Annotated in this window: 109 protein-coding genes (1 of these 109 cut by a window edge); 71 read left to right on the forward strand and 38 right to left on the reverse strand. The window is 70.9% G+C overall.

Features of this window, described 5'->3' with window-relative positions; all coding sequences use genetic code 11:
• Positions 1–244: 244 nt before the first annotated feature.
• The gene (locus ACWF62_RS12090) at positions 245–1,090 is read left to right on the forward strand and encodes a biotin--[acetyl-CoA-carboxylase] ligase (protein WP_378506898.1); all 846 of its coding nucleotides are present in this window, start codon (positions 245–247) and stop codon (positions 1,088–1,090) included.
• A gap of 66 nt (positions 1,091–1,156) precedes the next feature.
• Here the strand turns inward: ACWF62_RS12090 and ACWF62_RS12095 are convergent, their stop codons facing one another.
• On the reverse strand, positions 1,157–1,582 hold the full coding sequence (locus ACWF62_RS12095; protein WP_378506899.1) for a DUF7144 family membrane protein: 426 nt from the start codon (positions 1,580–1,582) through the stop codon (positions 1,157–1,159).
• 170 nt (positions 1,583–1,752) lie between these two features.
• On the opposite strand from ACWF62_RS12095, the gene ACWF62_RS12100 reads away from it, so the two are divergent.
• The 5 genes from ACWF62_RS12100 to ACWF62_RS12120 all read left to right on the forward strand — a co-directional run bounded on the left by ACWF62_RS12100 (position 1,753) and on the right by ACWF62_RS12120 (position 6,131).
• Complete coding sequence (locus ACWF62_RS12100) at positions 1,753–2,205, forward strand: DUF6069 family protein (protein WP_378506900.1); 453 nt, start codon at positions 1,753–1,755, stop codon at positions 2,203–2,205.
• A complete protein-coding gene (locus tag ACWF62_RS12105) occupies positions 2,202–3,422 on the forward strand; it encodes an AI-2E family transporter (protein WP_452630170.1) in 1,221 nt (406 codons plus the stop codon). The genes ACWF62_RS12100 and ACWF62_RS12105 overlap by 4 nt, the downstream gene beginning before the upstream one ends.
• Positions 3,423–3,440: 18 nt before the next feature.
• Positions 3,441–4,028, forward strand: a complete 588-nt coding sequence (locus ACWF62_RS12110; RefSeq protein ID WP_378506902.1) for a PH domain-containing protein — start codon at positions 3,441–3,443, stop codon at positions 4,026–4,028.
• 74 nt (positions 4,029–4,102) lie between these two features.
• Positions 4,103–4,780, forward strand: coding sequence for a response regulator transcription factor (locus ACWF62_RS12115; RefSeq protein ID WP_378506903.1), 678 nt, complete (start codon positions 4,103–4,105; stop codon positions 4,778–4,780).
• Between the two features lie 31 nt (positions 4,781–4,811).
• A complete protein-coding gene (locus tag ACWF62_RS12120) occupies positions 4,812–6,131 on the forward strand; it encodes a sensor histidine kinase (protein WP_452630171.1) in 1,320 nt (439 codons plus the stop codon).
• Between the two features lie 19 nt (positions 6,132–6,150).
• Here ACWF62_RS12120 and ACWF62_RS12125 read toward each other — a convergent pair whose 3' ends face one another.
• A complete protein-coding gene (locus tag ACWF62_RS12125) occupies positions 6,151–6,702 on the reverse strand; it encodes a GtrA family protein (protein WP_452630173.1) in 552 nt (183 codons plus the stop codon).
• 212 nt (positions 6,703–6,914) lie between these two features.
• Here ACWF62_RS12125 and ACWF62_RS12130 point away from each other — a divergent pair, with 212 nt between their 5' ends.
• The 10 genes from ACWF62_RS12130 (at position 6,915) to ACWF62_RS12175 (ending at position 18,687) form a co-directional block, all read left to right on the forward strand.
• The gene (locus tag ACWF62_RS12130) at positions 6,915–8,120 is read left to right on the forward strand and encodes a 5-(carboxyamino)imidazole ribonucleotide synthase (protein ID WP_378570332.1); all 1,206 of its coding nucleotides are present in this window, start codon (positions 6,915–6,917) and stop codon (positions 8,118–8,120) included.
• 30 nt (positions 8,121–8,150) lie between these two features.
• Positions 8,151–8,660, forward strand: coding sequence for a 5-(carboxyamino)imidazole ribonucleotide mutase (gene purE / locus ACWF62_RS12135; protein WP_452630174.1), 510 nt, complete (start codon positions 8,151–8,153; stop codon positions 8,658–8,660).
• Between the two features lie 112 nt (positions 8,661–8,772).
• On the forward strand, positions 8,773–9,879 hold the full coding sequence (locus ACWF62_RS12140; protein ID WP_378570274.1) for a hypothetical protein: 1,107 nt from the start codon (positions 8,773–8,775) through the stop codon (positions 9,877–9,879).
• Between the two features lie 96 nt (positions 9,880–9,975).
• Complete coding sequence (locus tag ACWF62_RS12145) at positions 9,976–11,355, forward strand: glycosyltransferase 87 family protein (protein WP_378570276.1); 1,380 nt, start codon at positions 9,976–9,978, stop codon at positions 11,353–11,355.
• A 68-nt stretch (positions 11,356–11,423) separates the two neighbouring features.
• Positions 11,424–12,104: a TetR family transcriptional regulator gene (locus ACWF62_RS12150; RefSeq protein ID WP_378506909.1), complete on the forward strand. Its 681-nt coding sequence runs from the start codon at positions 11,424–11,426 to the stop codon at positions 12,102–12,104.
• Between the two features lie 113 nt (positions 12,105–12,217).
• Complete coding sequence (locus ACWF62_RS12155; RefSeq protein ID WP_378506910.1) at positions 12,218–13,378, forward strand: acyl-CoA dehydrogenase; 1,161 nt, start codon at positions 12,218–12,220, stop codon at positions 13,376–13,378.
• 113 nt (positions 13,379–13,491) lie between these two features.
• On the forward strand, positions 13,492–14,682 hold the full coding sequence (locus tag ACWF62_RS12160) for a sensor histidine kinase (RefSeq protein ID WP_452630176.1): 1,191 nt from the start codon (positions 13,492–13,494) through the stop codon (positions 14,680–14,682).
• An 8-nt stretch (positions 14,683–14,690) separates the two neighbouring features.
• On the forward strand, positions 14,691–15,389 hold the full coding sequence (locus ACWF62_RS12165; RefSeq protein WP_378570334.1) for a response regulator: 699 nt from the start codon (positions 14,691–14,693) through the stop codon (positions 15,387–15,389).
• 92 nt (positions 15,390–15,481) lie between these two features.
• Positions 15,482–16,228, forward strand: a complete 747-nt coding sequence (locus tag ACWF62_RS12170) for an ABC transporter ATP-binding protein (RefSeq protein ID WP_378506912.1) — start codon at positions 15,482–15,484, stop codon at positions 16,226–16,228.
• Entirely contained in the window at positions 16,222–18,687 is a 2,466-nt protein-coding gene (locus ACWF62_RS12175) for an FtsX-like permease family protein (RefSeq protein ID WP_378570282.1), read from the forward strand. Before ACWF62_RS12170 ends, ACWF62_RS12175 begins: the two co-directional genes overlap by 7 nt.
• A 34-nt stretch (positions 18,688–18,721) precedes the next feature.
• On the opposite strand, the gene ACWF62_RS12180 is transcribed toward ACWF62_RS12175, so the two are convergent.
• The 3 genes from ACWF62_RS12180 to ACWF62_RS12190 all read right to left on the reverse strand — a co-directional run bounded on the left by ACWF62_RS12180 (position 18,722) and on the right by ACWF62_RS12190 (position 21,349).
• Complete coding sequence (locus tag ACWF62_RS12180; RefSeq protein ID WP_452630177.1) at positions 18,722–19,054, reverse strand: cupin; 333 nt, start codon at positions 19,052–19,054, stop codon at positions 18,722–18,724.
• A gap of 40 nt (positions 19,055–19,094) precedes the next feature.
• Positions 19,095–19,817: a TIGR03089 family protein gene (locus tag ACWF62_RS12185; RefSeq protein WP_452630178.1), complete on the reverse strand. Its 723-nt coding sequence runs from the start codon at positions 19,815–19,817 to the stop codon at positions 19,095–19,097.
• An 80-nt stretch (positions 19,818–19,897) separates the two neighbouring features.
• Complete coding sequence (locus ACWF62_RS12190; protein ID WP_452630209.1) at positions 19,898–21,349, reverse strand: LCP family protein; 1,452 nt, start codon at positions 21,347–21,349, stop codon at positions 19,898–19,900.
• A 229-nt stretch (positions 21,350–21,578) separates the two neighbouring features.
• Between ACWF62_RS12190 and rfbD the strand changes: the two genes are divergently transcribed.
• From rfbD to ACWF62_RS12215, 5 genes are all read left to right on the forward strand, one after another.
• Positions 21,579–22,439, forward strand: a complete 861-nt coding sequence (gene rfbD, locus ACWF62_RS12195; RefSeq protein WP_378506916.1) for a dTDP-4-dehydrorhamnose reductase — start codon at positions 21,579–21,581, stop codon at positions 22,437–22,439.
• A 10-nt stretch (positions 22,440–22,449) separates the two neighbouring features.
• A complete protein-coding gene (locus tag ACWF62_RS12200; RefSeq protein ID WP_378506917.1) occupies positions 22,450–23,328 on the forward strand; it encodes a glycosyltransferase family 2 protein in 879 nt (292 codons plus the stop codon).
• Between the two features lie 3 nt (positions 23,329–23,331).
• Positions 23,332–24,450 carry a mannose-1-phosphate guanylyltransferase gene (locus ACWF62_RS12205; protein ID WP_378506918.1) on the forward strand — a complete coding sequence of 373 codons (1,119 nt, stop codon included), beginning with the start codon at positions 23,332–23,334 and terminating at the stop codon, positions 24,448–24,450.
• A 66-nt stretch (positions 24,451–24,516) separates the two neighbouring features.
• The gene (locus tag ACWF62_RS12210) at positions 24,517–25,302 is read left to right on the forward strand and encodes an SGNH/GDSL hydrolase family protein (RefSeq protein WP_378506919.1); all 786 of its coding nucleotides are present in this window, start codon (positions 24,517–24,519) and stop codon (positions 25,300–25,302) included.
• A gap of 220 nt (positions 25,303–25,522) precedes the next feature.
• Positions 25,523–26,203: a GNAT family N-acetyltransferase gene (locus ACWF62_RS12215; RefSeq protein ID WP_378506920.1), complete on the forward strand. Its 681-nt coding sequence runs from the start codon at positions 25,523–25,525 to the stop codon at positions 26,201–26,203.
• 5 nt (positions 26,204–26,208) lie between these two features.
• Here the strand turns inward: ACWF62_RS12215 and ACWF62_RS12220 are convergent, their stop codons facing one another.
• The 3 genes from ACWF62_RS12220 to cofD are packed head-to-tail and all read right to left on the reverse strand — an operon-like array spanning position 26,209 to position 29,113.
• Positions 26,209–26,760 (reverse strand): NUDIX hydrolase, encoded by a 552-nt coding sequence (locus ACWF62_RS12220; protein WP_452630179.1) that lies wholly within the window; start codon positions 26,758–26,760, stop codon positions 26,209–26,211.
• On the reverse strand, positions 26,757–28,139 hold the full coding sequence (locus ACWF62_RS12225; RefSeq protein ID WP_378506922.1) for a coenzyme F420-0:L-glutamate ligase: 1,383 nt from the start codon (positions 28,137–28,139) through the stop codon (positions 26,757–26,759). The genes ACWF62_RS12220 and ACWF62_RS12225 overlap by 4 nt, the downstream gene beginning before the upstream one ends.
• A complete protein-coding gene (cofD, locus tag ACWF62_RS12230) occupies positions 28,136–29,113 on the reverse strand; it encodes a 2-phospho-L-lactate transferase (protein WP_378506923.1) in 978 nt (325 codons plus the stop codon). The genes ACWF62_RS12225 and cofD overlap by 4 nt, the downstream gene beginning before the upstream one ends.
• Positions 29,114–29,658: 545 nt before the next feature.
• Between cofD and ACWF62_RS12235 the strand changes: the two genes are divergently transcribed.
• Positions 29,659–29,895, forward strand: a complete 237-nt coding sequence (locus tag ACWF62_RS12235) for a WhiB family transcriptional regulator (protein WP_378507045.1) — start codon at positions 29,659–29,661, stop codon at positions 29,893–29,895.
• 134 nt (positions 29,896–30,029) lie between these two features.
• Here ACWF62_RS12235 and ACWF62_RS12240 read toward each other — a convergent pair whose 3' ends face one another.
• A complete protein-coding gene (locus tag ACWF62_RS12240) occupies positions 30,030–30,515 on the reverse strand; it encodes a metallopeptidase family protein (RefSeq protein ID WP_378506924.1) in 486 nt (161 codons plus the stop codon).
• Between the two features lie 81 nt (positions 30,516–30,596).
• Between ACWF62_RS12240 and ACWF62_RS12245 the strand changes: the two genes are divergently transcribed.
• The 17 genes from ACWF62_RS12245 (at position 30,597) to secA (ending at position 50,286) form a co-directional block, all read left to right on the forward strand.
• The gene (locus ACWF62_RS12245; protein WP_378506925.1) at positions 30,597–30,965 is read left to right on the forward strand and encodes a DUF3499 domain-containing protein; all 369 of its coding nucleotides are present in this window, start codon (positions 30,597–30,599) and stop codon (positions 30,963–30,965) included.
• 171 nt (positions 30,966–31,136) lie between these two features.
• On the forward strand, positions 31,137–32,513 hold the full coding sequence (locus ACWF62_RS12250) for a phosphomannomutase/phosphoglucomutase (protein ID WP_452630181.1): 1,377 nt from the start codon (positions 31,137–31,139) through the stop codon (positions 32,511–32,513).
• Between the two features lie 148 nt (positions 32,514–32,661).
• Positions 32,662–33,789: a tobH protein gene (locus tag ACWF62_RS12255; protein WP_378506927.1), complete on the forward strand. Its 1,128-nt coding sequence runs from the start codon at positions 32,662–32,664 to the stop codon at positions 33,787–33,789.
• Positions 33,790–35,019: a mannose-6-phosphate isomerase, class I gene (gene manA, locus ACWF62_RS12260; RefSeq protein WP_378506928.1), complete on the forward strand. Its 1,230-nt coding sequence runs from the start codon at positions 33,790–33,792 to the stop codon at positions 35,017–35,019.
• A 132-nt stretch (positions 35,020–35,151) separates the two neighbouring features.
• Positions 35,152–36,711, forward strand: a complete 1,560-nt coding sequence (locus tag ACWF62_RS12265) for an amino acid permease (protein ID WP_378506929.1) — start codon at positions 35,152–35,154, stop codon at positions 36,709–36,711.
• Positions 36,712–36,880: 169 nt separating this feature from the next.
• On the forward strand, positions 36,881–38,101 hold the full coding sequence (locus tag ACWF62_RS12270; RefSeq protein WP_452630182.1) for an alkane 1-monooxygenase: 1,221 nt from the start codon (positions 36,881–36,883) through the stop codon (positions 38,099–38,101).
• On the forward strand, positions 38,101–38,268 hold the full coding sequence (locus ACWF62_RS12275; RefSeq protein ID WP_378570337.1) for a rubredoxin: 168 nt from the start codon (positions 38,101–38,103) through the stop codon (positions 38,266–38,268). The genes ACWF62_RS12270 and ACWF62_RS12275 overlap by 1 nt, the downstream gene beginning before the upstream one ends.
• The gene (locus ACWF62_RS12280; RefSeq protein ID WP_378506931.1) at positions 38,265–38,438 is read left to right on the forward strand and encodes a rubredoxin; all 174 of its coding nucleotides are present in this window, start codon (positions 38,265–38,267) and stop codon (positions 38,436–38,438) included. Before ACWF62_RS12275 ends, ACWF62_RS12280 begins: the two co-directional genes overlap by 4 nt.
• Before the next feature lie 112 nt (positions 38,439–38,550).
• Entirely contained in the window at positions 38,551–39,162 is a 612-nt protein-coding gene (locus ACWF62_RS12285) for a TetR/AcrR family transcriptional regulator (protein ID WP_378506932.1), read from the forward strand.
• Positions 39,163–39,228: 66 nt separating this feature from the next.
• Positions 39,229–40,710 (forward strand): adenosylhomocysteinase, encoded by a 1,482-nt coding sequence (ahcY, locus tag ACWF62_RS12290; protein ID WP_378506933.1) that lies wholly within the window; start codon positions 39,229–39,231, stop codon positions 40,708–40,710.
• Positions 40,711–40,793: 83 nt separating this feature from the next.
• On the forward strand, positions 40,794–41,459 hold the full coding sequence (locus ACWF62_RS12295; protein ID WP_378506934.1) for a dTMP kinase: 666 nt from the start codon (positions 40,794–40,796) through the stop codon (positions 41,457–41,459).
• A gap of 4 nt (positions 41,460–41,463) precedes the next feature.
• Positions 41,464–42,141: an MtrAB system response regulator MtrA gene (gene mtrA, locus ACWF62_RS12300; RefSeq protein WP_452630183.1), complete on the forward strand. Its 678-nt coding sequence runs from the start codon at positions 41,464–41,466 to the stop codon at positions 42,139–42,141.
• 14 nt (positions 42,142–42,155) lie between these two features.
• Positions 42,156–43,871 (forward strand): MtrAB system histidine kinase MtrB, encoded by a 1,716-nt coding sequence (mtrB, locus tag ACWF62_RS12305; protein WP_378570339.1) that lies wholly within the window; start codon positions 42,156–42,158, stop codon positions 43,869–43,871.
• A complete protein-coding gene (gene lpqB, locus ACWF62_RS12310; RefSeq protein WP_378506936.1) occupies positions 43,868–45,658 on the forward strand; it encodes an MtrAB system accessory lipoprotein LpqB in 1,791 nt (596 codons plus the stop codon). The genes mtrB and lpqB overlap by 4 nt, the downstream gene beginning before the upstream one ends.
• Before the next feature lie 55 nt (positions 45,659–45,713).
• The gene (locus tag ACWF62_RS12315) at positions 45,714–46,373 is read left to right on the forward strand and encodes a ComF family protein (protein WP_378506937.1); all 660 of its coding nucleotides are present in this window, start codon (positions 45,714–45,716) and stop codon (positions 46,371–46,373) included.
• 175 nt (positions 46,374–46,548) lie between these two features.
• Entirely contained in the window at positions 46,549–47,217 is a 669-nt protein-coding gene (gene hpf, locus ACWF62_RS12320) for a ribosome hibernation-promoting factor, HPF/YfiA family (protein ID WP_378506938.1), read from the forward strand.
• Positions 47,218–47,454: 237 nt separating this feature from the next.
• Positions 47,455–50,286 carry a preprotein translocase subunit SecA gene (gene secA, locus ACWF62_RS12325; RefSeq protein ID WP_378506939.1) on the forward strand — a complete coding sequence of 944 codons (2,832 nt, stop codon included), beginning with the start codon at positions 47,455–47,457 and terminating at the stop codon, positions 50,284–50,286.
• 12 nt (positions 50,287–50,298) lie between these two features.
• On the opposite strand, the gene ACWF62_RS12330 is transcribed toward secA, so the two are convergent.
• Positions 50,299–50,829, reverse strand: coding sequence for an Rv3235 family protein (locus ACWF62_RS12330; RefSeq protein WP_378570293.1), 531 nt, complete (start codon positions 50,827–50,829; stop codon positions 50,299–50,301).
• 179 nt (positions 50,830–51,008) lie between these two features.
• Here ACWF62_RS12330 and ACWF62_RS12335 point away from each other — a divergent pair, with 179 nt between their 5' ends.
• From ACWF62_RS12335 to ACWF62_RS12360, 6 genes are all read left to right on the forward strand, one after another.
• Positions 51,009–51,458 (forward strand): HAD-IA family hydrolase, encoded by a 450-nt coding sequence (locus ACWF62_RS12335; protein ID WP_378570295.1) that lies wholly within the window; start codon positions 51,009–51,011, stop codon positions 51,456–51,458.
• A gap of 13 nt (positions 51,459–51,471) precedes the next feature.
• On the forward strand, positions 51,472–52,845 hold the full coding sequence (locus ACWF62_RS12340; RefSeq protein WP_378506942.1) for a WS/DGAT/MGAT family O-acyltransferase: 1,374 nt from the start codon (positions 51,472–51,474) through the stop codon (positions 52,843–52,845).
• Positions 52,846–52,855: 10 nt separating this feature from the next.
• Entirely contained in the window at positions 52,856–53,395 is a 540-nt protein-coding gene (locus tag ACWF62_RS12345; RefSeq protein WP_378506943.1) for a DUF6912 family protein, read from the forward strand.
• 82 nt (positions 53,396–53,477) lie between these two features.
• The gene (locus ACWF62_RS12350; RefSeq protein WP_452630185.1) at positions 53,478–54,593 is read left to right on the forward strand and encodes a ferredoxin reductase; all 1,116 of its coding nucleotides are present in this window, start codon (positions 53,478–53,480) and stop codon (positions 54,591–54,593) included.
• 8 nt (positions 54,594–54,601) lie between these two features.
• A complete protein-coding gene (locus ACWF62_RS12355) occupies positions 54,602–55,813 on the forward strand; it encodes a fatty acid desaturase family protein (RefSeq protein WP_378506945.1) in 1,212 nt (403 codons plus the stop codon).
• A gap of 103 nt (positions 55,814–55,916) precedes the next feature.
• Positions 55,917–57,158: a fatty acid desaturase family protein gene (locus ACWF62_RS12360; protein ID WP_378570303.1), complete on the forward strand. Its 1,242-nt coding sequence runs from the start codon at positions 55,917–55,919 to the stop codon at positions 57,156–57,158.
• A gap of 130 nt (positions 57,159–57,288) precedes the next feature.
• On the opposite strand, the gene ACWF62_RS12365 is transcribed toward ACWF62_RS12360, so the two are convergent.
• The 3 genes from ACWF62_RS12365 to aroA form a co-directional block, all read right to left on the reverse strand.
• On the reverse strand, positions 57,289–57,414 hold the full coding sequence (locus tag ACWF62_RS12365) for a hypothetical protein (RefSeq protein WP_378506947.1): 126 nt from the start codon (positions 57,412–57,414) through the stop codon (positions 57,289–57,291).
• 168 nt (positions 57,415–57,582) lie between these two features.
• A complete protein-coding gene (rsgA, locus tag ACWF62_RS12370; RefSeq protein WP_452630186.1) occupies positions 57,583–58,638 on the reverse strand; it encodes a ribosome small subunit-dependent GTPase A in 1,056 nt (351 codons plus the stop codon).
• Entirely contained in the window at positions 58,596–59,891 is a 1,296-nt protein-coding gene (gene aroA / locus ACWF62_RS12375; protein WP_452630187.1) for a 3-phosphoshikimate 1-carboxyvinyltransferase, read from the reverse strand. Before aroA ends, rsgA begins: the two co-directional genes overlap by 43 nt.
• Positions 59,892–59,964: 73 nt before the next feature.
• On the opposite strand from aroA, the gene ACWF62_RS12380 reads away from it, so the two are divergent.
• Complete coding sequence (locus ACWF62_RS12380; protein ID WP_378506950.1) at positions 59,965–60,753, forward strand: SOS response-associated peptidase; 789 nt, start codon at positions 59,965–59,967, stop codon at positions 60,751–60,753.
• A 57-nt stretch (positions 60,754–60,810) separates the two neighbouring features.
• Here the strand turns inward: ACWF62_RS12380 and ACWF62_RS12385 are convergent, their stop codons facing one another.
• The gene (locus ACWF62_RS12385; RefSeq protein WP_378506951.1) at positions 60,811–61,821 is read right to left on the reverse strand and encodes an LLM class flavin-dependent oxidoreductase; all 1,011 of its coding nucleotides are present in this window, start codon (positions 61,819–61,821) and stop codon (positions 60,811–60,813) included.
• Between the two features lie 77 nt (positions 61,822–61,898).
• On the reverse strand, positions 61,899–62,393 hold the full coding sequence (gene ybaK / locus ACWF62_RS12390) for a Cys-tRNA(Pro) deacylase (RefSeq protein ID WP_452630188.1): 495 nt from the start codon (positions 62,391–62,393) through the stop codon (positions 61,899–61,901).
• Positions 62,394–62,628: 235 nt separating this feature from the next.
• Between ybaK and ACWF62_RS12395 the strand changes: the two genes are divergently transcribed.
• Entirely contained in the window at positions 62,629–63,282 is a 654-nt protein-coding gene (locus tag ACWF62_RS12395) for a sigma-70 family RNA polymerase sigma factor (RefSeq protein WP_378507047.1), read from the forward strand.
• A complete protein-coding gene (gene rsrA, locus ACWF62_RS12400) occupies positions 63,279–63,560 on the forward strand; it encodes a mycothiol system anti-sigma-R factor (RefSeq protein ID WP_378506953.1) in 282 nt (93 codons plus the stop codon). The genes ACWF62_RS12395 and rsrA overlap by 4 nt, the downstream gene beginning before the upstream one ends.
• 90 nt (positions 63,561–63,650) lie before the next feature.
• On the opposite strand, the gene ACWF62_RS12405 is transcribed toward rsrA, so the two are convergent.
• Entirely contained in the window at positions 63,651–63,725 is a 75-nt protein-coding gene (locus tag ACWF62_RS12405; protein ID WP_095887907.1) for a 50S ribosomal protein bL37, read from the reverse strand.
• 98 nt (positions 63,726–63,823) lie between these two features.
• Here ACWF62_RS12405 and ACWF62_RS12410 point away from each other — a divergent pair, with 98 nt between their 5' ends.
• Both ACWF62_RS12410 and ACWF62_RS12415 read left to right on the forward strand, forming a co-directional pair.
• Positions 63,824–64,039 carry a biotin/lipoyl-binding carrier protein gene (locus tag ACWF62_RS12410; RefSeq protein WP_378506954.1) on the forward strand — a complete coding sequence of 72 codons (216 nt, stop codon included), beginning with the start codon at positions 63,824–63,826 and terminating at the stop codon, positions 64,037–64,039.
• A 12-nt stretch (positions 64,040–64,051) separates the two neighbouring features.
• Complete coding sequence (locus ACWF62_RS12415; RefSeq protein ID WP_378506955.1) at positions 64,052–65,563, forward strand: sensor histidine kinase; 1,512 nt, start codon at positions 64,052–64,054, stop codon at positions 65,561–65,563.
• A 72-nt stretch (positions 65,564–65,635) separates the two neighbouring features.
• Here the strand turns inward: ACWF62_RS12415 and ACWF62_RS12420 are convergent, their stop codons facing one another.
• Both ACWF62_RS12420 and ACWF62_RS12425 read right to left on the reverse strand, forming a co-directional pair.
• On the reverse strand, positions 65,636–65,890 hold the full coding sequence (locus tag ACWF62_RS12420) for a WhiB family transcriptional regulator (protein WP_007537924.1): 255 nt from the start codon (positions 65,888–65,890) through the stop codon (positions 65,636–65,638).
• A gap of 338 nt (positions 65,891–66,228) precedes the next feature.
• Positions 66,229–67,185, reverse strand: a complete 957-nt coding sequence (locus tag ACWF62_RS12425) for a diacylglycerol/lipid kinase family protein (protein WP_378506956.1) — start codon at positions 67,183–67,185, stop codon at positions 66,229–66,231.
• 97 nt (positions 67,186–67,282) lie between these two features.
• Here ACWF62_RS12425 and ACWF62_RS12430 point away from each other — a divergent pair, with 97 nt between their 5' ends.
• The gene (locus ACWF62_RS12430) at positions 67,283–67,705 is read left to right on the forward strand and encodes a hypothetical protein (RefSeq protein WP_378506957.1); all 423 of its coding nucleotides are present in this window, start codon (positions 67,283–67,285) and stop codon (positions 67,703–67,705) included.
• Between the two features lie 7 nt (positions 67,706–67,712).
• Here ACWF62_RS12430 and ACWF62_RS12435 read toward each other — a convergent pair whose 3' ends face one another.
• On the reverse strand, positions 67,713–68,186 hold the full coding sequence (locus ACWF62_RS12435) for a GNAT family N-acetyltransferase (RefSeq protein ID WP_378506958.1): 474 nt from the start codon (positions 68,184–68,186) through the stop codon (positions 67,713–67,715).
• A gap of 33 nt (positions 68,187–68,219) precedes the next feature.
• On the reverse strand, positions 68,220–68,864 hold the full coding sequence (locus ACWF62_RS12440; RefSeq protein ID WP_452630190.1) for an acid phosphatase: 645 nt from the start codon (positions 68,862–68,864) through the stop codon (positions 68,220–68,222).
• A gap of 50 nt (positions 68,865–68,914) precedes the next feature.
• On the opposite strand from ACWF62_RS12440, the gene ACWF62_RS12445 reads away from it, so the two are divergent.
• A complete protein-coding gene (locus ACWF62_RS12445) occupies positions 68,915–69,700 on the forward strand; it encodes a ParA family protein (RefSeq protein ID WP_378506960.1) in 786 nt (261 codons plus the stop codon).
• 23 nt (positions 69,701–69,723) lie between these two features.
• Here ACWF62_RS12445 and ACWF62_RS12450 read toward each other — a convergent pair whose 3' ends face one another.
• Positions 69,724–70,932 (reverse strand): Rv3212 family protein, encoded by a 1,209-nt coding sequence (locus ACWF62_RS12450; RefSeq protein WP_378506961.1) that lies wholly within the window; start codon positions 70,930–70,932, stop codon positions 69,724–69,726.
• An 8-nt stretch (positions 70,933–70,940) separates the two neighbouring features.
• Positions 70,941–72,542, reverse strand: coding sequence for a DEAD/DEAH box helicase (locus tag ACWF62_RS12455; protein ID WP_378506962.1), 1,602 nt, complete (start codon positions 72,540–72,542; stop codon positions 70,941–70,943).
• Between the two features lie 329 nt (positions 72,543–72,871).
• On the opposite strand from ACWF62_RS12455, the gene ACWF62_RS12460 reads away from it, so the two are divergent.
• Positions 72,872–73,552 (forward strand): ferritin-like fold-containing protein, encoded by a 681-nt coding sequence (locus ACWF62_RS12460; protein WP_378506963.1) that lies wholly within the window; start codon positions 72,872–72,874, stop codon positions 73,550–73,552.
• A gap of 119 nt (positions 73,553–73,671) precedes the next feature.
• A complete protein-coding gene (locus tag ACWF62_RS12465; RefSeq protein WP_378570316.1) occupies positions 73,672–73,899 on the forward strand; it encodes a DUF3107 domain-containing protein in 228 nt (75 codons plus the stop codon).
• 71 nt (positions 73,900–73,970) lie between these two features.
• Here ACWF62_RS12465 and ACWF62_RS12470 read toward each other — a convergent pair whose 3' ends face one another.
• Entirely contained in the window at positions 73,971–74,618 is a 648-nt protein-coding gene (locus tag ACWF62_RS12470; protein WP_378506965.1) for a TetR/AcrR family transcriptional regulator, read from the reverse strand.
• A gap of 292 nt (positions 74,619–74,910) precedes the next feature.
• Here ACWF62_RS12470 and ACWF62_RS12475 point away from each other — a divergent pair, with 292 nt between their 5' ends.
• The 3 genes from ACWF62_RS12475 to ACWF62_RS12485 all read left to right on the forward strand — a co-directional run bounded on the left by ACWF62_RS12475 (position 74,911) and on the right by ACWF62_RS12485 (position 78,335).
• A complete protein-coding gene (locus tag ACWF62_RS12475; protein WP_378506966.1) occupies positions 74,911–76,068 on the forward strand; it encodes a DUF3152 domain-containing protein in 1,158 nt (385 codons plus the stop codon).
• Positions 76,069–76,147: 79 nt separating this feature from the next.
• Positions 76,148–77,371 (forward strand): adenylyltransferase/sulfurtransferase MoeZ, encoded by a 1,224-nt coding sequence (moeZ, locus tag ACWF62_RS12480; protein ID WP_452630192.1) that lies wholly within the window; start codon positions 76,148–76,150, stop codon positions 77,369–77,371.
• 115 nt (positions 77,372–77,486) lie between these two features.
• The gene (locus ACWF62_RS12485) at positions 77,487–78,335 is read left to right on the forward strand and encodes a TIGR02569 family protein (RefSeq protein WP_378506968.1); all 849 of its coding nucleotides are present in this window, start codon (positions 77,487–77,489) and stop codon (positions 78,333–78,335) included.
• Between the two features lie 16 nt (positions 78,336–78,351).
• Here ACWF62_RS12485 and ACWF62_RS12490 read toward each other — a convergent pair whose 3' ends face one another.
• Positions 78,352–79,377 carry a pirin family protein gene (locus ACWF62_RS12490; RefSeq protein ID WP_452630193.1) on the reverse strand — a complete coding sequence of 342 codons (1,026 nt, stop codon included), beginning with the start codon at positions 79,375–79,377 and terminating at the stop codon, positions 78,352–78,354.
• A gap of 45 nt (positions 79,378–79,422) precedes the next feature.
• On the reverse strand, positions 79,423–80,115 hold the full coding sequence (locus ACWF62_RS12495) for a FadR/GntR family transcriptional regulator (protein WP_378506970.1): 693 nt from the start codon (positions 80,113–80,115) through the stop codon (positions 79,423–79,425).
• Positions 80,116–80,258: 143 nt separating this feature from the next.
• Between ACWF62_RS12495 and ACWF62_RS12500 the strand changes: the two genes are divergently transcribed.
• From ACWF62_RS12500 to ACWF62_RS12525, 6 genes are all read left to right on the forward strand, one after another.
• Complete coding sequence (locus tag ACWF62_RS12500) at positions 80,259–81,515, forward strand: CynX/NimT family MFS transporter (protein WP_378507048.1); 1,257 nt, start codon at positions 80,259–80,261, stop codon at positions 81,513–81,515.
• A gap of 242 nt (positions 81,516–81,757) precedes the next feature.
• On the forward strand, positions 81,758–83,146 hold the full coding sequence (locus ACWF62_RS12505) for an MFS transporter (RefSeq protein ID WP_452630210.1): 1,389 nt from the start codon (positions 81,758–81,760) through the stop codon (positions 83,144–83,146).
• A gap of 34 nt (positions 83,147–83,180) precedes the next feature.
• Positions 83,181–85,712, forward strand: a complete 2,532-nt coding sequence (nirB, locus tag ACWF62_RS12510; RefSeq protein WP_452630194.1) for a nitrite reductase large subunit NirB — start codon at positions 83,181–83,183, stop codon at positions 85,710–85,712.
• 88 nt (positions 85,713–85,800) lie between these two features.
• On the forward strand, positions 85,801–86,223 hold the full coding sequence (gene nirD, locus ACWF62_RS12515; RefSeq protein ID WP_452630195.1) for a nitrite reductase small subunit NirD: 423 nt from the start codon (positions 85,801–85,803) through the stop codon (positions 86,221–86,223).
• Entirely contained in the window at positions 86,220–87,407 is a 1,188-nt protein-coding gene (locus ACWF62_RS12520) for a uroporphyrinogen-III synthase (RefSeq protein WP_452630196.1), read from the forward strand. Before nirD ends, ACWF62_RS12520 begins: the two co-directional genes overlap by 4 nt.
• The gene (locus ACWF62_RS12525) at positions 87,404–88,132 is read left to right on the forward strand and encodes a sirohydrochlorin chelatase (protein ID WP_452630197.1); all 729 of its coding nucleotides are present in this window, start codon (positions 87,404–87,406) and stop codon (positions 88,130–88,132) included. Before ACWF62_RS12520 ends, ACWF62_RS12525 begins: the two co-directional genes overlap by 4 nt.
• Here the strand turns inward: ACWF62_RS12525 and ACWF62_RS12530 are convergent.
• The 4 genes from ACWF62_RS12530 to ACWF62_RS12545 form a co-directional block, all read right to left on the reverse strand.
• Positions 88,074–89,852, reverse strand: coding sequence for an NTP transferase domain-containing protein (locus ACWF62_RS12530; protein ID WP_452630198.1), 1,779 nt, complete (start codon positions 89,850–89,852; stop codon positions 88,074–88,076). The two genes, ACWF62_RS12525 and ACWF62_RS12530, sit on opposite strands and share 59 nt — an antisense overlap.
• Positions 89,853–89,963: 111 nt before the next feature.
• Positions 89,964–90,677 (reverse strand): transglutaminase domain-containing protein, encoded by a 714-nt coding sequence (locus tag ACWF62_RS12535; RefSeq protein WP_452630199.1) that lies wholly within the window; start codon positions 90,675–90,677, stop codon positions 89,964–89,966.
• 102 nt (positions 90,678–90,779) lie between these two features.
• Entirely contained in the window at positions 90,780–91,070 is a 291-nt protein-coding gene (locus ACWF62_RS12540; RefSeq protein ID WP_378506977.1) for an MGMT family protein, read from the reverse strand.
• A gap of 3 nt (positions 91,071–91,073) precedes the next feature.
• Entirely contained in the window at positions 91,074–91,859 is a 786-nt protein-coding gene (locus ACWF62_RS12545; RefSeq protein WP_452630200.1) for an alpha/beta hydrolase, read from the reverse strand.
• Between the two features lie 78 nt (positions 91,860–91,937).
• Between ACWF62_RS12545 and ACWF62_RS12550 the strand changes: the two genes are divergently transcribed.
• Together ACWF62_RS12550 and ACWF62_RS12555 are read left to right on the forward strand one after the other, a co-directional pair.
• Positions 91,938–95,216 carry an ATP-dependent helicase gene (locus ACWF62_RS12550; protein ID WP_452630201.1) on the forward strand — a complete coding sequence of 1,093 codons (3,279 nt, stop codon included), beginning with the start codon at positions 91,938–91,940 and terminating at the stop codon, positions 95,214–95,216.
• Positions 95,217–95,239: 23 nt separating this feature from the next.
• A complete protein-coding gene (locus tag ACWF62_RS12555) occupies positions 95,240–98,623 on the forward strand; it encodes an ATP-dependent helicase (RefSeq protein WP_452630211.1) in 3,384 nt (1,127 codons plus the stop codon).
• A gap of 50 nt (positions 98,624–98,673) precedes the next feature.
• On the opposite strand, the gene ACWF62_RS12560 is transcribed toward ACWF62_RS12555, so the two are convergent.
• Positions 98,674–99,060: a DoxX family protein gene (locus tag ACWF62_RS12560; RefSeq protein ID WP_452630202.1), complete on the reverse strand. Its 387-nt coding sequence runs from the start codon at positions 99,058–99,060 to the stop codon at positions 98,674–98,676.
• A 184-nt stretch (positions 99,061–99,244) separates the two neighbouring features.
• Between ACWF62_RS12560 and ACWF62_RS12565 the strand changes: the two genes are divergently transcribed.
• Complete coding sequence (locus tag ACWF62_RS12565) at positions 99,245–100,312, forward strand: potassium channel family protein (protein WP_378506981.1); 1,068 nt, start codon at positions 99,245–99,247, stop codon at positions 100,310–100,312.
• A 71-nt stretch (positions 100,313–100,383) separates the two neighbouring features.
• Positions 100,384–101,265, forward strand: a complete 882-nt coding sequence (gene nudC, locus ACWF62_RS12570; protein WP_452630212.1) for an NAD(+) diphosphatase — start codon at positions 100,384–100,386, stop codon at positions 101,263–101,265.
• 212 nt (positions 101,266–101,477) lie between these two features.
• On the opposite strand, the gene ACWF62_RS12575 is transcribed toward nudC, so the two are convergent.
• Positions 101,478–101,735: a mycoredoxin gene (locus ACWF62_RS12575; RefSeq protein WP_378506982.1), complete on the reverse strand. Its 258-nt coding sequence runs from the start codon at positions 101,733–101,735 to the stop codon at positions 101,478–101,480.
• Positions 101,736–101,867: 132 nt separating this feature from the next.
• On the opposite strand from ACWF62_RS12575, the gene ACWF62_RS12580 reads away from it, so the two are divergent.
• Complete coding sequence (locus ACWF62_RS12580; RefSeq protein ID WP_452630203.1) at positions 101,868–104,042, forward strand: ATP-dependent DNA helicase UvrD2; 2,175 nt, start codon at positions 101,868–101,870, stop codon at positions 104,040–104,042.
• A 527-nt stretch (positions 104,043–104,569) separates the two neighbouring features.
• The gene (locus ACWF62_RS12585) at positions 104,570–104,857 is read left to right on the forward strand and encodes a WhiB family transcriptional regulator (protein WP_452630214.1); all 288 of its coding nucleotides are present in this window, start codon (positions 104,570–104,572) and stop codon (positions 104,855–104,857) included.
• A gap of 58 nt (positions 104,858–104,915) precedes the next feature.
• On the opposite strand, the gene ACWF62_RS12590 is transcribed toward ACWF62_RS12585, so the two are convergent.
• From ACWF62_RS12590 to ACWF62_RS12600, 3 genes are read right to left on the reverse strand one after another with little or no spacing between them, the layout of a single operon-like run.
• On the reverse strand, positions 104,916–105,851 hold the full coding sequence (locus tag ACWF62_RS12590; protein WP_452630204.1) for an exodeoxyribonuclease III: 936 nt from the start codon (positions 105,849–105,851) through the stop codon (positions 104,916–104,918).
• A 31-nt stretch (positions 105,852–105,882) separates the two neighbouring features.
• Positions 105,883–106,389, reverse strand: a complete 507-nt coding sequence (locus ACWF62_RS12595; protein WP_452630205.1) for a nitroreductase family deazaflavin-dependent oxidoreductase — start codon at positions 106,387–106,389, stop codon at positions 105,883–105,885.
• 37 nt (positions 106,390–106,426) lie between these two features.
• Positions 106,427–107,599 (reverse strand): aromatic ring-hydroxylating oxygenase subunit alpha, encoded by a 1,173-nt coding sequence (locus tag ACWF62_RS12600; RefSeq protein ID WP_378506986.1) that lies wholly within the window; start codon positions 107,597–107,599, stop codon positions 106,427–106,429.
• 177 nt (positions 107,600–107,776) lie between these two features.
• On the opposite strand from ACWF62_RS12600, the gene ACWF62_RS12605 reads away from it, so the two are divergent.
• Complete coding sequence (locus ACWF62_RS12605) at positions 107,777–108,394, forward strand: TetR/AcrR family transcriptional regulator (RefSeq protein ID WP_452630206.1); 618 nt, start codon at positions 107,777–107,779, stop codon at positions 108,392–108,394.
• 15 nt (positions 108,395–108,409) lie between these two features.
• On the opposite strand, the gene ACWF62_RS12610 is transcribed toward ACWF62_RS12605, so the two are convergent.
• From ACWF62_RS12610 to ACWF62_RS12620, 3 genes are all read right to left on the reverse strand, one after another.
• A complete protein-coding gene (locus tag ACWF62_RS12610) occupies positions 108,410–109,738 on the reverse strand; it encodes an ABC1 kinase family protein (protein WP_378506988.1) in 1,329 nt (442 codons plus the stop codon).
• Between the two features lie 14 nt (positions 109,739–109,752).
• The gene (locus tag ACWF62_RS12615) at positions 109,753–110,610 is read right to left on the reverse strand and encodes a hypothetical protein (RefSeq protein ID WP_378506989.1); all 858 of its coding nucleotides are present in this window, start codon (positions 110,608–110,610) and stop codon (positions 109,753–109,755) included.
• A 97-nt stretch (positions 110,611–110,707) separates the two neighbouring features.
• Entirely contained in the window at positions 110,708–112,123 is a 1,416-nt protein-coding gene (locus ACWF62_RS12620) for a zinc-dependent metalloprotease (protein WP_452630207.1), read from the reverse strand.
• 109 nt (positions 112,124–112,232) lie between these two features.
• On the opposite strand from ACWF62_RS12620, the gene ACWF62_RS12625 reads away from it, so the two are divergent.
• On the forward strand, positions 112,233–113,255 hold the full coding sequence (locus tag ACWF62_RS12625; RefSeq protein WP_378506991.1) for a YlbL family protein: 1,023 nt from the start codon (positions 112,233–112,235) through the stop codon (positions 113,253–113,255).
• Positions 113,256–113,424: 169 nt separating this feature from the next.
• Here the strand turns inward: ACWF62_RS12625 and ACWF62_RS12630 are convergent, their stop codons facing one another.
• Positions 113,425–113,929: the 3' portion of a PPA1309 family protein gene (locus tag ACWF62_RS12630; protein WP_378506992.1), read on the reverse strand. It continues 116 nt past the right edge of the window; only the last 505 of its 621 coding nucleotides appear in the window; the start codon falls outside the window, past its right edge; it ends in the stop codon at positions 113,425–113,427.

The following is a 113,929-nucleotide window of genomic DNA, read 5'->3' on the forward strand; positions in this document are numbered from 1 at the left end:
GGAAGTGTGCCTCGGCCTGACGGCGGTGCAGGTCCGCGAGCTTGCCCGCGGTGGTGTGGATATCGGGGGCCGCGGTCGCGGCCGGCTCCTGGACGCTGGTCATGGGTACGAGCTTATCGACAGCCGTGCACGCCCGACCGCGCGAGGTCGGCTCGCGGTGCCCGATCAAACCGAAGCTACCTGCGGGTATTGTCCGCCCGCGGTGCCGCCGATCGGTGCGGCGCGGGGCGCCTACGCTCGACCCATGTACACGGACCTGAACCGGCCCCCGCTGAACGCGGCCGCGTTGCGCACCGCGCTCGTCGCGGGCGGCGCCGACCCCAACGCCTTCTATTCGAGCCTCGAGGTGGTTCCGGAGACGGGATCCACCAATGCGGACCTGCTGGCCCGCGCGGTCGACAGCGCGCTCGACCGTGCGGTGCTGATCGCCGAGTATCAGGATCACGGGCGCGGCAGGCATGCGCGCAGCTTCGTCGCCCCGCCGCGGTCGTCGGTGTCGGTGTCGGTGCTGCTGCGGATGCCCGGGCTGCCGCTCGAATCGATGGGCTGGTTCCCGCTGATGACCGGGGTCGCGGTGCTGGACGCGTTGCGGTCCGTCGCGGAGGTGGACGCGGAACTGAAGTGGCCGAACGACGTGCTGATCGGCGGGAAGAAGGTGGCGGGGATCCTCGCCGAGGTCGCGTCGACGGCGCCGGTCCCGTCGGTGGTGATCGGGGTCGGGCTCAACGTGACCCTGACGGAGGCGGAGTTGCCGGTGCCGACGGCCACCTCGCTCGCCGTCGCTGGCGCGGCGACCACGGACCGGGACACCATCGCCCGCGCGTTGCTGCGGTCGCTGGCCGCGCAGTTCACCGCATGGCGGGAGGACGGGTGGCGGGTCGACGGACTTGCCGCGGACTACCGGCGCCGGTGTGTCACGGTCGGGCAGCGGGTGCGGGTGGAACTGCCGGGGGATGCCGAGCTGATCGGCACCGCGGTGGACGTGGACCTGCAGGGCCGGGTCGTGGTGCGTCCCGACGGCGGCGGCGAGGCGGTTGCGGTGTCGGCGGGCGACGTGACGCACCTGCGGCCGTACCCGGGCCCCGCCTGACCGGACGACGCGAGGGGCGCCGACGGTGACGTCGACGCCCCTCGCGGGTCCGGTGGACCGGGCTGGTCAGTACCGGTCGGTGTCCCAGGTGGTGACCGCCCAGATGACCACCACGTCGAGGGCGATGATCAGGATCGACCACAGCGGGTAGTACGGCAGCCACAGGAAGTTGGCGATGATCGACAGTGCGGCAAGGAAGATCGCGGTGATCCTCGCCCAGGTCGCACCGGTCATCAGGAAGAAGCCCGTCAGCGCGATCAGGATGCCGACGACGATGTGGATCCAACCCCAGGTCGTGACGTCGAAGCTGTAGGTGTACTCGGGTCCGAAGACGAGGACGTTGTCCTTGGCGACGGCGGAAATGCCCTGGAAGATCTGCAGAATGCCGACGGTCAGCAGCAGGATCGCCGCCGCGATGGAGGTGCCCGCGGCGAAGCCTTGCTTGACGCTGCCGTCGCTGTGATTTGCCACCGAGTGGTCGGTCATGACCATTCCTCTCCGAAAGTCCCAGCGGCTGCGAGCGCCGATGAGAGATGGGCCGTGAGTGTCCACTGCAGTCTCGGCGCTGCCGCTGCGCGAAACCTCATCCGTCGAGGGTGAGGTTTGCCGGGCGGCGACGGGGAACCCTCGCAGTGGATCCGACTGCGGTGAAAGGGGACGTGATGACGGGCTATCCGGGGACAGGTGGCGGGCCGAGCGCGGGGGAGCGGACGCTGTCGGCCGCCAAGTTCTGGCCGGGGGCGGCGGCGACCGCGCTGGTGACCGCGTTGTCCGGGCTGGTGGTCACCCTGATCGTGCGGGCGTTCGGGCTCGACCCGCTTGCGCCGCCGTGGCTTCCGGAGTTGACCCTGTCGGTACGGTTCGCCGTGCTCGGGTTCATCGCCGCCCTGCTCGCGGCGGTGCTGCTGTACCTGCTGGAGTTGAGCACCCCCGGCGGCGAGTCGTTCTTCGGCTGGATCGTCGGGCTGCTCGTCGTTGCGTCGGTGATCCTGCCGTTCGTGTACGACGCCACCGCGGGCGATCGGGTCGCGACCGCGCTCGTGCACCTGTCGCTGGGTGTGCCGATCCTCGGGCTGCTTCCCGGCGTTGCCCGTCGGGCCCTGGTGTGGAGGTGAGACACGGGCGGGAGGCCCCGGTGCGGCAGGCGCCGCCGCAGTCCTCTCCGTGGCCGCGCGGCCTGATCGTGCTGCTGGGCGCGGCGGGTGCGGTCGTCGCGATCGCCGGAATCCGGGCGTTCTCCGGCATCATCGGCCCCGTCTTCCTCGCGCTGATGCTTGTCGTTGCGGTGCAGCCGCTCGGGGACTGGCTGCAACGCAAGGGCGCCCCGACCTGGGTGGCGGTGCTGGCGACCCTGGCGTCGGTCTACGCCGTGCTGCTCGGCCTGATCGGCGCGCTTGCGGTCTCCGTCGCCCAGCTCGCCACCCTGCTTCCGGAGTACGCGGACAAGGCCAACCAGCTCGTCGCCGACGTGCAGGACTGGCTGATGCGGTGGGACATCGGGTCCGCGGAGCTGGACACGGTGTTCTCCAACTTCGACTTCGGCAAGCTCGTCGGGCTGCTCGACGACATTCTCGCCGGCCTGCTCGGGGTGTTCTCGAACATCTTCTTCATCCTCGCGGTGCTCATCTTCATGGCGATGGATGCGTCCTCGTTCGGTGACCGGATGCGGGCCGTCGCGTTCTCCCGCCCCGACATCGCGTACGCGTTCTCGTCGTTCGCGTCCGGCACCCGCAGCTATCTCGTCGTGTCGACGGTGTTCGGTCTGATCGTCGCGGTGATCGATGCGGGCGCCCTGTGGGCGATGGGGATTCCGCTGCCGATCCTGTGGGGTCTGCTGTCGTTCATCACCAACTACATCCCGAACATCGGCTTCGTGATCGGCCTGATCCCGCCCGCGCTGATCGCCCTGCTTCAGGGCGGCCCGACGCTGATGCTGTGGGTGATCGTCGTCTACAGCGTCATCAACGTCATCATCCAGTCGGTGATCCAGCCGAAGTTCGTTGGCGACGCGGTCGGGTTGTCGGTGACGCTGACGTTCCTGGCGTTGGTGTTCTGGGGTTGGGTGCTCGGCCCGCTCGGTGCGCTGCTGGCGATCCCGATGACGCTGCTGGTCAAGGCGCTGCTGCTGGACATCGACCCGTCGACGAGGTGGGCGAACGCGTTGATCTCCGGATCGCCGCCGTCCGCCGAGGAACTGGTGACCGCCGAGCGGGAGGCGCTGGAGCGAACCAGGGAACTGCAGGCCGCCGCGGCGGAGGATGTCGCGGAGGCGGTCGACGCGGGGGACGGCCCGGGCGCGGCCGCGAGCACCGGCGCCGACCGGCCGGTGTAGGTGGCACACTTTCCGGTCATGGGCTACCCGGACGATGCGCTCGCCGCCGACGAGGAACTGCTGCTGCACCGGCATCCGCACTGGAAGATGCTGGTGCTCCCGGCGGTCACGCTGGTCGTCGCGACGGCCGTCGCCGGCTTCGTCGGCGGGATGGCGCAGGACCGGCTCGACGGCACCGCCCGCACCGTGGTGCTGCTGCTCGTCCTGGTGGCGTGGCTGGCCGTGCTCGGTTGGCGGTGCGCCGCGCCGCTGATCCGGTGGAAGTCCACCCATTTCATCGTCACCGACCGGCGGGTGCTGATCCGGCAGGGCGTGTTCACGCACAGCGGCATCGACATCCCGATGGGCCGGATCAGCAACGTGCAGTTCCGGCACGGGCTGATCGACCGGATGATGCGCACCGGGACGCTGGTGATCGCGTCGGCCGCCGACGATCCGCTCGAATTCGACGACATCCCCGACGTGCAACGCGTCCATTCCCTGCTGTACCACCAGGTGTTCGACGCGATGCAGCTGCACCGCGACGGTGGCGCCGTCGACTTCGGCGGGAACCCGGGCCCGGGCGGCCGGGACGACAGGCGACCACGCCGCGGCTGGCGGCACTGATCGCCGCGGCGCGGCGGGGGATTCACCGCGTGCCGCGGCGCACCCACCCGCGGGTCGCTCCGTACTGTGGTGACGTGACTGCCGTACTTCTCGCCGAGGACGATGAGGCCATCGCCGCGCCGCTGTCGCGGGCACTGAGCCGCGAGGGCTACGAGGTGACCGTCGAGGAGGCGGGCCCGTCGACCCTCGAACTGGCGCTGAGCGGTTCGTTCGACCTGCTGATCCTCGACCTCGGTCTGCCGGGGATGGACGGGCTGGAGGTGTGCAGGCAACTGCGCGCCAGCGGATCCGAACTCGCGGTCCTGATGCTCACCGCCCGCACCGACGAGGTGGACTTCGTGGTCGGCCTCGACGCGGGCGCGGACGACTACGTCGGCAAACCGTTCCGGCTCGCCGAGCTGATGGCCCGGGTCCGCGCGCTGCTGCGGCGCCGCGGCGGGCCCGAGGACTCGACCGTCGAGGTCGGCGACATCCGGCTCGAGCCCGCCGCGCGCCGGGTCCTGGTCGGCGGCAGCGAGATCTCCCTCGCCAACAAGGAATACGAACTGCTCAAGGTGCTGATGGACCGCGCGGGCGAGGTGGTCTCCCGGGACGTGATCCTGCAGGAGGTGTGGGGCGACGCCGACCTGCGCGGCTCGAAGACACTGGACATGCACATGTCGTGGCTGCGTCGGAAGATCGGCGACGAGGGCCCGGTCGGGGAGCGGCGCATCGCGACCGTGCGCGGCGTCGGGTTCCGCCTGAACACCTGACCGCGCGACCACCTGACCGGGAGGGCCGACCGTGCGCCGTCGCATCCAGCTGTCGATCATCGCGGTCGTCCTGGTCACCGGGCTGCTGCTCGGCCTGCCGCTGACCTACACGGCGTGGCTGTGGGTGGAGGACTTCACCCGGAGCGACCTGCAGGCCCGCCTCGACCGGATGTCCGCCGAGATCATCGCCCAGGAGGGGCAGACCGGGCTCGTCGAGGGCACCCTCGACGTCGGGTCGCTGCGGGTCGCGGTCCCCGACGGGGGCAGGCTGACGGTGATCTATCCGACCGCGGAGAACCCGAACGCCCGGATCGACATCGGCGCGGACCGGGTGGATGCGCCGCTCGTCGAGGCGATCTCGATGGGCCGGTCCGGGGCGCTGCGGCTGGAGACCCCGTCCGCGTCCATGCGGATCCTGCAGCAGCAGGCGATCGGTGCGGTCGTCCTCGTGGTGCTGGCCTCGCTCGCGGCGGGCACCGCGGTCGCCACGGTCACCGCCCGCAGGCTGGCCGACCCGCTGCAGGACGTCGCGGACCGCGCGGCCCGACTCGCCAAGGGCGACTTCCGGACCGATGCCCGCCGCTACGGGATCCCGGAACTGGACCGGGTGTCCGACGTCCTCGATTCGGTGACCGTCGAGATCGCGGGCAGGCTGCAGCGCGAACGCGCCCTCGTCGGTGACGTGTCCCATCAGCTGCGGAGCCGGTTGACGGCGGTGCGGCTGCGTCTCGACGAACTGTCGGTGCATCCGGATCCGGATGTCGTCGACGAGGCGAACGCGGCGATGGCGCAGGTGGACCGGCTGACCGCGGCGATCGACGACCTGGTTCGCTCCTCGCGCAGCGACGGCGCGGACCGCAGGTCGCTGGTGGTGATGCCCGAACTCGCCACCGTCGTCGCCGAATGGCAACCCCAGTACGAGCAGCTCGGGCGGTCGCTGGTGCTGCGCGGTGACCGGGAGGTGCGGACCGCGGCGACGCCGTCCCGGCTGCGGGAATCGGTCGCGGTCCTCGTCGACAACGCCTTGATGCACGGGAAGGGCACCTGCACGGTGGTGGTGCGGCTGGTGCCGGGTGTCGGCCCGCGGCGGGAGGCGATGGTCTGCGTCGAGGTGGGTGACGAGGGCGGCGTCAGCGACAAGTTGGCGCCGCACATCTTCGCCCGCGGGTTCTCGGCGGGCGGATCCACCGGTGTCGGGTTGGCGTTGGCGCGGGCGTTGGTGGAGGCCGACGGCGGCCGCCTCGACCTGCAGCGGCGTCGTCCGGCGCTGTTCGCGCTGTTCCTGCCGACCGAGCGGCACCCGGACATCGGGCGGGAGGCGGAGTCGGGGGCCGTGACCGAGCCGCGCTGATCGGGCTCGGTTGGGGCGGTCAGGAACCGCTGTGTTCGGGGTGGGAGAGTTCGTCCGGGGTCGGGTCGAAGCCGTCGTCCCCGCGGACGTTCTCCTCCGGGAAGGCGAACCGACGCAGCGCCCAGAACCGGAACACCATCTGCATCAGATTGCCGATGATGTAGTTGAGCACGAAGTCGATGATCACGACCGTCGTCACGCTGGACTGGTCGGCACGGATGGCGAAGATGTTGTTCGCGATCCACATCGGGGCCGCGGCGATGCCGACCCCGATCAGGCTGATCGCGAAGAAGAGGAGTGCCTCGTGGTGGCGTTCGCGTCCGCCGCGGTTCTTGAACGCCCACTCGCGGTTGAGCACGTAGCTGAGGATGGTGGCCATCACGCCGGAGATGATCTTGGCGACGGTCGGCTTCTGTTCGAGCACCGTGAAGGCCAGCGAGTAGAAGATGGCGAGGTCGAAGACCATTGTGGTGCCGCCGACGATCGCGAACTTGATCAGCTCCCGATGACGCAGCACCACGTCCCGTAATCGTGTGGGTACGCGGCTCAGCGCCTGATCGACAATTGACACAGCAGACTATTCTACGAACTCCGTCGCGCGAGTCCCGACCGGACACTCCGAACGGTGTCCGCCCGCGGCTCCGCGGTGACCTGCGACACCCCGCGTCCGACGGCGGCACCTGCGGCGCGGTCGGGGTGCCGGTCGTGACACCATGGACACTCGTGAGCGTCGATTCCGGATCCCAGCCCCGCCCAACGACCCCCCGCGGCCCGAACGCCGCGATGCCGGTGGTCGCGATGATCGGCGGTGGCCAGCTGGCCAGGATGACGCACCAGGCGGCGATCGAACTCGGGCAGTGCCTTCGGGTGCTCTCCGGCGGACCGGACGAGCCCGCCGCGCAGGTCAGCGCCAACGTGGTACTCGGCAGCCACACCGACCTTGAGGCCCTGCGCGCGGCGGCCGTCGGGACCTCCGCGCTGACGTTCGACCACGAGCACGTCCCCACCGAGCACCTCGACACCCTCGTCGCCGAGGGGGTCAACGTGCAGCCGCCGCCGCAGGCGCTGATCTACGCGCAGGACAAGCTGGCGATGCGCCGCAAGCTGGCCGAGCTCGGCGCGCCGGTGCCCGCCTTCGCGGAGGTCACCTGGGCGGGTGACGTCGAGACGTTCGCGGCCGAGCACGGCTGGGACATCGTGCTCAAGGCGGTCCGCGGCGGCTACGACGGCCGCGGCGTGTGGATGCCCGCGGACGCCGAGGAGGCGGAGGCGATCGTCGCCGAGCAGCTCGACAAGGGCGTGACGCTGATGGTCGAGCAGAAGGTCCCGATGCGTCGCGAACTGTCCGCGATGGTGGCCCGCTCGCCGTTCGGGCAGGGTGCGACCTGGCCGGTCGTCGAGACCGTGCAGCGGCAGGGGCAGTGCGCGGTGGTGATCGCGCCCGCACCGGACCTGCCTGCGGACCTGGCCGCGCAGGCCGAGCAGATGGCGTTGCGGATCTCGTCGGCGCTCGGCGCGACGGGCGCGATGGCGGTCGAACTGTTCGAAACGGTCGACGGCAGGCTGATCGTCAACGAGTTGGCGATGCGCCCGCACAACTCCGGGCACTGGACGCAGGACGGCGCCCGCACCTCGCAGTTCGAACAGCACCTGCGGGCGGTGCTCGACTACCCGCTCGGCGATCCGGCGCCGATCGCGCCGGTCACCGTGATGGCGAACGTGCTCGGTGCGCCCGAGGCGCCGGAGATGAGCATGGACGAGCGGGTGCACCACCTGTTCGCGCGGATGCCCGACGCGAAGGTGCACCTGTACGGCAAGGGCGAGCGCAAGGACCGCAAGATCGGGCACGTCAACATCGTCGGCGGCGCGTCCGGTTCCCTCGACGACCCCGCATACGTTGCCGCGGTCCGGGAACGGGCGGAGCGGGCGGCGCACTGGCTCTCGCACGGGGTGTGGACTGATGGCTGGGACCCGCACGCAGGCAACTGACCGACCGACCCGACACTTTTCAGGAGAGAGATGACGCAGCAGCAGGGACCCCAGGTCGGCCTGATCATGGGCAGCGACTCGGACTGGCCGACGATGGAGGCCGCCGCGGAGGCGCTCGCCGAGTTCGGTATCCGTTTCGAGGTCGGGGTCGTGTCCGCGCACCGCACCCCGCAGCGCATGCTCGACTACGCCAAGGACGCCGCCGGCCGCGGGATCAAGGTGATCATCGCCGGTGCAGGTGGCGCGGCGCACCTGCCCGGCATGGTGGCGTCGGCGACGCCGCTCCCGGTGATCGGGGTGCCGGTGCCGCTCAAGTACCTCGACGGCATGGATTCGCTGCTGTCGATCGTGCAGATGCCCGCAGGCGTCCCCGTCGCGACCGTCTCCATCGGCGGCGCCCGCAACGCGGGGCTGCTCGCGGCCCGGATCATCGGCGCCGCCGACCCGGCCGTTCGGGCGGCGATGGAGAAGTTCCAGGCCGGGCTGGAGACGATGGTGCTGGAGAAGGACGCGGCGCTGCGCGCGACGCTGCTCGGCTGACCGAATCGTCGGACACGCCGGGGTGGCCGGGGCTAGATTCGCAGGGCAACCGATTGCGTAACGCCCTGTAACGGAACATGCCCTGTTGCCGTATGAGCCCCGGAGTGCCGCCATGCCAACACCGCTCGACGAGTACCCGATCCACCAGACTCCGCTGCCGATGGACCGTGTGGTCAGCAGCGACAAGAACTTCTACGATCGCTCGTACTTCAACGCCGTCGACACGGCCGGTGACCTGTTTCTGGTCACCGGGTTCGGGGTCTACCCGAACCTCGGCGTCACCGACGCCTTCGCCACCGTCCGCACCGGCGACCGGCAGGTGTCGGTGCGGTTCTCCGACGCGCTCGAGCACCGATCGCTCGACCTGGCGGTCGGCGGCTACCGGATCGAGGTGCTCGAGCCGCTGCGGCGGCTGCGGGTGGTCTGCGACGGCGACGACGCGGGCGGCCTCGGCTTCGACCTCACCTGGGAGGGCACCTGCCCCGCTGTCCAGGAGCAGTCGCACCTGCTGATGAACGGGCTTCGGCCGCAACTGGAGTCGAGCCGGTTCGCGCAGACCGGGGCCTGGTCGGGGGTGCTGTCCGTCGACGGCCGCGACGTCGCCGTCGACCCGGACCGCTGGATGGGCACCCGTGACCGGTCCTGGGGGATCCGTCCGGTCGGGGACCCGGACCCGGCTGGCCGGTTGCTCGAGCGGCCGTCCGAGGGGTTCTGGTGGTTGTACGTTCCGCTGCGGTTCGACGGGTTCTCGGTGATCGTCATCGTGCAGGAGAACCCCGACGGGTTCCGCACCCTCAACGACGCCACCCGCATCTGGGACGACGGTCGGATCGAGCAACTCGGCTGGCCGCGGGTCGAGTTCGACTACAAGTCCGGCACCCGGCAGGCGCTCGCCGCAACCCTGCACCTCACCGCGTCCGACGGCAGCCCGGTGACGATCGAGGTCACCCCGCGCACCGGGATCGCGTTGCACGTTGGCGCAGGCTACGGCGGCGACCCGGAGTGGACGCACGGGCAGTGGCGCGGCCGGAACTGGTCGGCGCGGTCGGTGTACGACCTCACCGACCCGGCGATCGCGGGCCGAATCCCGTTTGGCGTCAGTGATTTCTCCGCCTCCGCGACCTGTAACGGCCTGCCCGGTGCCGGCCTGTTCGAACACGCGAGCATGGGCAGGCACGACCCGACCGGCTTCGCGGACTGGACCGCCGTCGCGCCGTAGCGGATCGCGCGAGCCGGCTCGGAGGCCGGCTCGCATCGGCTCGGTCACCGTGTGGCTACCTCGCCGGTGCCCGGGCAACCCGTATCGTCGTTACCCGTGCGAAGTAGCTCCCGGTCCGTCGTCGATGACCGCACGCTGTCGTGGCCCGTGCTCGCCGGGGCGGCGGTCGTCGCGGTCGGCGTGGTGATCTGGCACCTGGTTGCGGTGCCGATCGGCAACCCGTTCTACGGGCTGTTCGTCAACTACGCGGATCTGGCGATCTACCGGGCGGGCGGGGACGCGATCGTGCACCGAACCGGGCTGTACGACGGCCCGATCCTGTTCGGGATGCAGTTCACCTATACCCCCTTCGCCGCCCTGGTCTTCGCGCCGTTCGCCCTGATCGGGCAGTCGCTGACCAACGTGATCTGGTGGGTGGCGACGTTTGTCGCCCTCGTCGCGATCGTGGCGCTCAGCCTGAAGAGCCTGCGCTACCGGCTCACCCCGCGGGTCTGGGTGTTCAGCGCCCTGCTCGCGGTGGTCACGACCGCCTTCGAACCGGTCCGCACCACCATCTGGCTCGGCCAGATCAACGTCTTTCTGGTGTTGCTCGTGGTGTGGGACCTGACCAGGGCCGACGGGTCGCGACTTAAGGGCCTCGGTGTGGGGATCGCCGCGGGCATCAAGCTGACCCCGGCGTTCTTCCTCGCCTACCTCGCGCTGACCCGGCAGTGGCGCACCGGTGTGACCGCGCTGTCGGTCTTCGCGGCGACGGTGGCGCTCGGCTTCGCGATCGTGCCCGCCGACGCGTGGTCGTACTGGACGCATCGGATCACCCAGGCCCAGCGGGTCGGCCCAGTCGACGCCCCCAGCAATCAGTCGGTCAACGGCTTCTTCTCGCAGCTGCTCCGCTTCTACGACATCACCCGCTACCGCGATCCGGATACCGGTGTCTTCGCGGCACCGACCTGGATGTGGCTGCTCGGCGCCGCCGTTGCCGCCGCCGTCGGCCTGTCCGCTGCGGTGCTCGCGCACCGCCGCGGACAGGAACTGCTCGCCGTCACCCTGACCGGCATGACATCGGCGGCGGTGTCCCCGTTCTCGTGGGGGCATCACTGGGTGTGGTTCGTTCCGCTGCTGGTCCTCGCCCTGCATTACGCGTTGACCGCCACCGCCCGGCTGCGCTGGCTGGTCCCGACGGCGCTGCTGATTCCGGCGTTCGCCTGGTGGTGGAACTATCCCGACGGTCCGCCGCTGCACGGGGCCGATCACCCGATCGGGATCGGCCTGTTCATGCTGCCCCGCGACGACGCCGGGTGGTCGGCGCAGATCCTGGTGCCGATCTACGCCGGCTGCTACCCGCTGGTCCTGGCGATCACCGCGGCGGGCACCGTGTGGTGTCTGCGCGGCGGCGACGCCGATCGCCGCGACCTGCCCGCCATGCCGGAGCCCGCGGTCGTTCGTGCCGTCCCGCCCCCGACGCAGGTGGTCCGCTGACGTCCCGGCGTCAACGCGCCGACGCACCGCGGGGTTCGATCGGTCCGCACCGCCCTTACGCTTGGCGCATGCCCGACGATTCAGACCGCTTCCGACTCCAGGTGGTGTCGGAGGCGCTGCGCCTGTTCTCCGAGCAGGGGTACGAGGCCACCAGCGTCGACGAGATCGCCGACGCGGCAGGCATTTCGCGCCGGACCTTCTTTCGGCAGTTCCGTTCCAAGGAGGATGTGGTCTTCGCCGACCACGAGATCCTGCTCGAGCAGGCCTCGCAGTTCCTCGGCGCCGACCACCCGGACCCGTGGGGTGCGGTGTGCGACGCCGCGACGATCGTGTTCGAGCGGTTCGCGGACTGGGAGGACGTGGCGACCCGGCGGTACGCCGTCGTGCACCGGGTGCCCGCATTGCGGGACCGGGAGATCGTCACCGGCTACCGCTACGAACGACTCTTCGTCGAGTACCTGCGACGCGCGCTGCCCGACTCGGCGGACCTGGCCCGGGTGCAGTTCGCCGCGTCGGTGATCGCGACCCACAACTATCTGCTGCGGCGGATGGTCCGGGATGGCGTCGAGACCACCTCGCAGGAACTGCGGACCGCGCTCGCCGAGATCCGGCACGGCATCGACCGGGCGGGCGTCGACGGCGGGCGGGACGAGGACGTGGTGGTCGCGGTGTTCCCGCGGGGTCTTGCGCCGCGCCGGGTGGCGGACCTGGTCCAGCGCCGGTTGGAGGCCCGCGACCACGGGCGGTGACACTCAGTGCCGCATTGGTGGCACGTGGTACCCGAGTGGGCGGTCGTCCCTGCGCTATGATGGTCGGCGAATGGCACTGAGTGCCGTGACTCGACTTCCTCTAGGAGCGACTGATGGCTGGAAACCCGGACTTCGACCTGTTCAAGCTCGCCGACGAGCACGACGAGCTGCGGGCCGCGATCCGCGCGCTGTCGGAGAAGGAGATCGCCCCCCACGCCAAGGACGTCGACGAGAAGTCGCGCTTCCCCGAGGAGGCGCTCACGGCGCTGGTGAACTCCGGCTTCAACGCCGTGCACGTCCCCGAGGAGTTCGGCGGCCAGGGTGCGGACTCGGTGGCGACCTGCATCGTCATCGAGGAGGTTGCGCGGGTGTGCGGGTCGTCCTCGCTGATCCCCGCGGTCAACAAGCTCGGCACGATGGGCATGATTCTCAACGGCTCCGAGGAGATCAAGGCGCAGGTCCTGCCGACGCTGGCCGCCGGTGAGGCGATGGCCTCGTACGCGCTGTCCGAGCGGGAGGCAGGCTCCGACGCCGCGGCCATGCGCACCCGGGCCAAGGCGGACGGCGACGACTGGATCATCAACGGCTCGAAGTGCTGGATCACCAACGGCGGCAAGTCGACCTGGTACACGGTGATGGCCGTGACGGACCCCGACAAGGGTGCCAACGGCATCTCGTCGTTCGTCGTGCACAAGGATGACCCCGGCTTCTCGGTCACCGGCCTCGAGCACAAGCTCGGCATCAAGGGCAGCCCGACCGCGGAACTCGCGTTCGAGAACTGCCGGATCCCCGGCGACCGGATCATCGGCGAGCCCGGCACCGGCTTCAAGACCGCGCTGCAGACCCTCGACCACACCCGGCCGACCATCGGCGCCCAGGCCGTCGGCCTCGCGCAGGGTGCGCTCGACGCGGCCATCGCCTACACCAAGGACCGCAAGCAGTTCGGCACCTCGATCGCGTCGTTCCAGAACACCCAGTTCATGCTCGCCGACATGGCGATGAAGATCGAGGCCGCCCGGCTGATGGTCTACACCTCGGCCGCCAAGGCGGAGCGCGGCGAGAAGAACCTCGGCTTCATCTCCGCGGCAGCCAAGTGCTTTGCCTCCGACGTCGCGATGGAGGTCACCACCAACGCGGTGCAGCTGTTCGGCGGCGCGGGCTACACCACCGACTTCCCGGTCGAGCGGATGATGCGCGACGCCAAGATCACCCAGATCTACGAGGGCACCAACCAGATTCAGCGCGTCGTGATGTCGCGCGCACTGCTCAAGTGAGCTGACGGGCGGCACCGGCCCGCGTTCCCCAATGTCACATCGGCTGTCGTGAAGTGATCCGATGTGACATTGGGGAACAGGTGTTTTCGGGGGAGGTGGCTACGCTGGTGCGCATGCCCCGATTTCCGCTGAGCGAGCGGTGGTACCGCTGGAGCGCCGAGCACGTCGCAGGCATCGACCGCGCCATCGCGGCCCCTCTCGTGCTCCTCGGTGTTGCGGCGTCGGTTGGCGTCGGGTGGGTTGACGTGGTGATCGCGCTGGGACTGACCGTGCCGCTTGCCTGGCGTCGCATCCGGCCGGTCGCTGCCGCGGCGGTGGTTGCGCTGTCCTCGGTGGCGTATCTGATCGTCACGACTGACCAGACCAATCTGCTGATGCCCGGGATCTGCGTGCCGATCGCGCTGTACGCGCTCGCGGCATACGGGCCGAGGTGGGCGAGCGGATGGGGTCTGGCGGCGGCCATCGTCGGGGTGACCGTGGCGGGTGTCCGGTATTTCGGCGGCGAGCAGTCCTCCTGGCAGGCGCACGCGTTCCTCATCGCGTTCCTGATCGTCTATATCGTCGCGGTGTGGGCGTTCGGCGATCTCCGCAGGGTGCGTAACCAGGAGTTTGAGGGACTGACCGAACGGGCCCGGCTGCTCGAGCTCGAGCGAGCGCAGGAGGCGGAGCTGGCCGCGCTGGGGGAGCGCACCCGGATCGCCCGCGAAATGCATGACATCGTCGCGCATTCGCTCACCGTGGTGATCGCGCAGGCCGACGGCGGACGCTACGGTGCCAAGGCGGACCCGCAGGCGGCGATCGCCGCGCTGGAGACCATTGCGGAGACGGGGCGGCAGGCGCTCGCCGACATGCGTGCCCTGCTCTCGGTGCTGCGGGAGGACACGCCCCGGGAGACGCGTTCCACCCCACAGGTTTCCGACATCGAGCAGCTCGTCGAGGACCTACGGGCCGGTGGCCTGCTGGTGGACCTGCATGTCGAGGGCGAGGCACGGGACATGTCGCCCGGTGCCGGGCTGACCGCCTACCGGATCGTGCAGGAATCGCTGACCAACGTGCTCAAGCATGCCGGGCCTGCGGCGCGGGTCGTGGTGACCGAGCGGTGGACGGAGCGCGGCCTGCTGCTCTCGATCGTCGACGACGGACGCGGCGCCGCTGGCGCGCTGGTGCCTGCCACCGGGGGCGGGCAGGGCGTGCTGGGAATGCGGGAACGGGCCGAACTGCACGGCGGAACGCTGCACGCCGGCCCGGTCGTCGGTGGCGGCTATCGGGTCCGGGCCGAACTGCCCTACGAGCGAAGGATGTGAGCGTGACGATGACGGACGACGGACGCCCGATTCGGGTGGCCCTGGTCGACGACCAGCAACTCGTTCGGGCCGGGTTCCGGATGGTGATCGACTCCCAGGACGACATGACCGTGCTGGTGGAGGCGTCCGACGGCGCGCAGGCGCTGCGGGAACTGGCCCGGGTGCCGGTCGATGTGGTGCTGATGGACGTGCAGATGCCGAACCTGGACGGCATCGAGGCCACCCGGACGCTCACCGCGCTCGACTCGGCCCCGCGGGTGGTGGTGCTGACCACGTTCGACAACGACGAGTACGTGGTCGGGGCGATCTCGGCGGGGGCCAGCGGATTCCTCCTCAAGGATGCGCAGCCGGAGGAGTTGCTGTCGGCCGTGCGGACGGTGCACCGCGGGGACGCCGTGATCGCGGCCAGGTCCACCCGGCGCCTTCTCCGGCACGTCGGCCCGATGCTGGAGGGGGCGGTGGCCCGGCCCGCGCTGCCGGATCTGACGCCCCGCGAGGTCGAGGTGCTCGAGGCGATGGCGCATGGGCTGTCCAACACCGAGATCGCAGGCAAGCTCATCGTCTCCGAGGCGACCGTGAAAACTCATGTTGGACGGGTCCTTTCGAAGACCGGGTCGCGTGACCGGGTGCAGGCGGTGGTATTCGCCTATCGGTGCGGCCTGGTGCGACCGGAGGATCTGCTCGGCGGGGAGCATCCCGGGGGATGACCGACCGTCATCCCTCAGGATGACCCGACAGCCCGCGCAGATCGCTCGCCGCTCCGATGTGCGACCCCGGCGTGATCCCTACCGTCGAAGCCATGACGAGACCGAACATTTCGGCGGCCCGTGCGGTCGCGTTGAGCAAGCGGTACGGGGACGGTGACGCGGCGGTCCGCGCGCTCGACGCCGTGGACGTCGACTTCCGCCGCGGCGCCTTCACGGCGATCATGGGGCCGTCGGGTTCCGGCAAGTCGACGCTGATGCACTGCCTGGCCGGCCTGGACACGCCGTCCGGGGGTCGCGTGTACCTCGGCGACACCGACCTGACCGGGCTCGACGACCGTGGCCTGACCGAGCTGCGCCGCGACCGGATCGGGTTCGTGTTCCAGGCGTTCAACCTGCTGCCGGTGCTCACCGCGGAGGAGAACATGCTGCTACCGCTGCGGCTCGCGGGCGTCGAGGCGGACCGGATGTGGATGCATCAGATGGTGGCCCGGCTCGGCCTCGCGGACCGGTTGGGCCACAAGCCGCATGAGCTGTCCGGCGGGCAGCAGCAGCGGGTCGCGGTGGCCCGGGCGCTGCTGCCGCGTCCCGACGTGGTGTTCGCCGACGAACCCACCGGGAACCTGGACTCCCACGCGGGCGCGGAGGTGCTGGACCTGCTGCGGGCCAGCGTGCGGGAGGTCGGCCAGACGGTGGTGATGGTGACCCACGACCCGGTCGCCGCGTCCTACGCCGACCGCGTCGTGCTGCTCGCCGACGGCCGCGTCGCCGGGGAAATCATCAGTCCGACACCGGATTCGGTGCTTGAGACGATGCGCGATCTGGTGGCGCGCGCGTGCTGAGGCTGACGCTCGCGCAGGCACGGGCACACGCGGGCCGCTACCTGGCGTCCGGCGCCGCGATCCTGATTGCGGTGGCCTTCGTGGTCGCGACCCTGGTGTTGGGCGCAACCACCTCGGCGAGCGTGACGAATTCGCTTGCCGGTCAGTACTGGTCGTCGGCGGTGGTGGTCGACGGCCTCGCCGACGACACGCAGGCGCGGACGGTTGCGGCGACCGTTGCCGGCCTTCCCGGGGTTACGGCGGTGAGTGTCGACGCCGCGGCGCCGGTGAAGGTGGCGGCCGCGGGCCGGGGCAGGCTGTTCGGCACCCTCGCCACGCTGGCCGAGCAGGCGGAGCTCCGATGGCAACGACTGGCGGAGGGCAGGTTCCCGGCCGCGCCCGGCGAGATCGCGGTTGGATCCGACGCCGGACTCGTCGTCGGGGACACGGTCGCGGTCACCGTGCGGGGCGCCCGCGACGACGAGTCGACGGAGGCGAGCACCGGCACCGCGACGGTCGTCGGTTCGATCGACCTGTCCGGCAGCGCCCAGCGACTCGGCGGCGTCTCCGTCTACACCACCGGGCCGCAGCTGCGGGCGTGGGCGGGCGCCGCCGCCGATCACGAGCTGCGGGTCGCCGGGGACGGTGATCCGGAGCTGCTGCGGCAGGCCGTCACCGCGGCGCTCGGTCCGGACCTGGGGGTGCGGACCGGCGCCGAGCAAGCCGAGCGCGTCTCGGCGAGCTACCTCGGCGACACCGACACCATCCGCAACGTGCTGCTCGCGTTCGCCGCGGTCGCGGTGGTGGTGGCCGGGCTGGTCATCGCGAACACGTTCGCGGTGCTGCTCGCCGCGCGGACCAGGGAACTGGCGCTGCTGCGGTGCGTCGGGGCCACCGCACGCCAGATCCGCCGGGGCGCCCGGATCGAGGCCCTCCTCGTCGGCGCCGCCGCATCGATCGCCGGGGTCCTCGTCGGAATCGGGTTGGCGTCGGCGGTGACCCTGGCGGCGGAGGCGGTCGACGCCCCGGTGCCGCTGGACACCCTCGCGGTCACCCCGACCGCGGTCCTCGCCGGCCTCGCGGTCGGAATGGTCGTCACCTACCTGGCCGCGGTTGCGCCGGCGCGGGCCGCGACCCGGGTGTCGCCGCTGGCCGCGCTTGCGCCCGCCGAGGCCGTCGTCGAACCCGCCGCCGCCTCGCGGGCCCGCCGCGTCGCCGGACTGACCGGGCTCGTCGGCGGGGTCTGCGTGCTTTGGTTCGGGGCGTCCGCCGAGCAGGTGCTGCTCGCCTGCGCGGGCGGGATCGTGACCGCGCTCGGCGTCGTGCTCCTCGGCCGCAGCATCGTGCCGCCGCTGGTGGCGGCGGTGGGTCGGGTGCCCGCACGGCTGATCGGGCCGCTGGGGGAGGTGGCCGTCGGTAACGCGCTGCGCAATCCGCGCCGCACGACGGCGACCGCGACGGCGCTGCTGGTCGGCGTGACGGTCACCGCGACGATGGTCGTCGGCATCGCGACGGTCGGGGCGGCGGCGCCGCGAGAGTTGAACGAGCAGTTCCCCGTCGATGTGACGATCGACGCCGATGGCGGCCTGCCGCCGGGCCTCGACGCGGGGGTGCGCGGCATCGACACGGTGACGGCCACCGCGCCGCTGCTCGGGACCGAGGTGGTCGCCGGGGAGGGCACCCGGCTCACCGTCCTCGGTGTCGACCGGGTCGACGGCGCGGCGACGCTGCGGATCCCGCTGGTGTTGCCCGCGGACGGGGAGATCTCGCTGTCGCCCGAGCAGGCGGACGCGGTGGGTGTCGTGCCCGGCGGCAGGCTGGACGTGGAGCACGCCGGTACCCGCCGCTCCCTGACCGTGGTCGCGGGCCGGGAGGGACAGCCCGCGTTGGTCGGCCCGGCCGACGCACTCGCCCTCGCCGCGGTTCCGCAGTCCCTGTGGATCCGGCTGCTCGACGGTCTCTCCGACGGCGAGCTGGCCGCGGCACAGAACGAGATTGCCGACGTGGCAGAGGAATTCGCACCAATGGCCGAGGTGAGCGGCGCGGTGTCGATGCGCGCGGCGATCGACTCGATCCTCGATGTCCTGCTATTGGTGGTGGTCGGGCTGCTGTCGGTGGCGGTGCTGATCGCGCTGATCGGGGTCGGCAACACGATGGCGCTGTCGGTGATTGAGCGTCGCCGCGAGTCGGGCCTGCTGCGGGCGCTCGGCGTCACCCGGTCCGGCCTGCGGTCCGTGCTGATCTGCGAGGCGGTGCTGGTCGCGGTCGTCGCGTCGGTGCTCGGGGTGCTGCTTGGGTCGATCCTCGGTGCGGCGGGGACTGCGTCGGTATTCGGTTGGGACGGACTGACATTCGGAGCGATCCCCTGGCTGCAGCTGATGCTGATCGTGCTGGTCGGCGGAATCGCCGGGGTGCTCGCCGCGGTCCTGCCCGCCCGGACCGCCGCTCGCGCCGTCCCGGTGGCGGCGCTGGCCGGGTGAGGTGACCGCGAGGCGGGCGGGGACCGGGACGTCGTCAGCGCAGCACGAGCAGCGTGACGACGGAGTCCTCGCCCGCCTCGAGCCGGTGCACGACCCCGGCGTCGACGTGCACGGCGGTGCCGGCAACCAGGGTGACGGTGCGGTCCGCGGTGGCGAAGGTGACGGACCCGGTCTGGCCCTGCACGAGGATCGGGAATCGTGCCTGATGGTCCTCCATGGTCTGTCCGGCGCGAAAGCTCAGCCGCACCACGGTGACTCCCGCCTGCGCGCCGAGCCGCTCGATGCGCGGTGAGGACCCGTCCTGCGGATTGCTATGCCGCAGCCCGGTGATCTCGGTGAGGTTTCCGGTGTTCGGGTGGGTGCTCATGTTGCCCTCCTGTGGCGATCGCTGCACACGACGCGGCCCGTCACGGACGCCGCGCGGTGACCTTCTCCGACTCGACGCGTCGATCCATCCGATCGGCGTCCGGGCTGCTCACCTGAACCAGCGACGCGCCAGCGGCCAGCACCGCAAGCAGCCCGTCGACGAGTTCGCCCGCGGTGGTCCAGTCCGACGTCGACAGGACCCGATCCTCGCCGGTGAACCCCTGTGCTGCCGCGGACCCGGTGGCGGCGTCGAGCACCTCGCTGATCGTCCGTCCGTCCAGCGCCGGGGCGTCGGCGGATGCGGGGTCGGGGCGGAACTGGTCGCCGTGCACCCGCACCGACGTCGCATAGTCGGTGACCCCGACCGGGAGGTTGTCGGCGGGGCGGCCGAACGCGTCGAGGGAGAGGACCGCGACCTCGGCGGCTTCGGACGCCTCGTCCAGCCGGTCCGCCGTGATCAGTGCCAACTCCGCATCCGGGTCCGGCTCAAGCACCACCTCCGTGCCCGCCCACCAGCAGCCGAGCAGCACCGCAGCGGTCTGCCAGTGCGCGGGTAGCAGGACGCAGACGCGGGACCCCGGGACCAGGCCGAACTCGTCGCGAATCAGGTTGGCGGTCTTGGCCGCCCAGTTCGCGAGGGTCAGCGCGGACAGCTCGATCCGGGCGCCCGACAGGTCGTCGTACCAGGTGACGCGGGGTCCCGCCGGGTCGCGCTGCAGGATCGGATCGAGCAGTGCCGCGGTGAGAGTGGGTGCTGCTGCCATGGTGTCGCGGTACTCCCTCGGTTCGCCTGCGCGGGTCGCGCAGGCTCCTGCTGTTGACGTGGTCGGTCGGCCCGCCCCGGTCAGTTCACGCACTGCGGTCCGGAGCGTCCCGCATCGATCGGCGGCCCGGGCGGGACCGGTGTCGGGCTGGTCCCCAGGTCGAGGATGTCGGATGTCGGCTCGGCCGAATCCCTCGTGGATTCGGACCCAGGTCCGTCGTAGTCCGCGGCGAGGACCACCCGAACCGTGTTCCGCGCCAAGGAGGAATCCTGCACCACCGGCAGTCCGCCCAGTGCGTCGGCCGCCGACGTGGCTGCGTCGGAGTCCGGGTCGGCGGCCAGCAGCTCGCTCGCCGACACCGACTCGCCGGTGTTGTTCCCCACGACACCGACCTGATACCCCTTCGCGGACACCGCGTCCGAGACCCGGCCCGCGAGACCCCCGATGGCGCTGTCGTTGACCACGTCGACGGTGACGGTGGCGGGATCCACGGTCGGCACCGGATCGGACTCTCCGGCGGATGCCTCGGTGTCGGCCTCGCCCGCGAGCTCGGCGACGTAGCGGCGGACGGCCTTCGGCTCCACCTGCACGATCGACTCGCCGTAGTCTGTCATCGCGTTGATGTCCACCACCGGGATCGTCTCGAACCTCACCTGACCACCGGCCAGGCTCTGCAGTTCCTTCGCGAAACCGATGACGTCCCAGTCCTCGTCGAGCACAACGGACCGCTGGACGGCGGACGTCAACTGCGACAGTTTGCCGGGGTTGCTCAGGGTTTTCGCGCTGATCACCTCGTGCACCAGGGAGGCCATGAACACCTGCTGTCGCACGATCCGGTCCAGGTCGCCGCGCTGCAGGCCGTGCCGTTGGCGCACGAACGACAACGCCTGCGCGCCGGACAGGGTCTGCTCGCCTGCCGGGAAGTTCGCGCCGGACAGGGGTTCGTCGACCGCCTGGTTCAGGCACACGTCGACGCCGCCGACCGCGTCGGTGAGCAGGACGAACCCGAGCAGCCCGATCTCGGCGTAGTGATCGACGGTGACCCCGGTCAGGTCGGCGACGGCGGTGATCAGCGCCTCCCGGCCTACCTGGGTGGACTCCTTCTCCGCGGTTGCGTCGTCGGTGCCCTCGTCGATGAGCTGTTGCTTCTCGGTGGCCTTCGTCGCACCGAATGCCGCGTTGATCTTCGACATCCCGACGCCGGGAACCTTGACGTACGAATCACGCGGAATGGAGATCGCGGTCGCGGACTCGCCGTTGTTGGGGATCCGCACGAGCACGATCGTGTCGGTGTTGTCGGCCTCGGCGTCACCGGCGCGCAGCGCCTCAAGTTCCTGGGTGCTGAGCGGGTTGCCGTGCGCGTCGGTCCGGCTGTCCGTGCCGACCAGCAGCAGGTCCAGCGCGCCGTCCTTGGTGCCGCCGAGACCGAGTCGGGCGGTCGCGAGGCTCGACTCCAGCGCGTCGACGCTGCGCCACGCAAAGCCCGTCACGACCAGGACCAGGGCAGCGACGATGGCGACCCCGACCTGCACCGGCCGGGCCCGGGCCGGGCCGGGGTCGGGCCGCCGCTGGTCGCCGCGCCCACCCCCGACGCTCCTCGCTCGCGGTCCGCTCGCGGCCGACCGGCGTGCCCGCCGCTCGCCCGCCGCCCTGTTGTCCGGCAACACTGCCCCTCACCGTTCTCCGTCAATCCGTCGTCCAGGCTAACGGCGAACACCCGGAGACCCGGTGACCCGAAACCGGCGTGCCAGACTTTGTGCTGTGACGAAGATCCTTGTGACCGGTGCAGGCGGGCAATTGGGCAGGCAGGTGCTGCGCCGGTGGTCCGCGGGCGCCGGGGACGGTCTCGACGTCGTCGGGGTGACCTCGCGCGAGCTGGACATCACCGATGCGGACGCGGTGCGGGACGCGGTCCGACCCGGAACCGTCGTCCTGAACTGCGCGGCCTACACCGCCGTCGACGCCGCGGAGGCCGACGAGGCGGCGGCCGCGGACGCCAACGTGACCGGCCCGCGGATCCTCGCCGAGGCCACCGCCCGCGTCGGCGCCCGACTGATCCACCTGTCGACCGACTACGTGTTCCCCGGGGACGCGTCGGAGCCGTACCAGGTGGACGACCCGACCGGCCCGCGCACCGTGTACGGGCGCACCAAACTCGCGGGGGAGCGGGCGGTGCTGGCCGCGGACCCGACCGCGGCGGTGGTGCGGACCGCGTGGGTGTACACCGGGACCGGGACCGACTTCGTGGCCACGATGCTTCGGCTGCAGCGTGAGCGCGACACCGTCGACGTGGTCGACGACCAGGTCGGGTCGCCGACCTACGCCGCGGACCTGGCGGACGCGCTGCTTGAGCTCGCGGCCCGCCCCGATGTCACCGGGCGGGTGCTGCATGCGACGAACGCCGGGCGGGCGAGCTGGTTCGAGTTGGCGCGGGCCGTGTTCGCCGCCGTCGGGGCCGATCCGGCGCGGGTCCGCCCGTGCACCAGCGCCGCGTTTCCGCGGCCTGCCGCGCGGCCCGGGTACTCGGTCCTTGCCCCCGCCGCGTGGGTCGGGGCGGGTCTGACCCCGCTCCGGCCGTGGGGTGATGCCCTGGCGTCCGCCCTGACCGAACTCCCCGACTAGGGTGGCTGGCGTGAGTTCGCAGCTGGCCGTGGTGACGGTGACCTATTCGCCAGGCATTCATCTCCAGGAGTTCCTGGACACCCTCGAGGACGCGACCGAACTGTCGACGCAGGTCATCCTCGCCGACAACGGGTCGACCGACGGTGCGCCCGAGGCAGCCGCCGAGACGCGCGAGCACGTCCGACTCCTGCGGACCGGCGGAAACATCGGCTACGGCGGTGCGATCAACCGGGCCGTCGCCGAGCTCGATCCGGCGGCCGAGTTTGTGGTGATCGCCAACCCGGACATTCGGTGGGACGCGGGGTCGATCGACGAACTGCTCAAGGCCGCGGCCCGGTGGCCGCGGGCCGGCGCGTTGGGGCCGCTGGTGCGGGAACCGGACGGCAGCGTCTACCCGTCGGCCCGGCACGTGCCTGGCCTGGTGTCCGGGGCGGGGCACGCGGTGCTCGGCACGGTGTGGCCGTCGAATCCGTGGACCACCCGCTACCGGCAGGAGGACGAGGAGATCTCGGAGCGGTCGGTCGGCTGGCTGTCGGGGTCGTGCCTGTTGGTGCGGCGGGCCGCGTTCGACTCGATCAACGGTTTCGACTCCCGCTACTTCATGTACATGGAGGACGTGGATCTCGGTGACCGCCTCGGCCGGGCGGGATGGCACAACGTGTTCGTGCCGTCGGCGGCGGTGACCCACGCGAAGGGGCACGCGGCCGGACGTCATCCGGAGCTGATGCTGCCCGCACATCATGCGAGTGCGTACCGATTCCAGGCCGATCGCCACCCGCACTGGTGGCAGGCGCCGCTGCGGTGGGCGCTCAAGGGGGGCCTTGCGGTGCGATCGAGAGTGGCCGTCTCGGCGGCCGTACGGAGCAGGGCGAAGGACGAGGGGAACTGACAGATGACGAACGACGGTGCGGTGACGGGTGATGCCGCTGTGACGCCGGACGCCGGGTCCGTGGACGCGGTGGTGCTGGTCGGGGGGAAGGGGACCCGGCTGCGGCCGCTGACCCTGTCGGCGCCGAAGCCGATGCTGCCGACGGCGGGGCTGCCGTTCCTGACCCACCTGCTGGCCAGGATCAAGGCGGCGGGCATCACCCACGTGGTGCTCGGCACCTCGTTCAAGGCGGAGGTCTTCGAGGAGCACTTCGGGGACGGGTCCGATCTTGGACTCGAGATCGAATACGTCACCGAGACCGAGCCGCTCGGCACCGGCGGCGGCATCCGCAACGTGCTGCCGAGGCTGCGTGCCGACAACGTCGTCGTCTTCAACGGCGACGTGCTGGGCGGGATGGACCTGCGGGACGTGCTCGATGCGCACCGCACCAACGAGGCCGATGTCACCCTGCACCTGGTGCGGGTGTCCGATCCGCGCGCGTTCGGCTGCGTCACCACCGACGCCGACGACCGCGTGACGCACTTCCTGGAGAAGACGCAGGACCCGCCGACCGACCAGATCAACGCCGGCTGCTACGTCTTCAAGCGCGAGATCATCGAGAAGATCCCGTCGGGCCGGCCGGTCTCGGTCGAGCGTGAGGTGTTCCCGAACCTGCTCGCCGACGGTCGCCGGGTGTTCGGATTCGTCGACAACTCGTACTGGCGGGACATGGGCACCCCCGAGGACTTCGTCCGCGGGTCCGCCGATCTGGTGCGGGGCATCGCCCCCTCGCCCGCGCTGGACGGACAGCGCGGCGAATCGCTCGTGCACCCCGGTGCCGGTGTCGCGCCCGGCGCGGTGCTGATCGGCGGCACCGTGGTCGGTCGCGGCGCCGAGGTCGGTGCCGGGGCCCGGTTGGACGGTGCGGTGCTGTTCGAGGGTGCGGTCGTCGAGGCCGGTGCGACCGTCGAGCGGTCCATCATCGGATTCGGTGCCCGGATCGGGCCGCGGGCGCTGGTGCGGGACGCGGTGATCGGTGACGGCGCCGACGTCGGCGCCCGCTGCGAGCTGCTGCGCGGGGCGCGGGTGTGGCCGGGGGTGACCCTGCCCGACGGCGGGGTGCGGTTCTCCACCGACGTCTGACGACGAGTGTTGCGGGATGCAACCCGGTCGCGTGTGACCGCCCACACGCTGGCAGGATGGCATCGCGTGACTGCGTCCGCACCCGTCTTCCATCGATACGTCGCCCTCGGTGACTCCTTCACCGAGGGGCTCGGTGACCCGGCTCCCGCACGCCCCAACGCGCTGCGGGGCTGGGCGGACCGGGTCGCCGAGCAGCTCGCCGCCCGCACCGACGACTTCGGGTACGCGAACTTGGCGATCCGGGGCAAGCTGCTCGGCCAGGTGCTCGACGATCAGCTGGACGCCGCCCTCGCGATGTCACCGGACCTGGTGACGGTGTACGCGGGCGGCAACGACATGATGCGCCCGTCCGTCGACATCGACGCGCTCGTCGCCCGCTACGACGACGCCGTCGGCAAGCTCACCGCGGCGGGCGCGACCGTGGCGATCTGGACCGCCTACGACGCGGGCTGGGACGCGGTGTTCCGGATGTTCCGCGGGCGCACCGCGATCTACAACGAACTGGTCCGTGGGGTCGCCGACCGGCACGGCGCGACGCTGATCGACTTCTGGCGGTTCGACGGCTATGACGACGACCGGATGTGGGACTGGGACCGGCTGCACATGTCCACCGCCGGGCATCAGCGGATGGCCGTCGAGGTGCTCGATGCGCTCGGGGTGCCGCACGAGCTGACGCCGCCCGACCTCGGCCCGGCGCCGGTCCGGTCCAGGGCGGAACAGAAGAAGATCGACTCGACCTGGCGGCGCGAGTTCCTGATGCCGTGGATCGGGCGCAGGCTGACCGGGAGGTCGTCGGGCGACCACGTCACCGCCCGCAGGCCCGTCCTCGCGCCGATCGCCGTCACCGACTGACGCCCCGCCGCCGCGCGCGCGGGCGGTGAACGCCCGTGTGCACACAGATGCCCGCATCGCCGTGCACGTGTGCGGTGAATGCCCGTGTGCACAGGGGTGGTGTGGTGTGCGCGGGGGTGTTCGGCGTGCAGTGGGGGTGTTGGTGCGGGATCGGGTGTGTGTACAGGGGTGTTGTTGGCGGGGTGCGGCCGGCCGTCGCGGGCCGGTCTAGGGTCGACGAGTGCAGCAGAACCCACAGCAGGACCGCTTCGACCCGATCCGGGATCCGCGTCCGGGCGACACGCCGTGGCCGCAGATGACCTGGCCGATCCCCGCCGGAACGACGCTGACCGGGCGCGTCGTCGAACTGACGCCGACGGATCCGACGGCGGACGCGGCCGAACTGTTCCGCGCGCTCGACCACGACGCCGTGTGGGCGCACGTCCCCGGCCGACCGCGCGATCCCGCGCACTTCGCGGAGATCCTGGCCGCTCGCTGCGCGCTGCCGGACTGGCAGCCGTGGACGGTCCGTGCCCGCGGGCCGCTCGGTGACCTTCCCGCCGGCGCGGCGGTCGGCGTCACCTCCTACCTCGATGTGAGTGCACACGACGCCCGAGTCGAGATCGGGTTCACCCTGTACACACCCGCGGTCTGGGCGGGCGCGGTCAACCCCGAGACGAAGCTGCTGCTGCTCGGGTACGCCTTCGACACGTTGGGGGCGGGACGGGCCCAGCTCAAGACCGACACCCGCAATCACCGCTCGCAGCAGGCGATCGCGCGCCTGGGCGCCACCTATGAGGGCACGCTGCGCCGCCACTTCCGTCGGGAGGACGGCACGATCCGGGACTCGGTCATGTTCGCCGTCACCGTCGACGACTGGCCGGACGTCCGCAGCGGACTCGAGTCGCGGCTCGGCGCCTGAACCGCTCAGCCGCGCAGGCGGGCCAGCGCGACGAGGTGGTCGACGGTCTTCCGCTCGGCGTCGGGAGGGAGGGCGTCGACCGGCCACCAGCGCAGGTCGTCCGACTCGTCACTGCGCACCGGCCGCGCGTCCACCGGTGCCCACACCAGGAATCGCAGGTCCAGATGACGGGTCGGCTTCCCGAGCGAGCAGGTGATCGGGTGGGTGTGCGCGGACAGCAGCGCCGGGTCGATGCGCAGGCCGTCGATCCCGGACTCCTCGGTCGCCTCGCGCAGTGCCGCGTCGACCACCGTCTCGTCCCCCGGCTCGCAGTGGCCACCGAGCTGAATCCACCTGCCCACCTTGGGATGCAGGGTTAGTAGCACCCGCGCGCCGTCCTCGGTCAGCACCAGCGACGACGCGGTGATGTGCCCCGGTTCGTGCTCGCGCAGGCAGCCCAGCGGCGCTGCGTCGAGGAACGCGAGCATCGTGTGCCGCAGCGACTCGTCGGCCGCGCTCGGGGTCTGCCATCCGGTCAGGGCGTCCCGCGCGGAGCGGTGTAGCGACGCCGCGCTCACAGTTCGACCAGCAGGTCGCCGGGGACGACCGGCTCGCGCGGGGACAGCGGTTCGGCAGGGTGCCCGATAGCAACCGAGCCGAGCGGGGCCCAGTCCGGCGCCAACCCGAGTTCGGCTCGCACCACGCCGGGCGCGAAGATCGTGGACCCGATCCAGCAACTCCCGACCCCCCGGGTGGCCAACGCGACCAGCAGTCCCTGCACCGCGGCACCGGCGGCGACCGTGAACATCGTCTGCTCGGCCGCGGTGCGCGCCGGGTCCGGGTAGCTGTGCGCGCCGTCCGGAACGCAGAACGGGATCACCAGTTCCGGGGCGTCGAACAGGATGGTGCCGCGGTCGAGTCGCCGGGCAATCGACTGCTCGCTCCACCCGTCGGCGGTGAGGTCTGCCCGCCACTTCTCGCGCATCGCCGTCAGCAGGCGCGTGCGTACCTCCGGGGTGCGGATCCAGACGAACCGCACCGGACGGGTGTGGTGCGGCGCAGGCGCCGTCAGGGCCTCGGAAATCGAGTCCCGGATCAAGTGGGGGGCAACGGGTTCCGGTCCGAAGGCGCGGATCGACCGCCGCAGCAGCAGCGCCTCCCCGCGGCCCCGGTCGATCGCCTCGTCGGCGCCGAGCCAGAACAGGTCCTCCTCGCCGCGCCGGATCAGATCCACTGCCCGCGACCCGTCGTCGGGCAGGGCAATGCCGCGCACGATGGCGACCGGCATGCTGCCGGTCTTACCCTTCACCAGATCGCCCGCCGCGGCGAGCTCGTCGGCGACGGCCACCGAGGTGACCATCAACTCGTTGCCCTGGGCGTCGACGGATCCCGCGTAGCCGTGCAGGACCGGGACCCCGGCCGACCCGATCGCGGCATCGGTCTGCCCGTTCCGCCAGGCGCGGCCCATCGTGTCGGTGATCACGACCGCGACCTGCACCCCCAGCAGGTCCGCGATCCGCTCCCGCAGTGCGCGGGCGCTCGCATCCGGATCCTCCGGCAGCAGCGCCAGTTCGGTCGGGTGCACGTTCGAGCCGTCGATCCCCGACGCAGCCTGCACGATGCCCAGCTTGTTCTCGGTGATCAGGGTGCGGCCCTTCCTGGCGAGCACCCGCACCGCCTCCTGGTCGACCAGCCGTCGGCGCAGGGCATCCCGTTCCTCGGGATCGGTGGGGGAGGCGACGATGCGACCCTCCACCTTCGAGACGATCTTGCTGGTGACGACGAGAACGTCGCCGTCCGTCAGCCACGGCGCCGCCGCCGCGATGGCGGCTGCGAGATCGTCCCCGGGCCGGAACTCCGGCAGGCCGGGGATCGGCAGGATCTCGATCCCGCCGACCGCGCCGTGATCGTCCACACCGGTCCCGGCGCCGGGACCGGTGGAGAAGCCTGCGCTCACAGGTCGATCCCGGCCAGGTGCAGCGCGGCGCGGGCCATCGCGGCGGTGGCGTCAGGGTCGGTCATCAGCAGCGGCACGGCGCGGACCTCCACCCCGGGTACGTCGGCGGTATCGGTGTCGTGGATCAGCCAGCCGTCCAGGATCCCGGTCGCTGAGCGCGCACCGTAGTGCCTGCCGACGGCCTCCGCCGACGTCTCGACCCCGATCACCTCGAGGCATTCGTCGGCCATGCCGCGCAACGGCTTTCCGTCGACAACCGGGGACAGCCCAATCACCTTCGCGCGTCCGGTCCGCAGGGCACCCCGCATGCCGGGCACCGCGAGGATCGCGCCGATGCTGACCACCGGATTGGATGGCGCAAGCAGGACCACGTCGGCGTCCTCGATGGCCTCCAGCACGCCGGGGGCCGGCGTCGCGGTCTCCGCGCCGACATGCGCGAAGCCGTGGGTCGGGACCTGGGCGCGATGCCGGACCCACCATTCCTGGAAGTGGATGGCGCGCTGCTCGTTGTCGGCGGGATCGGTGATCACGACGTGGGTTTCGCTGCGGTCGTCGGTCACCGGAAGCAGACGGACCCCGGGCTGCCAGCGGTTGCACAGTGCCTCGGTGACCGCGGACAGCGGATATCCGGTGCGCAGCATCTGGGAACGAATCAGATGGGTCGCGGTGTCCCGGTCTCCGAGCCCGAACCAGTCCGGCTTCGCGCCGTATGCGGCGAGTTCCTCCTTCACGTTCCAGGTCTCCCCGGCGTGGCCCCATCCGCGTTCGGGATCGATGCCGCCGCCGAGGGTGTACATGCAGGTGTCGAGATCGGGGCAGATCCGAAGCCCGTGCATCCACACGTCGTCGCCGACGTTGACCACCGCGGTGATCTCGTGGGCGTCGCTGCCCGTGTCCGACTGCGCGAGCAGGCCGCGCACCCCCATGAGGAAGCGGGCGCCGCCGACGCCGCCGACCAAAACTGTGACCTTCACGAGAGAGAAGCCTAGGCGTCCGAATCGGCGGGCAGGCGGGCACACCCCGCGCCGGTCCGCGCGGGTCCGGCGCATGCCGGTCGATGGCGCGACGGGAGATCGTTCGACACGCTCTTGACAGGCAGGAATGCGCGTTGTGTCACGAATTGGGAACAGAGGTGCTAGCAAACCTTTCCTCGGCTTGACCGGACCGGAGGGTCCGTGTCTAATCACGTGTATGTCATTTCGCGGTAACCACTTGAGAACGATTGTGGTTAATCCGATTTCGAACATGCGTTCTCGCAGCTCGGGGCGTATGCGCGCGGGGCGGAACGACATTGTCGGGGAGGACAATTCAACAGCCCAGAAAATTCTGGGCTATCACAGGTGAGGAGGCGGAACGGATGGCCAACCAGCACGGAGGATCGATTACTCGATTGAGCGCGCTTGGCGACGAACCGCAGACCGATTCCATGGCAGACGTAATGGGGGACGTCCGCGAAAACGAGGGTGAGCGGCTTGCCGACCGCCCGATATTGAGCCTGATCACCGGCGGCGTCGACGAGATGTTCGACGACATGGAGGATCAGTGGCAGGACCGCGCGCTGTGCGCGCAAACCGATCCCGAGGCGTTCTTCCCGGAGAAGGGTGGATCGACCCGGGAGGCGAAGCGCATCTGCCTCGGTTGCGAGGTTCGCGACGAGTGCCTCGAGTACGCACTCTCGAACGACGAACGCTTCGGAATCTGGGGCGGACTCTCGGAGAGGGAGCGCCGCCGCCTCAAGCGAGGCATCGTCGTCTAACGCGCCGAAATCTCGAAGAGGTTCGGCGCGTATGCTTTTCGGCGGATCATCGCATCGTCAATCGTCATTCCGTCCGAGAGGTCCCCGCCCGTGTGACCGCCGACCGCGGTGAGGTCGGCGTTCGCCGCGGAGCGTCAATCGTCCTGGTCGTCGGCCAGGTCGGGATCGATCACCTCGGGTTCCACGCCGAGGTACGTCGCGACCTGCCGCACCAGCACCTCGTTCAGTAGATCGACCAGGTCGTCGGGCCGCTTCGCCCGCAGCTCCAACGGTCGACGGAACAGCACCAGCCGTGCCCGGGTGGCGTTGCCGTGCCGGTCGACGCCCGCAGGCACCAGTCGGGACAGCGGCACGGGGCCCTCGGCGACGACCTCGGGCGGCCAGGTCACCGAATCCGGGTCCAGCGCACGGATTTTCGGCACCTCGTCGACGGCGATGTCGAGTTTGGTGATGCGGTCCCGCCACCGTGCGTCGATGGGCGCGAACGCCTCGAGGACCAGCGTGTCGAAGTGTTCCGCCCGACTCTGCCACGCGGGCACGCTCGGCGGCAGAACCGGGCCGCGGATGCCGCGACCCCGTCGAGCCGCGGAACGGGACGTTAGTGGTCGGGCTCTGTGCATGACCGTCAATGTTACCGGCGTCGAGCCGTCACCGGTGTGTCCGAGTAGGCGCCGTGGCGGCGGGGCGCTACCCTCTCATTCGTGAGAGGACTGCGTCGATGCTGCCGGCCCGGGTGCAAGAACCCCGCCGTTGCGACCCTGACGTACGTCTATTCCGATTCGACCGCGGTGGTCGGCCCGCTCGCCACGGTCGACGAACCGCATTCCTGGGACCTGTGCGAGGCGCACGCATCCCGGATCACCGCGCCGAAGGGTTGGGAGCTCGTTCGCCACGAGGGCGGATTCTCCAGTTCCACACCCGACGAGGATGACCTGACGGCGCTCGCCGAGGCGGTGCGCGAGGCCGGACGCGGCGAGACGCCAAGTGCGGATCGGTCGGCCCCTGCCGCAACGGTGGCCCGGACCGGCCGCCGTGGTCACCTGCGGGTATTGCCCGATCCGGGCAACTGATCGCCGCACGCCGACCGGATTCCCGTCACCTCTCGTCAATGACGGTGGGGCGGAAGCGGCAACGGGGGCACTAGGGTGAGCGGGGTACGGCGTCGGCACCGATCCGCGCGACCACGTACCGGATGACCGAACACCGTGCGACACGCGGTGGCTGAACGAGGAGAACTTGCAGTGGCACGAACCGCCGAATCCGTCCATGCCCTCATCAAGGCATACGACGTCCGCGGTGTCGTCGGGGAGCAACTCGACAGCGACTTCGTGCGGGACGTGGCAGGCGCGTTCGCCCGGCTGATGCGGGAGGACCCGACCCAGCAGGCGACCCGGATCGTGGTCGGGCACGACATGCGTGCCTCGTCACCGACGCTGGCCGCGGTGTTCGCGGACGGCGTGACCGCGCAGGGACTCGACGTGGTGCTGATCGGCCTGGCGTCCACCGACGAGTTGTATTTCGCGTCCGGACTGCTCGACTGCCCCGGCGCGATGTTCACCGCCAGCCACAACCCGGCCCAGTACAACGGGATCAAGCTGTGCCGCGCAGGCGCCAAGCCCGTCGGTCAGGACACCGGGCTCGCGGCCATCGCCGCCGAGGTGATCTCCGGGGTGCCCGCGCACGACGGTGCCGCGGGCGCCGTCACCGAGCAGGATGTCCTCGGCGACTACGCGGCCTTCCTGAACGGTCTCGTCGACCTGTCCCGGATCCGGCACCTCACGGTCGCCGCGGACGCCGGGAACGGCATGGGCGGCCACACGGTGCCCGCCGTGCTCGGGTCGCTGCCGCTGACGATCGAGCCGCTGTACTTCGAACTCGACGGCACCTTCCCGAACCACGAGGCGAACCCGCTCGACCCGAAGAACCTCGTCGACCTGCAGGCGCACGTGCTCGCGACCGGCGCCGACATCGGCCTGGCCTTCGACGGCGACGCGGACCGCTGTTTCGTCGTCGACGAGAAGGGGCAGCCGGTGTCCCCGTCGGCGGTGACCGCCCTCGTCGCGCAGCGGGAGCTGGCGAAGGAACCGGGCGCGACCGTCATCCACAACCTGATCACCTCGCGGGTGGTCCCGGAGTTGGTCGCCGAGCTCGGTGGCGTCCCGGTGCGGACCCGGGTCGGGCACTCCTTCATCAAGCAGCAGATGGCGGAGACCGGTGCGGTGTTCGGCGGCGAGCATTCCGCGCACTACTACTTCCGCGAGTTCTGGGGCGCCGACTCCGGACTGCTCGCCGCCCTGCACGTGCTCGCGGCGCTGGGGGAGCAGGACCGCCCGCTGTCCGAGCTGATGTCGGTCTACCACCGGTACGAGGCGTCCGGGGAGATCAACTCCACCGTCGCCGATGCAGCCGAGCGCACCGCAGCGGTCGTCGAGGCCTTTGCCGCGCGCACCGTGTCCGTCGACCGACTCGACGGGGTGACCGTCGACCTGGGTGACGGTGCCTGGTTCAACCTGCGTGCCTCGAACACCGAGCCGCTGCTCCGCCTCAATGTCGAGGCCCGCACCCGCGCCGAGGTCGACGCGCTCGTCGCGGAGGTGCTCGCGGTGGTGCGCGCCTGAGCGGCGTCGTGTCCAGAGACTGCGCGGTCACGGGGACGTCCCGGCGGCCCCGGCGGTGCGAGAATGGTCGAACCGGGGTGTGTACGTCGGCGCATGTCCGATCCAACGGGCCGCGTCCGACGTGCGGTTGCGAGAAAGGAAGGTTGCCATGACGGCTCCGTCACCTCTTCTCGATCTCGATGACGCCGCGAGCGTCGCTGCCGCCGACACCGAGGGCGCGATGCGCGCCGCGGCGCTGGGGGGAGCCCAGGTCAGGTCCGTTGCCGAGGCCGTCGCCGAGGGCATGGTCGACCGCCTCCGTGAGCTGCGTCCGCGCAGCGTGGTGATCGTGACGTCGGGGGGACGGGCGGCGCGGGCGGCGTCGGTCCTCGGTGCCGCCATCGGCCCGCGATACGGGCTGCCCGTGCTGTCGACGTCCGCGGTGCCGCCGTGGGTCGGTCCGCTGGACGTGGTGGTCGTCGCCGGCGACGATGCCGGTGATCCGGGGTTGGTCGACGCCGCGGACTCCGCGCTGCGCCGCGGCGCCGAGCTGGTCGTGGTGGCCCGCGACGAGGGTCCGCTCGGCGCGGCCGCGACACGGGGATCCCTGCTGGCGCCGCGGGTCCCGGTGCCGGACCGGCAGGGGTTCCTCCGGTACCTCGCCGCCGGGCTCGCGGTGCTCGGGACGCTCGACGCGGGCCGCGGCGCTCGGATTCCGGACCTGGTTGGCCTCGCCGACCGGCTCGACGCCGAGGCCGCCCGCAATCATCCCTCGGCGGAGGTATTCCACAACCCGGCGAAGTCGCTCGCCGTTCGCATGCAGGGCCACCGGGTGCTGGTCGCCGGTGACGGCCCGGCTACCGCCGCGTTCGCCGGCCACACCGCGGACATGCTGTTGCGCACGGCCGGGGTGACCGCGGCTGCCGCGGATCTCGCCGACGCGCTGGCGTCGGCCGTCGTGCTGTCCGGGGCGCATGCCGCCCCGCCCGGATACGATCCGCTCTTCCACGACGAAGAGTTGGACGGACCGCTGCCGGTCACCCCGGCACGGGTGTTCGTCCTCGCGACAGCGCAGTCGCGGAACGTGACCATGCGGCGCATCGTGGCGCTGCCCGACGCGGAGCTGCTGTCGACAGCGGACGGCGTCGACGAACTCGGAACAGGTGGTCGTGAGATGACGGGGCGGACCCCGGGGGGCCCCGATCAGGGGGACCGTACCGAAGCGGAGCAGCTGGCGGTGCTCGCCGTCCGGTTCGAGATGGCGGCGGTGTACCTGCGGCTGATCGGTGGGCGATAAGTGCATCCGCTGCAGGGCGCGCTCCGCACCTACGCCTGGGGGTCGCGGACCGCGATCGCCGAACTGTGCGGCCGTCAGGTCCCGTCCAACCATCCCGAGGCCGAGCTGTGGCTCGGTGCCCACCCCGCGAATCCATCCCGCCTTGCCGTCGGTGACGCGACGGTGTCGCTGCTGGACACGATCGCCGACGACCCCGTCGGGCAACTCGGCCCCCGCGCCAGGGCCGGGTTCGGGGACCGGCTGCCGTTCCTGCTGAAGCTGCTCGCGGCGGAGGAAGCGCTGTCCCTGCAGGCCCATCCGAGCGCCGAGCAGGCGAAGGAGGGGTTCGGACGCGAGGAGGCGGCGGGGATACCTCTGGATGCGCCGATCCGGAACTACCGCGACGACAGCCACAAGCCCGAGCTGGTGGTTGCCCTGACCCGGTTCGAGGCGCTTGCCGGGTTCCGCGATCCACACCGCACCGTCGACCTGCTCCGGGCGTTGCGGGTGCCCGCCCTCGACAACTACGTGGCCATGCTTGCGGGGCAACCGGATTCGTCGGGCCTGCGGGCGCTGTTCACCACCTGGATCACCCTGCCCGCACCCGCGCTGGCGTCCCTGCTGCCGCAGATCCTGGAGGGCTGTGTGCGCTACCTGTCCGACCCGGGCGGGGACCGGCGGTGGACCAGGGAGGTGCAGACGGTGCTCGGCCTCGGCGAGTCCTATCCCGGCGACGCCGGTGTGCTTGCGTCGATGCTGCTCAACCGGATCACCCTCGAGCCCGGCGAGGGCTTGTACCTGGCGGCGGGCAACCTGCATGCCTACCTGCACGGGCTCGGGGTCGAGGTGATGGCCAACTCCGACAATGTCCTGCGCGGAGGGCTCACCCCGAAGCACGTCGACGTGCCGGAACTGCTCCGGGTGCTGGACTTCGAGCCGCTGACCGGCCCGATCCGCACCGCGTCCGCGGCGACACCGACGGACCCGGTCCTGGTGTACGACACTCCCGCGCCCGAGTTCGCCCTTGCTCGAATCGAATTGACCGCGGACGCGCCGGGAGTCGAACTGCGGCAGGGTGGCCCCCGGATCTTGCTGTGCACGTCCGGATCCGTCACGCTGCACTGTGGCGGCGAGCGACTCGACCTGGCCCGCGGCGAGTCGGCCTGGATCGCGGCATCGGACCCGGCGGTGACGGTGCGGTCGGCCGCGGCGGGGGAGTCGGCGCAGGTGTTCAGTGCCACCGTCGGCTGAGCCTGCCGCGACGGCGGGCCGACCCGGCAGCCGCGGCGATGCCGAATCGACGCGGTACGCGGCGTGGAAATTCGCGGCACCGGCCCGTCGGCGCAATAGGCTCGACCCGGTACCCCTGTCGAGGAGGCAGCGATGACGATGCACGAGGGGCCGGGCGCGAACGCCGGCCGATCCGGGATCTTCCGGACGAAGTCGGTCGAGCAGTCGATCGCCGACACGGACGAACCGGACAGCAAACTCCGGAAGGACCTCACCGCCTGGGACCTGACGGTCTTCGGTGTCGCCGTCGTCGTCGGTGCGGGCATCTTCACCCTCACCGCACGGACCGCGGGCAACGTGGCTGGGCCGTCGGTGTCACTGGCGTTCGTGATCGCCGCGATCACCTGTGGCCTCGCCGCCCTCTGCTACGCGGAGTTCGCGTCGACGGTGCCGGTCGCGGGTAGCGCCTACACGTTCTCGTATGCGACGTTCGGCGAGTTCGTCGCGTGGATCATCGGCTGGGACCTGATCCTTGAGTTCGCGCTCGCCGCGTCGGTGGTCGCGAAGGGGTGGTCGCTCTACCTCGCGGATGTGATTGGCGTCGAGTCGACCGTCGTGCAACTCGGCGGGCTGAAGTTCGACTGGGGCGCGGTCCTGCTGATCGCCGGGCTGACCGTGTTGCTGGCGACCGGAACGAAGCTGTCGTCCCGGGTATCGGCCGCGATCACCGCGATCAAGGTCGGCGTCGTGCTGCTGGTCATCATCGTCGGCGCCTTCTTCATCACCGGATCGAACTACTCGCCGTACATTCCGCCGTCGCAGCCCGGTGACACCGGTGAGGGCATCCACCAGTCCCTGTTCTCCTTCCTGACCGGGGCGGGCGGCAGCACCTTCGGGTGGTACGGGCTGCTCGCCGCCGCGTCGCTGGTGTTCTTCGCGTTCATCGGATTCGACGTGGTCGCGACGACCGCCGAGGAGACGAAGAACCCGCAGAAGGCGTTGCCGCGCGGCATCCTCGGGTCGCTGGCGATCGTCACCGTGCTGTACGTGGCAGTGACCCTCGTCCTGACCGGGATGGTCCCGTACACCGCGCTGGCAGGTGAGGGATCGACGCTGGCGACGGCGTTCGAGGCCCACGGCATCACCTGGGCCCAGTGGGTGATCAACCTCGGGGCCCTCGCCGGTCTCACCACCGTGGTGATGGTGATGCTGCTCGGTCAGACCCGGGTCGCGTTCGCGATGTCGCGGGACGGGCTGCTGCCGCGGACCCTGTCGCACACCGGCAAGCGCGGCACGCCGGTCCGGATCACGGTGATCGTCGGCATCGTGTCCGGTGTGCTTGCCGCCTTCTTCCCGATGGGCACCCTTGAGGAGATGGTGAACATCGGCACGCTGTTCGCCTTCGTGCTGGTCTGCATCGGCGTGATCATCCTGCGCCGGACGCGACCCGACCTGCCGCGCGGATTCCGGGTGCCGCTGGTGCCGCTGATCCCGATCGTGGCGGTCCTCGCGTGCCTGTGGCTGATGCTGAACCTGTCGGTGGAGACGTGGATCCGGTTCGTGGTCTGGATGGCGATCGGCGTCGTCGTGTACTTCGCGTACGGGCACCGGCATTCCCTGCTCGGCAAGCGGCAGCGCCCCGAACCGGGCCTGGAGTCGCGGGCACTTGACCGGCTCGGTGGTCCCGACGAACCGCGACACCGCGGCAAGTAGCGCCGCGACACCAACGGCCCCCCGGCTCACTGCCGGGGGGCCGTTGTCGTCCGGCGCCCACAGCAAGGTTTACATATAGGCTGAAATGTATATACATGTGACAACTCTAGGCGTATTGTCCAATCGTAAGTGGTGTGGATCACATCTGGTCGGTGGGTGGGAGGCAAGGGTGAGGACGTACAGCGCAACCGCGGACGGGCGGACCACCGTGCAGTGGCGGGACGGCAAGAGGCGCCTGTGGTTGCTCGGGCTGATCCCGCCGACGGCGATCTTCCTGGCGGCAGGACTGGTCTGGGGGCTCAACGAGCTCGGCGCGACCGCGGTCTCGCCGGTGTTGTGGTGGATCGGCCCGATCCTCGTCTACGCGCTGCTCCCGATCCTGGACATCTTCTTCGGACCGGATGGGCAGAACCCGCCGGAGGAGGTGATGGAGCAGCTCGAGAACGACCGCTACTACCGGTACTGCACGTACGCCTACATCCCGTTCCAGCTCGCGAGCCTCGGGTTCGCCTGCTACCTCTGGACCGCCGACAACCTCGCGTGGCTCGGCGTCGACGGTGGCCTGAGCCTGGTCTCGAAGATCGGGTTGGCGTTGAGCGTCGGCGTGATGGGTGGCATCGGCATCAACACCGCGCACGAACTGGGGCACAAGAAGGATGACATGGAGCGGTGGCTGTCGAAGATCACCCTCGCCCAGACCTGCTACGGGCACTTCTACATCGAGCACAACCGCGGCCACCACGTCCGGGTGTCCACCCCGGAGGACCCGGCAAGCGCGCGGTTCGGCGAGAGCTTCTGGGCCTTCCTTCCGCGCAGCGTGTTGGGCAGTCTGCGATCCTCCTTGGTGTTGGAGGCGGCGCGCCTGCGGCGACTCGACAAGGGTCCGTGGACCATTCGCAACGACGTGCTCAACGCCTGGCTGATGTCGGTTGCGCTCTGGGCCGCGCTGGTCGCCGCCTTCGGCTGGGGGGTGCTGCCATTCCTGGTGATTCAGGCGGTGTACGGGTTCTCGCTGCTCGAGACCGTCAACTACCTCGAGCACTACGGGCTGCTCCGCCAGAAGACTGCGAGCGGTCGCTACGAGCGCTGCACACCGGAGCACAGCTGGAACTCCGACCACATCTGCACCAACATCTTCCTGTACCACCTGCAGCGGCACAGCGACCACCACGCCAACCCGACGCGGCGCTATCAGACCCTGCGCAGCATGGACGGGGCGCCGAACCTGCCCAGCGGCTACGCCAGCATGATCTCGCTCGCGTACTTTCCGCCGGTCTGGCGTCGGGTCATGGACCACCGCGTCCTCGCCCACTACGAGGGTGACATCACCCGAGTCAACATCGCGCCGGGCAAGCGTGAGCGCATCTACGCGAAGCACGGGGTTGCATGATGGCCGCGTATCGATGCCCGGTGTGCGCGTACGTCTATGACGAGACGAGAGGAGCTCCGCGCGAAGGCTTCCCGGCCGGCACGGAGTGGGGGGCGGTGCCGGACGATTGGTGCTGCCCGGATTGTGGGGTCCGCGAGAAGGTCGACTTCGAGGAGATTGCGTCATGAGGCTCTACCGCTGTGCCCAGTGTGGATTCGAGTACGACGAGGAACTCGGATGGCCCGACGACGGGATCGCTCCCGGTACCCGCTGGGACGCCATCCCCGACGACTGGAGCTGCCCCGACTGCGGCGCGGCCAAGGCGGACTTCGACATGGTCGAGGTCGCGCGACCGTGAACGCGGCGGTGAACGTCGACCCGGACTCGACATCACCGCCGGAGCGTGGTCCCGATCACGGTGGGGCGAGTCGTCGTTGACGGCCCGGCCGGCAGGTGCCACCCTCGCGGACATGCCGCCCTCGACCCGAATCCCGTATCCGCAGGCCGCCCGCGCGCTGCTGCGAGATTCGGTGCTCGACGCGATGCGGGACCTGCTGACCGAGAAGGATTGGTCCGAGGTCACCATGTCGCAGGTCGCGGCCGCGGCTGGCGTGAGCAGGCAGACCGTGTACAACGAGTTTCAGTCCCGTCCCGGGCTGGCGCAGGCCTACGCGCTGCGCCTGGTCGACCGGTTCGTCGAGGTCGTGGACGCCGCGATGTACCGGCATCCTGGCTCGGTCCGGACCGCCCTCGTCGACGGATTCACCGGCTTCTTCACCCTCAGCGCCGCGGACCCGCTAGTGAAGTCGTTGCTCACCGGAATAGCCAAGCCCGACCTGCTGCGCCTGATCACCACGGACAGCGCCCCGATCCTGGAGCGCGGTGCCGCACAGCTGTCGGAGACGTTTCGGCGCAGTTGGATACAGGCCGGACCGGTGGAGGCCGGGATTCTCGGCCGGGGGATCGTCCGGCTCGCGCTGAGCTACATCTCGATGCCGCCCGCCGCGCACGCCGATGTCGCCGAGGACCTGGCCGCGCTGATCGGTCCGTTCGGGGAGGAGATCACCGGGACCGGCGATTAGCCGGTGTTTCGTCGGGCTCGCCTCCCGGTAGCCTCTACCGCAGCTATTGCCAACCAGGAGAGGCAGATGACGACCTCAGTGTCTGAGAACAAGTGTGTCGCGGAGACCCGCAACGGGATCGACTTCAAGGTGGCGGACCTTTCGCTCGCCGAGTTCGGCCGCAAGGAGATCCGCCTCGCCGAGCACGAGATGCCCGGCCTCATGGCGCTGCGCCGCGAGTACGCCGAAGTGCAGCCGCTCAAGGGCGCGCGGATCTCCGGCTCCCTGCACATGACCATCCAGACCGCGGTGCTGATCGAGACCCTCACCGCGCTCGGTGCGGAGGTGCGCTGGGCGTCGTGCAACATCTTCTCCACCCAGGACCACGCCGCCGCCGCGATCGTCGTCGGCCCGCACGGCACCCCCGAGGAGCCCAAGGGCACCCCGGTCTTCGCGTGGAAGGGCGAGACCCTCGAGGAGTACTGGTGGGCGGCCGAGCAGATGCTCACCTGGCCCGACCAGCCGGCGAACATGATCCTCGACGACGGCGGCGACGCCACCATGCTCGTGCTCAAGGGTGCGCAGTTCGAGAAGGCCGGCGTCGTCCCGCCGACCGACGACGCGAACGACTCCGACGAGTACAAGGTGTTCCTCGCGCTGCTGCGCACGTCCCTCGAGGCCGACAAGTCCAAGTGGACGACCGTCGCGGAGTCGGTGCAGGGTGTCACCGAGGAGACCACCACCGGCGTGCTGCGCCTCTACCAGGTTGCCGCGGCCGGTGAGCTCGTGTTCCCGGCGATCAACGTCAACGACTCGGTCACCAAGAGCAAGTTCGACAACAAGTACGGCACCCGGCACTCGCTGCTCGACGGCATCAACCGCGGCACCGACGTGCTGATCGGCGGCAAGGCCGCCCTCGTCTGCGGTTACGGCGACGTCGGCAAGGGCTGCGCCGAGGCGCTGCGCGGCCAGGGCGCCCGCGTCACGGTCACCGAGATCGACCCGATCAACGCGCTGCAGGCCATGATGGACGGCTACGACGTCAAGACCGTCGAGGAGTTCATCGGCCAGGCCGACATCGTCATCACCTCGACCGGCAACAAGGACATCATCTCCTTCGAGCACATGAAGCAGATGAAGCACCAGGCCATCCTCGGCAACATCGGTCACTTCGACAACGAGATCGAGATGGCGACGCTGGAGCGTTCGCCGGAGGTCACCCGGGTCAACATCAAGCCGCAGGTCGACGAGTTCACCTTCGCCGACGGGCACAGCATCATCGTGCTGTCCGAGGGTCGCCTGCTGAACCTGGGCAACGCCACCGGCCACCCGTCGTTCGTGATGTCGAACTCGTTCGCGAACCAGGTCATCGCGCAGATCGAGCTGTGGACCAAGCCCGACGAGTACGACAACGAGGTGTACCGCCTGCCCAAGCACCTCGACGAGAAGGTCGCGCGGATCCACGTCGAGGCACTCGGCGGTTCGATCACCAAGCTGACCAAGGATCAGGCCGAGTACATCGGCGTTGACGTCGAGGGCCCGTACAAGCCCGAGCACTACCGCTACTAGCGGCTCCGCCGCCTGTGAGTCCTTTTGGCCCCGTCCGGGGCCAAAAGGACTCACAGGCGCGGCAGCGCCTAGGCTGGGCGACCGTGGGAATCCTCATCGCACTCGAGGGGCTCGACGGCGCTGGCAAGCGCACGCTGTCGAACGCGCTGGTTGACGCCTGGCGCGGCGCCGGACTGAGCGTCGCAACGCTGGCCTTTCCGCGGTACGGGGTGTCCGTGCATGCGGACCTCGGCGCCGAGGCGCTGCACGGCGGGCACGGGGACACCGCCGAAAGCATCAGCGCGATGGCGCTGCTGTGGGCGCTCGACCGCCGCGACGCGGCAGCCGACCTGCGCGAGATGATCGCCACCCACGACATCGTCCTGCTCGACCGCTACGTCGCGTCCAACGCCGCCTACACCGCCGCGCGGCGGCACCAGAGCGCGCAGGGCCCCGACGTCTCCTGGATCGAGGACCTCGAGTTCGGCCGGTTCGGGCTGCCGCGGCCCGCACTGCAGATCCTGTTGAAGGTTCCGGTGGAGTTGGCCGCCAGCCGGGCGCGCAGCCGCGCGGGCATCGAAGCGGACCGGCAACGCGACGCCTACGAGCGCGATTCAGGCCTGCAGGCCAGGACCGGCGAGGTCTACGACGGGCTTGCGGTGCGGCAGTGGATCTCGCCGTGGACGGTGGTCGGACCGGACGTCGACCCGGCACAACTCGCCGCCGATGTCACCAATCAACGTCGGGCGCGCCTCGGAGTGACACGATAGAGACATGAAGCCACGCATTCTGGTTGTCGACGACGACACGGCACTCGCCGAGATGCTCACCATCGTGCTGCGCGGGGAGGGATTCGAGCCCTTCGTGGTGGGTGACGGCACCCAGGCGCTGTCCGCGGTCCGGGAGATCCGCCCCGACCTGGTGTTGCTCGACCTGATGCTGCCCGGCATGAACGGGATCGACGTCTGCCGGGTGCTGCGCGCCGACTCCGGGGTGCCGATCGTGATGCTCACCGCGAAGACCGACACCGTCGACGTGGTGCTGGGCCTCGAGTCCGGGGCGGACGACTACGTGATGAAGCCGTTCAAGCCGAAGGAACTCGTGGCGCGGGTGCGGGCCCGGCTGCGGCGCACCGAGGAGGAGCCTGCGGAACTGCTGTCGATCGCCGACATCGACATCGACGTTCCCGCCCACAAGGTCACCAGGGACGGGGAGTTGATCTCCCTGACCCCGCTCGAGTTCGACCTGCTGGTGGCCCTCGCCCGTAAGCCGCGGCAGGTGTTCACCAGGGAGGTCCTGCTCGAGCAGGTGTGGGGCTACCGGCATGCCGCCGACACCCGGCTGGTCAACGTGCACGTGCAGCGGCTGCGTGCGAAGGTCGAGCGCGATCCCGAGAATCCGCAGGTCGTTCTCGCCGTCAGGGGGGTCGGCTACAAGGCCGGACCGCCGTGATCCGTAGCACCCGGATGCGGCGTCGGATCAACGGCACGTTCACGCCGCTGCTCCGACGGTTCCGCAACACGAGCGTCGCGCTGGCGCACTTGTGGCGGCGGTCGCTGCAGCTGCGGGTGGTCGTGTCGACGTTGACGTTGTCGTTGGTCGTCATCACCATCCTCGGCGTTGTCCTGACGAGCCAGATCACCGACCGCCTGGTCGAGGCGAAGCTGTCGGCGGCCACCGAGGAGATGGACCGGGCGCGGGGCACCGTGCAGAGCTACCTCGCTGGCACCGACGAGACCGCCTCGATCAGCACCCGCCTCGAGGGGGCGCGGTCGTCGCTGACCGCCCGCAGCTCGGACTCCGGTCCGGCGTCCGGTGCGGCTGGCACCTTCGACCCGGTGCTGATCGCCCGCGGCGACCCGGCGGCGGAGCCGTCGGCGGGGCCGGTCGATCAGATTCCGCACAGTCTGCGCGAGTTCGTCCTCAACGGTCAGGTCAGCTACCAGTTCTCGACGGTCAGCGATCCCGACGGCTACACGGGGCCCGCGTTGATCGTCGGCAGCCCGGTGATCGCCGACGTCCCCGACCTCGAGCTGTACCTGGTGTTCCCCCTCGCGGGTGAGGACCGCAGCCTGTCACTGATGCGCAGCACCCTGCTGATCGGCGGCGCGGTGCTGCTGGTGCTGCTTGCCGCGATCTCGCTGATCGTGGCACGTCAGGTGGTGCTGCCGATCCGGTCCGCGTCGCGGATCGCCGAGCGGTTCGCGGAGGGCAAGCTGCGGGAACGGATGCCCGTGCGCGGTGAGGACGACATGGCCCGGCTGGCGATGTCGTTCAACGACATGGCCGAATCCCTGTCCAAGCAGATCACGCAGCTCGAGGAGTTCGGCAACCTACAGAAGCGGTTCACCTCCGACGTCAGCCACGAGCTGCGCACTCCGCTGACGACGGTCCGGATGGCCGCCGACCTGATCCACGACGGCAGCGCCGACCTCGACCCCGCGTTGCGGAGATCGTCGGAGCTGCTGGTCGCCGAGCTTGACCGGTTCGAATCGCTGCTGGGTGACCTGCTGGAGATCAGCCGCCACGACGCCGGTGTCGCCGAGCTCGCCGCCGAGAAGCTGGACCTGCGGATGAGCGCCCGCGCCGCGGTGTCGACGATCCGGCACCTGGCCAGGGAGACCGGGACCGAACTGATTCTCGACCTGCCCGAGGAACCGGTCGACGCGACGGTCGACCCGCGTCGGGTCGAGCGGATCCTGCGTAACCTGCTGGCGAACGCGATCGACCACGGCGAGGGCAGGCCGGTGCTGCTGCGGCTGCGCGCCGACGCGGACGCGGCGGCGTTCATCGTGCGCGACCAGGGCATCGGGTTGCAGCCGGGGGAGGAGAAGCTGGTGTTCAACCGGTTCTGGCGGTCGGACCCGTCCCGGGTCCGCCGGTCCGGCGGCACCGGACTCGGGTTGGCGATCAGCGTCGAGGACGCCCGGCTGCACGACGGCAGGCTCGACGCGTGGGGTGCGCCCGGCGTCGGCGCGTGCTTCCGGCTGACGTTGCCGCTGGTCCGCGGGCACAAGGTGACCAGCAGCCCGCTCCCGTTGCGCCCGCCGACCATCAAGCGGGTGCAGGGCCGCGACCCCGACGGGGACACTGAGACCAGCGACACGGAGTCGGGGGAGTCCGAGCCGCTCGACCCCGACGAGACGGCCAGCCTGCCGATGCTCCGGGAGCGACGGACATGAGGCGGCGGCGGTGGGCTGGCTGCGCGGCGGCGGTGGTTGCCGCCGTCCTGCTCGGCGGCTGCGCCAGCCTGCCCGACTCGTCCACCCCGCAGGCGATCGGCACGATCGCGCAGGAGCCGGCGAACCCGGTGGTGCCCGCGCCCGCTCCGGGACGGGAACCGAACCTGCTGCTGCGGGACTTCCTCGCGGCCAGCACCGACCCGACCGACCGGCACGCCGCGGCCCGCAAGTTCCTGACCACCTCGGCGGCCGCGACCTGGGACGACAGCGTCGAGACGACGATCGTCGACAAGGTGGACGTGCTGCCCGAGTCGCAGCGATCCGACGACCAGGCCGGATACACGATCCGGGCGAACCGGGTCGGGCAGCTCGGACAGGGCGGTGTGTACCAGGCGGTCGAGGGAACCTACGAGGCGACGGTCCGGTTGGTTCGGGAGAACGGAGAGTGGCGGATCGATCAGCTGCCGCCGGGTGTCATCCTGGACCGGCCCCAGTTCCTCAAGACCTACCAGCGCAAGGCGCTGTACTTCCTCGACCCGACCGGGTCGACCACGGTCCCCGACCTGCGGTGGATCTCGACGAACCCGCAGGACCTGGCCGACACGCTGATCCGGATGCTGATCGCGGGCCCGAAGCCGTCGCTGCAGGGCGCGGTGTCGAACCAGCTCGCCGACGTGCGGCTGGCGGATCCGATCACCAAGGCGGACGGCCGCAGCGCCGGGGTCGGTATCGGCTTTGGTGGGCTGCGGATCCAGTTCGAGGGCACCGGACCGCTGGACGTGGTGAGCCGGGACCGCCTCGCCGCGCAGGTCGTCTGGACGCTCGCCAACGCCGAGATCCCCGGCCCGTACGTGCTGATCGGCGACGGCAAACCGCTCGACGAGCGGCTCCCCAACGGCTGGACGACGGCGGACGTGTCGTCGACGAACCCGGCGGCGTCGGGGGCGGCCGCGGTCGGCCTGTACGCGCTGCGGGACGGCGCCCTCGTCCGGGTCACCGACGAGGGTATCGATCCGGAGCCCGGCTACTTCGGGTCGGGATCGGACCTGCGGTCGGCCGCGCTGTCCCGGGACGGCAGATCCGCGGCCGCGGTGGCGGCGCCAGCCACCCGGCCCGGCACCGAGTCGGTGTCGCCGCCCGAGGCGGTGTCGACGCTGATGGTCGGGCCGGTGGACGGGCAGGCGTCCCGGGTCGCCGAGGGTGGCACGCTGACCCGGCCGACCTGGGCGCTCGGGGACACCGCGGTGTGGACGGTCGTCGACGGCGCGCGGGTGCTGCGGACGGCGCCGGGACCGGCGGGTGAGTGGACCGTGGAGCAGGTGGACACCGCCGACATCGCCTCGCTCGGCACCACGATCACCGAGTTCCGGCTGTCCAGGGACGGCACCCGCGCCGCGGCGATCATCGACGGCAAGGTCTATGCCGTGACCGTGATCCCCCGACCGGAGGGCGGCTACCGGTTGACCGGCGCGCAACCGATCGCGGTCGGTCTCGGCAGCCCCGCCGTCACCCTCGACTGGTCGACCGGCGACGCGATCGTGGTGGTGCGCGCTGCCTCGGACATCCCGGTCGTCAGCGTCTCCGTCGACGGGTCCCGGATGGACGCGCTGCCGAGCCGCAACCTCACCCCGCCGGTGACCGCGGTCGAGGCAACCCCGTCCATGACGTACGTCGCGGACGCGCTCGCGGTTTTCCAGCTCAACAGCACGGACCCGGCGGGGGACCGCTATTGGCGTGAGGTCCCCGGCCTGACCGGGGTCAGGGCCGTCCCGGTGCTGGCGGGCTGACCCGCCCGACTCCTCGTCGCCGGTGCTGTCGGTGGGCCGGGGCACACTGCCGGGCATGCGCGCACTGCTCGACCTGATCCTCCCCCGCGAGTGCGGTGGCTGCGGCGTCGCGGGCACCCTGTGGTGCGCGCGCTGCGCGACACAGCTGGCGGGACCGCCGGTCGCGGTGTCGCCGCGGATCGATACGGGGGTCCCGGTGTGGGCGGTGGGAGCACACGGCGGGGCGCGGCGGGCGGCGGTGATCGCGGCGAAGGAACGGGGCCGCCGCGACCTCGCCCGCCCCCTCGGCGCCGCGCTGGCCGGTGCGGTGCGACAGTTGCGCGCACTCGGCGAGATCGATCCCCCCGAGCTGGCCGGGCTGACGGTCGTTCCCGCGCCGACCCGGCGGCGAGCGGCACGGGCCAGGGGCGGCGATCCGGTGCTGGCGATGGTGCGATGCGCGGCCGAGCGGTTGGCCCCGGAGGCGGTGCGGGTCGAGCGTGCCCTGAGTTTCGGTGCTGGCGTTCGGGATTCGGTCGGGCTCTCGGCGCACGCCCGAGTCGCGAACCTGGCGGGACGGGTCCGGGCCACCCCGCCGGTGGGGACCGTCCGGTCGGATTGCGTGGTGTTCGTCGACGACGTCCTGACCACCGGGGCGACCGCGGCGGAGTCCGTTCGCGCGCTCGCGGGGGTCGGTGTCCGGGTCGACGCGGTGCTGGTGATCGGGGTCGCATGACGCGTTCGACCCGAATGCTGGCACTTGTGTCGAACTCGTACTACCGTCGCCAGCACAGCCGACGACACGGGTGGGAGGTGATAGTTCCAAACCCTGACGCCGGGCGGTCCCCTTCCCGGCGTAGCTCATCCGCCGCAGGTCAAATTCTTGGCTCGGCCGTATTCGGGAGGTACGCGTGACGACCCCTTCGACAGCATCTGTCTTCGTTCAGGACGCTGCAGAATCCACCGGGCAATCCGATGCCCCACGCTCCGAGATCGTGGTGAAGGGCCGCAATGTCGAGGTCCCGGACCATTTCCGGGTCTACGTTTCCGAGAAGCTCGCTCGTCTTGAGCGCTTCGATCCGACGATCTACCACATCGACGTCGAACTCCAGCACGAACGAAACCGCAGGCAGGCGAAGAACTGCCAGCGGGTCGAGATCACCGCCCGAGGTAAAGGGCCCGTGGTTCGCGCCGAGGCCGCCGCCGACAGCTTCTACGCCGCCTTCGAGAGCGTGACCGCCAAGCTCGAGGCCCGGCTGCGTCGGACCAAGGATCGCAGGCGCGTCCACTACGGAGACAAGACCCCGGTGTCGGTCGCGCAGGCGACCGCCGCGCTCGCCGAGGACGATTCGCTCGGCATCTCCCCGGACCTGTCGCTCGAGCCGGAACAACCAGAGGGCCCCGGCCAGATCGTGCGGACGAAGGTGCATTCCGCCGCCCCGATGGCCGTCGACGATGCGCTGTACGAGATGGAACTGGTCGGACACGACTTCTTCCTGTTCCACGACAAGGAGACCGACCGACCGTCGGTCGTGTACCGGCGTCACGCGTTCGACTACGGACTGATCCGGCTCGCCTGACCGGGCAGACCCGCGCTGGCCAGCGGCAACCTGACCGCAACACCGACCCGGATCGGTTGAGGACGTCGCGGCGGAAGCCTGAGTAACCGACAAGAATGAGTGGTCGATCGACTCGAGCGGCGGCCGCAGCGCCTACCATGGGATCCGGTCGAGGGGTTCGCTCCTCTCGACCGGATCCTGCTGCGATGCCTGCCGGATCGCACACCCGCCCGCCGAGACCCTAGGACGTTCACACCCGTGCCCTCGCTGTCACTGTCCAAGCTGCTCCGTGTTGGTGAAGGTCGCATGGTCAAGCGGCTTAAGCACATCGCCGAGCACGTCGATACCCTCTCGCCCGAGTACGAGGCGCTGTCCGACCAGCAGTTGCGGGACAAGACGGGGGAGTTCCAGCAGCGGTTCGCACGCGGGGAATCCCTCGACGACCTGCTGCCGGAGGCGTTCGCGGTGGCCAGGGAGGCGTCCGCGCGGGTGCTCGGCCAGAAGCACTACATCGTGCAGATCATGGGCGGTGCCGCGCTGCACTTCGGCAATGTCGCGGAGATGAAGACCGGCGAGGGCAAGACCCTGACCTGCGTCCTTCCCGCCTACCTCAACGCCATCGCGGGCCGGGGCGTGCACGTCGTCACCGTCAACGACTACCTGGCCAAGCGTGACTCCGAGTGGATGGGGCGGGTGCACCGCTCGCTGGGCCTCGAGACCAGCGTGATCCTGTCCGGGATGACCCCGGCGCAGCGGCGGGAGGCGTACGCCGCCGACATCACCTACGGCACCAACAACGAGTTCGGTTTCGACTACCTGCGCGACAACATGACGCACACCCTCGACGACCTCGTCCAGCGTGGGCACAACTTCGCGATCGTCGACGAGGTCGACTCCATCCTCATCGACGAGGCCCGCACCCCGCTGATCATCTCCGGTCCGGCGGACGCGTCCAGCAAGTGGTACGGCGAGTTCGCGCGGATCGCGCCGCTGCTGAAGCGGGACGTGCACTACGAGGTCGACATCAAGAAGCGCACCGTCGGCGTGCACGAGGCCGGGGTCGAGTTCGTCGAGGACCAGCTCGGCATCGAGAACCTGTACGAGGCCGCGAACTCGCCGCTGGTCAGCTACCTGAACAACGCGATCAAGGCGAAGGAGCTGTACCAGCGGGACAAGGACTACATCGTCCGGGACGGCGAGGTGATCATCGTCGACGAGTTCACCGGACGCATCCTCGTCGGCCGCCGCTACAACGAGGGCATGCACCAGGCGATCGAGGCCAAGGAGAAGGTCGAGATCAAGGCCGAGAACCAGACCCTCGCCACGATCACGCTGCAGAACTACTTCCGGCTCTACGACAAGCTGTCCGGCATGACCGGTACCGCCGAGACGGAGGCGGCGGAGCTGCACCAGACCTACGAGCTTGGCGTCATCCCGATCCCGACGAACCGGCCGATGGTCCGCGTCGACCAGGGCGACCTGATCTACAAGACGGAGGAGGCCAAGTTCGATGCCGTCGTCGACGACGTCGCCGAGCGGCACGCGAAGGGGCAGCCGGTCCTGATCGGCACCACCAGCGTCGAGCGGTCCGAGTACCTGTCGAAGCAGTTCACCAAGCGCGGGATCGCGCACAACGTGCTCAACGCCAAGTTCCACGAGAAGGAGGCGCAGATCGTCGCGGAGGCGGGCCGCACCGGCGCGGTGACCGTCGCCACCAACATGGCGGGCCGCGGCACCGACGTCGTGCTCGGCGGCAACCCGGACATCATCGCCGACGTGCTGCTGCGCAAGCAGGGCCTTGACCCGGTGGAGACCCCCGACGAGTACGAGGCGGCCTGGGAGGGCGCGCTCGCGCAGGTGCAGGCGCAGGTGAAGGCGGACGCCGACCAGGTGCGGGACGCGGGTGGCCTGTACGTGCTCGGCACCGAGCGGCACGAGTCGAGGCGCATCGACAACCAGCTCCGCGGTCGGTCGGGTCGTCAGGGCGACCCCGGCGAGTCCCGGTTCTACCTGTCGCTGGGCGACGAGCTGATGCGCCGCTTCAACGGCGCGGCGCTGGAGTCGATCATGACGCGGCTGAACCTGCCGGACGACGTGCCGATCGAGGCGAAGATGGTCTCGAAGGCGATCAAGAGCGCGCAGACCCAGGTCGAGCAGCAGAACTACGAGATCCGCAAGAACGTCCTCAAGTACGACGAGGTGATGAACCAGCAGCGCACCGTCATCTACGAGGAGCGCCGCCAGATCCTCGAGGGCGAGGACATGGAGGGCCAGGTCGAGACGATGATCACCGACGTGGTCACCGCCTACGTGGACGGGGCGACGGCCGAGGGGTACGTCGAGGACTGGGATCTCGACCAGCTGTGGACCGCGTTGAAGACCCTCTACCCGGTCGGTGTCGAGCATCGGGCCCTCACCGGTGAGACCGAGGACGGTGACCGCGGCGACCTGTCCCGCGAGGAACTGCGCGATGCGCTGCTCGCGGACGTCCGCTCGGCCTATGCGCAGCGGGAGCAGCAGATCGACGCCATCGCAGGCGAGAACGGCATGCGGGAGCTTGAGCGCCGGGTGCTGCTGTCCGTGCTCGACCGCAAGTGGCGCGAGCACCTCTACGAGATGGACTACCTCAAGGAGGGCATCGGGCTGCGGGCGATGGCCCAACGGGATCCCCTCGTCGAGTACCAGCGTGAGGGCTACGACATGTTCACCGCGATGCTCGAGGGCCTGAAGGAAGAGTCGGTCGGGTTCCTGTTCAACCTGCAGGTCGAGGCGGCGCCCGCGCCGGAACAGTCCGGCTGGACCACCGCGGCCGCCGCCGCGCGCAGCGAGTCGGTTGCTCCGGCCCGGACCGCGACCCCGCCGCCGAGCCAGGGCGGGCAGCAGCAGGCACCCACCGCGCAGGCCGCGCCTGCCGCGCTGCGGGCGAAGGGGCTCGACGATCAGGAGGAGGGTGCGTTGACCTTCTCCGGACCGGCCGAGGACGGGACCGCGTCGGTCCGTACCAGCGGGGATCCCACGTCCGTGGTCGGGCCGACCCGACGCGAGCGCAGGCAGGCCGAGCGGGACACCAAGAAGAAGAAAAAGCGCTAGCCGCGGCCGGCGTCAGCCGACCTGAAGTGACGTGAACCTCCAGCCGCCCCCGGCGTCCGCGGACCGTCGGCGGGCGGCTGGTGCGCGTTCGAGGCGTCCCGCGATGGCGAACGTGCGGCCGCCGCGGACGTAGCTGCCGAAGACCTCGGCCCGGTCCTGGTCCAGCGGTCGCACGTGCACCCGACGCAGGTGCGCGGTGCCGAGCCCGCGCCCCGGTGCGCCCGCCCTGACGACCGCGGTCACGAGGTCGAACGGGGTCGACCCCAGCAGCGGACGCAGGGTGGACAGGTGGCGACGGCGGTCGAGTGCCTCGAGGACCATCCGCAGGGCCATCTCGCCGAATCGTCGACATCCGAGGTCCGGGACGCCGGGTGCCTCACCGTCGCCCGCTGGGTGCCGGTCGGCGGCGGCGGCGTGCCGCGGGGTGAGGGTGCGATGCGGGAGGGGTCGCGGGGTGCGGAGTGCGAGCCGGTGCGTGTGCCTCGGCGGTGTTGGCTCGGTGGGCGGTTCGGGGCTGGGGGCGTCGGTGACGTAGGTCCTCAATGGTGCTCTCCTCGTCGACGGGCTGCCGGTGCGGCGGAGGCGATTCCGCCGACACCGCGGTACGGGGTCGATCCCGGGGAGAGTCCGGACGGTGCGAGGATGGCACGAATTGCCGTCGCCCGCACGGTTTCCGGTATTCCGGCGCGGCGCCAGGGCGGGCCAGCCCTAGGGTGGGGGCCGTGCGTGGGCTGATCCTCGACTTCGGTGGAGTCCTTGACGGGCCGGGTTCCGACCCGGAACCGCTGGTGGCCGTGGTCGCGGACCTGCGGGCCCGCGGGGTGCGGACCGCGATCCTCAGCAACGACCCCGGTGGTCCGGGCGGTGCCGCGCTGCGGGGGCTCGGCGGCCGCGTCGTCGACGAGGTGGTCCTCTCGGGTGATGTCGGCCTCGCGAAACCGGATCCGCGCATCTTTCTGCATGCCGCCCGACTGCTGGGCGTCCCGCCAGCGCGCTGCGTGTTCGTCGACGACCTGATCGGCAACGTCCGAGGCGCAGTCGCGGTGGGGATGGTCGGTGTCCACCATGTGGGCGCGGACGCCACCGTCGAGGAACTGCGGATACTGTTCGATTCCGAGCCCGGCGGGGCGGGCGGAGACGGCCCGGCGTCCCCCGATGCGGGGGACGGATGAACACGGGGGCGGCATGGATACCAGGCTGACGACGCAGGACGCGTCCTTCTACTTCCTCGAAGCGAGCAGCACCCCGATGCATCTGGGGTCCCTGGCGATCCTGCGGGCCCCCGACGGCGGCCTCGACCACGAGGATCTGCTCAGCCACGTCGAGCACCGGCTTCCGCTCGTTCCCCGCTACCGGCAGCGGGTGCGGGAGGTGGCGCTCGGGTTGGCGCGGCCGGTGTGGGTCGACGACCGGGACTTCGACATCACCTATCACGTGCGCCGGTCGGCGCTGCCCAAGCCGGGCTCCGACGAGCAGTTGTACGACCTCGTCGCCCGACTGACGTCACGACCGCTGGACCGCAGCAGGCCACTGTGGGAGATGTATCTCGTCGAGGGGTTGGCCGACGACCGGATCGCGATCTTCACCAAGTCGCACACGGCGCTCGTCGACGGTGTCGACGCGCTTGAGATCGGGCAGGTGATCTTCGATCGATGCGACCATCCGCGCGAGGTCCCCGCGGAACTATGGATGCCCGCGCGGGAGCCGCGGGAGGCCGAGCTGGTGATGAACGCGGTCGCCGAGATGATCACCCGGCCCGCGGAGGGCGTCGCGACGGTCCGCATGCGGGTGGGTGACGTCGCAGGAACGGCGGCGGCCGCGATCGGCAACGTGGCGGCGCTGCTGCGCACCGCGGCGTCGACGGCGCCCGCCACCCCGCTGAACGCCACCATCTCGCGGAACCGGCGGTTCGCGACCGCGAAGACGTCGCTCGACGACTACCGGACGGTGCGCCGCCGCTTCGGGTGCGCGGTGAACGACGTGATCCTCGCGGTGTTGACCGGGGCGTTGCGGAACTGGCTGCTGTCCAGGGGCGAACCGGTCACCGCGTTCTCGACGGTCCGGGCGATGGTGCCGATGGCGATCGACGCGCCGGGCAGCGACGAGCGGCGGGCGTCGTCGCTGCTGATCGATCTGCCGGTCGGGGAGCCCAATCCGGTTGTCCGGCTGTCCCACATCGCGCACGCGACCGAGGCACACACCCAGCAGAACCGGACGGTGGCGGCCCAGACCCTGGTTCGGGTGTCGGGGACCGCCCCGGCGACCCTGCACGCGATGGGGCTGCGGATGGCGAGTGGGCTGTCGCAGCGGATGTTCAACGTGATGATCACCAACGCGCCGGGCCCGCAGTCGACGCTGTGCCTCGGGGGCGCGCAGCTGCTGGAGACGTATCCGGTGTCGCCGCTGATCCGCAACCAGGCGCTGAGCATCGGCCTGACGTCGTACGACGGCCACGTCTACTACGGTTTGAACGGTGACCGGGACGCGATGTCCGACGTCGACGTGATCACCGGGTTGCTGTACGAGGCGCTCGACGAGTTGGTGGAAGTCTGCCGGTGAAGGGGAATGCATGAGGGTTTACGTGCCCGCGACGATCGCGATGTTGCAGCGGTTGGTCGCCGAGGAGGAGCTGAACCCGGTCAGCCGGACCGCGTTCGCGGTGACGCCTGCGTTGCGGGAGTCCTACGCGACCGGTGACGATGACGAGCTCGCCGAGGTGGCGATGACCGAGGCGGCCCGGGCATCGCTGCGGTTGATCGCAACCGAGGCGGGGGAGCGTGAGCGACCCGAGGCCGCCGAGGGCGAGCACCCGGCGGGGTCGGTGATGTATCGGCGGGCGGTGATCGCCGCCGACGTGGACGAGGTGGCGCTGCGCCCGGACCTCGACGACGCGGTGGTCCGGCTCGCGGCCCCGCTGCCGCTGTCCGCGGTGGCGTCGGTGCACGTCGACCTCTCGGATGCGGAGGCCGCGGTCGAGCGGGCCGCCGAGGTCGTCGACGCCGCCGACCTCGGTGACGCGGACGCCGAGTTCGTGCTCGGGGATGCGGAGGACCACGATCTGGCCTGGTATGCCACCCAGGAACTCCCCTTCCTGCTCGACCTGCTCTGAGCGTCCGGCGGAGTGCGTGACAGGCTGCCTCACCTGCGGGTAACCTACGGGCCCGTAACCTCTGCGAGTGGATGGAAGTTTGATGGGCTTGAGGAAGTGGCTCGAGGCGCCGGCGGCCGACGTGTCGGCACCGCGACGGCCGAGTGTGAACATGCTGCGCGGGGCGGTGACCCGGGTGACGACGCCGCTGCTGCCGGACGACTTCCTGCACCTGGCCAATCCGTTGTGGTCGGCCCGCGAACTGCGCGGCAAGGTGGTCGAGGTGCGGACCGAGACCGCGGACTCGGCGACCCTGGTGATCAAGCCGGGCTGGGGCTTCGACTTCGACTACCAGCCCGGTCAGTACATCGGCATCGGGATCCTCGTCGACGGCCGGTTCCACTGGCGCTCCTACTCGTTGACGTCGCCGCCGAGTCGTGAGCACCGGCTGATCACGATCGCGGTGAAGGCGATGCCGGAGGGTCGGCTGTCGAGCCACCTGATCAACGGCGTCCCCGCGGGCACCGTGGTCCGGCTCGCCGCGCCGCAGGGCAACTTCCTGCTGCCCGAGCCGCCGCCGGAGAAGATCCTGTTTCTCACCGCGGGCAGCGGCATCACGCCGGTGATGGCGATGCTGCGGTCGATGGTCCGGCGCGGCACCGTGCCCGACGTGGTGCACGTGCACTCGGCGCCGACCGAGCAGGACGTGATGTTCGGCGACGAACTGGCCGCGCTGCACGACGCGCACCCGAGCTTCGTCTCCCACGTGCAGTGCACGCGCGGCGGTGGCCGGTTCCGGCTCGCCGACCTCGACGAGCTGTACCCGGACTGGCGGGAGCGGCAGACCTGGGCGTGCGGGCCGGTCGAGATGCTTGACGAGGTGGAGCGGGTGTGGGCCGAGGCGGGCCTCACCGACCGCCTGCACACCGAGCGGTTCACGATCGCGCGGGCCGACACCTCCGGGCAGGGCGGCACGGTGACGTTCGCGAAGTCGGACCGCGCCACGGACGTTGACGGCGTCACCACGATTCTGGAGGCGGGTGAGAACCTCGGCGTGCAGATGCCGTTCGGCTGCCGGATGGGCATCTGCCAGACCTGCGTCGCGCCCCTGCTGTCGGGCCACGTCCGCGACCTGCGGTCCGGGCAGGAGCACGGCGAGGGCGAGCGGGTGCAGACGTGCGTCTCGGTCGCGGCCGGCGACTGCACCATCGATCTGTAGCGCCGACGATGGCCATCACGGACATCAGAGAGTTCTCGCACCTAACCGAGGGTGACATCGAGGAGCTCGGCCGGGAACTGGACCGGATCCGCAGGGACGTCGAGCAGTCGCGGGGCGCCGCGGACGCCCGGTACGTCCACAACGTGATTCGGGCCCAGCGGGCACTCGAGATCGGTGGCCGGGCGATCCTGTTCGGCAGCAGGTACCGGCCCGCGTGGATCGCGGGGACCGCGATGCTCGGCCTCGCGAAGATCGTCGAGAACATGGAGCTCGGGCACAACATCGTGCACGGCCAGTGGGACTGGATGAACGACCCGGAGATCCACTCCACGACGTGGGAGTGGGATCAGACCGGGCCGTCGTCGCAGTGGAAGCGGGCGCACAACTACTCGCATCACACCTTCACGAACGTCGTCGGGATGGACGAGGACGTCCAGTTCGGAATCATTCGGATGACCAGGGACGTGCCGTGGCGGCCGATCAATCTGCTGCAGCCGGTCGCCAATGTGGTGCTGGCCGCCGGGTTCGAGTGGGGCATCGCGCTGCACGACTGGAAGATCACCAGGGAGGGGGAGGCGGCGCGGGGGCAGGAACACGTGCGCGCGGTCGACCGGGCGTTCCTGCGCAAGGCGACCCGGCAGGTGGTCAAGGACTACGTGCTGTTCCCGGCGATCACCGGGCCCGCGTGGCGAAGCACCCTGACCGCGAACGCGACCGCGAACCTGATCCGCAACGTGTGGGCGTACGCGGTGATCTTCTGCGGGCATTTCCCCGACGGCGCCGAGAAGTTCACGGTCGCCGAGCAGGAGCGGGAGACCCGACCGGAGTGGTACCTGCGGCAGATGCTGGGCAGCGCGAACATCTCCGGTGGGCGTGCGTTGGACTTCCTGACCGGGAACCTGAGCTTCCAGATCGAGCACCACCTGTTCCCGGACCTGCCCAGCAACCGGCTGCGCGAGGTGTCGGTGCGGGTGCGGGCGCTGTGCGACGAGTACGACCTGCCGTACACGACCGGGCCGCTGTCGCGGCAGTACCTGCTGGCGCTGCGCACCGTGCTCAAGCTGTCCCTCCCGGACCGATTCCTGACCGCGACGTCGGACGATGCGCCGGAAACGTCGTCGGAGCGCAGGTTCGGCGACGGGGGTGCCCCGCGGGTGGATCCGGCGACCGGACGCCGGGTCGGGCTGCGGTCCGCGCTGCGGCGGCTGCGCGGCAGGTGAGGGCGACGCCTGTGATTGACGTCACAGGCCGCCGACGGAAACCTACGCTGGCGTAACCTACGGTACGGTAGGCCGGTAATCGACGAGCAGGACCTGGAGAACGATGGCTATTTCGGACGTCAAGGAATACGCGCACCTCACCGAGGCCGACATCGAGGCCCTCGGTCGGGAGCTGGATGCGATCCGACGCGACATCGAGGCGTCCCGCGGCGAGCGGGACGCCCGGTACCTGCGTAACACCATCCGGCTGCAGCGCTCCCTCGAGGTCGGTGGCCGCGCGGTGCTCTTCGGCAGCCGCAAGCGCCCGTTGTGGGCGCTCGGTGCCGGCATGCTCGGGGTCGCGAAGATCATCGAGAACATGGAGCTCGGGCACAACGTGATGCACGGGCAGTGGGACTGGATGAACGACCCCGAGGTGCACTCGAGCAGCTGGGAGTGGGACGTGGTCGGCCCGTCCGCCCACTGGAAGCAGACCCACAACTACCTGCACCACAAGTACACCAACATCCTCGGCATGGACGACGACGTGGGATATGGGCTGCTGCGCGTCACCCGGGATCAGCGGTGGAAGCCGTTCAATGCGGGGAACCTCGTCTACAACACCCTGCTCGCGCTGTTCTTCGAGTTCGGCATCGCCGCCCAGCATGTCGAGCTCGGCAAGGTCGCGAAGGGGCGGGACGACCGCGAGGAAACCAAGCGCAAGCTGCGCGAGGTCCGCGACAAGATGGGCAAGCAGCTGCTCAAGGACTACGTCGTCTTCCCCGCGCTGACCGGCAGGGCGTGGAAGTCGACGATGAGCGCGAACTTCACCGCGAATGTGATCCGCAACGTGTGGACCAACGCCGTTATTTTCTGTGGGCACTTCCCGGACGGCGCCGAGAAGTTCACCAAGGCCGACGTCGACAACGAGACGCAGGCCCAGTGGTACCTGCGGCAGATGCTCGGCAGCGCAAACATTTCGGGCGGCCGCGCCATGGACTTCATGACCGGCAACCTCAGCTACCAGATCGAGCATCACATCTTCCCGGATCTGCCGTCGAACCGCTACGCGGAGATCGCGGTGCGGGTCCGCGAACTGTGCGACAAGTACGACCTGCCGTACACCACGGGGCCGCTGCTGGTGCAGTACGGGAAGGCGTGGCGCACCATCGCCAAGCTGTCGCTGCCGAACACGTACCTCACCGACACCACGGACGACGCGCCGGAGACCGCCTCCGAGCGCAAGTGGGAGGGCCGCGAGGCCGTCCTCACCCGGGATCCGGCGACCGGGCGTTCGCGCGGGCTCAAGACCGCGATCCGGGAGAGCAGGAAGCGGCGCGGGCTGCGGAAGCTGTTGCCCCGCTGACCATCCGGCGGGCTCGGCAGGCCGAGACGTCGACGCGTGCATGCGCAGGTGGACCCGCCCGTGACGGTGGGTCCACCTGCGCGTCACGACCACCCGGTGGATCCGGGGTCGCTCGCGGAGCCGGAGGTGGCTACTCGGGAGGCTCGTTGGAGGAGCCGACGATCGACGACCCGAGGTCGATGAGGGTGGCGAAGATGCTCCTGACATCGCCGAAGATGGCCGAACCTGCGTCGATGACGTCCTCGAAACTACCCATCTGAGTTACTCCTTGTCTCGTGACGGCGGGGAAATCCAGCCTGTGTCGTGACCTGAGCTGATTCGAATCAGATTGAGCTCGTACAGCGTAAACACAGGGACCGGGGTGTGGCATCCCGGGCGGGCCGCGGTGGCCGAATCGTGATCTCGCCCGGTGATGCCGCCGGTCTCACCAGGTTTCGTTCGACGACAGCGCCACCAGCAGCTGTCGGACCGCGCCGGCGCGGCGCGCTGCCTGCCCGTCGAGTCGGTCCAGCGCGCACTCGGGGTCCGCGGGCGGCCCGAGATGGGTGCACCCGCGGGGGCAGTCCTCGATCGCGGACGCCAGGTCGGCGAACGCGCCCATCACGTCGTCGGGCGAGATGTGGGCGAGGCCGAACGACCGGATGCCGGGGGTGTCGATCACCCAGCCGCGGGGCGCCCCCTCCAGGGCGCTGGCGCGGATCGGCAGCGGCAGCGCGACGGACTGCGTCGAGGTGTGCCTGCCCTTGCCCACCCCGGACACCACCCCGGTCGCCCGATCTGCCTCCGGGACAAGGCGATTGACGAGCGTCGACTTGCCGACACCGGAATGGCCGATCAGTGCGGTGACCGTCCCCGCCAGAATGCGCTCGACGGTGTCCAGGGGTTCCGAGGTTCCGGCCAATACCACCGGGACGTCGAGGTCCTCGAAGGCCGCCGCGAACTCGCGGTGATCGGCGAGATCGCCCTTCGTCAGGCAGAGGATCGGATCGAGTCCGCCGACATAGGCGGCGACCAGTGCTCGCTCCACAAAGCCGGTCCGCGGCGGCGGGTCGGCGAGCGCGACCACGATCAGCAACTGCGAGGCGTTCGCGACCACGACCCGCTCGTAGGGGTCGGTGTCGTCGGCGGTCCGGCGCAGCACGGTGGCCCGGTCCTCGACCCGCACGATTCGGGCCAGGGTATCCACGCGTCCCGACACGTCGCCGACCACGCCGACCCGGTCCCCGACGACGATCGGGGTGCGGCCGAGTTCCCGCGCCCGCATCGCGACGACCGGGCGGTCGGGGTCGTCGCCCAGCACGCAGCCCCACCGGCCGCGGTCGACGGAGACGACCATCGCGGACTCGGCGGACCGGTGCTCCGGCCGCTTCTTGGTGCGGGGTCGTGAGCCCTTGCCCGGGCGGACCCGGACATCGGACTCGTCGTACCGGCGCGCGCTCAGGAGGATGCCCCGATGCGATCGGAAAGCATGTCCGCCCACAGCTTCTCGAAGCCGGGGAGGGTCTTCGCTGTGGTCTCCACGTCGTCGACGTGGACGCCGTCGACGACCAGCCCGACGATCGCACCCGCGGTGGCCATCCGGTGATCCGCGTACGAGCCCCACTCGCCCCCGTGCAGCGGTCGCGGGTCGATGTGCAGGCCGTCCGCGGTCTCGGTTGCCGCGCCGCCGAGGTTGTTGATCTCGGCGGACAGCGCTGCGAGCCGGTCGGTTTCGTGCCCGCGCAGGTGGGCGATGCCACGCAGCGTCGACGGCGAGTCGGCGAGCGCGGCGAGCGCGGCGACCGTGGGGGTGAGCTCGCCGACGTCGTGCAGGTCGACGTCGATGCCGTGCAGGCGGTCCGGTCCGGTGACCGTCAGCACCGAATCATCAAGGGACACGGCGGCCCCCATGTCGGTGAGGATGCCGCGGATCGCGTCACCGGGCTGGGTCGTCGACGCGGGCCACCGCGGCACGCTCACCACGCCACCCGTCACCGCGGCCGCCGCGAGGAACGGGGTCGCGTTCGACAGGTCGGGTTCGACCACCCAGTCCACCGCGGCGACGGGTCCCGGCTCGACCCGCCAGATCACCTGCCCCCCCGCGGCGGGGGTGTGCACCCGCACCCCGGCGGTGCGCAGCATCTCCACGGTCATGTCGATGTGCGGCATCGACGGCACCGCCGCGCCCGCATGGCGCACCACGACGCCGTCGGTGAACCGCGCCGCGGACAGCAGCAGGCCGGACACGAACTGCGACGACCCGGACGCGTCGATCGTCACCTCACCGCCCGCGACGGCGCCGCGGCCGGTGACGGTGAACGGCAGTCCGTCGCCGTCGATCGACACACCGAGGCCGCGCAGCGCGTCGAGGATGGTGCCGAGGGGGCGGCTGCGGGCCTGCTCGTCACCGTCGAACGCGACCGCGCCGTCGGCGAAGGCCGCCACCGGGGGCAGGAATCGCATCACGGTGCCGGCAAGGCCGCAGTCCACGCCAGCGCCGTGCAGCGGCCCCGGCGTGACGCGCAGGGTGGTGGGGGAGTCGAGTTCGGTGATGTCGACGCCGAGCGCGCGCAGGGCATCGATCATCAGGTCGGTGTCGCGGCTGCGGAGGGTTCCGGTGACGGTGGACGGCCCGTCGGCGAGCGCGGCGAGGATCAGCGCCCGGTTGGTGATCGACTTCGACCCCGGCAGGGTCACGGTCGCGTGCACGGGCGATACGGCTCGGGGCGCTCTCCACAGACTCACGGCCACCATCTTCCCGCATCGGGCGGCACGCCGGTCGGCACGCCCCCTGCACGTGTCGGTGCGGGCGACCAGAATGGACGGCATGTGCGGGAGATATGCGACCACGGTCGACCCGGCCCTGCTCGCGGTCGAACTTGATGCGGTCGACGAGACCGGGTCGGCGCCGCCGCGGCCGACCGAGCGGTACAACGTCGCGCCGACCGACCCGGTGCTCGCCGTCGTCGCCCGGCACGACCGGGAACACCCCGACGCCGACCCGACGCGGCGGATCCGGCGGATGCGGTGGGGGCTGGTGCCGCCGTGGACGAAGGCGGGCGAGGACGGTGCGCCGGTCCGGTCGGCGCCGCTGTTCAACGCCCGCGCCGACACCGCACCGACGAAGCCAGCGTTCCGGGCCGCGGTGCGGGGTAAGCGGGCGCTGATCCCGATGGACGGCTGGTACGAGTGGACGACCGAGCCGACCGCGGCGGGCAAGGCGGTGAAGGTCCCGCACTACCTGACCCCGGCCGACGGGTCGCGGCTGTTCATGGCCGGGCTCTGGTCGGTGTGGCACGACCCCGCGGCCCGGGCTGGCGCGAGCGTCCCGCTGCTCAGCTGCACGATCCTGACCACCGACGCGGTCGGGGAACTGCGGTCCGTGCACGATCGGATGCCGCTGATCCTCACCCCGGACCACTGGGACCGCTGGCTCGACCCCGACGGTGAGGACCCCGGCGACCTGCTCGCCGGGGTCTCCGAGGCGGTCGCGGCGGGCATCGAGATCCGGCGCGTCTCGGACCGCGTCAACAGCGTCCGCAACGACGGCGCCGACCTGATCGCGCCCGCCGCGCCGCCCGGCACCGCCGTCGGCGAGCAGATCAGCCTGCTCTGATCCCCGCGTGCGTTCCCTAATGTCACATTGGCTTACCTGGCGACCCCCAATGTGACATTACGGAACCTTGGGTGAGGGTGCGGGGGAGGCGAGGTCGCTGACCTCGGCAACCAGTTCCAGCGACCGCAGCCACGCGGACCGGTCCGTTGCCGAGGAGACGACCATCAGCTCGTCGGCGCCGGTGCGTGCGGTGAACGTGTCGAGGTAGTCGCGCACCTGCTGCGCGGTGCCGACCGCGGTGTACCGCAGCATCTGCAGCACCTGCTGGCCCGCCGGCGAGGTGAGGACGAGGTCCGTCTCCTCCGGCGTGAAGGTGCGGCCGCGGCCGACGAACAGTTGGACCCGCTTGCGTTGGGTCGCGGTGAACAGGGCCTGCGCCTCGTCCTCGGTGTCGGCGGCGATGACGTTGACGGCCGCGATCACGTACGGCTCCGCGAGCTGCGCCGACGGGCGGAACTCGCGGCGGTAGATCGCGATCGCGTCGTCGAGGGCGTTGGGGGCGAAATGTGAGGCGAACGCGTACGGCAGGCCGAGCATCGCCGCGAGTTTCGCGCCGAACAGCGACGAGCCGAGGATGTACAGCGGCACGTTCGTGCCCTTGCCCGGGGTGGCCTCGATGCCCGCCACCCGGGTCGGGCCGGTGAGGTAGCCCTGCAGTTCGAGGACGTCCTGCGGGAAGGAGTCGGCGGACGACGGGTCCCGGCGCAGCGCCCGCATCGTCTGCTGGTCGCTGCCCGGGGCGCGGCCGAGTCCGAGGTCGATGCGGCCCGGATGCAGTTCGGCGAGGGTGCCGAACTGTTCGGCGATGGTCAGCGGCGCGTGGTTCGGCAGCATGACGCCACCGGATCCGAGCCGGATGGACTCGGTGTTCGCGGCGATGTGCGCGATCAGGACGCTCGTCGCCGACGAGGCAATCGACGGCATGTTGTGGTGTTCTGCGTACCAGATACGTTGGTAGCCTTGTCGTTCCGCGGCCCGGGCCATCTCGACGCTGGCGCGGAAGCTGTCCCGGGCGTGCTCGCCGTCGCCGATCTGCGCGAGGTCGAGGATGGAGAGCGGAACGGTCACGAGGGCACCGGCTTTCTGACACGGACACATGGTTGCCACGTGCAACGGTTTCGCCGGGCGGGTTTGTTCCCGACGGGTCAGCCCGCGGTGATCGGCGCCAGCACCGCCCCGGTCAACCGAACCAGGTCCCGCGGGTCCAGGTCGATCTCCAGGCCGCGGCGGCCCGCGCTGCACAGCACCCGATCCCAGTCGGTGGCGGACGCGTCGATCACCGTCGGCAGCGTCCGGCGCTGCCCCAGCGGGGAGATGCCGCCGAGCACGTAGCCCGTCGACCGCTCCGCGTCCGCCTGCTCCGCCATCACCGCCTTCCCCGCGCCGAGTGCCGCGGCGGCCGCCTTGAGCGACAGCTTCGACGGGACCGGGAGCACCGCGACCGCGAGTTTGCCGTCCGAGGTCTTGATCACCAGCGTCTTGAGGATCTGCGCGGCGTCAAGGCCGAGCTCTCCCGTCAGCGCATCGACGGCCTCGGTGCCGTAGGAGGCGTTGGTCGGGTCGTGGTCGTATCCGTGGACGCGATGCGGAACCTTGGCCTTGACCAGGGTCTGGGTCGCCGGGGTTGCGGAGCCTGCCATGCCTGAAGACTGTAGGGCCGCGGGCGGTGGTCGTTGCGGTGGGGAACAGTCTTCGCCGTCGGGGCGTTGCACCGGGCACGTTGGTCCATGTCGGAAGGAGCCGCCGGTGTCGGTGCAATGCCTCGAACGTCCCGCAGCGAGGAAGGTCGTGAGGGGCGCTGATCGACAGCCCGTCGGGCCGGTGGCGGTAGCCTTGATCTCTGACGAGAGCGAAGGGATCACCGTGCCCAACGACCTGAGCGAACCCCGAGACACCGGCCCGGATGTTGGCGCCGCAGGTGAGACGGAGGCCGAGCTGACGCAGCGATTCGAGCGGGACGCGTTGCCGTTGCTCGACCAGCTGTACGGCGCCGCGCTGCGGATGACCCGCAACCCCGCCGACGCGGAGGACCTGGTGCAGGAGACGTACGTCAAGGCGTACTCCGCGTTCCGTTCCTTCAAGGAGGGCACCAACCTCAAGGCGTGGCTGTACCGCATCCTGACCAACACGTACATCAACTCGTATCGGAAGAAGCAGAGGCAGCCCGCGCAGTACCCGACCGACGAGATCACCGACTGGCAGCTCGCCGCCACCGCCGAGCACACCTCGCAGGGTCTGCGGTCGGCGGAGGTGGAGGCGCTCGATGCGCTGCCCGACGACGAGATCAAGAACGCGCTGCAGCAGCTGCCGGAGGAGTTCCGGATGGCCGTCTACTACGCGGACGTCGAAGGGTTCCCGTATAAGGAGATCGCCGAGATCATGGGTACCCCGATCGGAACGGTCATGTCGCGGCTGCACCGCGGCAGGAAGCAACTGCGCGGGCTGCTCGCCGATGTCGCCCGCGAACGCGGATTCAACCGCGGCGCCACCACAACAACCACAGGCCAGGAGCAGGAGGCGTCCCGGTGAGCGAGCAGAACGAATTCGAGCGGCTCGACTGCTCCGCCGTGATCGCCGACGTCTGGCTGATGCTCGACAACGAATGCGACGAGCGCACCCGCGCCCGGCTGCAGCAGCACATGGAGGACTGCGGCTCCTGCTTCGAGGCCTACGGCATCGAGGCGAAGGTGAAGTCGCTGCTCTCGCGCAAGTGCGGCGGCGAGCACGCGCCGGAGGGCCTCCGGCAGCGGCTGCGGATTCAGCTGAGCCAGACCACGATCGTCACCCGCATCGATCCCGCGCAGTAGCAAGGACGTCGAACGGGCGGTTACCGGAACATCACCCGAGAGGGGGACGCGGTAACCGCCCGTTCGGCGTTACTGGCTTCGTCTACGCGCTCAGGCGTTGGGACGCTTGCCGTGGTTTGCGGCACTGCCCTTGCGGCTGCGCTTCTTGCGACCACGCTTACCCATGGTTGTCTCCCTTCTTGTCCGATCTCGCTCGGGGACATTCTTCCACGTGTGGTTGGCTGTACTTCCACTGGTAGGTCCCAACACAAGCGAGGTGCTCGATGGCCGAAGACGTGCGCGCCGAAATGGTCTCCACCGTCTTCCAGGTGGTTGTCGCCGCCGGTGACGCGGTGAAGGAGGGGGACACCCTCGTGATCCTGGAGTCGATGAAGATGGAGATCCCGGTGATCGCGGAGGTCGACGGCACCGTCACCTCGGTCGACGTCGCGGTCGGCGACGTCATTCAGCAGGGCGACCTGATCGCCGTCATCTCCTGACCCGCGCCGCCGATGTCGACCCTCAGTGACCTGCTCGCCGAGCACACCGAACTCCCCGGTGAGGGCGTTGACCACCTCCAGCGGGTGGTCGGGGAGTGGCAACTGCTTGCGGACCTGTCGTTCGCCGACGTGCTGCTCTGGGTCTCCACCGACGCCGGGCTCGCCGAGCCGGACGAGGATGCCCGGCTGGTGTGCGTCGCCCAGTGTCGTCCCACGACCGCGCCGACGGCGTTCGCGGAGGACGCGGTGGGCTGGGTGGTCTCGGACAGCGAGCATCCGCACGTGCGGCAGGCGCTCACCGAGTGGCGGATCGTGCGGGTGCAGGACTCCGGGGGAGGCAACCCGGTGCGCCGCGAGGCCATCCCGGTGCGCTGCAACGGGGACGTGATCGCGGTGCTGAGCCGCGACACCAACCCGACGCAGCAGCGGCAGTCGAGCCCGCTGGAGGTGGCCTACCTCGACTGCGCGGCCGAGCTGTGCCAGATGATCAGCGAGGGCACCTTCCCGACGCCGGAGGAGCAGAGCGAGATCCTGTCCAGCCCCCGGGCCGGGGACGGCTTCATCCGGCTCGACCCGGACGGCATCGTCGTCTACGCGAGCCCGAACTCACTGTCGGCGTATCACCGGATGGGGCTGACCACGACCACGCTCAAGGGTCGGGACCTGGCCGCGGTGACCCGCACCCTGATCACCGACCCGTTCGACGCGCAGGATGTCGCCACCGACATTCGCGCCGCCCTCGCCGGGAAGGCGGGCAAGCGGATGGAGGTCGAGGCGCGCGGGGCGATCGTGCTGCTGCGCACGCTGGTGTTGCGGCCCGGCGGAAACCCGGCGGGCGCCGTGGTCCTGATTCGGGATGTCACCGAGGTCAAACGCCGCGACCGGGCTCTGCTCAGCAAGGACGCCACCATCCGGGAGATCCACCACCGGGTGAAGAACAACCTGCAGACGGTGGCCGCGCTGCTGCGATTGCAGGCCCGCCGCACCCAGAACGACGAGGCGCGGCTGGCGCTCGCCGAGTCGGTGCGCCGGGTCACCTCGATTGCGCTCGTCCACGACATCCTGTCGATGTCCGTCGACGAGGAGGTCAACCTCGACGAGGTCGTCGACCGGCTGGTGCCGATCATGGCGGACGTGGCCGCGGTCAACAGCACGGTGCAGATCCGCCGGGAGGGCAGTTTCGGGGTGTTTCCCGCGGAGCGGGCCACACCGCTGGTGATGGTGCTGACCGAGCTGGTGCAGAACGCCATCGAGCACGGGTACGAGCCGGGACAGGACGGGACGGTGACGCTGCGGGCGACGCGGTCGGCGCGCTGGCTGGACGTGGTGATCCACGACGACGGGACGGGCCTGCCCGACGGTTTCAGCCTGGAGCGCTCGGAGAGCCTGGGCCTGCAGATCGTGCGGACCCTGGTGTCCGCGGAACTCGGTGGCTCGCTCGGGTTGCGCCCGGCTCGGCGCGGTGGTGGAACGGAGGCGGCGTTGCGGGTTCCGTTGGGGCGCCGTGCCGCCACCCGCGTGTGACCGTCGCTCGGTGTGAACAGCGCTGAGGCCCGGCACCTTTCGGTGCCGGGCCTCAGTGACGACAGCTGTGTGTCAGACCGCGCTGCGAGCCCGGGTGCGTGCGTTCCGCCGCTTGAGCGCGCGCCGCTCATCCTCGCTCATGCCGCCCCACACGCCCGCGTCCTGACCCGACTCGAGGGCCCACGACAGGCAATCGGCGGTCACGGGGCAGCGGTTGCACACCAGCTTGGCGTCCGCGATCTGCGCGATGGCCGGTCCACTGTTGCCCACAGGGAAGAACAACTCCGGGTCCTCGTCCCGACAGATTGCCTTGTGGCGCCAGTCCATCCTTCTGCTCCTTTACCGGGTGCATCGCACCGTGTCGTCTGTGTGTTCGTTGGCAGCGGACTGGCTCCGGAAGTCGGGCCGTCACGCACCGTTGCGTATCGCGTCGTTCATGCGCGGTTGAGTCGAATGTTTCCGCGCTGTTGCTTGTGAATGCTTTCACGAACGCGCAGGAAGTCAATAGAAAATGGCCCGTCCGTGGGGTAACTCACTATTGCGAATCACCCGGTGTGGTCTGCATTACTTTGTACCCCGCTCGCGGGACTTTTGCACTATGGGAGTAGGGTTCTTGCCCGGCTCCGCGCCCGCCGCGCGGCATCGGCGGCGGGGTCGGCACGGCGTCAGCCGCGGCTCGGGGCCACCATCGTCAGCGCGTCGCGCACCGCGACGAAGTTCACCTCGGTGCGCTTTCCGATGTAGTCCCCGTCCATCTGGAGCCCGATCGGGGTGGTCGAGGTGATCCGCACCCGAGGGGTGTCATCCACCCGAAAAAGGTTGCGCGACTTCGGGTTCGACCCCGGCTTCAGGAGCTGGCGCACCATCGGCAGGCTCCGTGCGATGCTCATCGTGCGCATCGCGAACACGCCGAGACCGGTGTCGAAGGCGGTGTCCGGGTTGACCGCGACGGGGCGCTGGTTCAGGTACGTCCACGGGCTCGAGTTCGACACGAACGCGTAGTGCACCCCGTCGACCGGCTCGTGCCCCGGCACCTCCACCGTCAGCGTCGGCTCGATCCGCCGGGTCCGGAGGAAGGTGCGCACCGCGGTCCGCACGTACCGGGACGGGGTCGCTGCGTGGCCCTTCGCGCGGGCAAGGTCGATCGCCTCGCACACCTGCGCGTCCAGCCCGAGCCCGGCATTGAAGGTGAACCATCGGCCGTCGCAGTGCGCCAGCCCGATTCGTCGCCGCTCCCGCAGCTCGAGCAGTTCGATCAGCTGGTTCGTCGCAACAACGGGATCCGGGTCGATGCCGAGGGAGCGGGCGAAGACGTTCGCGGACCCACCCGGCACCACCGCGACGAGCGGGGTCGGTCCGATCGTCAGCGCGCTCATTGACCCGGGCTCCGGGGCGCCGAGCAGTCCGTTGACGACCTCGTTGACGGTGCCGTCGCCGCCGTGCACGATGATCAGCCCGATCCCCTCGATGACCGCCCGCCGGGCCAGCTCGGCGGCGTGACCACGGTGGGTGGTGTGCACCACCCGGACCTGCACCCGGCTCGACAGGGCATGCGCGAGCAGGTCCCGGGCAGCCGGGGTGGTCGAGGTCGCATTCGGGTTCACGATCAGCAGCGCGCGCACGGATCACGAGCTTAGGGCGTCGGCGCCGGCCCGCGCCCAACGCGGTCGCCGGGACGCTGGCGGCGACCCGGGTGCCGCGTTCTATAGGGTGGCTGCCGTGTCCGAGTCACCCGCATCTCCGTCCCTTCCCGCCACGGTTCGCTGGGCCGGCGGCCTGGTCACCTTCGAGGGCGTCGTCGCCGTCGTCGTCGCGCTCGTGCTGGTGATCCGGGGTCTGCTCGGGCACGACCGGGAGGCCGCGAACCCGTACGGGACGGCCGCCTGGTTCGTCATCCTCGGTGGTGCGGTGCTCGCGGCCGGGATCGCATTGCTGCGCGGGCACCGGTGGGGCCGGGCGATCGCGGTGGTGGCCCAGCTGCTGCTGCTGCCGGTGGTGTGGTCGTTGCTGACCGATTCGCACCAGCCCGCACTCGGCGTGGTGTTCGGCATCGTCGTCCTGCCCGCGCTGGCGTGCCTGTTCGCGGCGCCGACGTCGCGGTGGATGGCGCAGGAGTACGGGGACGACGCCGCCGAGGAATGACCGGCGGTCAGGCCGTACCCGCCAGTCCGGCCAGCGCGGCACCGCTGAGCCGGTAGCCCGTCCACTCGTCCTGCGGTTCCGCGCCGAGGGAGTCGTAGAACTCGATCGACGGGGTGTTCCACTTCAGCACCGACCACGCCAGCCGGGTGTAGCCGTTCGCGACGCACTCGCGGGCCAGGGTCGCGAGCAGTGCCCGCCCGTGACCTCGGCCGCGGAAGGCGGGCTGCACGTACAGGTCCTCCAGGTAGATGCCGTGCACCCCGTCCCAGGTGGAGAAGTTCCGGAACCACAGCGCGGTCCCCACCACCGCGCCGCCGTCCTCGACGACGTGACCGAACACCGTCGGCTGCGGACCGAACAGCGCGGCCGTCAGCTGGGCCTCGGTGACGGTGCACTCGTCCCTGGCCTTTTCGTACTCGGCCAGGTCGTACACCAGGCCGGTGACGGCGGGCACGTCCGCGGCGGTGATGCGGCGAATCATCGGGAACCTCTTTCGTTTCGGATGGGTCGGTGGTCAGCTGGCGTTGTGGGCGACGATCTGCCGGACGCCGCGCTCGTACCCGAGCACCGTGACGGCACCGGGGGACAGCGCGAAGCGGCGGCCCTCGAGCACCGGGAACCCCACCCAGCGGGCGATCAGCGCCCGGGAGAAGTGGCCGTGCCCGACGAGGACGACGTCGCGGCCGGGGAGGTGGGATTCGGCGACGGACAGCACCAGGTCCGCGCGCGACTCGACCGCGTCGGCGTCCTCGCCGCCGGGGCACGGATGCGTCCACACCGTCCAGTGCGGCACCAGCTCCCGGATCTGCGGGGTGGTCAGACCCTCGTAGTCGCCGTAGTCCCATTCGGCGAGCGCGTCCCACGTGCGGGCGTCCAGGCCGGCCAGTTCGGCTGTGCGCGCCGAGCGCCTGCGGGGGCTGCACAGGACCGCCGGGTCGTGCAGGCCCAGCCCGGTCAGGCGCCCGGCGGCGGCCCGCGCCTGTGCCTCCCCCTCGGCGGTCAACGCGACGTCGGTGCGGCCGGTGTGCCGTCCACGGGCCGCCCACTCCGTTGACCCGTGCCGCAGCAGCACGATCCGTCCGCCAGCGCGGTCCGGTGTCGCCGCGCCCGCGCGTTCGGTGTCGCCGAGTGGTCGTTGAGAGGGCACATCCGCGATCATCTCAGGTGAGGGTCTCGCCAGCGCGCCCCGAGTGCGCAAAGATCACTGCCGTGACAACTGTGCTCGCGGTGGCGAATCAAAAGGGTGGGGTCGCGAAGACCACGACGGTGGCATCACTGGCGGCGGCGTTGGCCGGGCTGGGGCGGAAGGTGATGGTGGTCGACCTCGACCCGCAGGGCTGCCTGACCTTCTCGCTGGGACACAACCCGGACCGGGTCGAGGCGTCGGTGCACGAGGTGCTGACGGGGCAGCTGCCGCTCCGGGAGGTGATCGTCGATACCGACGAGGGTTTCGCCCTGGTTCCGGCAACGATCGACCTGGCGGGGGCGGAGGCGGTGCTGCTGATGCGGCCGGGCCGCGAATTCGCGCTCAAGCGGGCCCTTGCCACGCTCGGCGACGACTTCGACGTGGTCCTCGTCGACTGCCCGCCGTCGCTGGGCGTGCTCACCCTCAACGGGCTAACGGCGGCGAACGCGGTGCTGGTGCCGCTGCAGTGCGAGACGCTCGCGCACCGCGGGGTCGGGCAGCTGCTGCGGACGGTCGCCGAGGTTCGGGAGATCACCAATCCGGAGCTGGCGCTGCTCGGTGCCCTGCCGACCCTCTACGACGCCCGCACGACGCACAGCAGGGACGTGCTCGCCGATGTCGCGGACCGCTACGACCTGCCGGTGCTCGCGCCGCCGATCCCGCGCACCGTCCGATTCGCGGAGGCGAGCGCGTCGGGGGCCACGGTGCTCGCCGGGCGCACCAACAAGGGGGCCAAGGCGTACCGCGAGCTGGCCCGCGGCCTCGTCGCGTACTGGGACGACGGGACCCCGCTGCCGCACTGCGAGTGACCGGGGATCCTAGGGCATGTCTCCTAGCGCAGCGCGACGAGCTCGTCCCCGCGCTGTTCGACGACGACGGAACCGAGGACGGTGGTCGTGACCGGTCGGGGCGGCGTGCTGTCGGGTCGGTCGACCGGGATGCGGCGGAGGTCGGCGCCGGTGACCGGGTCGAGCACCGCGATGCCGCCCTCGACGGGGACGAGGACCTGACCGGCCATCACCGCGCCGGGGCCGAGCGCATCGGGGAACGACCACAACGGCGTGAAATCCGTTGTCCGCAGGGCGATCACGGTGGAGCCGGTCCACCAGCTGATGAACGATGCGGTGCGGGCGACGGTGGCGGTGGGGGAGACGTCGGCGGGGGCGGGATGCCGGGCGGTTTCGTTGCCGCTGCCGTCGAACACCGCGACCGATGCCGCCGCCGTCGGGGTCCCGGGAACGTAGACGGCGGTGCGTTCCCCCGAGACGCCGAGGACGGCGGCGCGCGCGACGTCACCGAGCAGGGTCGACCCGAACTCCTCGGGCTCGGAATTGTCCTTCGGTGCCGGGTTCAGGATGTCGAGCCGGACGCCGTCCTCCCCCGGACAGGATTCGAGCACCGCGAGCCGGCTGCTGCTGGACCCGGACGACAGCAGGGCGCAGCCGGAGCGGGGCTGCACACCGGGGTTGACCGGGGCGTCGACCCGACCGAATTCGAGGGTGCGCACCAGGTCCGAGCGCCACACCTCCAGCCGGGAGTCGCCGCGGGAGGTGAGGTAGGTGCCGTCCTCGGACAACGTCACGGAGGGGTCCGCGTCGCTGGATCGCTGCGCCTGCCGAACCCCGGTGGACCCGTCGAGTTGGGTGACCTGACCGCAGCCCCGATCATCGGGGTAGACCGCGACCGCGGTGTTCCAGGCCCCGATCACCCCGCACAGTGCCCGGTCCCGCCGATACGACCACAGCGCGCTTCCGGTCTCCGGGTCGTGTCCGGTGACGGTGTCGCCCGCGCCGCTGACCACGGCGCCACCCGCGGCAACGGGGGCGGCGGTGGCGCCGCTGGCGGCACGCCAGGACTCGGTCAGGGTGTCGGGCACCGTCAGCGCGGTCTCCGCCGGGACGGCGGGGGTGCTCGCGGTTACCGATTCGGTGCCGCGGGCATCCCCGGTGAACCAGACCGCGCCCGCGGCGACAACGACGAGCAGCGCGATCGCGCAGGCGGCGAAAACGTCGGCGCGGGTGCGCCGCTCGGGTGCGAGCACGTGGGTGGCTACTCCGTCGCTGCGGGCGCCGCTGAGGTGGCCGCGCCGGTGGACGGGCGACGGCGCCGGCGCCGGCGCCGGGCCGGGGTCCCCTCGCCGCTCGGCGACGTGGGTTCCGGGGCGACGGCCTCCGATGAGGTGTCGGCAGGCGCGGTGGTGGCGGCCTCGGCGGACCGTGCACCTCGGGTCCGCTTCCTGGTGCGGGTCCGCTGCGGCCGCTCGGCCTTGTCGGCGCTCTCCGCCGGAGCCTCGTTCGTGCGCGCGGGCTTCGGCTTCCGGACCGAACCCTTCGCGTCGGTCGGGATGCCGAGATCCGTGTAGAGGTGCTCGGAGCTGGAGTAGGTCTCGACCGGATCGGCGACGCCCAGGTTCAGCGCCTTGTCGATCAGCTGCCAGCGCGGCACGTCGTCCCAGTCGACGAGGGTGACCGCGGTGCCGGTGCGGCCTGCGCGACCGGTGCGGCCGATCCGGTGGACGTAGGTCTTCTCGTCGTCGGGGCACTGGTAGTTGATGACGTGTGTCACGTCGTCGATGTCGATGCCGCGGGCCGCGACATCGGTCGCGACCAGCACGTCCACCTTGCCGGTGCGGAACCCCTTGAGGGCCTTCTCCCGTGCGATCTGGCCGAGGTCGCCGTGCACGGCCCCGACCGAGAATCCGCGCTCGTTCAGCTCGTCGGCGACCTTCTGTGCGGTGCGCTTGGTGCGGGTGAAGATCATCGTCGCGCCGCGGCCGTCGGCCTGCAGGATTCGGGCCACCATCTCGGCCTTGTCGAGCGCGTGGGCGCGGAAGATGTGCTGGGTGGTGCGGTCGTGCACCGCCGAGGACTCCGGCTCCTCGGCGCGGATGTGCGTCGGCCGGGTCAGGAACGTGCGCGCGAGGGTGATGATCGGGCCGGGCATCGTCGCGGAGAACAGCATCGTCTGGCGGCCGGGAGCGGAGCCGGAGGGTCCGTCCGGGACCATCTGCAGGATGCGCTCGATGTCGGGCAGGAAGCCGAGGTCGAGCATCTCGTCGGCCTCGTCGAGGACCAGAACCCCGACCTTCCCGAGGATCAGGTGCCCCTGCTTGGCGAGGTCGAGCAGTCGGCCGGGGGTGCCGACGACGACGTCGACGCCCTTCCGCAGGGCCTCGATCTGCGTTTCGTAGGGGCGGCCGCCGTAGATCGACAGCACCTCAAGCTTCCGGGTGCCGGCCTTCAGGTACTTGCCCGCGTTCACCAGATCCTCGGTGACCTGGATGCACAGTTCCCGGGTCGGGACGATGACCAGCGCCCGCGGGGTGCCGTCGAGCGCGGCGGTGCCGGAGCCGGTGCTGACGCGGTGCAGCAGCGGGACGCCGAAGCCGAACGTCTTGCCCATGCCGGTGCGGGCCTGACCGATCAGGTCGTCGCCAGCGAGCGCCAGCGGAAGCGTCAACTCCTGGATGGCGAAGGTGCGTTCGATGCCGATCTCCGCCAGCGCCCGGACGATCTCGTCGCGGACGCCGAGTTCGGCGAAGCTGGGGGCGGTGTGGGTCTCGTCGAGCTGGGCGGACAGTGTGGTCTCGCTCGCGTCGTCTTCATGGTCGATCGTGATCTTGCTCAGTGGTCTGGCCTTCCTCGTCGGCACGCGCGCACGAGCTGGGCCAGGCCGGGTGTCGACCGCCCGGGCGGATCCGTGTCCGACGGGTGGGTGGTGCCCACCGTCCGATACGGCAACCCCGGGTCCGACTGTCGTCGGTGCCTCGTCCGACGGCCTCGGTTCCTGCTGCCCGGCGCGCAAGAGGGGTCTCTCGGCGCGGCGCGGGAACGGACCTACGGATCAGGTGCGCGCACATCATCTTCGGGCCGCCATGGTCGCCGCGATGCGTCCGATTGCCCGGACGATCGGGCTGCGGCCCGCAACCATGGTAACCGCCGCGGCCGAGTTCGCAGGTAGGCGCGGTCTACGCTGTCCACATGGGAGCCAATTCTGCCGATTCGCTGTCGCCCGTCATCGCCGCCGACCACCCGGGTGTCAGTGAGCTGTTCGCCCTCCTCGCCTACGGCGAGATCTCCGCCTTCTACCGGCTCGCCGAGGACGCCCGGATGGCCCCGGCCCTGGCCGGGAAGGTGGCGCTGGCGCGGATGGCAGGCGCGGAGATGCGGCACTTCGAGACGCTCGAGTCCGCGCTCACCGAACGCGGACTCGAGGTGTACGCGGCGATGTCCCCGTTCGTGCGGCCGCTCGACGACTACCACGCGTCCACCCACCCATCGACCTGGCTCGAGTCGCTCGTCAAGGCCCACGTCGGTGACGGCATCGCCGCCGACTTCTACCTCGAGATCGCCGGCGCGCTCGACCCGTCGGTCGGTGCGGTGGTGCGGGAGGTGCTCGCGGAGACCGGGCATTCCGAGTTCGTCGTTCAGGAGGTCAGCGCCGCGGTGCTGGCGTCGACGAAGGAGAAGGACCGCCTGATGTTGTGGGGCAGGCGGCTGCTCGGCGAGGCGATCACGCAGGCGCAATACGTGATGGCGCAGCGGGAGGCGCTCACGGACCTCGTCCTGTCGGCCAGCGGGGACCTCAACGGTGTCGCGGCACTGTTCGACCGGATGCAGGAGCGGCATGCCGAACGGATGGCGGTGCTCGGTCTCGTCTGACGCTCCTGTTCGCTCTCAGCACAGGCATCGAGGCGGCCCGGTCCTGGTCGGCTGCACTAGCCTGACACCAGTTGGTTCCCCCACCAGACAGTGATGGCACGAGAGTTCGGAGGTTGGCCGTGGAGGTCAAGATCGGCATTTCTGACAGCCCGCGCGAGCTGATCCTCAGCAGCGCGCAGACCCCGGATGAGGTGACCGAGCTCGTCTCCGCGGCAATCGGCGGCGACGCATCGGGAGTTCTCGTCCTCACCGACGACAAGGAGCGCAAGTTCCTGATTCAGGCGTCGAAGGTCGCCTACGTCGAGATCGGGCAGCCCGACAGCCGCAAGGTCGGCTTCGCGAGCTGACCGGGAGACGGGGAACGGGGCGTGCGAATCCGCACGCCCCGTTCTCGCGTCATCGGGTCGATCGTCGGCGGTCAGGCGTGCATCGGCACGTGGGACAGCCCGCCCCAGGCCAGCTGAACGGTGGTGTCGACCGCCTCCTCCTTCGGGATCGGCCGATTCGCCTGCAACCAGTACCTGGCCGTGAACTGGCTGGTCCCGACGAGTCCGACGGCGAGGATCCGCGCACGGTAGGGGTCCAGGCCCGAGTCGTGGGCGACGAGGTCGAAGACGGCGTCGACGCAGGCCTCGGTGGCGCGGTCGACGCGGGAGAGCACCTGCGGATCGCCCATCAGGTCGGACTCGAATACCAGCCGGTAGCCCTGACTGTCGTTGTCGACGAAATCGAAGAACGCCTGGACCGCGGCGCGGACACGCTGACGGTTGTCGGTGGTCGAGCGCAGCGCCTGCCGGACCCCCGAGATCAGGCTGTCCACGTAGCTCTGCAGCACCGCCAGATACAGGTCCAGCTTCCCCGGGAAATGCTGGTACAGGACGGGCTTGCTGACGCCAGCGCACTCGGCGATCTCGTCCATGCCCGCCGAGTGGTACCCGCGGCTGACGAACACCTCGCTCGCGGCCTGCAGCAACTGGAGTCGACGAGCGTCCCGGGGCAGTCGCGTGCTGCGCTTGGCGCCTTGTCGCCCGGCCGGAGTTGCGGAACGATCCGCGAGTTCAGTCATCGTGCTCCCCATCTTTGCGTTGTCACCATCCGTGCCTCGTGCTGCGTGGGTGAGGTTGCTCACGGCACCGGGTGCACAAAGTGATCGAACGATACCGGACCGACGCCCGGACATTCGCGAAACCGCGAACGCTGCCACCACCGAGTATTCCAGGTCACCGTTGCGGGCACGTTCTCGCCGTACACACGCCGGTCCCGGTGCAGGTCGTGCCGGGTTCCGGTGTCCGCCCGCCCGGTGCAGGTGCCCGGCGTGCCCGGGCGGACGCCGCCGCCGGTTGTGAGACGCTGGACCGGTGACGGATGGAGGCGGACCGCGACTGCGGGGTGCACACCCCTGGAGTGCCGACGACTCGACAGCGGGCTCGGAGCGGGCCGGATCGGCGCGGGATCCCGAGGCGGCACCGCAGGACGAACCCGGGTGGAGACGCGCGGGGTCGGACGAGCCGGAACCCGGCGGACCGCGCGCAGGCCGCTGGACCGGCGGGCCGGTCGCGTCGCGGCAGCCGCTGCGCGCGCTGTGGGACCCGATCACCGAGAGCACCGGACGAGCCCGCAGCCCCCGACCCGAACGGCAGGCCCGCAAGCAGAGCAGGCTCGGCAAGTTCGTCGCCACCTACGGCTGGCGCGCCTACGCCATCCCGGTCCTCGCCGTCGTTACCGTCCTCGTCGTCATCGACGCGGTCCGCGGCACCGGGCCCGCCGAACCCGGCGCGTACGGCGATCCCGGGTTCGGGGCCCGCAGCACCAGCGTCGACGGAACCGGTGTCATCGGCGTTCCGCCGCAGGGCGACGGCAACTTCGCCGCCTCGATCCCGTCCGGGACGCTCCCCGACGGCGGGCCGTTCACCGCGACCGGGGCCGGGACCTGGCGCGTCATCCCCGGAACGACACCGAAGGTCGGGCGCGGCACCGAGCAGGTGTTCACCTACACCGTCGAGGTCGAAGACGGCGTCGATACCGCCGGATTCGGCGGCGACGAATCCTTCGCCCGGATGGTCGACCAGACGCTCGCCAACCCGAAGAGCTGGACCAACGACGAGCGGTTCGCCTTCCAGCGGGTCGATTCCGGTGACCCCACCTTCCGGATCTCGCTGACCTCGCAGATGACGATCCGGCAGGCCTGCGGCTACGACATCCAGCTGGAGGTCTCCTGCTACAACCCGGGAATCGACCGGGTCGTCCTCAACGAGCCCCGCTGGGTGCGCGGCGCCGTCGCCTACCAGGGGGACATCGGCTCCTACCGGCAGTACCAGATCAACCACGAAGTCGGGCACGCGATCGGCTACCAGGCCCACCAGCCGTGCGAGGCGGAGAGCGGGCTGGCGCCGGTGATGATGCAGCAGACCTTCGGGACCTCGAACGACGACATCGCCACCCTCGACCCCGAGGGGGTCGTGCCGATGGACGGCAAGACCTGCCGATTCAACCCCTGGCCCTATCCTCGGGGCTGAGCGGAACCGCCCGCGGTTCGGATGAGCGGCACCGCCCGCGGTTCGGATGAGCGGCACCGCCGCTGGGAGAATGGGTGGCATGTCGACGTCAGCACAATCCGCAACCACGCCGACCGGCGCCGGGCTGCTGCCCGCCCTGCCGCCACTCGTGGAGCCTGCGCCCGAACTGAACCGGGCCGAGGTGGCCCGCTACAGCAGGCACCTGATCATCCCGAACGTGGGAATGACCGGGCAGAAGCGGTTGAAGAACGCGAAGGTGTTGGTGATTGGTGCCGGTGGACTCGGCGCCCCGACGCTGCTGTATCTCGCGGCCGCCGGGGTCGGGACGATCGGCATCGTCGACTTCGACCACGTCGAGGAGTCGAACCTGCAGCGTCAGGTCATCCACGGCCGCAGCGATGTCGGCAGGCCGAAGGCCCACAGCGCCCGCGACGCCATCCTGGAGATCAACGACGGCGTCCACGTGCGGCTGCACGAGTTCCGGCTCGACACCTCCAACGCCGTCGGCCTGTTCGAGCAGTACGACCTGATCCTCGACGGCACCGACAACTTCGCCACCCGCTACCTCGTCAACGACGCCGCGATCCTCGCGGGCAAGCCGTACGTGTGGGGGTCGATCTACCGCTTCGAGGGTCAGGTGTCGGTGTTCTGGGAGGCAGCACCCGACGGTCGCGGGCTGAACTATCGGGACCTGTACCCGGAGGCCCCCGCGCCGGGCACCGTCCCGTCCTGCGCCGAGGGCGGTGTGCTCGGCGTGCTGTGCGCCTCGGTCGGGTCGATCATGGCGACCGAGGCGATCAAGCTGATCGTCGGGATCGGGGAGCCGCTGCTCGGCCGGTTGATGATCTACGACGCCCTCGCGATGAGCTACCGGACCATCCGGGTCCGCCGCGACCCGGGCCGGGTTCCGGTTACCGAACTGATCGACTACGACGCGTTCTGCGGGGTGGTGTCCGACGACGCGCAGGCAGCGGTGTCCGGGTCGGCGGTGACCGCGGCGGAACTCGCCGAGCGGCTCGGCGCTGGCGGGGACATCGCGCTGATCGACGTGCGGGAGCCGGTCGAGTGGGACATCGTGCACCTGCCCGGCGCAACGCTGATCCCGAAGGACCGGATCCTGTCGGGGGAGGCCCTCGCCGAGTTGCCGCAGGACCGTCCGATCACCCTGTACTGCAAGACCGGGATCCGGTCCGCGGAGGTGCTCGCCGCACTCAAGGCGGCCGGGTTCGCCGACGCGACACATTTGCACGGGGGAATCGTCGCGTGGGCGACCCAGGTCGACCCGAGCCTGCCGACCTACTAGGAACTGTGCGTGATTTTCACCCCGATCGGGGTGAGAATCACGCACGGGCGCGAAGCGCATACCCGCGGGCGCGTCAGCGTCGGGGGACGGAGTGCACGGCGGTAGGTTTAAACGCGTGAGCTCCGTCGAACCACCCACCCATGTGCGGTCCACTTTTGGTCTCCGCGAGACCACCCCCGTCGCACTCGGTCCCGACTGGGAGGGCGGCTGGCGTTGCGGTGACGTGGTGCTCTCACCCGTCGCGGATCACGCGCGGGCGGCGTGGTCGGCGAAGGTGCGCGAGACCCTCGAACCGGACAGCGTCCGGTTGGCCCGCCCGGTGCGGGCGACGGACGGGCGGTACGTGGTGTCGGGGTGGCGCGCCGACACCTACATCGAGGGCGCCCCGGAACCGCGGCACGACGAGGTGGTGTCGCTGTCGCTGCGGTTGCACGCGGCGACCGCGGCACTCGAGCGGCCCCGCTTCCTGGTGCAACCACCGGTCCCGCCGTGGGCGGATGTCGACGTGTTCGTCGCCGCGGACCGGGCCGCGTGGGAGCAGGTGCCGCTGCGCGGTGTGAAGGGCCAGTTCGAGCCCGCATCGACGGACGGCAGGACCAGCATCGAGCTGATCGGCCAGCTCGCGACGCTGCGTAAACCGGTGCACTCGCCCGACCAGCTGGTGCACGGCGACCTGTTCGGCACCGTCCTGTTCGCTGGCTCGGATGCGCCCGGGATCACCGACCTCACGCCGTACTGGCGCCCCGCGGCGTGGGCGGCCGGGGTGGTCGTCGTCGACGCCCTGTCCTGGGGCGGTGCCGACGAGGAGCTGGTCGGGCGGTGGGAGGATCTTCCGGAGTGGCCGCAGATGTTGCTGCGGGCGTTGATGTTCCGGCTCGCCGTGCACGCGCTGCACCCGCGGTCGACGGCGGAGGCGCTGCCGGGGTTGGTGCGCACCTCCGACCTGATCCGGTTGATGCTGTGACGTTCCCCGGTGCGGCTCAGTCCGGGCTGTCGACCCGGCCGTCGGGGTGCCGGGCGAACCGGCCAGCGTCGGCGGGATGCACCGGGCCGTCCGCCTGCCACGGCCAGCCGCCGAATCCGGTGCGTCGGTAGTCGTCGAACGCGGCGACCAGACCGGCCTCGTCGTTCATCACGAACGGGCCGTGCTGGGCGACGGGTTCGCCGATCGGACGGCCCTGTAGCAGCAGGATCCGGATTCCCCCCGCTCCCGCGGTCAGCGTCACCGCTGCGGTCGGGTCGAGCACGACGCCGGTGCCGGTGCCGATGGTGTCGGCGCCGATCCGCACGTCGCTGCCCTCATACACGTACAGCACCCGGTTGGTGTCGGGTCCGCCCGCGGCGGGCAGCGGGAGGCGGGCGTCGGGGGTCAGATCGAGATGCCAGATCGCCAGGTCGGCGTCGGAGTCTGCGGCCCACGACTCGGGTGGCGGCGCGAGCGGGGCGACTCCGTCGATGGCGCCCGCGATCACCGTCACCACGCTCTCGCGGCCGCCCTCGTCGGTGCGGTTCAGCCGCGGGGTCTGCTCGTTCCAGAGCATCGCGAAGTGCGGATCCGCGGACTTGGACGCGGCGGGGAGGTTCAGCCAGATCTGGAACAGGTCGAGCGGGTTCGGGCGGTCCCGGTTCAGGAGCGGGAACATCTCCGAGTGCGACACGCCGCGTCCAGTGGTCAACCACTGGGTGTCGCCGTCGCCGTAGCGTGCGGTTGCCCCGAGGGAGTCGGCGTGGTCGACGGTGCCGCGTCGCACGTAGGTGACGGTTTCGAAGCCCCGGTGCGGGTGCTGCGGGAAGCCGGGCACGGTCTGTCCGTGGTACATGTTCCAGCCGGACGGGTGGCCGAAGTCCCGGCCGAGCGGGCGCCCGGCGAGGGCGGCGTCGGGCCCGAGGTCCGCGGTGCCCTGCGGGTAGGCGTCGTCGTGGTGGGCGACGAACAGGAACGGGTCGACAGCCTGCCACGGGGAGCCGAGGCGGAACTGGTGCAGCACAGGGTCGGCGGAAGTCATGCAAAGTTCAACCAACTGTGACGGGGCGGCATTCCCGGCAGCGCATCAGCCCGGCGGGCGACGGAGCTCAATCAACTCGGTCAGGAACCGCCTGGCCTCGGTCGCGGCCAGCTCGGGGTCGCCGTCGATGACCGATTGCACCAGCAGTTCGTGCTCGTGTTCGTACGAGTTCGCCGCGTCGACGGGGTGTCCGGTGACGATCTGCTCGATCGTCGGGAGCAGCGAGTCGTAAAACTCGAGATACACCTCGTTGTGACTGGCCGCGACGATCGCCCGGTGCAGGGCAACGTCTGCGGCGACGGCGGCGCGGCGCCGGTCGGGGTCGCGCGGTTCGGCGCTGCGCCACAGGAGATTGCGCTCGCGCAGCAGGGCGCGCAGGTTCTCGATGTCCGCCTCGTCCCTGCGGCGGGCGGCCAGCGCGGCCGCGGTGACGTCGAGCGCCTGGCGCAGTTCGAGCACGTCCCGCTCCAGCGCGCTCGCGAAGTACTTCGCCAGGGTGCCGCCGAGATCGCTGGTGGCGATCACGTAGGTGCCCGACCCCTGTCGCCGTTCGAGCATCCCCGCGTGCACGAGGGCCTGCACTGCCTCGCGGACGGTGTTGCGGCCCGTCCCGGTGAGCTCGGCGAGCGCGGGTTCGGTGGGGATCCGGCCGCCGACCGGCCAGCGTCCGGCCGTGATCTCGGCGCGAAGTTGCTCGGTGACCTGCGCGATCAGGCTGGTGCGTCGTACGGGTTGCACGGGGACCCTTCTGCCGGTGCTGGTGGCCTGGTGGCCGGACGCAGGGAGTGTAATCGTTTGCCCCAATTCATCCAGTCATCCTATGATTCTCCGGTCCACGGTGTCCCGGGACGCAATCGGGTGAGTGAGGTGTTGTGGTGACGGTGCAGCAGGCACACGTGCAGAAGGCGACCGGATCGGCGGGCGACCGCCGTCGCTCGCTGATCTCCGGGCGTCTCGTCGTGCTCGCGGCGATCGTCCTGTCCGCGCTCACCCTGCGGATCGCCGTCACCTCCCTCACCCCGCTGCTCGACGAGATCGGGCAGGAGATCGGCTTCGGCTCCACCGTCATCGGGGTCTTCGGGATGCTCCCCACCGCGATGTTCGCGGTGTTCGGGTTGCTGACCCCCCGACTCGCGGTCCGGTTCGGTCTCGAACACGTGGCGCTGGCGGCGATGGTGATGACCGCGATCGGGCTCGGATCGCGTGCGGTGATGTCGGGGACGGCCGGGCTGCTTGCCTTCTCCGCGCTCGCCCTCGGCGGCATGGGCATCGGCAACGTCGTGATCCCGCCACTGGTCAAACGCTATTTCGCCGACCGAGTCGGGGCGGTCAGCACCCTCTACATCCTCTGTGTGCAGATCGGAACGATGCTCCCCGCCGCCGTCGCGATTCCGGTCGCCGAGGCAGCCGACTGGCGCACCTCGCTCGGGATGTGGACGCTGCTGCCGGTCGCCGCGGCGCTGCCGTGGATCGCGGTGACCCTCGGCAGGCGCGGCCGCGACGTCCACGACCGGACCCCCGTCGAGGCCGCCGGTGAACCGCGCGGGCAGGTGTGGCGGTCGCCGGTGGCGTGGGGCATGGCAGGCATGTTCGGCATGACCTCGCTGATCACGTACTCGATGTTCACCTGGATTCCGAAGATCCTCGCCGAGTCCGGTGCCACCGCCGGGTTCGGCGGCTCGATGGTCGCGCTGTTCAGCGCCGTCGGATTCCTCGCCGCGGTCGGCGCGCCGTCGCTGTGCATCCGCATCGCCAACCCGTATCCGGTGGTCCTGCTGTGCGGGGTGAGCTACCTGATCGGGTTCGCCGGGCTGCTGTTCGCGCCGATGGCGGCACCGATCCTGTGGATCGTCGCGGTCGGCCTCGGACCGAGCACCTTCCCGATGTCGCTGACCCTGATCAACCTGCGCACCCGCACCGGCGCCGGATCGGCCGCCCTGTCCGGCTTCACCCAGGGCCTTGGCTACGCCGTCGCCTGCATCGGACCGCTGATGTTTGGGGTGCTGCACGACGTCACCGGCGGCTGGGCCTGGCCGTTCCTGCTGCTCGTCGGTGCCGTCGCGGTGATCATGGTCGCGGGCTGGGTGGCGTGCAAGCCGCGGTTCCTTGAGGATTCGTGGGGTGCCCGCGCCGCGTGACGCGGGCAGGTCACACCCGTTAACACGGCGTTCACCAGCGCAAACGGGCTCACACGCCGGGTCGGCGGCAGGTGAGTGCAAGTTCATTGCGGGGTCATTGACGGCAGCACCGAGGCAACATCGCCCTCGTAGTTTCGGGTCACCACACCCAACGAGGAGGCCTGGTGACCACACGCTCGGACGACGCAACGGCAGCCGCCGACGGCCTCGACACCCCCACCACGGCGGCGCAACGGCACCACATCGCGCACTGGGACGCGGAGGACGTCGAGGCCTGGGAGGCGGGCGGCAAGGATATCGCCAGGCGCAACCTGATCTGGTCCGTGATCGCCGAGCACGTCGGCTTCTCCGTCTGGTCCGTCTGGTCGGTGATGGTGCTGTTCATGCCGACCGAGATCTACGGCATCGACGCGGGCGGCAAGTTCTTCCTCGTCGCGGTCCCGACGCTGGTCGGCGCGATCCTGCGGATCCCCTACACCGTCGCGACGGCCCGGTTCGGCGGCCGGAACTGGACGGTCTTCAGCGCGCTGGTGCTGATGATTCCGCTGGTCGCGACCCTGTACCTGATGCTCAACCCCGGCTTCAGCTACACCACCTTCCTGCTGGTCGCCGCGCTCGCCGGCGTCGGTGGCGGCAACTTCGCCTCCTCGATGACCAACATCAACGCCTTCTACCCGCAGCGGCTCAAGGGCTGGGCGCTCGGGCTGAACGCGGGCGGCGGCAACATCGGGGTCCCGGTGATCCAGCTGCTCGGCCTGCTGGTGATCGCGACCGTCGGCAACACCGAGGCCTGGATCGTCTGCGCGATCTACCTGGTCCTGTGCGGTGTCGCCGCGGTCGGCGCGGCGCTGTTCATGGACAACCTCGGCAACCAGAAGGCCGACCTGAGGGCGATGGGGAAGACGCTCCGGTACGGCCACTCGTGGGTCATCGCCTTCCTCTACATCGGTACCTTCGGCTCCTTCATCGGCTACAGCTTCGCGTTCGGCCAGGTCATGCAGATCAACTTCCTCGCGGGCGGGGACACCCCGGCGCAGGCCGCATTGCACACCGCGCAGATCGCGTTCATCGGCCCGCTGCTCGGGTCGATCGCCCGCCCATACGGCGGCAAACTCGCCGACCGGATCAGCGGCGGCAAGATCACCCTCTACACCTTCGCCGCGATGATCCTGGCGTCCGGTGTCCTGGTCACCGCGAGCACCCTCGACGACCGCACCCCCGGCGCCGCGAGCACCGGCATCCTGGTGACACTGGTCCTCGGCTTCATCGCCCTGTTCCTGCTGTCCGGCCTCGGCAACGGGTCCGTCTACAAGATCATCCCGTCGATCTTCGAGGCGAAGGCGCAGGGCCTCGACCACCTCGACGCGGAGCAGAAGGCCACCTGGTCCCGGAACATGTCCGGCGCGCTGATCGGCTTCGCTGGCGCGATCGGCGGCCTCGGCGGTGTCGGGATCAACCTGGTGCTCCGCGCCTCCTACAGCAGCGACGCGAAGTCGGCCACGATGGCGTTCTGGGTGTTCCTCGGCTTCTACGTCGCCTGCCTGGTCGTCACCTGGGCGGTGTTCCTGCGCCGCCCCACCGAGCGACGGAACGCCGACGGCCACCGGTCACCGGTTCTCGTCACCGACTGATGCAGTTCACGAACCAACGAAGAAGAGGGGCGGCATGAGCCACAAGTCAGTAGTGGTCGTTGGCCACGGAATGGTCGGGCACCGGTTCGTGGAGGCGTTGCGGGCGCGGGACGAGTCGGGCGGATGGAGGGTGACGGTGCTCTGCGAAGAGGCCCTGCCCGCGTACGACCGCGTCGGCCTGTCGTCGTACGTCGGATCCTGGGACCCAAAGGAACTCGCGCTCGCCGGGAACGACTACACCGGTGACGACCTGGTCGACCTGCGGACCGGGGTGCGGGCCACCGCGATCGACAGGGACGCGCGGACCGTCACCACCTCGGCGGGCGACACCGTCGGCTACGACGCGCTGGTCATGGCCACCGGCTCCTACGCGTTCGTGCCGCCGGTGCCCGGCCACGACCGCGACGAGTGCCACGTCTACCGCACCGTCGACGACCTCGATGGGATCCGGGCGCGGGCCGAGGCCGCAGGAGCGGGCCGCGGGGCGAGCGACGCGACGGGGGACCGCCCCGTCGGTGTCGTCGTCGGCGGCGGGCTGCTCGGGCTGGAGGCGGCGAATGCGTTGCGGCTGATGGGCATGACCCCGCACGTGGTGGAGTTCGCGCCGCGGCTGATGCCGCTGCAGGTCGACGAGGGCGGCGGCGCGCTGCTCGCCCGACTCGTCGAGAGCCTCGGCGTCCGCGTACATACCGGGGTTGGGACCGCGGCGATCACCGACGGCCCCGACGGGATCCGCGTCGAACTGTCCGACGGCTCGGCGATCGACGCGGCGCTGCTCGTGTTCTCCGCGGGCATCCGCCCGCAGGACCAACTCGCCCGCGACGCGGGCCTCGAGGTCGGACCCCGCGGCGGCATCATCACCGACATCGGCTGCCGCACCGCCGACGAGGCGATCTACGCGGTCGGCGAATGCGCCGCCGTCGAGGGCGTCTGCTACGGCCTGGTCGCCCCCGGCTACTCCACCGCCGAGGTCGTCGCGGACCGGATCCTCGGTGGCGCAGCGGAATTCCCCGGCGCGGACCTGTCGACGAAGCTCAAGCTGATGGGGGTCGACGTCGCCAGCTTCGGCGATGCCCACGCGCAGGAACCCGGCGCACTCGAGGTGGTGCTCAGCGACGCCGCGAAGGGCACCTACGCCAAGCTGGTGGTCTCCGACGACGCGAAGACCCTGCTCGGCGGCATCCTGGTCGGCGACGCGTCCGCGTACGCCTCGCTGCGGCCGCTGGTCGGCCGGGACCTGCCCGGTGATCCGGCATCCCTGATCTCGCCTGCGGGGGAGAAGCCCGGTGCCGGGTCGCTGCCCGACGACGCCGAGGTGTGCTCCTGCAACGCGGTCACCAAGGGCACGATCTGTGGGGCCATCGCCGACGGTGCCTGCGACATCGCGCAGGTCAAGGCCTGCACGAACGCGGGCACCACGTGCGGTGGCTGCCTCCCGACGATCAAGCAGCTGCTCGCGTCCTCCGGGGTGGTGCTCTCGAAGGCGCTGTGCGAGCACTTCGACCAGTCCCGCGCCGAGCTGTTCGAGATCGTCCGGGCCACCGGCATCCGGACCTTCTCGGCGCTGATCGGCAAGTTCGGCACCGGCTCCGGCTGCGACATCTGCAAGCCCGTCGTCGCCTCGATCCTCGCGTCCACCGACTCCGACCACATCCTGCACCGGCAGCAGGCGGGCCTGCAGGACACCAACGACCACTTCCTAGCGAACATCCAGAAGAACGGCACCTACTCGGTGGTGCCGCGGATGCCCGGCGGCGAGTGCACCCCGGAGCAGCTGATCGTGCTCGGCGAGGTCGCCCGCGACTTCGGCCTGTACGTGAAGATGACCGGCGGCCAACGGATCGACCTGTTCGGGGCGCGGGTCGACCAGCTGCCCGCGATCTGGCGCAGGCTCGTCGACGCGGGCATGGAATCCGGTCAGGCGTACGGCAAGTCGCTGCGCACCGTGAAGAGCTGCGTCGGCTCCACCTGGTGCCGGTACGGGGTGCAGGACTCGGTCGGCATGGCGGTGGACCTGGAGATGCGGTACCGCGGCCTTCGCTCACCGCACAAGCTGAAGTTCGGCGTCTCCGGGTGCGCCCGCGAATGCGCGGAGGCCCGCGGCAAGGACGTCGGCGTCATCGCCACCGAGAACGGCTGGAACCTCTACGTCTGCGGCAACGGCGGTCAGTCACCCAAGCATGCGCAGCTGCTCGCGGGCGGCCTCGACGACGCCACCCTGACCCGGTACATCGACCGGTTCCTGATGTTCTACATCCGCACCGCCGACCGGCTGCAGCGCACCGCGCCCTGGCTGGAGGCGATGGACGGCGGGCTCGACCACCTCAGGGCCGTGGTCTGCGACGACAGCCTCGGCATCGCCGCCGACCTGGAGTCGGCGATGGCCAGGCACGTCGACGGCTACCGGGACGAGTGGGCCGGGGTGCTCGACGACCCGGAGAAGCTGTCCCGGTTCGTCACCTTCGTCAACGCCCCGGAGGAGGCCGACCCGACCGTCGCATTCGACGAGACCGGAACGCGCAAGGTGCCGGTGCTGATGGGCCTGCCCGCGATGCCCGCCGGGTAACGCTCCTTACCGCCAGGGAATCGGGCCTTAACGCCGGGGTAACACCCGGTCCGTAGAAATGAGGCCTGCAGTTACAGGGAGGACCGCGATGACAATCATCGAATCACCACCGCACGCGGGCGCGGGTGAGCTCGGGGCGGCGGGACGCGCGAGCGTGACCGACGGCAAGCTCGAATGGACGTCGGCCTGCCCGCTGAGCCGCCTGATCCCCGGACTGGGGGTTGCGGTGCTGCTGCGGGGCGGCGAGCAGGTGGCGCTGTTCCTGCTCGACGACGGCACCCTGCGCGCGGTCGGCAACATCGACCCCTTCGGCCGCGCCGCGGTGATGTCGCGCGGCCTGGTCGGGGACCGGGCAGGCGAGCCGACCGTCGCGTCGCCGCTGCTCAAGCAGGTGTTCTCGCTCGTCGACGGCCGCTGCCTCGACGACGAGTCGGTGCGACTACCGGTCTACCACGTTCGGGTGTGGGGCGGGGTCGTGCAGGTGCACAGTCCGCTGCGGGGAAGCGCATGACGGTGCTGGAACGGGCGGAGACGATGAGCCAGGTACGCGCGGGCGGCGAGCCGCTCAAGGGATTCACCGTCGGGATGACCGCCGCCCGCCGCTCGGAGGAGTTCGGCACGCTGCTCACCCGGCGCGGCGCGACGCTGGTGCAGGCCGCCGCGATCCGCATCATCCCGCTCGTCGACGACGCCGAGCTGGAACGGGTGAGCCGCGAGCTGATCGAACGGCCCGCGGAGATCACGGTCGCGACAACCGGGATCGGGTTCCGCGGCTGGATGGAGGCCGCCGACGGCTGGGGGCTGGCCGAGGACCTGGGACGGTCGCTGGGACGGTCCCGGATCCTCGCCCGCGGTCCGAAGGCGAAGGGCGCCATCCGGGCCGCCGACCTGCGGGAGGAATGGTCGCCGCCGTCGGAGTCCTCGGCCGAGGTGCTCGACCACCTGCTCGCCGAGGGTGTCGAGGGCAAGCGGATCGCCGTGCAGCTGCACGGCGCCACCACCGAGTGGGAGCCGCTGCCGGACTTCTGCGAGGTCCTCCGGATTGCCGGGGCGGACGTGGTCCCGGTCCCCGTCTACCGGTGGACACCACCGGACGACCAGACCGCGATGGACCGGCTGATCGAACTGACCGTCGGCGGCGGCCTGGACGCGGTCAGCTTCACCAGCGCGCCAGCGGTTGCCGCGATGCTGATGCGCGCCAAGGAGATCGGGCTCATCGACCCGCTGCTGAAGGCGTTCGACGGCCGAGTCCTCGCGGTGTGCGTCGGGCCGGTGACGGCGGCGCCGCTGGAGGCGCTCGGCGTGCACACCACCATGCCGGGGCGGGCCCGTCTCGGGTCCCTCGCCCGGCACATCGCCGAGGAACTGCCGCGCCGCGCGATGCGGGTGAACGCGGCCGGGCACGAACTGAGCGTGCGGGGCGGCTGCGTCGTCGTCGACGGCGAGGTCCGGCAGCTGGCGCCCGCCGCGATGGCCCTGATGCGGACCCTCGCGCATCGGCCGGGCCGGGTCGTCTCCCGCGAGGATCTGCTCGCGGTGCTCCCCGGCGGCGGCGGCGACACGCACGCGGTGGAAACGGCGATCGCGCGGCTGCGGTCCTGCCTCGGCGCGCCGAAGATCGTGCAGACCGTCGTCAAGCGCGGCTACCGGCTGGCGATCGACCCCGTCGAGTGCGGTGACGGGAGCAGGTCGTGACGGCCGCGCCCGCGCTGGTGCTCGTCGCGCACGGCACCCGGTCCACCCGGGGAGTTGACCTGGTCGCCGCGCTCGCGGAGGAGGTGGCCGCGATCGTCGGCACCACCCGCGTCGCGTTCGTGGACGTGCTCGGACCGTCACCGGCGGAGGTGCTGCGCGACCTCGACGGGCCCGCCGTCGTGGTGCCCGCCTTCCTGGCGTCCGGCTACCACGTACACACCGACGTGCCCCGCGAGGTGGCGGAGTCCGGGCACCCCGCGGTGCAGGTCACCGCCGCGCTCGGGCCCGATCCGGTGCTGGCGCTGGTGCTCCTCGAACGACTCCGCGCTGCCGGATGGCGCGCCGGGGACGCGGTGGTGCTCGCTGCCGCGGGCTCGTCCGACCCGCGGGCACTGGCGGACGTGCAGCGTGCTGCGGCGATGCTGGCCGACCTGACCGGTGACCGGGTCGACATCGGCTACGTCGCGACCGCGCAGCCGAGGGTGGCGGATGTGGTCGCTCGGGTGCGGGCCGAGACCGGGCGCCCGGTGTTCGTCGCGTCGTACCTGTTGGCGCACGGCCTCTTTCACAGCCGGCTCGGTGCGTGCGGGGCGGACGGTGTCGCGGAGCCGCTCGGCGTGCATCCGGCGCTGGTGCGCCTGCTCGCCCGCCGGTTCCGGCAGGGCGTCAGTGCGGCAGCAGCAGCAGTTCGGCCGAGCCGCCGTCCGGTGTCCCCGGTTCGATGACGGCGAGGGCCTGCGCCCTCACCAACGCGCCGAGATGCGCGGTCCGCACCTGCGCCTCGACCCGCCACCTGCCGTCCGGGCCGAGGGTCGCGGGCACGAGTCGCGTGACGTCCGAGTCGATCTCGGCGGCGTTCGCGATCAATCCGACGACCGGATCGGGTTGCGGTGCACCGGTCAGCGCCGCGACCACGGTCGGAACCATCAGCAGCAACGTCGCGACCGCCGCGTACGGATTGCCCGGCAGACCGAGCACGATCCGGCCGTCCGGCAGGGTCGCGGCGATCTGCGACCCGCCGGGCCTGCACCGCACCCGGCCGACGACGATGCGGGCGCCTGCCCGCTCCAACGCGGCGCGCAGGTGGTCGGCCGCGCCGCCCCCGGTCGCGCCGACCATCACCAGCAGGTCCGCGTCCACGGCGGACCGATCGCCGCCGAGCAGTTCGTCGAATCCGCCTGCGGTGTCCCGCAGGTGCGTGTCCCCGAGCGTCGGCACCCCACACCAGGCGAGGAACCGGGGCAGCACCGGGCCGAGCGAGTCCCTGGTCTGCCCGTCCCGCAACGGCCCGTCCCTGCGGATCTCGTCGCCGGTGACCACCACATGCCCGCGCACCGGCCCGCGGACCAGTAGCTCCGACACCTCCGCACTGAGCGCGACCGACGCCAACGCGGGCGTCACTGCGGTGCCCGGTGTCGCCAGCAGGGATCCGGGCAGCCAGTCCTCGCCGGGGCGGCGCACGTCGTCCCGGATCGGTGCCCCCGGCGCGCGGGCGACGACCCGGCCGCCGGTCGCGGAGTCGGCGACGTCGACGTGCTCGTCACGAATCACGGTGTCGGCGCCGGTCGGCAGGTGCGCGCCGGTGGCGATCCGGACGGCGTGTCCCGGGTCGAGGACCACGGTGTCGGTCGACCCCGCGTACCGGACGGCGGTGTCGAGCAGCCACGGCCCGTCCCCGGCGACCGCGTACCCGTCCATCGCGGACACCGGCACCCGGGGGAGCGCCTCCTCGGCCCGCAGCGACTGGGCGAGCGCGCTGCCGATCGCGTCGAGCGGGGACTGCGGGAAGGCGGGCAGCGTCTCGAGTGCCGCGTGCACGGCGGTGCGGGCGGCGCCGATGCTCAGTGGGGTTGCGTCGGCCGACGCGCTCGGTGTCGCCCTGGCGCGGGCCGCCGCGATGTCGGCGGGCGTGTCGCAGTCCGAGATGCCCGCCATCCCGACCCGGGTGAACGTGTCGGGGACAAGAGTTTTCATCGGCTGATTGGTGACGCCGTCGAGCTCCCCGAGTCGCGCGGACAGCACGTCGGCGCGCCACACCCCGAGCAGGAACTGGACGCGGCCGGATTCGTCGACGGCCAGCGCGGCGCCGCGGTCGGGGGCCACGTCGAGTGCGCTGCGCAGCAGATCGATCGCACCCGGCGTCAGCTCCGGCAGGTCCGCGGCCAGCACCGCGACCACCGCGCTGCCGCCGACCGCGCGCAGCCCCGCCGCCAGCGCTGCGACCGGGCCCGCGCCGCGCGGGGACTCCTGGACCTGCCGGATCGCCGGATCCAGGTCCGCGCGCGGTGGGCCGACGACCACGGTGGTTGATGCTCCGGCGACCGCCGCCAGCGCGGTGCCGAGCATGCTGCGTCCCCCGACCTCGAGGGCAGGCTTGTCCACCCCGCCCATCCGCGACCCGGACCCGCCAGCGAGGACGATGGCGTCAAACGGTTCGGCGGTCATGCGTCCATGGTCGCACGGCCCGGCGGCGCCGCCCGTTTCGCTTCCCGCGCACCGGCGATCCCGCCTGCGGTCGACGCTACGACCTGCCGCGCCTCCGTGGGTGGCGCGCGATCAACTTGCGTGCCTGCGCCGCAGCAGCGGGTCCAGTGCCACGCGGACCGGCCGCCGCAGCGTCTGCCCGTAGGCGGCGAACAACTCGTCCCGGGAGTCGAACATTCCGACCGAGTGCACGACCGCGCCAGACAGATCCAGGCAGCCGGGGTCACCGGACGGCGCCCAACTGATCGGTGCCCGCGCCGCCGCGTCGAACAGGGTCTCCTCGCCGCTGTTCGTGAACGGTTGCGGGGCAGCGCAACCGGCGCCGGAGAACACCACTGATGCGTCGAGCCATGCGTCGTCGATCAGGAAGCTCGGCCAGGCGAGCAGCACCCGGTCCGGGACAAACGGGCGCAGGTACCGGAACCTCGGGTACCAGAACTCGCCGCGCAGCACGAGGCCCTCGACGCGGGTGGCGATCCCGGCGCGCCGCGCGCACGCCTCGATCACCGCCAGACGCTGGCTGCACGAGCCGAGCCCGCGCCGGAGCGTGCTCGACGCGGGCTGGGTGTCGTCGAGCCCGTAGACCGCACCAATCCGGGCGCCGACCGTCCGGTGCGTCGCGCGCAGGTGATCGGACGAGGCCTCGCCAGCGGCGCGCGTCGGCAGCAGCTCGAACACGGGAGCGCCCCAGTCGAGGATGGCGGTCGCGTCGACCCCGCCGCGGGCGGGCCAGGACCGGGGGCTGAGCGGCCGGCCGAGCCAGGGGGTGACCAGGGTGCACGTCATACCGTCGACGCTAGACCGGCCGGACGTGCACCTCGCCGCGAGTTGGTTGTTGTGGTGCTCGACCGGGCTCGGAGTGCAGGAAAACGCCCAACTCGCGGTGCCCTAGAACCGGTGCCGGGCGACCGCCAGGTCGATGCGGCCGCCGTGGATCGGGACGTTCTCGGCGGCAAGGCGCTCCAGCTGCCGCGCGGCGAGGTGCGGGGCGGGCCTGCCGGACGCGGGCACCACCCGATGCCACGGCAGGTCGGCGGAGTCGGTGCGCATGATCCACCCCACCGTCCGCGGGGTGGACAGGCCGGCGGCCGCGGCGATGTCGCCGTAGGTGCTCACCCGGCCCGGCGGGATCGAGGAGACGAGGTCGCGGACCCGCTCCACCTGCTCCTCGGTCGTCATCGCCTACAGCAGCGTCTCGATCAGCGCCGCGACCTCCGCGGGACGCGCGCCTGCGACCATGTGGTCGACGTCCATCTCGACCACCGTCAGCCGGTCACCGAGCTGTGCGGCCAGGGCGGTCCGCAGCGCGGGGGTGACGTACGGCGGCTGCACCCGCATGGCCTGCACCAGGATCGTCGGCAGCTCGGCGGGCGGCAGCACCACCGGTCGGGCCAGCTCTCCCCAGGACGCGACGACCGCGGGGACGGCGTACCGCCAGCCGACCCGCCCGCCGGTCAGGTCGATCAGGTGCGTGGCCATCTCCTCGTCGAGCACGTCCGCCGCGACACCGGCCCACGCCCCGTGCACCTTCTCCGCCCGGGCCTCGGCGGCGTCGGTGTAGTCCGGGTACCGGATGGTCAGGTCGGCGACCTCCAACATCCGCGCCGGATCGAGGCCCAACGCCGGGTCGAGCAGCAGCAGGCCCCGGACCCGCTCCGGGACGCGTGCGGCCAGGTGCACGGCGATCAGCCCGCCGTACGAGTGCCCGACGAGGACGACCGGTTCCGTTGCCTCGGCGTCCACCACCTCGACGAGGGAGTCGACCTGGTCGGCGACACCCCACGGCGGGTTCCACGTCGAGTGTCCGTGGCCGCGCAGGTCGGGGGCGATCACCCTGGCGCCGGGCAGGTGGTCGTCGGCGAGGTGCCGCCACCGCTTCCCGTGACCGGTGAGTCCGTGCAGCGCGAGAACAGGCGGCCCGTCGACGGGGCCGAAGCGGTGAACGTTCAGGTCGGGCACGGCCGCCATTGTGCCCGACGGGTGGTGTGCCGGCCGGTGCCCGGCACCACGCCGAACCTGTCGGGGGCCCGTGATGGAATGCCGGTCATGAGTACGCAGCGGGCGAGCAGGCCGACCACCACCCTGGTGCGTCGTGCCCCCCGCGCCGTGCCGACCCGGCGGTGGGGGCCGGAGGCGGCGCCGCTGCTCGCCGCCGCGACCACCGGCCCCGGGGCACCGGATCGCCGCCCGTGGCAGGTCCTCGGCGGTCCAGGGACCGGGAAGACCTCCCTGATCGTCGACCTCGCGGCCTCCCGCATCAGCGGACCGGGCGGAGACCCGGAATCCGTTCTTGTGCTGACGCATTCACGAAAGTCGGCGATGGCGGTGCGGGAGGAGATCAGCACCGCACTGCTGGGGGCGGGAGGGTCGCGCGCCACCCGCGAGCCGCTGGTGCGGACCGTGCACTCGTATGCGTTCGCGGTGCTGCGGCTGCAGGCGGCAGCGCACTCGAACCCGCCGCCGCGGCTGATCACCGGCGCCGAACAGGACGCGGTGCTGCGGGAACTGCTGCGCGGCGACATCGAGGACGGCGCACCGGACTGGCCGGAACGGTTGCGCCCCGCGCTGCCGATGGTCGGGTTCGCTGCGCAACTACGCGACCTGATGCTGCGGGCCGGCGAACGCGGACTCGGCCCCGAGGACCTGATCCGTCTCGGCCACCGGCACGACCGGCCGGAATGGGTCGCGGCGGGCACCTTCGTCGAACGGTACGAGCAGGTGATGCTGCTGCGCGGCTCGGTCGGGATGGACGCCCCGGAGGCAACCGCCCCCGCGCTCGACGCCGCGGAACTGGTCGGCGCGGCCCTGTCCGCGTTCGCGACCGATCCGGACCTGCTGGACCGGGAACGCGCCCGCATCCGGTGCCTGCTCGTCGACGACGCGCAGCACCTGGATCCGCAGGCGGCCGAGTTGGTGCGGCTGCTCGGTGGCGGCGCCGATCTCGCGGTCGTCGCCGGCGACCCGGACCAGGCGGTGTTCGGGTTCCGCGGAGCGGACGCCCGGTACCTCACCGGTCTCGCGGACACCGGCGGCGACCGGCAGGTGGTGCTCCGCACGAATCACCGGGGCGCCCCCCGGATCGCGGCGGTGTCGGCGCGGATCGCCGGCCGGCTGCCCGGCCTGCCCCCGCACCGCGGTGCCCGGCCTGCCGCCGACGCCGAGGGCACGGCCGCGGTCGCGGTGCTCGCCACGGCAGGGAAGGAAGCGGCCCTGATCGCGGACACCCTGCGCCGCGCTCACCTGCACGACGGGGTGCCGTGGTCGCGGATGGCGGTGATCGTCCGGTCCGTTCCCCGGGTGCTGCCCCCGCTGCGCCGCGCGCTGCTCGCGGCGGGCGTGCCGGTCACGACCGCGGCGTCCGAACTGCCGCTGGCCCGACAGCACGCGGTCGGGGGGCTGCTGCTGGCGCTGCGGGTGGTGGCGGGCGGACCGTTCACCGGTGAGGACGCGCTCGCCCTGGTATCGGGCCCGGTCGGCGGCACCGACCCGGTGACGCTGCGCAGGCTGCGCCGCGGCCTGCGGCGCGTCGAGCTCGCCGCGGGCGGCGAACGGGACTCGGCGGAGCTGCTGCGGACGCTGATCGTGGACGGGGAGCAGCCGCACCGATCGCTTGTCGACGGGCTCACCGAGGGCGAGTTCGGTGCCCTGCGCCGCACGCTGTCGGTGCTCGCCCGCGCGGGGAAGGCGCAGCGGGAGGGTCGCGGCGTCGAGAACGTGCTGTGGGCTGCCTGGCAGGCGACCGGCCTGGAGAAGCGGTGGTCGGCGGCGTCGGTGCGCGGCGGCCCGATCGGGTCGCAGGCCGACCGTGATCTGGACGCCGTCGTCGCGTTGTTCGACGCGGCGGCCAACTACGTCGACCGGCTGCCCCGTGCCAGCCTCGCCGGATTCGTGGACTACCTGACCGACCAGGAGATCCCGACCGATCCGAGGACGGCGGCGGCCGGAGCGGAGGCCGTGTCGGTGCTCAGCGCGCACGCCGCCGCTGGCCGGGAATGGGACGTGGTCGTGGTCGCCGCTGTCCAGGAGGGCCTGTGGCCCGGGCTGCGGGCCCGCGGCACCCTCCTCGGCACCGAGGACCTCGTCGATCTGACCGCCGGTGTCGCCGAGCCCGGCGAGGCAACCCTGTCGCGGACGGCGCCGCTGCTCGCCGAGGAACGCCGGCTGTTCCTGCTGGCGTGCAGCCGCGCCCGGCGGAGCCTGCTGGTGACGGCCGTCCGGTCGACCACCGGCGACGCGGACCTGGAGCCGTCCCGGTTCGTCGACGAGCTGCTCGGTGCCGACGCGGACCTCGGCGAGGGTGCCGCGGACCTTGCTCCTGCGCTGCCGAGCCGGGTCCTTGCGTTGCCGTCCCTGATCGCCGAACTGCGCCGGGTGGTGTGCGATCCGGAGCTTGCGGACACCGATCCCGACAAGCAGCGGCGGGCCGCCGCGCAGTTGGCGCGGCTGGCCCGCGCCGGTGTTCGCGGCGCGCACCCCGAACACTGGTACGCCGTCGGCGACCCGAGCACCACCGAACCGCTGTGGCGGCCGGAGGACGGACCGGTCCCGCTGTCGCCGTCCACGATCGAGCAGCTCGACGCGTGCCCGCTGCGGTGGGCGCTGGAACGGCACGGCGGCAGCGACGGCGAGAACACGCACGCGGTCACCGGCACCCTGGTGCACACCCTGGTCCAGGCGGTCGCCGGGAAGATGCCCCCGGAACAGGTGCGCCGGGCACTGGCGGTCGCGTGGGACGCCGTCGATCTGGGGTCGCAGTGGTATTCGCGGCGCGAGATGGACCGAACCGCGCAGATGATCGACACCTTCGACGACTGGCTGCACCGCACCCGCGGCGAGCTCACCGAGGTGGGTGTCGAGGTCGCCGTCGACGGGGTGCTCGAGGCCCGCGTCGACGGGGAACCGGCCGTGCAGCTGCGGGGTCGCATTGACCGTCTCGAGCGGGACGCCGACGGCCGCCTCGTCGTCGTCGACGTCAAGACCGCGCGCACCCCGGTCAGCCGGGAGGCCGCGCAGCAGCACGCGCAGCTCGCCACCTACCAGCTCGCCGCGGCGCGGGGAGCCATCGACGGGGAACCCGACGCGCGGCCCGGCGGCGCGCGACTCGTCTTCGTGGCCAAGGCGAACCGGAAGGACGGCGCGACCCAACGGCTGCAGGAGCCGCTGACCGAGGAGACCGAGGAACAGTGGCTGGACGTGGTGCATGCCGCCGCGGCCGCAACCCAGGGGCCACGGTTCCTGGCGCGCCCGAACGACGGCTGCAGGCACTGCCCGGTGGTGTCGAGTTGCCCGGCGCAGGAGCGGGGACGCCAGGTGACCGAGTCGTGAACGCCGCAGCCGGGAGCAGCGGGATGGCGACAGCCCGGATCACGCCGGCCGAGGTGGCGGCGGCGCTTGGCCAGTTCCCGCCGACACCCGAACAGGCGGCGGTGATCGCCGCGCCGCTCGGCCCCACTCTCGTCGTCGCGGGCGCGGGCGCGGGCAAGACCGAGACGATGGCCGCGCGGGTGGTGTGGCTGGTCGCGAACGGCCTGGTCGACCCCGAGCAGGTGCTCGGTCTGACGTTCACCCGAAAAGCGGCGCAGCAGTTGACGTCCCGGATCCGACAGCGCCTCGCTCGGCTGGCGGACCCGCGGGTCACCCGCAGGCTCGGGCTCGGCGAGGACCTGCGGGGACGGATCCTCACCGGGGAACCGGAGGTCAGCACCTACCACTCGTACGCGGGCAGACTGCTCACCGAGCACGGGCTGCTGCTGCCGATGGAGCCGTCCGCCGAACTGCTGTCGGAGACCGCGCTGTGGCAGCTCGCGTACCGGGTCGTCAGCGCATACGACGGCGACCTCGACACCGACCGCAGCCCGACCTCGCTGACCGAGGCGGTGCTCGCGCTGTCCGGGCAGCTCGCCGAGCACCTCGTCGAGCCCGAGGACCTGCGCGAGGCGCACACCGAACTCGACAAGCTGATCCACACCCTGCCCGCCGGACCGCGGCAGCGCGGTGGGCCGAAAAAGGAGCTGCTCGACCTGCTCGACACCCAGCACGAACGGGTCGCGCTGCTGCCGCTCGTCCAGCGGGTCGCCGAGGCGCTGCGCCGCGACGGAGCCCTCGACTTCGGCAGCCAGATGTCCCTCGCCGCCCGCGTCGCCGCCGAACACCCCGAGGTCGGGCGGTCCGAGCGGGAACGCTTCCGGGTGGTGCTGCTCGACGAGTACCAGGACACCGGGCACGCGCAGCGGGTGCTGTTGGCGTCCCTGTTCGGTGGCGGCGAGGACGGATCCCTCGCGTTGACCGCGGTCGGGGATCCGATGCAATCGATCTACGGGTGGCGCGGCGCGTCCGCGGCGAACCTGCCCCGCTTCGCGACCGACTTTCCGCTGCCCGACGGGCGTCCCGCGCCGCGGCTCGAACTGCTCACCAGCTGGCGCAACCCGGCGGAGGCGCTCGAACTCGCGAACGCCGCATCGGCAAGCCTCCGGGAACGGGGCGTACCGGTCCCCGAACTGCGGCCGAAACCGGAGGTCGCGCCCGGTGACATCCGCCTCGCCCTGCTCGCCGACGTCGAGCGGGAGCGGGACTGGATCGCGGAACGGATCGCCGCGGAGTACGCGTCCGCACGTGAGCGTGACGAGGCCCCACCGACGGCGGCGGTCCTGATCCGCCGCAACGCCGACGCGGCGCCGATCGCCACCGCACTGCGCCGCCGGGGTTTGCCGGTCGAGGTGGTCGGGCTCGGCGGGCTGCTGCACGTGCCCGAGGTCGCGGACGTGATCGCGATGCTGCGCCTGGTCGCGGATCCGCTCGCGGGCAGTGCCACGGTTCGGGTGCTCACCGGGGCCCGGTGGCGCCTCGGGGTCGCCGACCTCGCCGCGCTGTGGCGGCGGGCACGCGAGCTCGCAGTCGGGGCGGCCCGCAACGCGGGCGGCGCCGTCACCGACCCCGACAGTCTGGACCTGGCCCTGGATGCGGCGCTGCCCGGTGAGTACGCGGAGCAGGCCGGTCTCGCCGACGCGATCGCCGATCCGGGTGCGCCGTCCCGGTATTCGGCGCTCGGGTACGCCCGCATCGACGCGCTCGCCGCGGAGCTGACGTCCCTGCGGGAACGGATCGGGCAGCCGCTCACGGAACTGGTCGCCGAGGTCGAGCGGGTCCTCGGCATCGGGATCGAGGCACAGGCCCGGCTGCCGTGGGTGCGGCCCGGCGGCGCGGGCCGCGAACACCTCGACGCGTTCGCCGACGCCGTCGCGGGGTACGCGCGCAACCCGGCCGCGACGTTGACCGGGCTGCTCGCGTTCCTGACCGCGGCCGAGACCGTCGAGAACGGGCTGGCGCCCGGCGAGGTGGAGGTCGCGCCCGACCGGGTCCAGGTGCTGACCGTGCACTCCGCGAAGGGCCTCGAATGGCAGGTCGTCGCGGTGCCGCACATCGTGGCTGGGGTGTTCCCGTCCGGGACCGGCACCGGCACGTGGCTCGGCTCCGTCGCGGAGTTGCCGCCAACGTTGCGCGGTGACCGCGCACAGGGCGGCGACGGGTCCGACGGGGTTCCGGTCCCCGACCTCGAGGACGTGCACGACCGCAAGGACCTCGAGGAGGTGCTGCTCGCCAACAAGGAGGCCCTCGCGCGGCGCAAGCTGGAGGAGGATCGCAGGCTCTTCTACGTGGCGTTGACCCGCACCGAGCGGGCGCTGTACCTCTCGGGGCACCACTGGGCCGAGTCCGGCGGCACCCCGAAGGGGCCGTCGGACTTCCTGACCGAGATGCGCGCCGTCGTCGACGCGGCGGCGGGGGAGGATCGCCCGATCGGGGTCGTCGAGCAGTGGGCGCCGGACCCCGGCCCGGAGGACGAGAACCCGCTGACGGCGGATCCGGTGACCGCGGAGTGGCCACGGGACCCGTTGGGGGACAGGAGGATCACGGTCGAGCGGGGAGCTGCTCTGGTGCTGGCGGCGTTGACCGATCCGGACCCGTCACCCGCGGCGGGAGGGGAGGGCGACGATCCGGATCCCGAGGGGTGGGCCGCGGATGTGGACGCCCTGCTCGCCGAGCGGGCCGCCCGTGCCGCGTCGCGCGCGCAGGTGTCGCTGCCAACGCAGATGTCGGTGAGCCAGCTGGTCGACCTGGCGGCGGCGCCCGACGCACTGGCCGCGCGGCTGCGTCGCCCGCTGCCGTTCCCGCCGAATCCACTGGCGCGCAGGGGAACCGCTTTCCACGCCTGGATCGAGCGGCGATTCGGGGCAACCCGCCTGCTGGATATGGCCGAGTTGCCCGGGTCGGCAGACACCGACGGCGCAACGGACGGGGAGCTGGCGGCGTTGCAGGACGCGTTCCTGCGGTCGGCGTGGGCGAACCGCAGCCCGGTCGAGGTGGAGGTGCCGTTCGAGACGTCCATCGCGGGAACCGTGGTGCGCGGCCGGATCGACGCGGTGTTCGCCGATCCCGACGGCGGCTGGACCGTGATCGACTGGAAGACCGGCGCCGAACCGAGCGCCACGAACGAGCATGCCGTCGCGATGCAGTTGGCCGCGTACCGACTCGCCTGGGCGGAGCTGATGTCGGCGCGGGCACGGGCCAACGGCGGGGATCCCGTCGACCCGGCGCGGGTGCGGGCCGCGTTCCACTACGTGCGGACCGGCCGGACCATCTCGCCCGACGACCTTCCCGACGCAGGCGAGTTGGCCCACCTGATCGAGACGGCAGGAGCGGACGGACCGGGCGAGTCGACGAGGGCCGCGGAGTGACCGAGCGGGCGGCTGGGGGACCGGCGCCGACGGTGGCAGGGCGGGTCGGGCTACGTGACCGGTCGACCCGACTGTCGGCGAACCTTCAACGCCATAGCGACGAGCGGGAACTGCAGCGGAAGCCGCGCCAGGGCGAGCGCCTTCAGCGGCGCCGACACCGAGTCGCGGCGCATCCAGTCGACCGCCATGTTCACGTTGGCGGGGAAGACCGCGACGAAGAGTGCGGCGGCGAGGGTGCCGCCGAGGCGACGGGTGCGGGGGACCGCGAGTGCGGCACCGATCGCGAGTTCCGCCGCGCCCGACACCTGCGTGTACGTGCGTGCCCGCCCGGGAAGCGCGCGCGGAACGATCGAGTCGAACGCTGCCGGGGACACGAAGTGCAGGGTGCCCGAACCGATCAGCAGCGCCGAGAGGGTGGCGGCGGGGGAGGGGGTCATGCCATCAGGGTGCACGACCGCGGCGGGCCGCGCCAGGTGTGCCGCGGCGGGCCGCGCCAGGTGTGCCGCGGCGGGCCGCGCCAGGTGTGCCGCGGTTCTTCGGTGCGCGCCGTGTGGTCCCGCGCGCGCCGGGTGCGTCGTTGGCTAGGCTCCGTGCCGATGTCTGCGAACTGGAGTCCCGCACATGGCCGGTAAGTTGCGCCAACGGTTACGCGATCAGGAGAGCCTGATCGCGCAGCCGGACTACGCGCTCGTTGGCGTGTTGCGGATCCCGGAGGCGGTGCGCAGCCCGTTCCGGCTGATCTTCCGCCGGGTAATGATGGCGGTCACGGTCCTGTTTCTCGCGGTGATCGTCATCTATCTGGATCGGGACGGCTATCGGGACGCGCAGGAGAACGAGCTGTCGTTCCTGGATTGCCTGTACTACGCGACGGTGTCCCTGTCGACAACCGGGTACGGGGACATCACCCCGCTGAGCCCGAGTGCACGGTTGATCAACGTGCTGGTCATCACCCCGCTGCGGGTGCTCTTCCTGATCATCCTGATCAGCACCACCCTGGCGGCGTTGACCGAACGGTCCCGGCAGGCATACAAGATTCAGCGTTGGAGGAACACCATGCGCAATCACACCGTCGTCGTCGGCTACGGGACCAAGGGGCGGACCGCGGTCGACGCGATGCTCGGTGACGGGATCAAGCCGTCCGACATCGTGGTCGTCGACACCGATCAGACGGTGCTGGACTCGGCGGCCGGGCTCGGTTTGGTGACGGTGCTCGGGTCGGCAACCAAGTCGGATGTGCTGCGGTTGGCGGGCGTGCAGAACGCCGCGTCGGTGATCGTCGCGGCCAACCGGGACGACACCGCGGTGCTGGTGACGCTCACGGCCCGCGAGGTGGGTCCGAAGGCGAAGATCGTCGCCGCGATCCGGGAGACCGACAACGCGCACCTGCTGCGGCAGTCGGGTGCGGATTCGGTGGTGGTGTCGTCGGAAACGGCGGGACGCCTGCTCGGTATCGCGCGCACCACCCCGACCGTCGTGGAGATGATCGAGGACCTCCTCACCCCGGAGGCCGGCTTCGCGATCGCCGAACGCGAGGTCGAGCACGACGAGGTCGGTGGTTCGCCGCGGCACCTGTCCGACATTGTTCTTGCCGTGGTGCGCGACGGGCGACTGGTCCGGGTCGGTGCGCCAGAGGTCGACGCCGTCGAGGCGGACGACCGGCTGCTCTACATTCGCCGCGTCGGCAACTGACCGGCGGGCCCGGGTCTGGGCGGGGTGCCGCGGAGGCCGCGCCCTAGGGTGAGTACGTGGCTGATTTCGAGATGACCGAGGTCCCGTTGTTGTCGCGTTCGGCGCTCGATCGAGCGGAGGAACTGCGTTCCGATGTCGACGCGTTGCGGGCCGGGTGGGCGGACGCGTTGCTGCTGCGGATCACCCATCGCGGACAGGCTCGCGTCGACGGTGCGGACCTGGTGCTCGAACCGGCGGCGGCGCTCGGCGCGGAGCCGGTCCCCGGTGCGGTGTTCCTCGGACGTCGGGAGGGCAGGCACCTGTGGGCGGTGCGGGTCCCCGCGATGACCGGTCAGCTCGCCGACCTCCGGATGATCGGTCATCGGCTCGACGACGCGAGTGCCGGACTGCTGACCACCGCGGTCGCGATCCTGAACTGGCATGACGGCGCCGGATTCAGTGCGATCGATGGGTCCCCGACGGAACCGACGATGTCGGGGTGGTCCCGGCACAGCAGCAGCACCGGACACGAGGAGTTTCCCCGCACCGATCCAGCGGTGATCTGCCTGGTGCATGACGGCGCAGACCGAGTCCTGTTGGCGCGCAACGGAATGTGGCCGGATCGCCGGTTCTCGGTGCTCGCCGGGTTCGTTGAGGCCGGGGAGTCCCTTGAGGCGTGCGTCGCGCGGGAAATCGAGGAGGAGGTCGGCCTCGCGGTCCGGGACATCCACTACCTCGGAAGTCAACCGTGGCCGTTCCCCCGATCGGTGATGATCGGCTTCTCCGCCATCGCTGACCCGGAAGCCCCGCTGGCCTTCACCGACGGGGAGATCGCGGAGGCGCACTGGTTCTCGCGGGACGAGGTTCGTGACGCCCTCGCCCTCGGAGACTGGTCGTCGCCGGAGGAGGCGCGGTTGCTCGTTCCCGGCTCGGTGTCCATCGCCCGCGGGATGATCGAGGCGTGGGCCAAATAGCCGGCACCGCCGACGTGGCCAAATAGCCGGCACCGCCGACGTGGCCAAATAGCCAGCACCGCTGGCGTGGCCAAATAGCCAGCACCGCTGGCGTGGCCAAATAGCCGGCACCGCCGGCGTGGCCAACTCGCTGGCATCCGGTCTCTGTGAATGCCGATGGCCGCCTCCGATCGAGGCGGCCATCCGTTGTCGACGGTGGTGCGGGCGTCCGCTCAGACGCCGAGGATCTTCTTCACGTCGGCCAGGGTGGGGTTGGTGGCCGTCGTGCCGTCCGCGAACTTCACCGTCGGGACGACGTGGTTGCCGCCGTTGACGCTTCCCACGAACTCGGCGGAGGCGGGATCGTGCTCGATGTCGACCTCGACGTAGCTGATGCCGTTCTCGTCCAGCTGCTTCTTCAGGCGGCGGCAGTACCCGCACCAGGTGGTGGAGTACATGGTCAGGGCGGGGGCGGTCTCGGTTGCGGTCACGCGGCATATAACACCACGGTCGCGCCGGATTGTTCCGTGCGGCTCCGCCGCCGTGAGTGATCCTTACCCCAATGGGGGTGAAAATCGCGCACGGTTGCCGCAGGCGGATCGGGTCTGTCGGTTGGTCCTGCCATGATGGGTGGCATGTCTGCGAGCGTTCGGGAACCCGGTGGCACCGTCGAGGGTCTGGACCCGCAGCAGTCGGCGGCCGTGCTTGCACCGCGGGGACCGGTCTGCGTGCTCGCCGGTGCCGGGACGGGCAAGACCCGCACCATCACGCATCGGATCGCTCGACTCGTTGCGGACGGCCACGTCGCGGCCGGGCAGGTGCTGGCGGTGACGTTCACCGCCCGCGCGGCGGGCGAGATGCGGGAGCGGCTGCGGGGCCTCGGCATCGGGGACGGCGCGAGTCAGGTGCAGGCCCGCACCTTCCATGCGGCGGCGCTGCGGCAGCTGCGGTATTTCTGGCCGCAGGTGGTCGGCGACGCCCAGTGGGAACTGCTGGACCGGAAGTTTGCGGTTGTCGCGCAGGCCGCGAACCGTGCGGGACTGCCCACCACCACCGAGAGCGTGCGGGACCTGGCGGGGGAGATCGAATGGTCGAAGGCGTCGTTGGTGGCCCCGGAGGACTACCCGGCGGCCGCGGCCCGGACGCGCCGCGAACCGCCCGCCGACGCGGCGAAGGTCGCGCAGGTGTACGCGTCCTACGAGTCGCTCAAGCTGCGCGGCGAGACGATGTTGCTCGACTTCGACGACCTGCTGCTGCACACCGCCGCCGCGCTTGAGGATCATGCCGCCGTCGCGGAGGAGTTCCGGGACCGGTACCGCTGCTTCGTCGTCGACGAGTACCAGGACGTGACACCGCTGCAGCAGCGGGTCCTCGACGCGTGGCTCGGCGAGCGGGATGACCTCACCGTCGTCGGTGACGCGAATCAGACGATCTATTCGTTCACGGGTGCGTCGCCGCGGCACCTGCTCGACTTCTCCCGCCGCTTCCCGGAGGCGACCGTCGTCCGGCTCGAGCGCGACTACCGGTCCACCCCCGAGGTGGTGTCCCTCGCGAACCGGGTGATCGGCGCGGCCCGCGGCCGGATCGCGGGCACCCGCCTGCAACTGATCGGTCAGCGCCCGAGCGGACCGGACCCGACGTTCGTCGAGTTCGACGACGAACCGGCCGAGGCGGCGGCGGTCGCCGCGTCGATCAAGAAGCTGATCGAGTCGGGCGTGCCTGCGGGGGAGATCGCGGTGCTGTACCGGATCAACGCGCAGTCGGAGGTGCACGAGCAGGCGCTGACGGAACTGGGGATCCCGTTCCAGGTGCGCGGCGGGGAGGGCTTCTTCACCCGCCCGGAGGTCCGGCAGGCGGTGAACGCGCTGCGGCAGGCCGCGGCGCGGGAGGATCTGCCCGAGGGCGCGGACCGCGGCGACGCGCTGGTGACCCTCGTGCGTGCGGTGCTGGTGCCGATGGGCCTGACGGACACCGAGCCCGCGGGCGCGCAGGCCCGTGAGAAGTGGGCGTCGCTGACCGCCCTCGTCGCGCTGACCGAGGAACTGCTGGCCCACCAGCCGGACCTGGATCTGGCCGGGCTGCTCCGCGACCTGGCGGCGCGTGCCGAGGCCCGGCACCCTCCGACCGTGCAGGGGGTGACCTTGGCGTCACTGCACGCCGCGAAGGGGCTCGAGTGGGACGCGGTGTTCCTGGTCGGCCTCGCCGACGGAACCCTCCCGATCCAACACGCGCTGGGGGACAAGACCACGCCGCCGGACGAGGCGGCGGTGGAGGAGGAACGCCGGCTGCTGTACGTCGGCGTCACCCGGGCTCGCGAACACCTCCAGCTCTCGTGGGCGCTGGCGCGCGCCGAGGGCGGTCGCCGATCCCGACGGCGGTCCCGCTTCCTGCTCGGACTGATCCCCGACGACTCACCGGCGTCGCGGATCGCGGCGCCGGCAGCGCAGAAGAAGCGCCCCCGCTGCCGGGTGTGCGGCAAGCAGCTCCTCGGCACCGCGGCGACGATGCTCGGACGGTGCGAGACCTGCCCGTCGAACCTCGACGCGGCCCTGTTCGACTCGCTCAAGACGTGGCGGCTGGAGAAGGCGAAGGAGTTGAAGGTGCCCGCCTACGTGGTGTTCAGCGACACCACGTTGACCGCGATCGCCGAGCAGCAGCCCGTCGACGACCGCGCGCTCGTCACGATTCCGGGGATCGGCGCGAAGAAGCTCGAACGGTTTGGTGCGGACGTCCTTGCGGTGGTGCGGGGGGAGAACCCGCTGTCCGTCGCGCAGCAGTCCCTCATCGAAGGCATGTAACCGCAGGTCAAAAATGGGTTGTGTGGTTCCGTCGGGACCGCTTACCCTGGATTCCGACGTCGCGGGCTTCGGCCTGCCGTCACGGCCAGCCCCCGATGCCCGGCATCGGCGGGACCGCACGGACGACGTTGTCGTCTCGAAGAGCAAGGGAGGTGATCGGAACCATGATCGATCGGATCAGCAGCGTGCAGCACTGCGCGGTGGTCGCCCAGCGTCCCCTGCCGTCGGCATCAATCGGCGGCGCCGCTCACCTGCCCGCCGCCATGTGGGCGGAGGCGCCGAAGCGTGTCCTTCGCCGTCGCGCACATGCAGCAGCCCTGTCGTCCGTGCCCCGGATCGCTCTCCGAGCTCGCCCTCGGTAGCACTCTCCTCACCGGCCACGGACGCCCAGCGGACCGTGGCCTTTCGTGTTTTCGAGTATCTCCCTCCGGGGTGGACGCTCCAGGACAGGTCGCAGGCTCGCATCCCGAACCCATCGACCAGTCCGTAAGGAGCACGACGTGTCCACCGCGACAGTCCGCACCAACATCGAACCCACCACCGCCGGGCCGGTGCTGCGCGAATTGCCCAGCCGTGCAACCGAATTACCGTGCCGTGCCGCGAACCCCGACCTGTGGTTCGGGGAGACCCCCGCCGAATTGGAACAGGCCAAGTCCCTGTGCGCCGAATGCCCGATCCGGGCCCGATGCCTGAGCGCCGCCCTCGACCGCGCGGAACCCTGGGGGGTGTGGGGCGGGGAGATCCTCGACCACGGTGTGGTGATCGCCCGCAAACGGCGGCGCGGGCGGCCCCGGAAGATCGCCGTTTGCGCCTGACTCCGAGTGAACGGACCGTTCAGTCGATCAGATCGACTGAACGCTTCCGTTCACTCGGTCAGGGGGCGAGGGGCGGGCGGCTCCGGTCGTAGTCGACGACGACGGGGGCGTGATCGCTCATCCGCAGCTCCGCTGCCGCCTCGCGGTCGGTGCCTGCGGCCACCGCCGCCGCGGCGAGTCGCGGGGTCGCCAGGTGGTAGTCGATCCGCCATCCGGTGTCCCGGTCGAACGACTGCCCCAGCCACGACCACCACGAGTACGGTCCGTCGACGTCGGGGTGCAGGCCGCGCACGACGTCCACCAGGGTGCGCGGCGACAGGATCGACGAGAACCAGTCGCGTTCCTCGGGGAGGAACCCCTCGGACCGGCTGCTGGTCCGCCAGTTCCGCACGTCGCGCCGGGTGTGCGCGATGTTCAGATCGCCCAGCAGCAGCAGTTCCCGGCCGCGGGCCCCCGCGTCCCGGCGGGAGCGCGTCAGCTGCCGGGCGAACGCGTCGAGGAAGCGCATCTTCCGGTCATACCGGGCGCCCCCGTCGGGTTGCTCGCGCATGCGCCCCGGCTTCTGCAGGTGCGCGGGCAGGCCGCCCTTCGGGAGGTACAGGGACGCGACGGTGATTGGGGCGTCGGCGAGGTCCACCTCGATGTAGCGGCCCTGGTCGGCGAACTCGCGCAGACCCCTGGCGAGGGGGACCGGGTCGAGATCGACGGGGTCGGTGTGCACCTCACCCGGCGCCCGCACCAGCGCGGTGCCGCTCCATGTCCGGACCGCGGCGGGGGCACGCCTGGTCAGGATCGCGACGCCGTTCCGCCCGGCCAGCGTGCCCTCGTCGTAGGACAGGTGATATCCGCCGAACACGCCGGGCGGGATCGTCGCCGCCCGCGATCGCATCTCCTGCAACGCGAGCACGTCGGGCTCCCGCTCGTGCAGCCACTGCTCGAATCCGCGGCGCTGGGCGGCCCGAATACCGTTGATGTTGAACGTCGCAATCCGCACGATCGCCCAGTCTAGGCAGCAGCCCACGCGGTCATCCGGGGGAGCGGGGCCGAAGAACGACGACCGGGATCTCCCGTTCGGTCCACGACTGGTAGGTGTCGAAGTCGGCATAGGCGTCGACGAGCTGTGGCCACAGCCGGGCACGCTGCCCGGTGTCGGCCGTGGCCGCAATGACGTCGCGATGCTGCCTGCCGATCTGGACGCGTGCGTCCGGGTTCGCGCACAGGTTGCGGTACCACTGCGGATGCTTCGGCAGCCCGCCCTGCAACGCGACAACGACGACGTCCGGTCCGTCCTCGATGTACAGCAACGGTGTCGTGTACCGGGCGCCGGACGTGCGGCCCCGGTACTCGAGCAGGAGGGTCGGAACCGGCTTGCGGAATCCGGCGCCGATACGCCATCGTCCCCCGATGCGCCCTCCTGTCCGGCGGTAGAGCCACACCTGGCACCGGCCGACGTGCTTGAAGATCCGGGGCAGGACGGGGGAGTCGAGTTGCCGGGGTCGTGGTGGGGTGGCGCGTGCGGACGATACGTTCACTGGTGCCTTCTCCTTCGTGGGTCGCGGGGCGTCGACCTCAACCAAGTGCCACGCCGAGTTCGGCGGCGAACGTCTTGATCATGTGTTGGACGCCGATCTCGTTGCGGCCGATGATCATGTGGTCGTGCTGGCCGCGCCGCACACCCTCCCCGCACTGCGGCAACATCGCGAAGTCCTCGTCGCGGACCGCGCCGTGCACCTGTGCGAAGACGGTGTCGTACAGGTCGCGTTGGTCGTCCGTGGTCGCGGGAATGCGGGCCATCCAGCTGTGGCGAAGAGTGCACCGCGTCGGGGCGCCTGCGGGGAGCATGTCGAGGATCTCGACGCCGACCGGGCTGTTCGCCAGGATGAGGTTGGGGTAGATCCAGTAGATCACGCCCATGTTCGCCGACGGGTCCCACGATCCCTGCGGGTTGGTGTCCAGGTCGGCGATCCAGTTGAACGGGAAGCCCATTCGGTGATGCCTGCCGAACGCGTCGTGAATCGAGGTGTTGGCCACGGTGTTCTGGCCGATCACGCTCTCGGAGTGGACGAAGGGAAAATGGTAGCTCTCCGCGAACGCCTCGAGGGCGCCCTTCCAGCTCACGTCCGACTCGAACTCGCGCTCGTCGTGGTAGCCGTAGGAGTGGTAGTCGAACCGCGCCAGTTCCGGGCCCATCGGGCCGAGATGTGTGTCCACGTCGATGGATTCGCCTGCGGTCAGCACCGCCCAGACGAATCCGTACTTCTCCTGGCTGGGGAGTTCCACCAGTCCGTACTCCGACCGCTCCATGCCGGTGAAGCCCTCCTTGCCGGGCACGCCGACCAGTTTCCCGGTGTTCTTGTAGGTCCAGGCGTGATAGGGGCAGGTGAACCGGGTCGCATTGCCGGAACCGCAGGCGGGCATGGCGCCGCGGTGTCGGCAGTAGTTGAGGAAGACGTGTGCGGTGCCGGATCCGTCCCGGGTGACGAGCAGGGAGTCGCCGAGAACGCTGCGGACGACGTAGTCGTCCGGTCCTCCGATCTGGGCGGTGGGGACGATCGCGAGGGGAGTGCGGCGCAGGATCTGCGCCTCCTCGACCTCGGTGAGCTTCGGGTCCCGGTAGTAGTGCAAGGGCACGCGCAGCGGTGTCTCCGCCATGTCGGTCGTGCCTGCCATGACATGCCGCAGCGCGCGCCGGGTGAGGTCGTCCGTCGGGTCGGACCGACGGGTATCGGGTGGTGTGGTCATCGTCTGGTGTCCCTTCCCGCGCCCGGGTGGGCCGCAGTGACCGAGACCATACAACGAAGCCAGTCTGTACGGTCTGTGTTTTCCGGGAATCCGAGTCGCGTTGCCGGGTCCGTGTCGGTGGGTCGCGCGCGGGTAGGGTTCGACCGACACTGGCTGGGCGGGACGGGAGACGGGCCGATGCGCACTCACGGTTGGTCGGGGGCAACACCGGCCGACGACGACGAGGCCGTTGCCCGAATCCTCGCGGCGGCCCGTCGCGCCCTGGACCGATCGGGTGGCGACGTCAGCATCACGGAGGTTGCGCGGGATCTCGGTGTCACGAGGCAGACCGTCTACCGGTACTTCCCGACCACGGAGGCGCTGCTCGGCGCGACCGCGATCGCTCAGGCCGGACCGTTTCTCGACCTGCTCGCCGCGCACCTTGGCGGTATCGGCGACCCCGCCGAAGCCGTCGTCGAGGGCATCGCCTACACCCTCGAGCAGATACCCGAGGAAACGTACCTGAACATGGTGCTCGCGCCCGGCCGGGCCAGCGCCTTCTCGGCCGGCGTCACCTCAGACGCCGCGCTCGCGTTCGGCCGGTCGATCCTCGAACGGTTCGCCGTCGACTGGACGCAGGCAGGACTGGCCGGCGCGCAGCTCGACGAGTTGGTCGAGCACATGCTCCGCATCGTGCAGTCGTTCGTCATCGACCCCGGCCGACCGCCTCGCAGCGGCGCCGATCTCCGGACATATCTGCGGAAATGGGTCGCGCCAGCGGTAGATCGAATGCGGTCCGAGGCCCGGGTGCCCTGATCGGAAATCGGGTCCCTACTCAGCTCGCCGCACGTCCTCGGTGAAGCCGGGCAGCCACCGCGTGAGGATCCCCATGTATGGGGCCTCCGCGTCGAGTTGCGCGCAGATCCCCACCGAGCCGAGCAGCACCCGGAAGATCATCGCGTACTCGGGCGGCAGGTTCAGTGCCCGTGCGGTCCGGAAATGTTCCGACGAAAAGTCGGTCGCGGTGCCCGCGGCGCGCTGCAGCCAGGCCCGGGTGAAGTGGAACGACTCGGTGTGGATCGGATCGGTGAACGGTCGCAGGTAGTTCGCGATCTCGGCCTCGGTGACGGTCCGGCCGGGGAGCACGAACCCGTTGGCGCGCAACAACTCCGTCAGCTCGTCGAATCGTTCCTCGAGCGCCAGCCGCACCATCCGCCCCAGCACCGGCGGCAGCCCGCCGGGCATCGCCGCGCAGGCGCCGTAGTCGAGGATGCCGAGTCGGCCGTCATCGCACAGCATGAAATTGCCCGGATGCGGATCGCCGTGCAGCAGCCCAACCCGGGCAGGCGACGCGAAGTGGAACTCGGCGAGCCGCGCGCCAGCCGTGTTGCGCTGCTCGAGGGTGCCGCTGCCGATGATCGCCGACAGCGGTGTCGCGTCCATCCACTCGGTGATCACGACCTTCGGCGAGCTGGCCACCACCTTCGGGATCGCGAACTGCGGGTCCGCGTCGAACTCGGCGGCGAACGCCCGCTGGTTGTTCGCCTCGATCCGGTAGTCCAGCTCGTCCTCGGTCCGGGCGCTCAGCTCGTCGAGCACCGGCTTGATGTCCGCCCCCGGCATCACCGCCGCGAACATTCCCGCCATCCGGGACAGCGTCTTCAGGTCGGCGCGCAGCGCCTCGTCGGCGCCCGGGTACTGGACCTTCACCGCGACGTCCCGGCCGTCTGACCACACCGCGCGATGCACCTGACCGATGCTTGCCGACGCGGTCGGGGCGTCGTCGAAGCTGGTGAACCGTTCCCGCCACCGGGTGCCCAGCTGGGTGTCGAGGACCCGGTGCACCTTCTTCGCGGGCAGTGGCGGCGCCTCGGCCTGCAGCTTCGTCAACGCGTCCCGATACGGTTCGGCGAATTCCTCGGGGACGGCCGCCTCCATCACGCTCAGCGCCTGACCGAGCTTCATTGCGCCGCCCTTGAGTTCGCCGAGCACGCTGAACAGCTGCTCCGCGGCCTGCTGGGTCAGTTTCGCGTCGATCTCCTCCCGGTCCCCACCGGCGAGTTTGCGGCCGAATCCGACGGCGGCGCGGCCCGCGATTCCCAACGGGATGCTCGCCAGTTTGGCGGTGCGGGCTGAGCTGCGGCGGGGAATGTCGGGCACCCACCAATCATGCCCTAGTCCGCCGCTCGGCAACCGCAGTCCGGGTGTGCTCGCCACCGTCGCCGGACCAACGTCGGCGACCGGAGGTCGAACTCGAGGGTGGTGTCCAGGCTGGCGGGCGGTCGGGCCGGATCGCCATCAACCAGGGTCGTCACCTCGCTGACGGCGAGGGCCACCGTCGCGAGCACCGTCGCCGGAGCTGCTGCCCCGACCCGCCCCAGCAGCTGCGCCGCCAGGTGCGGCCACTCGGGGTCGACGCCGGTGCGGTGCAGGTCGGCGCAGCGCAGGCAGCTGGTCCGTCCCGGCAGTACCAGCGGCCCGACGACGCCGCGCCCGTCCCGGAGACGGACCGGCAGGTGCGCCGTCCCCGCGGACATCAGCGCCGCGACGGTGCTCGGTTCCGTCACCAGTTCGTCGGTGAGCACCACGCAGTCGGCCCGCCCCGCAGGCAACTCGGGGCCCGCGCGGTCCGGGACCGACCGGCCCACCCTGATCCGGCCATCGGACAGGGCCGCGGCGATGCCGTCGGCCAGCGGTCCGCGGCCGTGCAGGTGCACCTCGCGCACCGTCGGTTCCCGGCGCTGCGGGAGCAGCGCGCCCACGCCGGTCAATTCGGTGAGGATCCGGCCGATGTCGGCGCTGTCGATACCGGCCCGGTTCGCCTGCCAGGCGATCTCGGTGTGGCTGCGGCTGCCGTCGAGCAGGCGCAGCAGGGACGCGACCGTCTCGGCCGTGACCCCAGTGGGTGGCCGCACCAGCAGCGCCGTCTCCGGGTTCCACCCGACCTGCAGCGTTCCGCTGGGGCGGATCAGGACCGGGGTCCACGGGTCGAGTCGGGGGCCGGTCAGCGGGCGGGTGGCAACGGGCGACATGCGGTCAGCGTGCCAGCACCCCCCCTTGCCTGCCGCCCAGTGGACGGGGTTATCCACAGGCCAGCGCGGCGCTGACCTGGGAATCCGGCTCCGCGCGCTAGGTGTTCGGGGAGTCGGGGGAATCGGTGTCGCCCCGCTCCTCACGCTCACGGGCCTGCAGCGCCTCAAGCTGCGCGATCGGATCGTCGAATGTGCTGGTGCCGCCGCCGACGACCCGGTCGACGAACCCGGCCGGGCTGTCCAGGTCACTCGAATCGGGAAGCAGGTCCGGGTGGGCCCACACCCCGTCCCGGCCGTCCGCGCCAGCGGCGTCACCGATCAGACGCCACAGCTGCGCGGCCTCACGGACCTTACGGGGACGCAATTCGAGCCCGACCAGGGTGGCGAAGGTCTGCTCCGCAGGGCCGCCGGTCGCGCGGCGGCGGCGCAGCGTCTCACTCAGCGCCGCGACGCCGGGCAGCCGGTCACCGAGCGCCTGCGCCACGACGACCTCCACCCAACCCTCGATCAGGGCGAGGAGCGTCTCCAATCGCTCAAGGGCCTGCTTCTGCTCCGGGGTCGTCTGCGGCTCGAAGCTGCCCTGCGCGAGCAGTTCCTCCAGCTTCGACGGGTCGGTCAGTGCGCTCGGGTCCAGGCCCTGCGCGGCCTCCTCGATCGCCGAGAAGTCCATCTTGATGCCCCGCGCATACTCCTCGACCGTCGCGAGCAGTCGCTGCCGCAGCCACGGCACGTGCACGAACAGTCGCTGATGCGCTGCCTCCCGCGCCGCGAGGAACACCAGAACCTCGCGGTCGGGCTGCTCAAGACCCTCACTGAACTTCTCCACCGCGGCAGGCATCAGGGCCGCGACACCGGTCGGGCCGAGCGGAAGCCCCACATCGGTCGACGTCAACACCTCGGAGGCCAACTGCCCGAGCGCCTGCCCGAGCTGCGAACCGAACGCCAGCCCGCCCATCTGACCGATCATGCCGAGCATCGGCCCGGCCATCTGCCGCGCCTCCTCCGGCAGCCCGGACACCCACATGCCCGACACCTGCTCCGCGACCGGATCGCACAGCCGCTTCCAGGTGTCGAGGGTGTTCTCGAGCCACTCGACCGGGGTCCACGCCACCGTCCGGGTCGCGCCAGCGGGCAGCGTCGTCGCACCGTCGAGCCAGACCTCGGCGAGGTGCGCGGCGTCGGTGACCGCGGACGCCGCGCCCGCCGTGACCGGGGTGACCGAACCGATCTGCTGCATCGCCAGCTTCTTCGCGACCTCGTAGTTCACCGGTCCGGACTGGCCGCCGGTGCCCATCGCGCTGCCCATCCCACTGAGCATTTGCCCGAACTGGGTCAGCATCTGCCCGAGCGCGGCCGGATCGAACCCGCCCGCCGCGTTGGCACCGTCCGGGTTGAATCCCCCGGTGTTGAAGCCGAACGGCATCCCGCCGGGCCCGGTCGGACCGCCACCGGAATTCTTGTCGCGGTCGGGGTCGTCGTCGGAGTTGGAGAAGCCAAACGGCGGATTGCTCATACGTCAACGGTACAAGGCATCGATGGCGGGGGGTGCCGCGGAAATCACGCCGAGCGCGAACACGCCCTGATGGCGGTCACACCGGTCGTCGACCTCTACGCTGGGCCGGGTGAATCGACGGATGCTGACCCTGGTCGCGGCGCTGGTGCCGGTCGCGGCGCTACTCGGGCTCGGGACGGTCGTTCAGGTGCCGTTCGTCGCGCTGGGGCCGGGTCCGACCTTCAACACCCTCGGCGAGGTCGAGGGCAAGCCGGTGATCGACATCGAGGGCACCGAGCTGGACCCGACCTCCGGCAACCTGAACATGACCACCGTGTCGGTCCGCGACGGACTGACCATTTTCGACGCGTTCGGGTTCTGGCTCAGCGGCAGGCACGGCCTCGTGCCCCGCGAGGAGGTGTACCCGGCCGACCGCAGTCGCGACGAGGTGCAGCAGGAGAACGCCGCCGACTTCGCGCAGTCCGAGGAGTCCGCGGAACTCGCCGCGCTGCACTTCCTTGACCTGCCGGTGGCATTGGAAATCTCGGATGTCGCGGACGACGGACCGTCCCACGATCTGCTCCGGGTCGGCGACCGCATCGTGAGTGTCGACGGGGTGCCGGTGCAGACGGTCGGGGACGTCCAGCGTGCCGTCGCCGACCTCGCCCCGGGCACCGTCGCGCCGATCGTCGTCGACCGCGACGGTGGGCCGGTGACGGTGCCGGTCACGCTCGGTGCCCGGCCCGGGCATACCGAGGTGGGCTACCTGGGCGTCACCCCCACCGAGATCCCCGAGGTGCCGTTCACCGTCGACTTCAACCTCGCCGAGGTCGGTGGTCCGTCGGCAGGCCTGATGTTCACCCTCGCGGTGATCGACAAGCTGTCCCCTGGCGAACTCAACGGCGGTGGTTTCGTCGCCGGAACCGGAACCATCGACTCGGACGGCGACGTCGGGCCGATCGGCGGTATCCAGTACAAGCTGATCGCGGCGCGGGAGGCCGGGGCGACGACGTTCCTGGTGCCGTCGAAGAACTGTGACGAGGCCGCCCAGCGGACACCGGACGGGCTGCGGCTGGTGCGGGTCGACGACCTCACCGGCGCGGTCGACGCGCTGGACTCGCTGAACGCGGGCGGCGACGCGCCCTCCTGCTGACCCGCCCACCCCAGCCCGCCTCGCCTCGCGCACCCGCCCCGCCTCGCGCACCCGCCCCCTGACCGAATGTGGGATTTGGTCACTTGATGTGACCGAATCCCACATTCGGTCAGGCGGGTCAGGCGGGTCAGGCGGGTCAGGCGGGGCGGTGCGGGGGCGGGTGTGCGGGTCACCAGTCGTCGTCGGTGGCCTCGAACGTTGCGTGCAGGGCGTGCACCAGGCCGGGGGCCAGGTTTTCCCCGGTCCGCAGCTCCGGCTCGGCGAACGGGTCGTCGTCCTCGTCCGGCGCCAGCGCGAGGGCGCACTCGGACCGTCCGTCACGGAGGACGGCGGCGAACAGTCGGGCCGCACGGCGCTCGGGATGGGCACCGGCCGACGCCCGGATGACGTCGTCGGCCGGGTTGTCGCCGGCGAGCGCGGCGGACACGGCGGAGTTCAGCTCCTCGGATGCGGCCGGGGGGAGCACCAGAATCTCCTGGACGAGCAGGCACCCGGCCACCCCCTCGGACCAACTGGTGGTGCCGAGGTACTCCTCGATGGCGGTGCCGGTGCCGTGCAGGTCGTCGGGGAGGGGATGCTGCTCGATCGGGGTGAGTTCGGAGCCAGCCTCGAGTTGGTCGATCAGGTGGGGTTCGGCGACCGCGATCGCGGCGGTCGGGACGAGCGCGAACATT

The organism is Rhodococcus sp. NPDC054953 (assembly GCF_053609225.1).

What these genes read in the sequence shown, in the direction of transcription:
- ACWF62_RS12090 (WP_378506898.1), top strand. Translation starts at nt 245, where the DNA reads ATGTACACGGACCTGAACCGGCCCCCGCTGAACGCGGCCGCGTTGCGC.
- ACWF62_RS12095 (WP_378506899.1), bottom strand. Translation starts at nt 1,582, where the DNA reads ATGGTCATGACCGACCACTCGGTGGCAAATCACAGCGACGGCAGCGTC.
- ACWF62_RS12100 (WP_378506900.1), top strand. Translation starts at nt 1,753, where the DNA reads ATGACGGGCTATCCGGGGACAGGTGGCGGGCCGAGCGCGGGGGAGCGG.
- ACWF62_RS12110 (WP_378506902.1), top strand. Translation starts at nt 3,441, where the DNA reads ATGGGCTACCCGGACGATGCGCTCGCCGCCGACGAGGAACTGCTGCTG.
- ACWF62_RS12130 (WP_378570332.1), top strand. Translation starts at nt 6,915, where the DNA reads ATGCCGGTGGTCGCGATGATCGGCGGTGGCCAGCTGGCCAGGATGACG.
- purE (WP_452630174.1), top strand. Translation starts at nt 8,151, where the DNA reads ATGACGCAGCAGCAGGGACCCCAGGTCGGCCTGATCATGGGCAGCGAC.
- ACWF62_RS12140 (WP_378570274.1), top strand. Translation starts at nt 8,773, where the DNA reads ATGCCAACACCGCTCGACGAGTACCCGATCCACCAGACTCCGCTGCCG.
- ACWF62_RS12150 (WP_378506909.1), top strand. Translation starts at nt 11,424, where the DNA reads ATGCCCGACGATTCAGACCGCTTCCGACTCCAGGTGGTGTCGGAGGCG.
- ACWF62_RS12155 (WP_378506910.1), top strand. Translation starts at nt 12,218, where the DNA reads ATGGCTGGAAACCCGGACTTCGACCTGTTCAAGCTCGCCGACGAGCAC.
- ACWF62_RS12160 (WP_452630176.1), top strand. Translation starts at nt 13,492, where the DNA reads ATGCCCCGATTTCCGCTGAGCGAGCGGTGGTACCGCTGGAGCGCCGAG.
- ACWF62_RS12165 (WP_378570334.1), top strand. Translation starts at nt 14,691, where the DNA reads ATGACGGACGACGGACGCCCGATTCGGGTGGCCCTGGTCGACGACCAG.
- ACWF62_RS12170 (WP_378506912.1), top strand. Translation starts at nt 15,482, where the DNA reads ATGACGAGACCGAACATTTCGGCGGCCCGTGCGGTCGCGTTGAGCAAG.
- ACWF62_RS12180 (WP_452630177.1), bottom strand. Translation starts at nt 19,054, where the DNA reads ATGAGCACCCACCCGAACACCGGAAACCTCACCGAGATCACCGGGCTG.
- ACWF62_RS12185 (WP_452630178.1), bottom strand. Translation starts at nt 19,817, where the DNA reads ATGGCAGCAGCACCCACTCTCACCGCGGCACTGCTCGATCCGATCCTG.
- ACWF62_RS12205 (WP_378506918.1), top strand. Translation starts at nt 23,332, where the DNA reads ATGACGAACGACGGTGCGGTGACGGGTGATGCCGCTGTGACGCCGGAC.
- ACWF62_RS12235 (WP_378507045.1), top strand. Translation starts at nt 29,659, where the DNA reads ATGTTCGACGACATGGAGGATCAGTGGCAGGACCGCGCGCTGTGCGCG.
- ACWF62_RS12240 (WP_378506924.1), bottom strand. Translation starts at nt 30,515, where the DNA reads ATGCACAGAGCCCGACCACTAACGTCCCGTTCCGCGGCTCGACGGGGT.
- ACWF62_RS12255 (WP_378506927.1), top strand. Translation starts at nt 32,662, where the DNA reads ATGACGGCTCCGTCACCTCTTCTCGATCTCGATGACGCCGCGAGCGTC.
- ACWF62_RS12265 (WP_378506929.1), top strand. Translation starts at nt 35,152, where the DNA reads ATGACGATGCACGAGGGGCCGGGCGCGAACGCCGGCCGATCCGGGATC.
- ACWF62_RS12275 (WP_378570337.1), top strand. Translation starts at nt 38,101, where the DNA reads ATGGCCGCGTATCGATGCCCGGTGTGCGCGTACGTCTATGACGAGACG.
- ACWF62_RS12280 (WP_378506931.1), top strand. Translation starts at nt 38,265, where the DNA reads ATGAGGCTCTACCGCTGTGCCCAGTGTGGATTCGAGTACGACGAGGAA.
- ACWF62_RS12285 (WP_378506932.1), top strand. Translation starts at nt 38,551, where the DNA reads ATGCCGCCCTCGACCCGAATCCCGTATCCGCAGGCCGCCCGCGCGCTG.
- ahcY (WP_378506933.1), top strand. Translation starts at nt 39,229, where the DNA reads ATGACGACCTCAGTGTCTGAGAACAAGTGTGTCGCGGAGACCCGCAAC.
- mtrA (WP_452630183.1), top strand. Translation starts at nt 41,464, where the DNA reads ATGAAGCCACGCATTCTGGTTGTCGACGACGACACGGCACTCGCCGAG.
- mtrB (WP_378570339.1), top strand. Translation starts at nt 42,156, where the DNA reads ATGCGGCGTCGGATCAACGGCACGTTCACGCCGCTGCTCCGACGGTTC.
- lpqB (WP_378506936.1), top strand. Translation starts at nt 43,868, where the DNA reads ATGAGGCGGCGGCGGTGGGCTGGCTGCGCGGCGGCGGTGGTTGCCGCC.
- ACWF62_RS12315 (WP_378506937.1), top strand. Translation starts at nt 45,714, where the DNA reads ATGCGCGCACTGCTCGACCTGATCCTCCCCCGCGAGTGCGGTGGCTGC.
- ACWF62_RS12340 (WP_378506942.1), top strand. Translation starts at nt 51,472, where the DNA reads ATGGATACCAGGCTGACGACGCAGGACGCGTCCTTCTACTTCCTCGAA.
- ACWF62_RS12345 (WP_378506943.1), top strand. Translation starts at nt 52,856, where the DNA reads ATGAGGGTTTACGTGCCCGCGACGATCGCGATGTTGCAGCGGTTGGTC.
- ACWF62_RS12350 (WP_452630185.1), top strand. Translation starts at nt 53,478, where the DNA reads ATGGGCTTGAGGAAGTGGCTCGAGGCGCCGGCGGCCGACGTGTCGGCA.
- ACWF62_RS12355 (WP_378506945.1), top strand. Translation starts at nt 54,602, where the DNA reads ATGGCCATCACGGACATCAGAGAGTTCTCGCACCTAACCGAGGGTGAC.
- ACWF62_RS12360 (WP_378570303.1), top strand. Translation starts at nt 55,917, where the DNA reads ATGGCTATTTCGGACGTCAAGGAATACGCGCACCTCACCGAGGCCGAC.
- ACWF62_RS12365 (WP_378506947.1), bottom strand. Translation starts at nt 57,414, where the DNA reads ATGGGTAGTTTCGAGGACGTCATCGACGCAGGTTCGGCCATCTTCGGC.
- aroA (WP_452630187.1), bottom strand. Translation starts at nt 59,891, where the DNA reads ATGGTGGCCGTGAGTCTGTGGAGAGCGCCCCGAGCCGTATCGCCCGTG.
- ACWF62_RS12380 (WP_378506950.1), top strand. Translation starts at nt 59,965, where the DNA reads ATGTGCGGGAGATATGCGACCACGGTCGACCCGGCCCTGCTCGCGGTC.
- ybaK (WP_452630188.1), bottom strand. Translation starts at nt 62,393, where the DNA reads ATGGCAGGCTCCGCAACCCCGGCGACCCAGACCCTGGTCAAGGCCAAG.
- ACWF62_RS12410 (WP_378506954.1), top strand. Translation starts at nt 63,824, where the DNA reads ATGGCCGAAGACGTGCGCGCCGAAATGGTCTCCACCGTCTTCCAGGTG.
- ACWF62_RS12415 (WP_378506955.1), top strand. Translation starts at nt 64,052, where the DNA reads ATGTCGACCCTCAGTGACCTGCTCGCCGAGCACACCGAACTCCCCGGT.
- ACWF62_RS12420 (WP_007537924.1), bottom strand. Translation starts at nt 65,890, where the DNA reads ATGGACTGGCGCCACAAGGCAATCTGTCGGGACGAGGACCCGGAGTTG.
- ACWF62_RS12435 (WP_378506958.1), bottom strand. Translation starts at nt 68,186, where the DNA reads ATGATTCGCCGCATCACCGCCGCGGACGTGCCCGCCGTCACCGGCCTG.
- ACWF62_RS12440 (WP_452630190.1), bottom strand. Translation starts at nt 68,864, where the DNA reads ATGATCGCGGATGTGCCCTCTCAACGACCACTCGGCGACACCGAACGC.
- ACWF62_RS12460 (WP_378506963.1), top strand. Translation starts at nt 72,872, where the DNA reads ATGGGAGCCAATTCTGCCGATTCGCTGTCGCCCGTCATCGCCGCCGAC.
- ACWF62_RS12470 (WP_378506965.1), bottom strand. Translation starts at nt 74,618, where the DNA reads ATGACTGAACTCGCGGATCGTTCCGCAACTCCGGCCGGGCGACAAGGC.
- moeZ (WP_452630192.1), top strand. Translation starts at nt 76,148, where the DNA reads ATGTCGACGTCAGCACAATCCGCAACCACGCCGACCGGCGCCGGGCTG.
- ACWF62_RS12490 (WP_452630193.1), bottom strand. Translation starts at nt 79,377, where the DNA reads ATGACTTCCGCCGACCCTGTGCTGCACCAGTTCCGCCTCGGCTCCCCG.
- nirB (WP_452630194.1), top strand. Translation starts at nt 83,181, where the DNA reads ATGAGCCACAAGTCAGTAGTGGTCGTTGGCCACGGAATGGTCGGGCAC.
- nirD (WP_452630195.1), top strand. Translation starts at nt 85,801, where the DNA reads ATGACAATCATCGAATCACCACCGCACGCGGGCGCGGGTGAGCTCGGG.
- ACWF62_RS12520 (WP_452630196.1), top strand. Translation starts at nt 86,220, where the DNA reads ATGACGGTGCTGGAACGGGCGGAGACGATGAGCCAGGTACGCGCGGGC.
- ACWF62_RS12530 (WP_452630198.1), bottom strand. Translation starts at nt 89,852, where the DNA reads ATGACCGCCGAACCGTTTGACGCCATCGTCCTCGCTGGCGGGTCCGGG.
- ACWF62_RS12535 (WP_452630199.1), bottom strand. Translation starts at nt 90,677, where the DNA reads ATGACGTGCACCCTGGTCACCCCCTGGCTCGGCCGGCCGCTCAGCCCC.
- ACWF62_RS12540 (WP_378506977.1), bottom strand. Translation starts at nt 91,070, where the DNA reads ATGACGACCGAGGAGCAGGTGGAGCGGGTCCGCGACCTCGTCTCCTCG.
- ACWF62_RS12545 (WP_452630200.1), bottom strand. Translation starts at nt 91,859, where the DNA reads ATGGCGGCCGTGCCCGACCTGAACGTTCACCGCTTCGGCCCCGTCGAC.
- ACWF62_RS12550 (WP_452630201.1), top strand. Translation starts at nt 91,938, where the DNA reads ATGAGTACGCAGCGGGCGAGCAGGCCGACCACCACCCTGGTGCGTCGT.
- ACWF62_RS12555 (WP_452630211.1), top strand. Translation starts at nt 95,240, where the DNA reads ATGGCGACAGCCCGGATCACGCCGGCCGAGGTGGCGGCGGCGCTTGGC.
- ACWF62_RS12560 (WP_452630202.1), bottom strand. Translation starts at nt 99,060, where the DNA reads ATGACCCCCTCCCCCGCCGCCACCCTCTCGGCGCTGCTGATCGGTTCG.
- ACWF62_RS12565 (WP_378506981.1), top strand. Translation starts at nt 99,245, where the DNA reads ATGGCCGGTAAGTTGCGCCAACGGTTACGCGATCAGGAGAGCCTGATC.
- nudC (WP_452630212.1), top strand. Translation starts at nt 100,384, where the DNA reads ATGACCGAGGTCCCGTTGTTGTCGCGTTCGGCGCTCGATCGAGCGGAG.
- ACWF62_RS12580 (WP_452630203.1), top strand. Translation starts at nt 101,868, where the DNA reads ATGATGGGTGGCATGTCTGCGAGCGTTCGGGAACCCGGTGGCACCGTC.
- ACWF62_RS12600 (WP_378506986.1), bottom strand. Translation starts at nt 107,599, where the DNA reads ATGACCACACCACCCGATACCCGTCGGTCCGACCCGACGGACGACCTC.
- ACWF62_RS12605 (WP_452630206.1), top strand. Translation starts at nt 107,777, where the DNA reads ATGCGCACTCACGGTTGGTCGGGGGCAACACCGGCCGACGACGACGAG.
- ACWF62_RS12615 (WP_378506989.1), bottom strand. Translation starts at nt 110,610, where the DNA reads ATGTCGCCCGTTGCCACCCGCCCGCTGACCGGCCCCCGACTCGACCCG.
- ACWF62_RS12620 (WP_452630207.1), bottom strand. Translation starts at nt 112,123, where the DNA reads ATGAGCAATCCGCCGTTTGGCTTCTCCAACTCCGACGACGACCCCGAC.